Genomic DNA, 113,020 nt, shown 5'->3' with positions numbered 1-113,020 from the left:
GCTGGCGCTGCAGCGCCAGCGGATGGTCCTTGGCCATCACCGCCAGCACGGGGCTTGGATGGCGCAGCACGATCTCGATGCCGGGCTCGGGCGCCGCGCTCAGCGTGATGCCCACGTCGGCCTCGCCGTCGCGCACCATGCGCGAGATGTCGGCCGGCGCGCCCACTTCCAGGTGAAAGCGGATGCCCTCGTGCTTGCGGCGAAAGCGTGCAATCAGCGTGGGAATGAAATCGAAGGCGAAGCCCTCGGTGCTCGCCACGCGCACATGGCCGCTGCGCAGGCCGCGCAGGCCGGCGATGTCGTTGGCCACGCGCTCGATGTCCTGCTGCGCCCGCTTGGCATGCGCGGCCAGCAGCTCGCCCGCGGCGTTGGGCACCATGCCGCGCGCATGGCGGTCGAACAGCAGCGTGTCGAGCTCGCGCTCCAGCCGCGCCACCTGCCGGCTCACGGCCGACGGCGCAACGTTGAGCTTGAGCGCGGCCTCCTTCACCGAGCCGGTCTTCACCACCTCGAGAAAGTAGCGGACCGCGGTTTCCTGCAAGGCGCGAAGCGTCATGAAATTCTCCGTTGACGCGGCCCGGATGAGGGCTGAAGCAACCGCATCGATTGCCGATTCGGCAACGCAGGATTCTAAACATTGCGCTTGTAGCATCGTGTCGCGGCTCCTAGGATGGGTTTGTCCACCCCACTCGCTCGAACCTCTCTCGAACCCCGGAGCCCCGATGAACCTTCTCCCGAGTCCCAGCCGCCTCACGCGCACGGCCCGCATCGCACTGCTGTGCGGCCTCGGACTCGGCGCCGTGCCGCTGGCCGCCCTTGCCGCGGAAACGGGCTATCCCTCGCGCCCGATCACGCTGGTCATTCCCTTCCCGCCCGGCGGCGCGACCGACGTCAACGGCCGCGTGATCGCGCAGCGCCTGGGCAAGGAGCTGGGCCAGCCGGTGGTCATCGAGAACCGCGCGGGCGCGGGCACGGTGATCGGCGCGAGCTACGTGGCCAAGGCCGCGCCCGACGGCTACACGCTGCTCGTGAGTTCGGGCACCACCTTCACCGTCAACCCGGCCATTCGCGCCAACCTGCCGTACGACCCGGTGAAGGGCTTCGACCCGATCGGCATCGCCGGGCGCACCGGCCTGATCCTGCTGGCCAACAGCGACGTGCCGGTGCAGACCGTGAAGCAGTTCGTCGACTACGTGAAGGCCTCGCCCGGCAAGTACTCGTACGGCTCCTTCGGCACCGGCACCACCGCGCAGTTCGCGGGCGAAAGCATCCTGCACGCCGCCGGCCTGAAGATGACGCACGTGCCCTACAAGGGCAGCGCCCCGGCCATGACCGACCTCATGGGCGGGCAGATTCCCTTCAGCATCGACACCGTGAGCGCGGCGATCCCGCAGCTCAAGAGCGGCAAGATCAAGGCCATCGCGTTGACCACGGCCAAGCGCTCCGCGCTGCTGCCCGACGTACCGACCATGGCCGAGAGCGGCTACGCCGGCATCGACATGGACACCTGGCTGATGCTGGCCGCGCCCAAGGGCCTGCCCGCCGACGTGAAGGCCAGGCTGGAGAAGGCGCTGGCCGTGACCATCGCCGACCCCGACACGCGCGCCAAGCTGCTCGCCCAGGGGCTGGAGCCGGCGTACAGCAACTCCGCCGCCGCGAGCGAGCTCATCAACCGCGAGCTGCCCGTGATGCGTGCCGTGGCGGCGCGCGCCAACATCACCGCGGACTGACCCGCGGACTCACCCGCCAACTGACCCGCCAACCGATGAACCCCACGAACACCCCGCTCGACGCCAGCAGCGAACTCGTCGAGAAATCCGCCGTCGAACTGCGCCGCCTCATCGGCAGCAAGGCCCTGTCGCCCGTCGAGCTGCTCGAGGCGTGCATCGCGCGCATCGAGCGCGTGAACCCCTTCGTCAACGCCGTCACCGCGACCTGCTTCGAGCGCGCGCGCGCTGAGGCCAGGGCCGCCGAAAGCGCCGTGGTGCGCGGCGACACGCTCGGCCTGCTGCATGGCCTGCCGCTGGGCGTGAAGGACCTGGAGCCGACCGAAGGCCTGCTCACGACCTGGGGCTCGCCGCTGTACCGCGACCACGTGCCGGAAAAAGACATCGAACTGGTGGCGCGCCTGCGCCGCGCGGGCGCCATCGTCGCGGGCAAGACCAACGTGCCCGAGATGGGCGCGGGCGCCAATTCGCGCAACGACGTGTGGGGCGCCACCGGCAACCCCTTCGACCCGAACCTGAACGCCGGCGGATCGTCCGGCGGCTCGGCCGCCGCGCTGGCCTGCGACATGCTGCCCGTGTGCACCGGCTCCGACACCGGCGGCTCGCTGCGCATTCCGGCGGCCAAGTGCGGCGTGGTGGGTTTCCGCCCGTCGCCGGGCATCGTGCCCAGCGTGCGCAAGCCGCTGGGCTGGACGCCCATTTCCGTCGTCGGCCCCATGGGCCGCACGGTGGACGACGCCTGCCTGCAACTGGCCGCATCGGCCGGCATGCACGCGGGCGACGCGCTGAGCTACCCGCTCGATGCGCTGTCGTTCCTGGCGCCGGCGCACGTCGACCTCGCCAACCTGCGCGTGGCGTGGACCGAGGACTTCGGCACCTGCGCGGTGGACGACGGCATCCGCGCCACCTTCCGCCGGAAGATCGAGGCCATGCGGCACCTGTTCCGGCGTTGCGACCGGGTCGACTTCGACATGGGCGAGGCGCACCGCTGCTTCGACGTGCTGCGCGCCGAGGCCTTCGTGGCGGGCATGCAGGCGGCCTACGAGCGCGACCCCGACAGCCTGGGCCCCAACCCGCGCGCCAACTACGAGATGGGCGCGCGCATGAGCCTGCTCGACAGCGCCTGGGCGCAGGCCGAGCAGACCCGCCTCATCAACCGCTTCCAGGCGACCTTCGCCGACTACGACCTCGTGCTGTCGCCCACCACGCCGGTCTCGCCCTTCCCGTGGACGCAGCTGTACGCCACCCACATCAACGGCGAGGCGCAGGCCAACTACTACCGCTGGCTGGCGCTGACCTACGTGGTCACGCTGACCACGCACCCGGCGATCACGCTGCCCTGCGGGCTCGACCACGCGGGCATGCCGTTCGGGCTGCAGGTGGTGGGCGGCTTTCGCACCGACCACCGGGTGCTGGGCGCGGCGCGCGCCATGGAGCAGGCGTTCTCGGCGCATGCGCCGCTGCGCCGGCCGCGGCCCGACCTGGCTGCCCTGCGCGCGGCGGAACCGGCGTTGAGGTCGATCGTCAAGACACCGCCGGTGTTCGACAGCCGCCTCGCGCAGGCTGCCGCCGTGTCGGCCGTCTGAGGCGCCGGGCTACCTGAACCCGGCGCGCGTCTGCTCGCGCCGCAGCAGCGGCGCGTAGGCATGCAGCTCCTGCGGCGCGATGTCGTAGGCGCGCCGGAAGGCCCGCGTGAAGCTCGAGGCGTTGTTGAACCCGAGCCCCGCGGCCACGTCCTGCACCGCCAGGTGCGGAAACCGCACCAGCTCGTCGGCCGCCATGCGCAAGCGCCGCGCGCGGATGTACGAGGCCAGCCCGCCGTCGTGCGCGAACAGGCGGTACACGCTGGCGCGCGACAGGTGCAGCGACTTCAGCACGCTCTCGGGCGACAGGTCGGGGTCGTGCAGGTGCGCATCGACATGGCGGCGCACCTGGCCGTAAGCGGCCGCGCGCACCGCCGCGCGGGCATCGCCCGACAGCCCCGCCTCGCGGCTGAACGCCGCCGCCAGCAGCTGCACCGCGGTGCGAAAGGCTTCGCCCGCCTCGTCGCGCCCCAGCCCGACGATCTGCCGGCTCAGCGCCACCAGGTGGTCGACCAGCACGCACATCAGCGGCGTGGTCGCCTCGACCCGCCGGCCATGCAGCGAGGCGGCATCGGGAAAGGCCTTCTCCACCAGTGCGCGCGGCACGAAGAACATCAGCATCCGCCCCTCGTGGCTGCGGATGGTGCAGGGCTGGTCCATGTCCAGCGCCAGGATGCTCGGCACGCGCGGCAGGTGGTGCGCGCCGGTGTGCTGGCCGTGGGCGCGGAATTCGGCCGGCACGCCATCCAGGAACAGGTTGAAGGAAATGTCGCGCACGCTCTCGGTGGACACGCGCCCCAGCGAGCGCACGGCCACGTTGGGGCCGGTGCGCATGTCGAAGAAGGTGATGTCGTCGACCGAGTAGCGCGCGAACGATGCATCGAACGCCCCCTGCTCGCCGCGCAGCGACACCGGGCGCACGTCGTAGACCACGCTCATGCGCTCCTGCCACGCCGGCAGGCTGCCGCGGGCGTCGCCCTGCACGCTGAAACTGCTGTGAACGATGCCGTGGGCGAGGGCCGCGGGCGCTGGCGGCAGCAGCAGGCCCTCGGAGAGGAATCGGTCTTTGGACATGAAGGCGGGGTGGCAAGGCGTTCGTGCGGCGGTGCACGGCGCGGGCGATTCTCGGCGATGAACCGCCGCGCCGTCCCTGCAGCAATCCCTATGGCAGGCGGCCCGCCGTGCGCCGCGCGAGCGCGGCTTCCACGCAGTCACCGAAGCCCGTGTCCACCAACCGGAAATGCTCGACCTGCCGCCGCTGGATGGTCTCGGGCACACCGGCCATCGACGATGCGAGGTTCGCGGCCAGCCGCGCGCGCTCGCCGTCGTCCATGCGCCGGTACAGCGCGCTCGCCTGTTCGTAGTCGCCCAGGCCCTGCCGGTCGTCGAAGCGCATGGCGTCGCCGGCCAGCGGCAGCGCCGGCTCGGCCAGCCGGCGGTCGGGGCGCGGGCCGCCGAAGGAGTTGGGCTCGTAGTAGGCGTCGGTGCGCGCCGGCACGTTCAGCCGCATGGCCCCGTCGGCGTGGTACGTGTGCACCGGCGACAGCGGCCGGTTCACCGGCAGCGCCGCGTGGTGCGTGCCCACGCGGTAGCGCTGCGCGTCGGCATAGGCCAGCAGCCGGCCCTGCAGCAGCTTGTCGGGCGAGACGCACAGGCCCGGCACCATGTGCGCGGGGTTGAAGGTGGCCTGCTCCACCTGCGCGAAGTAGTTGTCGGGGTTGGCGTCGAGCGTGAGCAGGCCGAGCTCGACGAGCGGGAACGCGTCCTGCGGCCACACCCGCGTCGGGTCGAAGGGGTTGAAGGGCAGCGCGTCCGCCTGCGCGTCGCTCATGAGCTGCACGTGCAGCGACCAGCTCGGATGCTCCCCGCGCTCGATGGCCTCGAACAGGTCGCGCTGCGCGCTCTCGCGGTCTTCGGCGATGGTGTCGCGCGCCTCGGCGTCGCTCAGGCAGCGGATGCCCTGACGCGTCCTGAAATGAAACTTGACCCACACGCGCTCGTTGGCCTCGTTGATCAGGCCGAAGGCATGCGCGCCGTAGCCGTGCATGTGGCGGTAGCTGCGCGGCAGGCCGCGGTCGGAGAACAGCATCAGGATCTGGTGGATGCTCTCGGGCGAGAGCGACCAGAAATCCCAGATGGCGGTGGGCGAGCGCAGGTGGCTCACGGGGTGGCGCTTGAGCGCGCGCACCAGGTCGGGAAACTTCTGCGGGTCGCGGATGCAGGCCACCGGCAGGTGGCTGCCCACGAGGTCCCAGTTGCCTTCCTCGGTGTAGGCCTTCAGGGCGAAGCCACGCATGTCGCGCTCGGCGTCGGCGCAGCCGCGCTCGCCGGTCAGGCCCGAGAAGCGCACCAGCACCGGCGTGAGCCGCCCCGGCTGGAACACGCGCGCGCGGGTGTGGCGCGCGATGTCGCCGGTGATGCGCAGCGTGCCGAAGGCGGCGGCGCCCTTGGCGTGCAGCACCCGCTCGGGAATGCGCTCGCGCGCCAGGTAGGCCAGCTTCTCGGCCATCTGGTAGTCCTGCAGCAGGATCGGCCCGCGCGGCCCGGCGGTGATGGAGTGCCGGCTGTCCGCCACGGGGGCGCCGCCCGTGGTGGTCAAGGTGGGCGGCCGGTTGTCTTTGTTCATGGCGATCTCCCGGATCGAGTCTCGCCCGGATGGTGGGGCCGATGGGCGAGCGTGTATTGAACAAGAGTGGCCTGTTTTGAACCGACCGGACACCCTGAGCGCCTGGTAGCTGGCGCCCGAATGTGCAAAGCCGCGCCCAACCCGACAAGACGGCGCGCCGCGCCGGGTGCACCATGGCGCTCCCACACGATCCACGACACGGCCTGCCATGAAACCCACCCTGCCCCAGCTCATGAGCCTCAACGGCGGCTTCGTCGACACCGCCGGCTTCCTCGCGCTGCACGGCCTGTTCACCGCGCACGTCACGGGCAACTTCGTGACCATCGGCGCGGCGCTGGTGCACGGCACCTCGGGCGCGATCACCAAGCTGCTGGCGCTGCCGGTGTTCTGCGCGGTGGTGGTGCTCGCGCGGCTGCTGAGCTACGGCCTGCCGAACCTGGGCCTGCCGGTGCTGCGCACGATGCTGGTGCTCAAGGCCGCGCTGCTGCTGGCGGGCGGCATCCTGGCGATCCATTTCGGGCCCTTCGACGACGGCGACAGCGCGAGCGCGATGCTCACGGGCCTGGTGCTGGTGTCGGCCATGGCCATCCAGAACGCGGTGCACCGCATCCACCTGGGCAGCGCGCCGCCGACCACGCTGATGACGGGCACCACCACGCAGGTGATGGTCGACCTGGCCGACCTGATGCGCGGCGGGCAGGCGCCCGAGGAAGCAGCGGCCGCGCGCGCGCGCATGCGGCGCATGGCGGCCGCGGTGGCGTGGTTCGCCGCGGGCTGCGCGGCGGCGGCGCTCATCTATGCGCGGTGGAACGTGTGGTGCTTCGCCGTGCCGCCGGTGCTGGCGGCCTGCGCGGTGGTGCTCCAGCGCAGCACGCACGAGGGCGACCCCGCGGCACCTGCGGCGTCAGCGGCATCAGCAGCCCCAGCGGCCGCGCGTCACTTGTAGAGCCAGCGCGCCATCAGGCGCGTGTACCTCGGCATGATCACGTACACCATCAGCCCGACGATGGCCACCGAGGCCACCAGGTGCTCCAGCCAGTAGGTGGACACCACGGGCACCGGCGCCAGCAAGCGGTGCAGCAGCGCCGGCACCAGGATGGTCAGCGGGTAGATCACCGACACCGTCAGCAGGAACTGCTTGTAGCGCTTGGCCGGCGGCTGCCCGGCGGGCGGGTGGAACCAGAACTCCAGGCCGCTGCGCGTTTCCACCTTCTCGTCGGCGTCGAGCAGCGGCGCGACTTCCTCGACCAGCTGGCGGCGCGCTTCGGACGAGAACCAGTCCTGCGCATGCGCGAGCGAGTCGAAGCGGATGGTGACGGTGTACTGCAGCCCGCCCGCGGCCGGATGGATCACGTTGACACCGCGGTGCCCCGGAAAGCGCGAGGCGATGGGCACCACCTTCTTCAGCCACTGCTCGTAGGCGGCGACGGACTCGCGCCGCACGGTCTGCTGGATCACGGCGGTGACGGTCTCGGCGCCCGGCACGGCGCGCCCTGCGATCTCGTCGAGCGTGGCGTTGCGCAGCCCGGGCTGGCGGTTGTCGGCGGTCATGTGCGGTGCGCCCTTCAGAGGCCGAGCAGCTTGCGGCCTTCGTCGGCCAGCAGGTCGTGCGTCTCGGGGTGCGCGCGCATGTAGGCGTTGAACACGGGGCACTGCGGCACCACGCGCAGGCCGCGCTCGCGCGCCGAGGCCAGGCCGGCGAGCACCAGCTGCTTCGCGATGCCCTGGCCTTGCAGCGCCTCGGGCACCAGCGTGTGGATGAAGGTGATGACGTCGCCTTCCAGCGAATAGATGGCGACGGCGCGCTCGCCTTGCGCGGCGTACTCGAAGCGGTGCTTCGCGGGGTTGTCGTGGACCACGACGGCGGAAGGCGCTGAAGGGATGGAAGGAGCAGAAGAATTTGTCATGGGAGATTCTTGGTGTGGGGGCCGCTTCAATGCAAACGCTGCAGGTGCCGTGCCAGGCGAGGCGTTTCCACCCCGGCCTGCGCATTGTTCCCGAAGCGGTGGACCAGATGGGCACAGATGGCGAGCGCCAGGTGCTGCTGCACCAGCGCGCCGGCGCGCTGCGGGCGCTCGAACAGCGCCAGCACGGCCGCGCCCAGGTTGCACATCACCGGGTCGACCAGGCCGGGCGCGCAGGCGATGCCGTTCACGCCCGCCATGCCCTGCGCGCCGGCCACGGCGCGCACCAGCGCGTGCGGCACGTAGAAATGCAGCGCGTCCAGCGGCGTGCCCAGGTAGCTCGCCACGTCGTCGCGCAGGTCGACGATGCTCAGCGCGCCCGGCGCATAGCCGCGCACCACCGCCGGCCGGCCACGCACCCAGGTTTCGTGGTGGCGCATGCCCACGAGGTGCAGCGCGACGAGAAAGGCGTCTTCGCAGGGGATCTCCTGCTTCATGCCCAACTGGCCGGGCAGGCAGGTGATGCGCGTGACGGCGAACACGGCCGGCGCGCCGGGCGCCGGCAGCATGACGAGCGCGGGCGCGGACGGCAGCTCGAAGCACCGTCCCAGCAGGTCGCCATAGGCGCCTGCCGCATCCCTCACCCCCTTCACGCCCTTCACGCCCTGCTCGCCCGTCACGGGCAACCGTCCGTTCAGCCCTTGATGAACGCCAGCAGGTCGGCGTTCACCTGGTCGGCGTGCGTGGTGCAGGTGGCGTGGGGCGCGCCGGCGTACACCTTGAACTGGCTGCCCTTGATCATCTCGGCCGCGAGCTTGCCGGTGGCCTCGATCGGCACCACCTGGTCGTCGTCGCCGTGGATCACCAGCGTGGGCACGGTGATCCTGGCCATGTCGGGGCGGAAGTCGGTTTCCGAGAAAGCCGTCACGCAGTCGATGGTGGCCTTGATGGAGGCCTGCAGCGCGATCTGCAGCGTCTGCTTGAACACGCCCTGCGACACCTTGGCGCCCGGACGGTTGGTGCCGTAGAACAGCGTGCTGAAGTCGTCCAGGAACTGCGGGCGGTCGGCCGCCAGGCCGGCGCGGATGCCCGCGAACAGCGATGCGTCGGGGCCCACGGGGTGGTCGGCCGTCTTCACGAACAGCGGCGTCACGGCGCTGATGAGCGCGAGCTTGGCAACGCGCGCCGTGCCCTTGCGCGCGATGTAGCGCGTGACGTCGCCGCCACCCATCGAGAAGCCCACCAGGATCACGTCCTTCAGGTCGAGCTTTTCGATCAGCTCGGAAATGTCGTCGGCGAAGGTGTCGTAGTCATAGCCGGTCCAGGGCTGGCTCGAGCGGCCGAAACCGCGGCGGTCGAACGCGATGGTGCGGTAGCCGCGTTCCGCGAAGAACAGCATCTGCGCGTCCCACATGTCGGCGCTCAGCGGCCAGCCGTGGCTGAACAGGATGGGCTGGCCCGTGCCCCAGTCCTTGTAGTAGAGCTCGGTGCCGTCGCGCAGGGTGAGAGTGGTCATGGTTTTCCTGTGGAATGAAGAGTGCGGTGGAGGGGAAAGCAGGTGAGTGCGGGACGGTTCAGCTCTGGCGCACCGACTCGAACAGGAACCACGTGCGCTTCTCGGCCTCGTCGATCCAGTTCTCCAGCAGGCTGGCGGTGGCCACGTCGCCGTGCTCGTCGCACACGCCGTGCGTGGCGCGCATGAAACCGGCCAGGCGCTGGTTGTCCTCGCGCAGCTCGGCCAGCATGCCGATGGGGGTCACGAAGTCGGCGTCGTTGTCCGACAGCCGCTGCAGGCGCGCGGCATGGCCGGTGGAGCGCAGCGTGGTGCCGCCCACCTTGCGCACGCGCTCGGCGATGGGGTCGATGGTCGCGAAGATCTGGTCGGCCTGCTCGTCGAGCAGCAGGTGGTAGTCGCGGAACGACGGGCCCGACATGTGCCAGTGGAAGTTCTTGGTCTTGAAGTACAGCGCGAACACGTCGGCCAGCAGCACGTTCAGCGCCGCGGAGATGTCGCGCGTGGCGTCGGCGCCCAGGTCGCTCGGGGTGTGCAGCGACGCGACGCGGCGCGCCTTGGTGCTGTCGGCCAGGGCCTTGACGGTCTTGGCGGCCTTGACTGCCTTGGTGGGCTTTGCGGATTTCGAAGTAGCCATGTTTTTCCTTGGTTGCCTGCGTTGCCCGGGTTGTGGGCGGAATGCCGTCTGCCTGTCGTCAGAGGGAAAGGAAGTGATGAACCACGGGCTTGTCGGGCCCGATGTGAAAGCGCACGGCCTCGCTCTGGAGGTCGGCGTCGGCGTGCGACACGCGGTGGTGCTGGCGCAGGTGCTCGGCCCACGACTCGACGAGGAACCACTCCATCACGCGCTCGGCGTCGCCGGTGTGCTCGGTCACGCCCCAGGCGTAGGCACCGTCGCGGCGGCGCTCCAGCGACAGGCGCTTCATCGCGTCGAGGAAGGCCGGGCGGTCGTCCTTGCGGATGCGGTACTCGACCTGGATCATCACGGGGCCGCGGTCGTGCGCAATGGGCTCGGCCACCAGCGGCTCGGGCCAATGGTTGGAGGCCTGCAGGTCCGACTCGCCGGTGGGCAGGCGTGCACGGTGGAACAGCAAGGCCACGACCACCAGGCCGACGGCGCCGGCCACCAGCGTGTACGGCACGCCGATTTCCTGCGCGATCAAGCCCCAGCCCAGGCTGCCGGCCGCCATGGCGCCGTTGAACACGGTGAGGTACACCGCCAGGCCGCGTCCGCGCACCCAGTTCGGCAGGATGGCCTGCGCCACGCCGTTGAGCGTGGTGAGCGCAATGATCCAGCCCAGGCCCAGCAGCAACAGCAGCACCACGGCCAGCCACTTGGGCGGCGCGAACACCAGCGCGCCCATCACGGCGGCTGTGATCACCGAGGCCAGCAGCACCAGGCCGTCGGCGTCCAGCCGCGCGCGCAGCCGCGGCATGACCAGCGCGCCGGCAATGGCGCCCGCGCCCACGGCGCCCAGCAGCACGCCGTAGAAGCCGGCGGTGCCGCCCAGCATCTGGCGCGCCACCAGCGGCAGCAGCGCCCACACCGAGCTCGCGAACAGGAAGAACACGGCCGCGCGCAGCATCACGCGGTGCAGTTCCTTGCTGGCGCGCGTGTAGCGCAGGCCGGCACGGAAGGCGCCCAGGAAGTTCTCCGACAGGCCGCTGTCGACCGCGGCCGGGCGCTTCCACCAGATCAGCGCGGCAATGACGAACACATAGCTCAGCACGTCGGCGCCGTAGGTCACGGCCGCGCCGAAGCTCGCGAGGATCAGCCCGCCCGCGGCCGGCCCGATGGAGCGCGCGATGTTGATGCCCAGCGAGTTCAGCGCCACCGCGCTCTTCAGGTCGGCGCGCGGCACCAGCTCGGGCACGATCGACTGCCAGGTCGGCCCCATCAGCGCCGCGCCGATGCCGCCGACGAAGGTCAGCGCAATCAGGTACTCGACGGTGAGCGCGCCCGTGTGCGACAGCACCAGCAGCGTGCCGCTCACGCTGGCCAGCACCAGCTGCACGAAGATCAGGAAGCGCCGGCGGTCGAGGATGTCCGACAGCACGCCCGCCGGAATGGCCAGCAGGAAGATCGGCAGCGTGGCCGCCGTCTGAATGAGCGCCACCGCCGTGGGGCTGGCGGACAGGTCGGTCACCAGCCACGAGCTGGCCACGTCGCGCATGAAGCTGCCGATGTTGCCCAGCACGGTGGCGGCCCACAGCACGGCGAAGACCGGCTGGCGCAGCGGCGCGAAACCGCCGGAACCCTTGGCGCCGGCGGCGCCTTGCGTGCTCTTCGCGGCCTCAGTCATTCTTGCGCCCTTGCAGGTCGTGCCAGGCCACCAGCAGGAAACCGCCGACCAGGCCGAGGTGCTCGAAGAACGAGTTGGCGGCCATGAAGCGTTCCTGGCCCAGCGGCATCAGCCAGAAGCGCAGCGCGAGGAAGGTGGCGAACAGCGTGAACGCGGCCAGCGCCACGGCGCCCAGCCAGCGGTAGAAGCCCGTGAGGATGAGCACCGAGGCGCCCAGTTCCAGCACGATGACGGCCGCGGCCATGGGTGCCGCGGGCGACACGCCGAAGTGGTTCATCTCGGCGATGGCCGAGCCGAAGTCCATCGCCTTGTTGAAGCCGCCCTGCAGGTAGGCCGCGCACAGCAGCAGCAGCGCGACCCAGCGCAGCACGGGTGAAGGTTGCCAGTGCATCGTCTTCATCACACCGCCCAGCAGGCGCAACCCAGCGCGCCCCAGAAGCTCTTCAGGTCGGCAATGGGCAGCTTGCTGCTCCAGGCCGTGGCGTGCTGGTGGCCGTGCACGTTGCAGTCGTTGGCACAGGCACAGGCGGCGGCCGCGTTGCGAAGTACCTTCTGCATCGGAGCACCATCTGCGCCATGGGCCGTGTCGGCCCAGCCGCCGTAGCCACCGAAGGTGCGCGCGGGCGACCAGTCGGGCATGGCCGGCGGCGGCGTGCCTTCGTCCAGCGCGGTGAACGGGCCGGCACCGTAGACCACCTTGCCGCCCACCATGGTCAGCAGCGCGGTGGTGTCGGCGATGTCCGATTCGGCGCAGGCGAAGAAGTCGCGGTCGGGCACCATCAGGTCGGCCAGCTGGCCGGCCTCGATGCGGCCCTTCTTGCCGACTTCGTTGGAGAACCAGGTGACCTTCTCGGTCCACATGCGCAGCGCGGTCTCGCGGTCGATGCAGTTGCGCTGCGGCGTGATCTGCATGCCGCCCACGGTCTTGCCCGTGACCAGCCACGACAGCGACACCCACGGGTTGTAAGAAGCGACGCGCGTGGCGTCGGTGCCGGCGGACACGTTCACGCCCTTCTCGAGCATGCGCTTCACGGGCGGCGTGGCCTCGGCCGCGCCGGCACCGTAGCGCTCGACGAAGTACTCGCCCTGGTAGGCCATGCGGTGCTGCACGGCAATGCCGCCGCCGAGCGCCGCGATGCGGTCGATCGACTTCTCCGAGATGGTCTCGCAGTGGTCGAAGAACCAGTTCAGGCCGGCCAGCGGCGTGTCCTGGTTGACCTTCTCGAACACGTCGAGCGCGCGGTCGATGGTTTCGTCGTAGGTGGCGTGCAGGCGCCAGGGCCAGCGGTTCTGCGCGAGCACGCGCACCACCTCTTCGAGCTCGCCTTCCATCTCGGGCGCCATGTCGGGGCGCGGCTGGCGGAAGTCCTCGAAGTCGGCGGCCGAGAACACGAGCATCTCGCCCGCGCCGTTGTGGCGGAAGTAGTCGTCGCCCTGCTTGTATTTGGAGGTAGCGGTCCAGTTCAGGAAGTCCTGCTTTTCCTGCTTGGGCTTCTGCGTGAACAGGTTGTAGGCCAGGCGAATGGTGAGCTGGCCGGCATCGGCCAGCTGCTGGATCACCTGGTAGTCCTCGGGGTAGTTCTGGAAGCCGCCGCCCGCGTCGATGGCGCCGGTGACGCCCAGGCGGTTCAGGTCGCGCATGAAGTGGCGCGTGGAATTGACCTGGTAGTCCAGCGGCAGCTTCGGGCCCTTGGCCAGCGTGGCGTACAGGATGGACGCATTGGGCTTGGCCAGCAGCAGGCCCGTCGGGTTGCCGGCGCTGTCGCGCACGATCTCGCCGCCGGGGGGCGCGGGCGTGTCCTTGGTGTAGCCCACGGCGCGCATGGCGGCGCCGTTGAGCAGTGCGCGGTCGTACAGGTGCAGGATGAACACCGGCGTGTCGGGCGCCACGGCGTTCAGCTCTTCGATGGTCGGCAGGCGCTTCTCGGCGAACTGGTGCTCGGTGAAGCCGCCCACCACGCGCACCCATTGCGGCGCCGGCGTGATGGCCACCTGCCGCTTGAGCATGCCCATGGCATCGGCCAGGCTGCGCACGCCGTCCCAGCGCAGCTCGAGGTTGTAGTTGAGCCCGCCGCGGATGATGTGCAGGTGGTTGTCGATCAGCCCCGGCAGCACGCGCTTGCCCTGCATGTCGACCACGCGGGTGCCGCTGCCGGCCAGCGGCAGCACGTCTTCGCTGCGGCCCACGCGCAGGAAGCGGCCGTCCTTGATGGCCACGGCGCCGGCCTCGGGGTTGGCGCGGTCCAGCGTGGTGAAGCGGCCGTTGTGGAGGATCAGGTCGGGTGCGGTGGTGGTGCCTGCCATGTCGGAGGTCCTTCTTGCGGTTGGCGCCGTCTGGGCGTTGGAGGAGGTCATGGCCGTGCCGGCCACGGCGGCGCCGAGCGTGCCCAGGCACAGCCGGCGGCGTTGTTCGTCGAACGACTCGCTCATGACGTCTTGCGCGAGGCGTCGGGGGTGGCGGACGGGTCGGCCTTGGCGCATTGCGGCAGCTCGCCGAACACGTGCGGCTTGACCTGGTGCTGCAGCCACGAGGTGGCCACGGCGTCGGGCTTGATCACGCTCTTGATGAGCGGCGGGATCTGCTCGCCGAGCAGGATCCCGAGAAGCCCCACGAGGGCGATGACCGGCGGGGCCGGCGAGCGCACCTGGAACAGTGCGTAGATCACGCCGACCAGCAGGCCGAGCGCGAGCGACAGGACGTAGGGCTTCATCTTCGTGTTCACCGCGGACTTCAGCCTTCGTGCGCGCCGAACATGGTCTTGGCGTAGGTCACGCCCAGGCCGTAGGCGCCGCCGAACTTCTTCGCGATGCCGGTGGTCATTTCATAGGTGTCGGTGCGGGCCCAGTCGCGCTGCATCTCGAGCAGGTACTGCAGCGAGGTCATGGGCTGCGCACCGGCCTGCACCATGCGGTCCATCGCGCGGTTGTGCGCCTCGGTGGACACGTCGCCGCAGGCATCGGCCAGCACGAACACCTCGAAGCCCTGGTCGATGGCCGAGAGTGCCGGGCCCACGATGCACACGCCGGTCCACAGGCCCGACAGCACGATGCGCTTCTTGCCGATCTCGTTGATGCGATCGATCACGGCCGCGTCTTCCCAGGTGTTCATCGAGGTGCGGTCGAGCATCTTCTGGCCCGGGAACGCATCGCTGATCTCGCTGAACATCGGGCCCGAAAAGCTCTTCTCGGCCACGGTCGTGAGGATGGTCGGCACGCCGAAGCCGGCGGCCGCATTGGCCACCAGGGCGGCGTTGTTGCGCAGCGTGATGGCTTCGATCGAATGCGTGGCAAAGGCCATCTGCGACTGGAAGTCGATCATGACCAGCGTGTGGTCCTTGGGGGTGAGCAACTTGGCGCCGGCGGTGGGGGTGGCTTTGATGGACATGAATGACTCCGTGATGACGTAGATGAGAGAACGGTGAGAAAGCGGTGCAGAGAGAAAGTGGGGTATCGACCCGTGGCGTGCATCCTCGTGGGAGCGAGGGTGCGTGTCTTGTCGATTAATGAGGCGGTTTGGACATTTGCCGTCGCGCGGCTCAGAACGCGGGCAGCTCGTTGGGGCGCAGGTCGAACACCAGCACCTCGGCGCCTTCGCCGCGGGCCAGTTCGAGCTGGCGCACGTCGCGCACCCGCACGCCGTCGCCTTCGGCCAGGCGCTGGCCGTTGAGCTCCACGCTGCCGCGGGCCACGTGCACATAGGCATAGCGGCCGGCATCGAGCGAGAGCGAGGCCTGCTCGGCGCCGTCGAACAGCCCGGCGTAGACGCGGGCGTCCTGGTGCACCGCGAGCGAGCCGTCGGTGCCTTCCGGCGAAATGATCAGGCGCAGGCGGCCGCGCTTTTCTTCCGGCGCGAAGTGCACCTGCTGGTAGCGCGGCGCCACGCCCTTGCGGCCCGGCACGATCCAGATCTGCAGGAAGTGCAGCGCGTCGGTGGCCGACGAGTTGAACTCGCTGTGGCGCACGCCGGTGCCCGCGCTCATCATCTGCACGTCGCCGGGGCGGATCACCGAGCCGGTGCCCATCGAGTCCTTGTGCTCGAGCGCGCCGTCCAGCACGTACGAGAAGATTTCCATGTCGCGGTGCGGGTGGGTGCCGAAGCCGCGGCCCGGGGTCACGCGGTCGTCGTTGATCACCAGCAGGTCCGAGAAGCCTTCCTGCTCCGGGTCGTGGTAGTGGCCGAACGAGAAGGTGTGGCGGGACTTGAGCCAACCGAAGTCGGCGATACCGCGGTCGGTGGCGCTGCGAATTTCCAACATGATTCACTCCTTGGCAGTTTTCGAATTCGATTGAATTCACAATTCGTCTCGGAACTTGTTTCCGAGGCATGGAATGAATCATCGAACTTCAAGGAGGGTCTGTTGGCGAAACCTTTTGCCGTCTATGATCGAATTTTTCGAACATCGGTTTTTCAAGGTTTTTCAAGTTCTCTGAAGGAGTAGCGCGTGCTCAAACTCAGCCTGGAAGCCATCGAGGTGGTCGACGCCATCGACCGCCACGGCTCGTTCGCGGCGGCCGCCGCGCGCCTGAACAAGGTGCCCTCCACCATCTCGTACGCGGTCGGCAAGCTCGAGGAGCAGCTCGGCATGCAGCTGTTCGAGCGCAACGGCCCGCGCGTGACGCTCACCGCCGCAGGCGGCGAGATGCTCAAGGAGGGGCGCTGGCTGCTCGGCGCCGCGAGCGAACTCGAATCGCGCATGCGGCAGATCGCCACCGGCTTCGAGTCGGAGCTGCGGCTGGTGCACGACTCGCTCATTCCCACCGAGGCGCTCATCGACGACGTGCGCGCCTTCGAGGACTTGCGCTGCGGCACGCGGCTGCGCATCGGCTGCGAGGCGCTCACCGGCAGCTGGGAGGCGCTGCGCGAGGGGCGCGCCGACGTGGTCATTGCCGCGGGCGAAGGCCCGGCCGGCGGGGGCTACCAGGCCGTCACGGTGGGCAGCCTCGACTTCGTGTTCTGCGTGGCGCCCACGCACGCGCTCACGCGCCTGGGCCGCGCGCTGCAGCGCGGCGACCTGCTGGCGCACAACGCCATCGTGGTGGGCGACAGCGCGCGCACGCTGTCGGACCGCACCGTCGGGCTGATGGCGGGCCAGCCGCGCATCGCGGTGCCGTCGATGACCGCCAAGATCGCCTGCCAGGTGGCGGGGCTGGGGCACGGCTTCCTGCCGCGCGCGTGCATCGAGGGCGAGCTGGCGCGCGGCACGCTGGTCGCGCTGCAGACCGAGGAGCCGCGCGCGCCCGAGGCCTTCTGGCTGGCCTGGAAGACCGGCGCCAAGGGGCAGGCGCTGCAGTGGTGGGTGAAGCAGCTGGGCCGGCCGCTGGTGCCGGCGTTGCTGCCGCGGTCGGTGTGAGCGAGGCGCGCCGGGGTCGGCGCAAGCCCCTCTAGCCGGACGTCCAGCCGTTGCGGCTCTGCGCGCGCGCGCGGCGCTCGACATCCGCGCATGCGTCGCGCAGCAGCGCGGAAATGGCGCGCACCCGCGCCGCCGTCATCCGCTGCGACAGTGCGGCAACGCTGAGTGCGCCCACGGACTGGCCCATCGGGTCGCGAAAGGCGTGCCCGATTGCCGTCACACCCAGGTTGATCTTGTTCCGGATCAGCGAAATGCCCTGCTCGTGCGTGCGCTGGCAGGCATCGATGACGGCTTGCGCCGTGAGGCTTGCGAACGCGGCGAGATTCGGTGCCACGCGCCGGACGATCTCCTCCCGCTCCTGCTGCGCGATCGACGCCAGGATGGCGAGCCCGCCGGCGCCGACGCCGAGCGGCCTGCGGCTGCCCACTTCCAGCACCAAGGTCCGGATGGGGAAGGAGCCTTCGCGCCGATGCATGCACACCGCGTCGAATCCGCTGCGAACGACCAGGTAGACGGTGTCCTCGGTCGCCTTGGCGAGAGCGTCCATCGCGGGATCGCACAGGTCGCGGATGTCGTGCATGGCGGAACCGGCCACACCCAGCTCGAAGGCCAGCGGGCCGAGCCGGTAGCGCTTGAGCTCCTCGTTGCGGTCCACCAGCCGCTCGGCGCCGAGTTGCTGCAGCACGCGATGCACCGAGGGATGCGGCAGGTCGGTGCGCGTGGCGATCTCCGTGAGCGCAAGACCGCGCGGACCTGCCGTTGCGAGCAGCTTGAGCAGGAGCACGCCGCGTTTGAGCGAGCCCGCGTCGGAAGCAGATGACATGTTCGATTAAAGGACAGAGTGGATGCATCGCATCGCGGAGGCATGCGATTGAAGCATCCGCGGAGGCTATCCGATCCTTTGAACGAGAGGGAAAGCAGTCCATCCTCCGGCTGGAATGTCGTGTCCGCTAAACGGACAACTTCGATACAAGCGCCGCCGGCGGCACCTAGAGTCCATGCCATGCATATGAACTCACAGTCCTTGGCGGGCAAGGTGGCGGTCGTCACCGGCGGCAGCAGCGGCATCGGCGCAGCCTGCGTGCTTGCGCTGGCAAATGAAGGGGCCCGGGTGGTCGTCGGCTATCACCGAGGTCGCGAGCGGGCCGAGGCGCTGTGCGCTCGCTTGCCCGGGTCGGGCCACCTCAGCGCCGCGATCCCGCTCGACGATGTCGCCGCGCATGCCTTGCTGGCACGCAGACTGGCGGATGAAACCGGTCGCGTGGACATCCTGGTCAATTCGGCCGGCTACACGCGCCGCGTGGCGCACGACGACCTGGACGCAATGGACAGTGCGTTCTTCAACGAGATCCTCGTTGCGAATGTCGGTGGCCCGTTCTCGGTCATCCGCGCGCTGCTTGCGCAGCTGCGCGGCAGCGGCGACGGTCTTGTGGTGAACATCTCCTCCGTCTCCGCGTTCACGGGCGCGGGCAGCAATGTGGCGTACTGCGCCGCCAAGTCGGCGCTGGACACCCTGACGGTGTCGCTGGCGCGCGCGTTCGGCCCGCAGGTGCGTTTCCTGAGCGTTTCGCCGGCGGCGGTGGACACGGACTTCGTGGCGGGCCGCAGCCGAAGCGAGCTGCAGAAGAAGGCCGAGCTGACCCCGCTGGGCCGCGTGGTGTCTCCCGACGACGTGGCGCGCGCGGTGCTGGCCTGCGCCACGCACCTGAAGACGGCCACGGGCACGCGGCTTGTGATCGATGGAGGGCACAGCCTGTGAGCGCGCTGAATGCCACCCACGACGCGGGCCTGCGCAGTTGGGTCGAATCCGCCAACGCGCCCGGCACTGATTTTCCGATCCAGAACCTGCCGTTCGGTGTGTTCCTCCCTGTCCATGCGCCTCATCAGGCGGCGCGCTGCGGCGTGGCCATCGGCGAGCGGGTTGTCGACGTGCATCGCCTCGCCGCGCTCTTCACCGGCGAAGCCGCCACCGCGGCGCGGGCCTGCGGCGCAGCCGCACTCAACGACCTGATGGCGCTCGGCCCGAAGGCCGCCTCGGCGCTGCGCGCGCAGCTCTCCGGCCTGCTGGCACAGGACGCGACCTCGACGCGCGGCCGGGTGGAAGAGGCGCTGTTGCCCATGGAAGGCGTGGCGCTGCAACTGCCGGTTCGCATCGCGGGCTACACCGACTTCTTCGCCTCGGTCCACCACGCCACCAATGCAGGCCGCCTGTTCAGGCCCGACCAACCGCTGTTGCCGAACTACAAGCACGTGCCCATCGCATACAACGGCCGCGCCAACAGCATCCGGCCCGGCGGCGTGCCGGTGACGCGACCGCATGGCCAGCAGCGGCCCGCCTTGCCGGGCGGCGCTCCGGTGTTCGGCCCCTCGCAGCGACTCGACCACGAGGTGGAGCTGGGCGTGCTCGTCGGCCGTGCGACACAGCCCGGCCTGCCGGTGCAGGTGGGGGGCGCGTGGGACCACATCTTCGGTTTCTGCCTGCTCAACGACTGGTCGGCGCGAGACATCCAGTCCTGGGAGTACCAGCCGCTGGGCCCGTTCCTGGCCAAGAGCTTTGCCACGAGCGTGTCGCCCTGGATCGTGACGGCCGAAGCGCTCGCGCCGTTCCGCACGGCGGCGGCGCCCAGGCCGGCCGGTGACCCACCCGCCCTGCCCTACCTGAGCGACGCGGGCGATCAGGCCTCGGGTGCCTTGCGCATTCACCTCGACGCGCACCTGAGCACGCTGCAGATGCGCCGGCAGGGCCTGCCTGCGCATCGACTGTCGCGCTCGGACAGCGCCACGCTGTACTGGACCGTGGCACAGATGGTGGCGCACCACACCAGCAACGGCTGCGCGCTGGACACCGGCGACCTGCTCGGCTCCGGGACGATCTCCGGCGCCGACGACAGCGCACTCGGCAGCCTGCTGGAAATCACCGCCAACGGCACCCGGACGCTGGCCCTGCCTTCGGGCGAACAGCGCGGCTTTCTGCTCGACGGCGACGAGGTCTGCCTGAGCGGCTTCTGCGAGAAGCCGGGCTACGCACGCATCGGTTTCGGCGAATGCCGTGCCACGGTGCTGCCGGCGGTGGAGGCCTGAGCCATGCTGGTCGAAGAACGAACCTACACCACCCATCCGGGCAAGTGGCGCGACTACCTGGCCCTGTACGAGGCCGAGGGCCTCGCCATTCAGCGCCGCATCCTGGGCCGCATGGTGGGCTACTACCACACCGACATCGGCGAGCTGAACCAGCTCGTTCATCTGTGGGCCTACGAAGACCTGAACGAGCGCGCCGAACGCCGGGCGCGACTGATGCAGGACCCGGGCTTTCGCAGCTACGTGGCCCGCATGCTGCCCCTGCTGCAAAGCCAGAGCTCGCGCATCCTGCTGCCGGCACCGTTCTTCGAGCCGCTGTGGCACGGCGCGTGAACGCGCCGGATACCGATACCCCAAGACTTTCCATCCCCAGGAGATCCATCGTGTTGTGCAAGAAGCTCCACCACGCCGCCTTCCGCTGCAAAGACGCAGCGCAGACCGTCCAGTTCTACACCGAGGTGCTCGGCCTCAAGTTCGCCCATGCCATGGGCGAGGACCACGTGCCTTCCACCGGAAAGTACAGCCCGCACATCCACATCTTTTTCGAAATGGAGGACGGCAGCTCCATCGCCTTCTTCGAATGCCCGCAGGACCCGGGCGACGTGAAGGACCTGGTGTCGCCCGACTGGATCCAGCACTTCGCGTTCGAGGTCGACAGCGTGGCCACCGTGCTGGCCGCCAAGCAGGCGCTCCAGTCCAAGGGCATCGACGTGGTGGGCCCGACCAACCACGACGACTTCATCACCTCGATCTATTTCTTCGATCCATCGGGCCACCGGCTCGAGCTCACGACGCGCACGTGCGACCCGTCGCGCTACCGCATCTTTGAAGCGGAGGCGCCCCAGGTCCTGGCGCTGTGGAACGAAACGCGCGACTGGTCGCAGCGCGAAAAGCTCTACGGCGCCAGCACGGGCTACGCCCGCGCCAGCGACTGAATGCCAAGGCGGCGGTGGTTCGCCCCGACCGCTACGTCTACGGGACCGCCCGCACCCCCGCCGAACTGGGACGCCTGGTGGCGCAACTGGCGCGGTTCGTCTTCGGCCCCGAAGCCATCGACTGAAAAGAAGCTGCACGCATTCGACAAGGAGACACACATGACCACGACTTCCCTTTACCGCCGCCACCTGCTGCTGGCAGGCGCCGGCATGCTGGCGCCGTTCGGCGCGAGCGCGCAGGACAAGTACCCGGCAAAACCCGTCCAGCTCATCCACGGGTTCGGCGCCGGGGGCAACGCCGACGTGGTGGCCCGCCTGGTTGCGCAGAAACTGCAGGAGCCGTTGCGACAGCCCGTGGTGGTCGACATCAAGAGCGGCGCCGGCGGCATCATCGCGAGCAACTTTGTCGCCAAGGCCGCGCCGGACGGCTGCACGCTGGCGATGCTCACGGGCGCCCACACGGTGTCCGCCGCGCTGCGCAAGGACCTGCCCTACGACGCGGTGAAAGACTTTGCCTTCATCTCCACCGTCTCGTCCTTTCCCTTCGTGATCGCCGTGCGTGCCGAGCACCCGGCCCGAACGCTCGCGGAGCTGCTCGATATCGCGCGCAAGGGCAAGGTCAGCTTCAGTTCCGTGGGGGTCGGCTCCACGCAGCACATGGTGGGCGAGCTGCTGGGGGCCGCCGCGGGCGTGCAACTGCTCCACGTGCCGTACCGCGGCGGCGGTGCGCCTGTACAGGCCGTGATCGCCGGCGACGTGGATGTCCTGGCCGACACCTTGACCGTGGCAACGCCGCACATCCAGTCGGGCCGGCTGCGCGCGCTGGCCGTGACCAGTGCCGCGCCGTGGCCTTCGTTGCCCGGCGTGCCTTCCGCCTCGGCGACCCTGCCGGGTTTCGAAGTGCGCTCGTGGCTCGGCCTGGCGGCGCCCGCCCACACCCCGGACGCGATCGTCCAACGCCTCAATGCGCAAGTGCGCCAGCTTCTGCAGCAGCCCGACGTGCAGAAGGTGCTGGCGAACGCCGGCAGCGCCGCCTCGCCCAGTTCGCCGCTGGCCATGCAGGAGATGGTCCGGGCCGAGATCGAGCGCTGGCGCGACGTGGTGGTGCGACGCGGGATCAAGGTCGAGTGAGTGCGTCGGCAAGCGATTTCAGGCGCGATGTCGTCGGCCTGTGCGGCAGCCTGCGGACCGGTTCGCTGAACGGACTGGCGCTGCGGCTGGCGGGGCAATGCATGCCGCAGGGCATGTCGCTCGACATCCTCGACTGGCGCGAGGTGCCGCCTTTCGACGCCGGCCGGCTGGCCGCGCAGGGCATGCCGGCCCCGGTCGAAGCGCTGCGCCAGCGCATCGGCCGCGCCCATGCATTGATCGTTGCCACACCCGAATACAACTTCTCCGTGCCGGGCATGCTGAAGAACCTTCTGGATTGGCTCTCGCGAGGCGAGGCGCAGCCGCTTGCGGGCAAGCCGGTCGCGCTGATGTCGGCGAGCACGGGCCCGCTCGGCGGTGCACGCGTTCAGTACGACATGCGTCGTGTGCTGCTGTGCATGAACGCCCAGGTCCTGGCCAAACCGGAGATCTTCATTGGTGCCGCACAGCAAAAGTTCTCGAGCAACGGTGAATGCACCGACACGCCGACGCGCGATTTCGTCACGGCGCAGATGCTTGCGCTGTCGCGCTGGATCTCGCAGGTCGAGGCGATGTCGGGCGGCTAGCTTGCGGTGCGGTGCGGTTCGGTCCGGATGCGCCTGTCAGGGCACGCTTGCGACGCACCCCAGAAGCCGACCCACATCCACGAGATCGCCATGCACGGCCACGCTGGCATCGATCTCCCTCAGCTGCCTCGCGCGCGCCTCGTCACCCACACCGACAAACTCCAGCTCCAACGCCCGCGCGGTGAGCAGGTCCCACACGCCGTCGCCGATGGACACGACCCTGCCGCCTGAAGGAACACCGTGCTTCGCCCTGGCCTTGTCGATGGCCGCCTGAACGATCTCTTCGCGGGTCTCGTGTTCCGAGGCGGTCGCAAGCAGGTCGTGGTCGAAGGGATGGCTCAGCAGCGCCATCTTGCGGTGCGCGCCATGCCGCAGGCTGCCGGTGGCGAATGCGGCGATCCAGCCCGCCTGCTCGACGTCTGCCAGCAGCTGCGATGCACCTGCGATTTCGTCGCATGGCGTCGCGTCGCACAGCACGTCGAACTCGCTTCGATAGCGTTCTTCCAGCATATGCAAAGGGGGCTCGCCCTCGAAGCCAGCTTCGTCCCACGCCTCCCGAAAAATGGCACTGTCGGAATGGTGCCGGTAGTTGCCCCACGCGGTGCGAAGCCGCGGGAAGTTGAAGGTGCGAAGCGCGGCTTCGAACGCGCGCTGGTGCAGCACCACCGTGTCGGTCAGCGTGCCATCGATGTCGAACACGACGATCGGTCTTGCGGGGATGTTCATGCCTGGATTCTCTTTCGCTCCGCCCGTCGCCAGTCCCACCGTCCTCAGATCACCACGCGCCGCTCGAGCACCGGCTCGCGCTCCAGCAGTGCCTTCAGCCGGTGCAGCGCATCGGCCAGCGGCGCACGGCCGCGCACGGCGCCCAGCGACAGCCGCACCGCGTTCGGCGCCTCGCCCCCCACCGCGAACGATGCCGACGGCGTCACCGACAGCCCTTCGGCCAGCGCCGCGCGCGCCAGCTCGGGCGCGGTCCAGCGCGGAGGCAGCGCGTGCCACACGTGGATGCCGCGGCCCGCTTCGCTCAGCGGCATGCCCAGGATGCCGCTGGCCAGGTCGTGGCGCGCCCAGGTTTCCGCGCGCACCTGCTCGAGCAGGTGCTTGGCCGAGCCGTCGTGCACCCACTGCGTGGCCAGCGCGGTGGGCAGCGGCGAGGCCATGAGCGCGAACGAACGCAACGCATCGAGAAAGTCCGCCTCGTCCTGCGCATCGGGCAGGCGCACGTAGGCCGTGCGCAGGCCGGGCGTGAGGCACTTGGACAGGGTCGACAGGTAGTACGTCGACGCGGGCGCGAGGGCGGCGACGGGTTCCGGCGGGTTCGCCTCGAACAACCAGTACGGGTCGTCCTCGATGATGCGCAGGCCCTTGCGCTGCGCCACCTTCGCGAGCTGCCGGCGGCGCGCGGCGGGCATGGTGCGCGCCACCGGGTTCTGGATGGTGGGGTTCAGGTAGAGCACGGTGGCGCCCTGCGCGCCGCAGGCCTGCTCCAGCGCGTCGGGCCGCATGCCGAGCGCGTCGGTGGCCACGGCGATCACGCGGCGGCCCAGGCGCCCCGCGACGGAGATCAGCCCCGGATACACCAGCGGCTCGGCCAGGATGGCATCGCCCGGGCGCGTGAGCACCAGCACCAGCGCGGCCAGCGCCGACTGCGCGCCGGGGCACACCGCCACGCGCGACACGTCGAGTGGGCCGAACATCGGCGCGAGCCAGCGGCAGCCGGCCATGCGGTCGGCGCGGCTGCCGCCGGCCGGGTGGTAGGTCATGAGCAGGTCGGCGTTGTTGCGCGCGAGCACCTCGGCCAGCCCCTTCTGCAGCAGCGCCAGCAGGTTCGAGCCCTCGGGCGCGGGCGGCATGTTCATGCTCAGGTCGATGCGCGGCGCGAAGTCGACCGCCGGCGCCGACACGAAGGTGCCACTGGGCCCGCGCGATTCCACCAGGCCGCGCTCCTTGGCCTCGGCATAGGCGCGCGTCACGGTCGTGAGGTCGACGCCCAGCAGCTCGGCCAGGCGGCGTTGCGGCGGCAGCCGGTCGCCCGGCTGCAGCTGCCCTTCGGCCACGGAGCGCTCGACCAGCGAAAGGATGCGCAGGTAGCGCGAGCCCTTGCCGGCGGCGAAGACCTCGGCCCAGCTGCGTTCGATGGGGGGAGTCGATGGCGTCATGTATGGGTCATGTATGAGTCACTTTGCCTAGTTCGCCGGGTCGGCTGCGACGAATAGCATACAAGAAGCCCCATATAAATCCATACATATGACCTTCTTGTATGACTGCCAATAGCACCCAACCCACCCGGCGCGGGCCAGCAACCCCGCACCGCCTTGCCCAGCTCGCCCGCTTCGGGCTGCTCGGCCCGCTGCTCCTGCTCTCCGGCTGCGGCATGACGCTGTTCGACCCCAAGGGCGACATCGGCGCGCAGGAGAAGCACCTCATCGTGCTGGCGCTGGCGATCATGCTGGCCGTGGTCATTCCGGTGATCGTGCTCACGCTGTGGTTCGCCTGGCGCTACCGCGAGACCAACACCCGCGCCACCTACGCGCCCAAGTGGGCGCACTCCACGCGCATCGAGGTGGTGGTGTGGGGCATTCCGTGCGTGATCGTCGCCTTCCTGGCGGTGCTGATCTGGCGCACCACGCACTCGCTCGACCCCTACAAGCCGCTCGTGTCCGAGGTGCCTGCGCTGCGCGTGGAGGTGGTGGCCATGAACTGGAAGTGGCTGTTCATCTACCCCGACCTCGGCGTGGCCACCGTCAACCAGCTGGCCGTGCCCGTGGACACGCCGATCGCTTTCAAACTCACCGCGCATTCGCTGATGAATTCCTTCTTCATTCCCCAGCTGGGCAGCCAGGTCTATGCCATGCCCGGCATGCAGACGCAGCTGCACCTGATCGCCAACCACACGGGCGCGTACGACGGCATGTCCGCCGCCTACAGCGGCCACGGCTTCTCGGGCATGAACTTCAAGGCCGCGGCCATGACGCGCGCCGACTTCGACGGCTGGCTCGCGCAGGCCCGTGCGTCGAGCGAAACGCTGTCGCTCGCCGCCTACCGCAAGCTCGAGGTGCCCAGCGTGAAGAACACGCCCGCCACCTACGCGAAGGTGGAGACCGGCCTGTTCGACGCCATTGCCAACCAGTACATGGGCATGAGCGTGGAAGAAATGGCCGCCAACGACATCTGCGGCCCCGAGACGCCGGAGTTCCCGCTGCGCCTGCAGGCCGCACGGCCCGTGAACCTGGGTGCCCTGGGCACCCAAGCCGTGCCGGCCGGCGGAGAGTAAGCCCATGTCCCTGCTCGGAAAACTCGACCTCTCCGCCATCCCGCTGCACGAGCCCATCATCATGGGCACGCTGTGCGCGGTGATCCTGCTGGGCGCCGCGCTGCTCGGCGCCATCACCCATTACGGCAAGTGGGGCTACCTGTGGACGGAGTGGTTCACCTCGGTGGACCACAAGCGCATCGGCGTGATGTACATCCTGCTGGCGCTGGTGATGCTGCTGCGCGGCTTTGCCGACGCGCTCATGATGCGCGTGCAGCAGGCCATGGCCAGCGGCGGCAACGAAGGCTACCTGCCGCCGCACCACTACGACCAGATCTTCACGGCGCACGGCGTGATCATGATCTTCTTCGTGGCCACGCCGCTGATCGTGGGCTTGATGAACGTCATCGTGCCGCTGCAGATCGGCGCGCGCGACGTGGCCTACCCGTTCGTCAACTCGCTGAGCCTGTGGCTGGGCGTGGCGGGCGCGGCGCTGGTGATGATGTCGATGTTCGTCGGCGACTTCGCCGCCACCGGCTGGGTGGCCTACCCGCCGCTCTCGGAGCTGGGCTACAGCCCGACGGTGGGGGTGGACTACTACATCTGGTCATTGCAGGTGTCGGGCCTGGGGACCACGCTGACGGGCATCAACTTCATCGTGACCATCCTGCGCATGCGCGCGCCCGGCATGACGCTGATGAAGATGCCGGTGTTCACCTGGACCGCGCTGATCACCAACATCCTGATCGTGGCGATCTTCCCGGTGCTCACCGCCACGCTGGCGCTGCTGACCATGGACCGCTACCTGGGCATGCACTTCTTCACCAACGACCTGGGCGGCAACGCCATGATGTACATCAACCTCATCTGGGTCTGGGGCCATCCCGAGGTGTACGTGCTGATCCTGCCGTGCTTCGGCGCGTTCTCGGAAATCATCGCCACCTTCTCGCGCAAGCCGCTGTTCGGCTACACGTCGATGGTGTACGCCACCTCGTCGATCGGCGTGCTGTCGTTCTTCGTGTGGCTGCACCACTTCTTCACGATGGGCTCGGGCGCGAACGTGAATGCGTTCTTCGGGATCATGACCTCGATCATCTCCATTCCCACGGGCGTGAAGCTGTTCAACTGGCTGTTCACCATGTACCGCGGGCGCATCCGCTTCCACTCGGCCACCATGTGGACGATCGGCTTCATGGTGACCTTCGCCATCGGCGGCATGACCGGCGTGCTGCTGGCCATTCCGGGGGCCGACTTCGTGCTGCACAACAGCCTGTTCCTGGTGGCGCACTTCCACAACGTGATCATCGGCGGCGTGCTGTTCGGCTGCCTCGCGGGCATCAGCTTCTGGTTCCCGAAGGTGTTCGGCTTCACGCTGAACGAGTTCTGGGGCAAGGTCGCGTTCTGGCTCTGGCTGGTGGGCTTCTACCTGGCCTTCATGCCGCTGTACGTGCTGGGCTTCATGGGCATGACGCGCCGCATGAACAGCTACGTGGTCGAGGGCTGGCAGCCCTGGCTCATCGTGGCGCTGGTCGGCGCGGTGGTGATCGGCATGGGCATCCTGGCGATCGGCGTGCAGTTCTACGTGAGCATCCGAGACCGCAAGCAGCACCGCGACCTCACGGGCGACCCGTGGGACGGCCGCAGCCTGGAATGGGCCACGGCCTCGCCCGCGCCGTTCTACAACTTCGCACTGGTGCCGCGCATCGACTCGCTCGAGCCCCACTGGGACGCCAAGGAGGCCGGCACCGCCTACGCGCAGCCCACGGCGTACGAAGACATCCACATGCCGCGCAACACCGGCACGGGCGTCATCGTGTCGGTGTTCGCGCTGCTGATGTGCTTCGCGCTGGTGTGGCACATGTGGGCCGTGGCGGCGGCGGCACTGGCGGGCGCCATCGCGGCCTTCGTTTTCCGCTCGTACGACCGGGACGTGGACTACCACGTGCCCGCCTCGGAGGTGGAGCGCATCGAGAGCGCGCGCTTCGCGCAACTGAAGGGAGCCGCGGCATGAGCGCGCTGCAGATGACGCAGGGCCACGCCGCGCACGGTGGCCATGACAGCCACAGCAGCCATGACAGCCACGGTGGAGAGGCCCGGACCACCATGGGCTTCTGGATCTACCTGATGAGCGACTGCCTGATCTTCGCGGTGCTGTTCGCCACCTTCGGCGTGCTCGCGGGCGCCACGGCGAACGGGCCCACGGGGCGCGGCCTGTTCGAGCTGGAGTTCGTGCTGGGCGAGACCATGCTGCTGCTGCTCAGCAGCTTCACCTTCGGCCTGGCCACGCTCTCGCTGAACGCGGGCAAGCTGCGCCACGGCACCGGCTGGCTGCTGGCCACCTTCGTGCTGGGCGCGGCCTTCGTGGGCATGGAGGTGTACGAGTTCGCGGAGCTGATCCACCGCGGCGCCGTGCCGCAGGCCAGCGCCTACCTGTCGGCGTACTTCACGCTGGTGGGCACGCACGGCCTGCACGTGAGCTTCGGCCTGCTGTGGCTGGCCGTGATGCTGCACCAGATCCACCACTTCGGGCTCACGCCCGTGACGCGCCGCCGCCTGGCCTGCCTGAGCCTGTTCTGGCACTTCCTGGACCTGGTGTGGATCTGCGTCTTCACCTTCATCTACCTGCGAGAGTTCACATGACCGCTTCCAACGCCGTGCGCCCGCGCGGCCCCGCCATCTCGGTGCAGTCGCGCGCATCGGCCGTTGCCGTGGATTCGCGCGGCGTGACGATCGACTCGCCCTCGCATGGCGCGCACGGGTCGCACGGGTCGCTGAAGAGCTACACCGTCGGCTTCGCGCTGTCGCTGCTGCTCACCTTCGCGTCGTTCGGCGCGGTCATGCTCGACGTGCTGCCGCGCCAGCTGCGCCTGCCCGTCATCGTCATGCTGTGCGTGGCGCAGCTGCTGGTGCAGCTGGTGTACTTCCTTCACATGGGCAGCTCGCCGGACCAGCGCTCCAACACGGGCATCTTCATCTGCACCGCGCTGCTCATCGCCATCGTGGTCGCGGGCTCGCTCTGGGTGATGCACAACGCCAACCTCAACATGATGCCCATGCAGCTGACGCCCGCCGAGGCGCGGGCCAAGGAATGAACACCATGACCGCCACCGCCCTGCCGCCCATCGACATCCGCAAGCGCAGCCTGAACATCGAGATGATCTTCCACGAGGGCGGGCCGCGCGTGAGCCGGCCGATCCTCGTGGCCTCGGCCTGCGCGGTCATCCGCAACCCCTGTGCAGGCCGCTTCGAGCCCGACCTGCTCCCGTTCATGGAGGCCGTGAAGCCCATCGGCGCAAGCCTGGCCGAAGAGCTGGTGCGCTCGCTGGGCCGCGACCAGGTCGAGGCCTACGGCAAGGCCGCCATCGTCGGCGTGAACGGCGAGATGGAGCATGGCGCCGTGTGGCACGAGGCCGGCGGCTGGGCCATGCGCGAAGCGCTGGGCGAGCCCAGGGCCATCGTGCCTTCGGTGAAGGCGGTGGCCGGTGCCGGCTACCGGCTGATGGTGCCGCTGCACCATGTGCACGCGGCCTATGTGCGCAGCCATTTCTCGTCGGTCGAGATCGGCATCCAGGACGCGCCGCGGCCCGACGAGATCCTGTTCGCGCTGGTGATGTCGAACGGCGGGCGCATCCATCCGCGGGTGGGCGGCCTCGCGGCCGAGCAGATCGCGGCGAACGACGGGCAGCGCTAGGCGCCGTCGTTCATCGGCCCGCGTCCGAAGGCACGACGCGCACATGGGCCTCCAGCCGCGTGCACCCGGGCGAGGACACGATGCTCAGCGTGCCGCCGATGCGCACGATGCGGGCGTCCATGCTGCGCAAGCCGATGCCGGCCACGGCAGCCGCGCCCGCGCCCGCACCCGCACCCCCTCCCACGCTCACGCTCGCGCCCGCGCCGGCCATCACCTCCACATCGAACCCCACGCCGTCGTCCTCGATCGCCAGGCTGAAGCGGTCGTGCGCGAGCTCCCGCAGCCTCACTTCGAAGGCCCGCGCGCGGCTGTGCTTGATGACGTTGGTGAGCGCCTCCTCGAGGAAGCGCGTCAACCCCAGCATCTGCTTGGCCGAGATCTCGCACGGCCAACGGGCCGGCACCTGCCAGCGCCCCACGACGCCCAGCTCCTCGAAGATGCGGTTGAAGCGGTGCCGGATCGGCGCGATCCATTCGGTCGGCGTGGCCGCCACGCGCGCCGACGCGCTGGAGCTGCTGTCGATGACCTGGCGCAGGTCGTCGCGCAGCGACTTGAACATCGACAGGTACTGGTTCGGCTCGAGCGCGTGCGCCGACTGCTCCACCAGCGCGATGGAGCGCACCAGCGAGCCGCCCAGGCCGTCGTGCAGGTCGTGCGCGAGCTGCAGCCGCTCGCCCAGCCGGGCATTGGTCAGCTCCAGCGTGTGCTCGCGCTTCAGGGTCTGGGTGAGCTCGTGGCGGGTGGCGGCAATGCGCTCTTCCAGCTCGAGGTTGAAGCGCTCGATGCGCCCCAGGTTGCGCGTGAAGCTCCACGCCAGGATGGCGGACATGCCCACCATGATCAACGGCGCCGAGACCGTGGTGTAGGCCAGGCCGTCGTCCAGCACGCGCATCACCATCAGCAGGTCGTGCACGGCCGCCACCAGGAAGCCCAGCACACAGACCGCCAGCAGGAGGTGCTCGGGCTTGCGGGTCGAGAGCGCGCGCCAGATGAAGCGCACGCACGCCGCCATGAACAGCAGCCCGCAGCCGATGAACACGAAGGCCGCCACGGCGGCGAGCCCCTCGCGCCCGACGAACGCCACCACCGCGGCCAGCAGGCCCGACGACAGCCACAGCGCGGCCTCGGCCCGCGCGAAACGCTGGCCGCCGAAACGGCACAGGAAGGTGCAGAACGCGCAGGTGTAGGCCAGCAGCGTCGCCATGATCCAGCGCGTCCAGCCCTCGCTGCTGGCGAAGGGCCACGGCGTGGCGGCCACCGCGTTGCTCGCGAACAGCAGCCAGGTGAACGAGGAGAGGGCATACCAGCCGTAGGAGCGCTCGCTGCGCCGCATGAGCCACAGCACCAGGAAGAAGCAGCCCAGCGTCATGGAGATCACGAGGTTCATCGCGGGCAGCGTCCGGCGCAGCAGCACCTGGTGGCTGTAGAACGGCTCCACCACGTCGGCCGTGCCGATGCGCACGCGCCCCAGGCCCGCGCCGTCGATGCGGTTGCCCACGACCTTGATGAACAGCGAATTGCTCCCGGGCCGCAGCGCGGACGCCGGAACGACCAGGTAGCGCGGCGTGTTCCAGCTGCGGCTGAGCGGCTCGGCCAGGTGGCGGTCGGTCCACAGCAGGTCGTCGTTGAGGAAGACCGCGCCGGCCATGTTGAGGTAGTCGATGGCAATGGCCAGCGGCTCGGCGGCGCCGCCGCAGGTCTGGCGCCAGTCGATGCGGTACCAGGCCGTGCCGTCGTGCGCGGGCCAGCGCGCCGACCAGAGGTCGGGCAGCGTGACCGGGCTCCACCCCTCGGCCGGCCGGGCGCCGTCGTCAGCGCGCGCCTGGGCTGCCTCGATGCGCTCGACCTGCGGCTGGCACGACTGGCCCCAGGCCACGGCGGGGGCCGCGGCGAGAAGGATCAGGCCAGCAAGCCACGCGAGCGCGCCTCGAAGACCGCCTTGGTGCGCGACGACACGGCGAGCTTCTGGTAGATGTGCTTGATGTGGCATTCGACGGTGTGCTTGGACAGGAAGAGCTGCTGCGCGATCTCCCGGTTGGTGAGGCCCAGCGCGACAAGCTGCAGGATCTCGGCCTCGCGCCGGCTGAGCACGCCGGCATCGACATGGCCCGGCGTGGTGGCCGGCGAGTGGACCAGCTCGAGGATGCGGCTGGCAATGAAGGGGTCGATGGGCGCGCCGCCGCGCAGCACGCTGCGGATGGCCAGCGACAGCTCGATGTCGTCGCGCTCCTTGAGCACATAGCCGGTGGCGCCGGCGCGCAACGCGGTGAGGATCACGTCCTCGGTGCTCCACGCCGAGATCACGAGGATGCTCAGGCCCGGGTCTTCGGCGCGCAGCTGTTCGATCAGCGACACGCCGTTGCCGTCGGGCAGCTCGATGTCCACCAGCGCCAGCGCATGCGGCTGGGCCGCCATGCAGGCCTGCGCCTGCGCGAAGGTGCCGGCGAAGACCAGCGCGTCGTCCTCGTAGCCGAACTGGGTCAGCAGGGTGTGGATGCGCCGCTGCATCAGCGGCTCGTCTTCCACCACGAGCACCGGCGCCGGCAGCAGGGCCTCGCGCCATTCGGGCGCCGATGGCGCCTGCGCGGCCGCGCCGCCGGCGCCTAGCGGCATGCCAGGCCCTGGAAGGAGCGGTGCGGGGTCGCGGGCCGGAGCGGGGTCATGGGGTGTCGATTCAGGGGGGTACGGAAGCATGCGGTCGGGTGCCGGGGAGCTTAGCAAGACGCGCCGCGCGGCATGGTGCCGATGCTAGCGATGCAGCAGGTGATCACCAATCCCTAGAACCAGTGAAAACCGCCGCGGCGCGGCTCAGGCGTGCCATAACTCAGGGATTCCGCGCCGACTTCCTGCGCGCCAGCTCCGCGGCCTGCGCCCCGATGAGCTGGGCCCGCGCGCGCATCTGCGCGACCACGCTCTCCACGCGCGCGTCGGGCAGGCGCTCGGTGATGGTGGCAATGGCCAGGCCGGCCACGGTGCGGCCGTCGGCCAGGCAGATCGGCACCGCGACCGCGCGCGAGCCCGGCACCACGCCGACCGGCGCGTAGGCATAGCCCTGCGCTCGGGTGCGCACCGCGCGCGCCAGCAATTCGGCCGGGTCCACGTGCAGGGCCTTGAGCTTGCGCGCATTGCGCCGCACCACGTCGGCCGCCTCGTCGGCCGGCAGCGAGGCCAGCAGCACCAGCCCGCTCACGCCCACGCCCAGCGGCCGGCGCGCGCCGATCTCGATGGACAGCACTTTCACCGGAAAGCTGCCGGTCCTGCGGTCGATGCACACCGAGTCGGTGCCGTTGCGGATGGTGAGGAACGCGGTGTCGCCCAGGCTCTCGCTGAGGTAGCGCAGGTGCGGCTCGGCAATGGCCTGGATGGGAAAGCGGCTCGCGCGCGCCAGGCCCAGCAGCGAGACCTCGCCGCCCACCAGGTAGCGCCGCGTGGACAGGTCCTGCTCGACCGCGCCCTCTTCCACCAGCACGCGCAGCAGGCGGTGCACGGTCGGCCGGTTCAGGCCGGTGTGGCTCACCACGTCGGTCAGGCGAACGCCGCGCTCCTGGCCGGTGGCCAGCACGCGCAGCACCGCCAGCGCGCGGCGCACGCTCTGCGCGCCGGCGGTGGCCGAGGTGTCGGCGCCGGTGTCCTTCCTATCCGCCGCTGCCGCCATCCATCACCGCCTTGGGCGTCTGCTGCATGCCGCGCAGCGTGACGATCTCGCCCAGCGTCGCGTAGTTGGGCCCGCCGATGCGGCAGACCGGGTCGAGCGCGCGCGTGTCGACCTTGCCGTTGTGCACCAGCCCGTCGCGGATGTGAAAGGCCGTGACCTCGCCGACGATGAACTCGGCGCCGGTCTCGCCGAAGGCGATCACGCGCTCCAGCTTGCATTCCATGCTGACCGGCGCGTCCGCCAGGCGCGGCACGCGCACCGTGCGGCAGGCCAGCGTGCCCAGGCCGAGCAGCTCGGCCTCGCTCACGTCGGGCGCGTGCTCGGCGCTGCTCTCGTGGATGGCGACCATCTGCGAGGCGTCGCCGATGTTCACCACGAACTCGCCCAGCGCATGGATGTTGGCACCCGTGTCCTTGCGTTGCCCGGCCTTGCGCCCGATGTTCACGCCCAGCAGCGGCGGCTTGTTCGACACGAAGGTGAAGCAGGAGAACGGCGCGAGGTTGACCACGCCGGCCTCCGACAGCGTGGTGATCCACGCGATGGGACGCGGCACGACGATGCCGCTCATCAGGCGGTAGGTGGCTTCGGGCGACAGGTCGCCGGCATCGAGAAACATGGCAGGGCCTTGTGAGGTGGCTGGGCCTCGATTGTCCGCAGCGCTTCGGCGGCGCCGTGCGCGGACTTTCGGAAAACGTCCACCATATGGAACATCCGGAGGATATTGCATTGCAGCATCCGGGCGCAAATTCTTAGAGTGCATGGGTCGCCGATGAAACCGCAGCCAACTTGCGGTGCCGGTGTCGAATCAGGAGACATGACTTGAAGAATTTCAGCGCCACATTCCCGGCCCTTGCCACCGCGGCGACCATTGCGGTCTCCGCATGCGCGGCCCTCGCCGCACTGCCCGCCACCGCGCAGGACGCGTGGCCCGACAAGCCCGTGAAGCTCGTGCTGCCCTACCCGCCCGGTGGCAACGTCGACGGTGCCGCGCGCATCATCAGCGAGCAGCTGCAGGCCGTGTTCAAGCAGCCCTTCATCGTGGACAACCGGCCCGGCGCCGGCGGCATGATCGCCGCGGAGTACGTGGCCAAGGCCACGCCCGACGGCTACACCTTCTTCATGGGCGCGAACGGCCCGATCCTGTTCTCGCCGACCATCTTCAAGCGCAACGCCTACGACTGGAAGAAGGACTTCGCGCCGGTCAGCTCGGTGTCGTTCACGCCGCTGGTGCTGCAGGTGCACCCCTCCACGCCGTACAAGACCGTGGCCGACCTGCTCACCGAAGCCAGGAAGCCCGGCAACCAGCTGACCATGGCCTCGCCCGGCGCGGGCACGCAGAACCACCTGGTGAGCGAGTACCTGCAGCGCGAGAGCAAGGCGCACTGGACCACGGTGCACTACAAGGGCAACGCGCCCGCCACCACCGACCTGCTGGGCGGCCAGGTGCAGTTCAACTTCGACCAGATCTCGGTGGCCGGCCCCTTCATCCAGCAGGGCCGCACGCGCGCGCTGGCGGTCACCTCGGCCAAGCGCCTGCCGCAGCTGCCCGACGTGCCGACCCTGCAGGAGGCCGGCTTCAAGGACTTCAGCACCGAGACCTTCACCGGCATCCTGGCGCCGCGCGCCACGCCACCGGAAGTGGTGACGCGCCTGTCGGAGGCGCTGCGCAAGATCCTCGCCGACAAGGCCGTGCAGGCCCGCTTCCAGACGCTGGGCTCCGAGGCCCGCGGCAGCACGCCCAAACAGTTCGCCGAGTTCCTGACCAAGGAAGACGCGCGCTGGATGCCCGTCATCAAGCAAGCCAACATCACCGCCGAATGACCACCCGATGAGTGCCACCACCACCCTGGGGCGCACCGCGCCCGCCGCGCGCGCCAGCGTCTACATCGACGGCTTCGGCCACAAGAACCCGATTCCGGCGGCCTGCCGCGCCGGCCCGCTGCTGGAGAGCGGCAGCATCCAGGGCAACGACCCCGCCACCGGCAAGCCGGCCGAGAGCATCGAGGCGCAGTGCCGTTTCATGCTCGACAACGTGCGCCGCATCGTCGAGGCGGCGGGCGGCGGCACGCAGGACATCGTGAAGCTCACGGTGTGGATGAAGGACCGCAGCCAGCGCCCCGCGCTCAACGTGCCCTGGCTCGAGATGTTCCCCGACGCCGCCTCGCGGCCCGCGCGCCACGCGATCATCGCGCCCGAGCTGGACATGGGGAAGCTCATCGAGTGCAGCTTCACCGCGTGGATCGCCTGAACAGACCCGTTCGCCTCCTTCGATCCATTCGCCCCTCTTGCAATCCCTCATCCCCATGGCCGACTACCTCCCCTTCGACCCCCACCCGCGCGCGCCCGTGCCGCTGCCGCCCGCGCTGTCGTGCGACAGCCAGTTCCACGTCTTCGGCCCGCGCGAGCAATACCCGGTGCGGCCCAACGCCGCCTACGAAATGCCCAGCGCCACCTGGCAGGTGGCGCAACGGCTGCACGCCACGCTGGGCATCCAGCGCGGGGTGATCGTGCAGGCCACCACCTACGGCGCCGACCACACGGTGGTGCTCGACGCGCTCGAGGGCCTGAACGCCGGCGGGCCGCGCCGCTACATGGCGTGCGCCAACGCCGCCGTGCTGACCGAGCGCGACGACGCCTACCTGCACAAGCTGCACGACGCCGGCGTGCGCGGCGCGCGTTTCACGCGCGGCGGGCTCGGCATCAGCCTGAGCGCGGCCGAGCAGGCACGGGCCTTCGCCCGCGTGAAGGAACTGGGCTGGTACGTCAAGGTGCAGCCCGAGCCCCACGGCATCGCCGAGCAGCTCGCCACCTTCGAGTCGCTCGACGTGCCCGTGCTGCTGGACCACATGGGCCGCGCCGACCCCTCGCTGGGCGACGCCGATGCGAGCCTGGCGCGCATGCGCGAGCTGCTGGCGCGCGGCAACTTCTGGGTGATGCTGTCGCTGTCCGAGAAGATCTCGAAAACCGGCGCGCCGTGGAACGACGTGGTGCCGCTCGCGCAGCGCCTGATCGAGGCCGCGCCCGAGCGCTGCGTGTGGGGCAGCGACTGGCCGCACCCCGTGTCGGTCAAGCAGCCGCCCAACGAGGGCGCTCTGCTGGAGCTGCTCTACCGCTTCGCACCCGACGCCGCCACGCGGCAGAAGATTCTTGTCGACAACCCCGCCCGCTTCTTTGGATTCGAGACCGCATGAAACTCATCAGCTACCTGCACGGCGGCGCCTCGCACTGGGGCTGCCTCACCGCCGACGGCAACGGCGTCGTCGACCTGGGGCGCCGCCTGGGCGCCTTCGCTTCGGTGTCCGCGCTGCTGGCCGGCGGTGAAGCCGCGCTGGCCCAGGCCCGCGCCGCGGCCGAAGGTGCCGCCGCCGACCACGCGCTGGCCGACGTGCGCTTCGAGCTGCCCATTGCGCAGCCGCGGCGCGTGTTCTGCATCGGCGTGAACTACGCGCACCGCAACGCCGAGTACAAGGACGGCAGCGACCTGCCGAAGTACCCGAGCATCTTCATGCGCGTGGCCGAGTCCTTCGTGGGCCACGGCGAGGCGCTGCAGCAGCCGCTCGAATCGACGCAGCTCGACTACGAGGGCGAGATCGCCATCGTCATCGGCCGCCGCGCGCGCCGCGTGAGCGGCGACGAAGCCCTGGCCTGCATCGGCGGGCTGACCTGCATGAACGAAGGCACCATCCGCGACTGGGTGCACCACGCCAAGTTCAACGTGACGCAGGGCAAGAACTTCAATGCGTCGGGCGCCATCGGCCCGTGGATCGTCACGGCCGACGAGTTCCCGCAGGGCTTCGGCGCGCTGCGCGTGCGGACCCGCGTGAACGGCGAAGCGCGCCAGGACGACACCACCGCCAACCTGATGTTCGACTTCGCCTACCTGGTGCACTACCTGTCGACCTTCACCACGCTGGAGCCCGGCGACATCATCGCCACGGGCACGCCGACGGGTGCCGGCATCCGCTTCGATCCGCCGAAATTCCTGAAGCCCGGCGACGTGGTCGAGGTCGAGGTGAGCGGCGTGGGCGTGCTGCGCAACGTGGTGCGCGCCGAGGAGTCGCTGCCATGAGCCTGGACGCCGCCACCCTCTCGCAGGCCGCCGAGCGGCTCGAGCAGGCGCAGCACAGCCGCGTGGCGTGCCGCCAGTTCTCGCTCGACTACCCCGACATGGGCATCGACGACGCGTACGCCATCCAGCATGCGTGGATGCAGCTGAAGCTGCGCAACGGCCGCACGGTGAAGGGCCACAAGATCGGCCTGACCTCCAAGGCGATGCAGCGCGCGGTGAACATCGCCGAGCCCGACTACGGCACGCTGCTGGACGACATGTTCTACCGCGACGGCGCGGTGATTCCCAGCGAGCGCTTCCTGCAGCTGAAGATCGAGGCCGAGCTGGCCTTCGTGCTGGCCCGGCCGCTGTCGGGCCCCGACTGCACGCTGTTCGACGTGCTCGACGCCACGGCCTACGTGACACCCGCGCTCGAAATCCTCGATGCGCGCATCCAGCGCGTCGACCCCGCCACCGGGCGCACGCGCAACGTCTTCGACACCATCTCCGACAACGCGGCCAACGCCGCGCTGGTGCTGGGCGGGCGGCCCTTCAAGCCGGCCGTGACCGATGCGGACATGCGGCGCATCGGCGCCATCGTGAGCCGCAACGGCGAGGTCGAGGAAACCGGCCTGGCCGCGGGCGTGCTCAACCACCCGGGCTACGGCGTGGCGTGGCTGGCCAACCGGCTGCACCGCTTCGGCGTGACGCTGCAGGCCGGCCAGGTCATCCTGGCGGGCTCGTTCATCCGGCCGATCGAGGTCGGCAAGGGCGACACGGTGGTGGCCGACTACGGCGACTTCGGCACGGTGTCGTGCCATTTCGGGTGAGCGCCATGCCGGTGCTGCCCAACCACTTCAAGCGCGCGCTGGCGGCCGGCGTGCCGCAGATCGGCCTGTGGTCGACGCTGCCCGACCCGTACGTGTCGGAGATCGTCGCGGGCGCGGGCTTCGACTGGGTGCTGCTGGACACCGAGCACACGCCCACCGACGTGCCGCACATGCTGCACCAGCTGCAGGCCGTGACCGCCGCGGTGCCGGCCGACACCGCGCGGCGCACCTCGGCCGTGGTGCGGCCCGACTGGAACGACACGGTGCTCATCAAGCGCTACCTGGACATCGGCGCGCAGAGCCTGCTGCTGCCCTTCGTGCAGAGCGCGGCCGAGGCGCAGGCCGCGGTGCGCGCCACGCGCTATGCGCCGGACGGCGTGCGCGGCATGGGCGGCTCGGTGCGGGCGTCGAACTTCGGGCGCATCGGCGACTACGTGAAGCGCGCGCAGGACGAGCTCTGCGTGCTGGTGCAGGTGGAAACGCGCGAAGCGCTCGACCACCTCGAGGAGATCCTCGCGGTGGACGGCGTGGACGGCGTCTTCATCGGGCCGGCGGACCTGTCGGCCAGCCTCGGGCATCCGGGCGACCCGGGCCACCCGGAGGTCCGGCGCGCCATCGACGACGCCATCTGCTGCATCCGCGCGAAGGGCAAGGCGCCCGGCATCCTGATGCTGGACGACGCCAGGGCGCGCGAGTGCCTGGCGCTGGGCGCGCTGTTCGTGGCGGTGGCGATGGACCTGCAGATTCTGGCGCGGGGCGCCGAGGCGGCCGCGGCGCGCTTCCAGGACCGGGGCAAGACCACGCAGGCCACACAGGCCGCGCAGTCCGCGCAGGCCGGATCGATCGCCTACTGACCGGCCGGCGTTCAGCCGTTCAGCCGTTCAGGGCCGGGGCTTCCACGCGATGCGCTGCGCTTTCGCGGGGTCGGTCTTCAGCAGATCGCGAAGCTCCGACTCGAAGCGTGCATCGAGTTCGCGCCGGGTCGCGCCGCACCGCAGGTAGGCGTCCTGCGAGGTGCCGAACATGTGGACGGCCCGCGCCTGGCAATAGCCCGACTTGTCCTGGTAGCAGACCGGTGCATTGAAGTCGGCATGCCACACGCCGGGTTGCGTGCTGCGCATGTGCGCGACAAAGGAGCTCAGCGCGGCCTTCAGCGCCGGCACGTCGTTCTCGGCGCGCGTTTCCCAGACCGTCGATGCCACGTCGACCGGCTTGCCCACGCTGCCGTCGGCCATCATGAAGACGACGCAGTACTTGCCCGGCACATCGGCCGGGTCGAGCGCGACGGGTGCGGCCGCCACCGGGGCCGGCACCGATGCAGGCGCTGCGGGTGCAGCGGCGGCACCGGCAAACTGCGCCCTCGACCCCACCTCCACCACGACGTCATGCAGGGCCCGGTCGCGCCAGACCCGCAGCGGCGCCTTGAAGCCCGGGCGCATGCGGGCCACGATCGCGCTCAGGTCGGCGGGCTGGTTCACCGGCTGGCCGGCAACTTCGAGCACCACGTCGAGCGGCTTGAGTCCGGCGGCGGCGCCCTTCTCCAGTTCGACGACCAGCGCACCGCGAACCGGCTGCAGGCCCATGGCCCGGCCCACCGAATCGCTCACCGCGTCGGTCCTGATGCCGAGCGCGCCGCGCACGCCGCGTGAGTCGCGTGAGTCGCCGGCGCCGGCCTGGCCGGCCGGCGGCGCCCCCGCGGCTGGCGCGGCGCTCGCCACGGCCTTGGCAACAGGCCGCCAGGCCAGGTCGATGAAGGTCAGGTTGAAACCGCTGAACAGGCCGCGGTAGCGCGCCCGGCTGCTGTTGGCCTTGGCCAGCGTGCCCTCGACCGCACAGGTCGCACGCGCATCCGGCACGCCGTGCTGAGGCACGACGTTGCGCTTGAACTCTTCTTCGGCGGCACCGACGTAGTTGAAGCGCGCCATGGGGTCCATCGCCGGGACGGATTGCTCGAACACGGTGCTGGCGACGGTCTTGCGGACCTTCGGGTTCATGTCGGTGGCGTAGCAGTAGAAATAGAAGGTCGTGCTCGCGTTGCCGGCGGGCGCAGCCGCAACGGCCGCAGTGCCCGCAGTGCCCGCCGTCGCGGAAGCCCCGCCGCAGCCCTGCTCCTGCCGCACCTGGCGGATCGCGTCGACGTGCCAGCCCATGGCCTTGCGCATCATGGCGTCGTTCGCGGGGCTGTTGCTCTCGCCGACGAAGTTGCGTTCCAGCTCGCCCAGGTGCCGGCAGTCGAAGCCGCGGTACTGGCTCGTGGAGATGCCCATGGTCTCGGGCGTCATGTTGGCCTCGGCCGCGCCCTGGATGGCGGAGTCGAGCACGGCGTGGGCAACGGTGAAGCAGCCGGTCAGTTGGGTGCACAGCAGCACCAGGGCGAGGGCGAGGAGGTGGCGAAGGTTCGGCGTGGCGCGGTGCATGGACTGGCGGGCAGAGGACGGCGCGCGAGTCGCCAGGTGGGGTGATGCGTGGATGTTCCCGTCCGCCCGCGACACTGCCCATCCCTTTTTCATGGGAAGACGGATGCGCGAATCGGTCGGCGTTCAGCCGAAGCTCAATCGGCGCTCAGTCGGCGCTCAATCCGCGTTCAGGCGCCGCCAGCGTGCCGGCGACGTCCCCACATGCGCGGAAAACACCCGCGTCAGGTGGCTCTGGTCGGAGAAGCCGCAGGCCGCGGCGATCTCCGCGATCGGCAGCTCGGGTTGCGCCAGCAGCCGGCGTGCCGCCGCCACGCGCTGCGACACCAGCCACGCGTGCGGTGTCTGCCCCGTGGTCTGCTTGAAGGCCTTGCTGAAATGGCTGCGCGACAGCGCGCATTCGCGCGCCACCTCGGCCAGCGACACGTCGCCGGCCAGGTGCGCCATCAGGAAGGCCTTGGCGCGGCGCTCCTGCCAGGGCGCCAGGCCGCGCGGCTCGGCACTGGCCGCGCCCGCCACGCCGCCGTAGGCGTGCAGCACATGGGCCTTCAGCGCCAGCGTGAGGTGGTCGACGAACAGCGTGCTCGCCGTCTCGGGCTGCATCAGGGCCGGCAGCATGGCCCGGCCCAGGCTGGCCACCACCGGGTCGACCGTGCCCGCGTCGCAGCGCAGCGCGGCCACGCGCGGCACGTCCATCTCTTCGGCGAAGGCGTCGATGGTGGTGCGCGGCAGGTGGAACAGCATCGAATGGAACGGGCTGCACACGTAGGCGCTGGCGCACTGCGACAGGTCGGCGATGTGGAAGGCGCCCTCCTGCTGCAGGCCCAGCCGCAGTTCGGTGCCGCCGCTGCGGATGCGCCGGCTGCCGCCCGAGGCGATTTCCACGCTGAGCACGAAGGCGTCCTCGGCGGGCAACGGCGGCAGCACGAACAGGTGCGGCTGCTCGTAGTGCATGTGCGCAATGACCAGCTCCGAGCCCCAGCGCGAGGTGGCGACGAGCGAGGGCACGGCGTCGACGCCGTACTGCATCGCCAGGCGCTGGCCGAAGCGGTTGTCGCCGCAGGAGGGAGATGGCATGGGGCGCATGTTAGCCGCCGATGCGGGTGCCCGTGCTGGCTCTGCTTCTGGCGCCGGTGCGCGTCAGTCGCAGACCAGCTCCGTCTTCGCGGCGGCGCACAGGCGCGCCTTCTCGACGGCAGGCAGCGGCGCCCCGGGCACCAGCCCGTCGAGCATCAGCACGGCGGGGTACAGGCGCTCGTCGCGCGGGTTCTTCCTGTAGGCCTGCATCACGAGGCGCTGGCCGCCCTTCCTGCAGACCTTGCGCTGCGCGCGCGCCACTTCCTTGTCGCGCGCGGAGCCGTCGCCCGAGAACTCGCCCGCGAAGTGGAAGCACATGGCGGCGTCTTCGACGGCCTGGCGCAGGGGTTGCTCGTCTTGCGTGAACACGGCCGATGCAGCCGATGCAGTCGGTGCCGCGCAGGCGATGGATAAGAGCGAGGCCGACAACAGCCCCGTGCATGCAGCGGCAATGCCCTGGAATTTCATGGTGCGCATTCTTCCTTCTTCAAATGACAAAGGCCGCCCACGGGCGGCCCTCGGATCCTACGGACGGAAGAATTACTTCTTGTCGCCGCCCGGCACCTTGCCTTCCACGCCCTTGACGTAGAAGTTCACGCCCGACAGGAACTTGTCGTCGGCCACGGCATCCTTGGCGACCACTTCCTTGCCGTCCTGGCCCAGGATCGGGCCCTTCCAGATCACGAAGCTGCCGTCCTTCAGGCCCTTCTTGACTTCCTCGACCTTGGCCTTGGCTTCGGCCGGCACGTCGTCGGCGATCGACACGAGGTCGATGGCGCCTTCCTTCACGCCCCACCAGCTGGTGCCGGTGGCCCACTTGCCGTCCAGGGCTTCCTGGGTGGCCTTGATGTAGTACGGGGTCCAGTTGATGGTGGCCGAGGCCAGGTGGGCCTTGGGACCGTAGGCGGTCATGTCGGAATCCCAGCCGAAGGCGCGCTTGCCCTTTTCTTGCGCGGTCTTGAGCACGGCCGGCGAGTCGGTGTTCTGGAACAGCACGTCGGCGCCGCCGTTGATCAGGGCGGTGGCGGCTTCGGTTTCCTTCGGCGGGCTGAACCATTCGTTCACCCACACGACCTTGGTCGTGATCTTCGGGTTGACCGACTGCGCGCCCAGCGTGAAGCTGTTGATGTTGCGCAGCACTTCGGGAATCGGCACCGAGCCGACCACGCCCAGCGTGTTGCTCTTGGTCATGGCACCGGCGATCACGCCGGCCATGTACGCGCCTTCGTACGTGCGGCTGTCGTAGGTGCGCATGTTCTCGGCGGTCTTGTAGCCGGTGGCGTGCTCGAACTTCACGTCCTTGCTGTCGGCCGCGACCTTCAGCATGGGTTCCATGTAGCCGAAGGTGGTGCCGAAGATCAGCTTGTTGCCCTGGCCGACCATGTCGCGGAACACGCGCTCGGCGTCGGCGCCTTCGGGCACGCTTTCGACGAAGGTGGTCTTGATCTTGTCGCCGAATTCCTTCTCGAGCGCCTTGCGGGCGTTGTCGTGCGCGAAGGTCCAGCCGCCGTCGCCCACGGGTCCGACATAGGCGAATGCGATGTTCAGCGGCGCTGCCGGGGCGGGTGCCGCTGCGGCGGGTGCCGGGGCCGGAGCGGGCGCCGCGGCCGGTGCTGCCGCTTCTTCTTTCTTGCCGCAGCCGATCAGGGCCGCCGAAGCGACCGCCGTGAGGGCGGCCAGCTTGAGCAGGGAGCGCTTGTTCAGATCATTCATTGTCGGAAATCCTCAAAAGGACAGGTTGGCGGAAAAACGAGAACGCGATTATGAGCCGGGGTAGAACGGTTTCCCGATGGAAGCCGGCATGTTGGCGCGGATGAACGCCGGGTTGCGCGAGATCAGCGCCAGCACCACGATGGGGGCGATGTACTGCAGCATGCTGAGGAACTGCACGGGCACGTCGATGCCGCTGCTCTGCAGGTGAAAGCCCAGCATCGTCACGCCGCCGAACAGGTAGGCGCCCAGCAGCACGCGAACCGGCCGCCAGGTGGCGAAGGTGGTGAGCGCCAGCGCGATCCAGCCGCGGCCGGCGACCATGCCCTCGACCCACAGCGGGGTGTAGACGGTGGACAGGTAGGCCCCCGCCAGCCCGCACAGCGCGCCGCCCGCGATCACCGCCAGGAAGCGGATGCGCCGCACCGGGTAGCCCAGCGCATGCGCCGACTCGGGCGATTCGCCGACCGAGCGCAGCACCAGGCCGGCGCGCGTGCGGTACAGGAACCAGATCAGCGCGAAGGTGAGCACCACCGCGAAATACACCATCGGGTGGTGGCGGAACAGCGCCGGGCCGACCAGCGGAATGTCGCCGAGCACGGGAATGGCGTACGACACGCTCTCGGGCAGCTTGGCCTGCACGAAGTTGATGCCCGCGAAGGCCGAGAAGCCCACGCCGAACAGGCTCAGCGCCAGCCCGGTCGCGTACTGGTTGGTGTTGAGCCAGATCACCAGCACGCCGAAGAAGGCCGCCAGCAGCGCGCCCGCCGCCATGCCGGCCAGGAAGCCGAGCCAGGGGTTGCGCGTGACGACCACCGTGGCAAAGCCCGCGATGGCGGCGCACAGCATCAGGCCCTCGGCGCCCAGGTTGACGATGCCGGCCTTCTCGTTGATGAGCAGGCCCAGCGCCGCAATGGCGAGCACGGTGCCCGCGCTCAGCGTGGAGCCGAGCAGGAGTGCGTAGCTTTCCATGGTCAGTGGCTCCCTTCGGTGGCACGCGCGACGGGTGCGGTGATCGGCGTGCTGGCCTGCAGCGAGGCCGTCGTCATGGTGGCGGCAGCGGCCTTGGCGGCCGCCTTGCGGCGCACGCGGTACGCAATGAGCGTGTCGCAGGCCAGCAGCGTGAACAGCAGCAGGCCCTGGAACACGCCGGTCAGCGACTTGGGCAGCCCCAGGCGCGACTGCGCGAGCTCGCCGCCGATGTAGAACATGCTCATCAGGATGGCCGAGAAGACCATGCCCACCGGGTGCAGCCGGCCGACGAAGGCCACGATGATGGCCGCGAAGCCGTAGCCCGCCGGCACGTACGGCGTGAGCTGGCCGAGCGGGCCGGCCACCTCGAGCGCGCCGGCCAGGCCGGCCGCGCCGCCGGAGGTCAGCAGCGCGATCCACACGGCGCGGCGCGCCGAGAAGCCGGCGTAGCGCGAGGCCGCCGGCGCCAGGCCGCCGACCTGCTGCGCGAAGCCCGCCCGCGTGCGGAACAGGAACACCCACAGCGCCCCCGCGCCCACCAGCGCGATGACCAGCCCGATCGTCACGCGCGAGCCCTTGAACAGGCGCGGGATCTGCGTGATGGCCTCGAAGGTCTTGGTCTGCGGGAAGTTGTAGCCGTTCGGGTCTTTCCAGGGCCCGTAGACCATGTAGCCCAGCAGCAGCGTGGCCACGTAGACCAGCATCAGGCTCACCAGGATCTCGTTGGCGTTGCACTTGTCGCGCAGGAACGCGACGATGCCCGCCCACACCATGCCGCCAAGGATGCCCGCGACCAGGATGGCCGCCACGATCCACTGGCCCGTGTTCTTGTCGGCCAGCAGCGCCACGCCGCCGGCCGCGATGGCGCCGAACACGAACTGCCCCTCGGCGCCGATGTTCCACACGTTCGAGCGGAAGCACACGGCCAGGCCCAGCGCAATGATCAGCAGCGGCGTGGCCTTGACCATCAGCTCGCCGATGGCGTAGCCGTTCTTGATGGGTTCGTAGAAGAACACCAGCAGGCCCTTCACCGGGTCCTTGCCGAGCGCGGCGAACAGCGCCACGCCGATCAGCACGGTGATCAGCAGCGCCAGGATCGGCGAGGCATAGCTCCAGAAGCGCGAGAGCTCCGGGCGGGGTTCGAGCTTAAGCATGGGTGGCCTCCGAATGCTGCCGGCCTTGCCACAGGCCGCTCATCCATTCGCCGATCTGCGGCAGCGTGGCCGCCGCGCGGTCGATGGAGGGCGACAGCCGCCCCTTGGCGATGACGTGCAGCCGGTCGCAGATGTTGAACAGTTCGTCGAGCTCCTCGCTGATGACCAGCACGGCGCAGCCGGCGTCGCGCAGCGCCAGGATCTCGGCATGGATGAGCGCCGCGGCGCCCACGTCCACGCCCCAGGTGGGCTGCGAGACGATGAAGAGCCTGGGATTGGCGTCGATCTCCCGGCCGACGATGAATTTCTGCAGGTTGCCGCCCGACAGCGAGCGCGCAGCCGCCTTGGGGCCGCCGGCCTTGACCTTGAAGCGCTCGATGATGGCCTTGGCCTGGCGCTCGAGCGCGCCGGTGCGGATCCACCCGCCGCGGCCCACCGCGTCGCTGCGCGTGAGCAGCAGGTTGTGCGCCAGGCCCAGCGTGGGCACGGCGCCGCGGCCCAGCCGCTCCTCCGGCACGAAGTGCAGGCCCAGCGCGCGCCGCGCGCGCGGGCGCAGCCGGCCGGCCGGCTTGTCGAACACCTGGACCATGGCCGCGTCGGCGCGCACGTCCTCGCCCGACAGCGTGTACAGCAGCTCCTTCTGGCCGTTGCCCGAGACCCCGGCAATGCCGACCACCTCGCCCGCGCGCACGTCCAAGGAGATGGCCTCGAGGTCCACGCCGAACTGGTCTTCGCGCGCCAGCGTCAGGCCCTTCACGCGCAGCGCCACCGCGCCCGCGTGCACCGGGCGGTGCTGCAACGGCGGCGGCTCGCTGCCGATCATGAGGCGCGACAGCGACTGCGTGCTCTCGTTCTGCGGATTGCACACGCCCGTGACCTTGCCTCCGCGCAGCACGGTGCAGGCGCTGCACAGCTCCTGGATCTCGTGCAGCTTGTGGCTGATGTACAGGATGCTGCAGCCCTCGGACGACAGCTTCTTCAGCACGTTGAACAGCTTGACGACCGCCTGCGGCGTGAGCACCGAGGTGGGTTCGTCCAGGATCAGCAGCTTGGGGTTGGTCAGCAGCGCGCGGATGATCTCCACGCGCTGCATCTCGCCCACCGACAGCGTGTGCACCGGCCGCGCGGGGTCGATGTCCAGGCCGTATTCGCCGGCCTTGGCGGTGATGTTGCGCGTGACCTCGGCCAGCTGCAGCGACTTGTCCAGCCCCAGCCACACGTTCTCGGCCACGGTGAGGGTGTCGAACAGGCTGAAGTGCTGGAACACCATGCTGATGCCCAGCGCCCGCGCCTGCTGCGGGTTGCGCAGGTTGACGGCCTGGCCGTCGAACATGACGGTGCCTTCGTCGGGCTTGACCGACCCGTAGATGATCTTCATCAGGGTCGACTTGCCGGCGCCGTTCTCGCCGAGCACGGCGTGGATTTCGCCGGGCTGCACGGCCAGGGAGATGTCGCTGTTGGCCACCACCGCGGGATACCGCTTGGTGATGTGCGCGAGCTGGAGTCTGGGGGTTGTCATGCCGGGTTTTTCGTGAGTGTCTCGTTCAACATCGCAGGCGGTGTACAGCTATAAGTTTAATAGCGACACCGCCCCCGGCCCGAGCGCCTCAGCACCCGGTCATATCCGCCTTGACATCAGGTCAATGGGCGCCGACATAGGCGAACTTGAAGAGGAACACGGCCGCGATGATCCACACCGAGACATGCACTTCCCGTGCCCGCCCGGTGAACAGCTTCAGGATCGCGTACGAGATGAAGCCGAAGGCCAGGCCCGTGGCGATCGAGTAGGTGAACGGCATCGCCAGCGCGGTGAGCGCGGCGGGAATCACCTCGGTCGTGTCTTCCCAGTTCAGCTCGGTCAGGTCGCGCAGCATCAGGCAGCCGACGAAGAACAGCGCGGGCGCGGTGGCGTAGGCCGGCACCGAGGCCGCCAGCGGCGAGATCATCAGGCAGGCCAGGAACAGCGCGGCCACCACCACCGCCGTGAGGCCGGTGCGTCCGCCCGCCTGCACGCCCGCCGCGCTTTCCACGTAGGCCGTGGTGCTCGACGTGCCGAGCAGCGAGCCCGCGAAGATCGCGCCGCTGTCGGCCAGCAGCGCCTTGTTCATGCGCTCCATCTTGCCCGGCACCAGCAGGCCGGCGCGCTTGGCCACGCCCATCAGCGTGCCGGTGGCGTCGAACATCTCGACCAGGAAGAACACCAGCACCACGTTCAGGATGCCGCCCTTGAGCGCGCCCATCACGTCCAGCTGCATGAAGGTGGGCGCCACCGACGGCGGCGCCGCGAACACGCCTTCGAACTTGTTGCCGCCCACGAAGAACGAGGCCACGGTCACGGCCAGGATGCCGATGAGGATGGCGCCGCGCACCTTCAGGCGGTCGAGGATCACGATCAGGAAGAAGCCGATGGTCGCCAGGATCACCGGGGCCGAATGCACGTCGCCCAGCGTCACGAAAGTGGCAGGCGACGCCGCCACCACGCCGGCGCTCTTCAGCGCCACCAGCGCCAGGAACATGCCGATGCCCACCGTGATCGCCGTTCGCAGCGAGTGCGGTATGCCGTCGATGATCAGCTTGCGCAGCCCCGTGACCGTGACCACCAGGAACAGGCAGCCCGAGATGAACACCGCGCCCAGCGCCACCTGCCACGTGTAGCCCATGCCCAGCACCACCACGTACGAGAAATAGGCGTTCAGGCCCATGCCCGGCGCCATGGCGATCGGGTAGTTGGCATACAGGCCCATGATCAGCGTGCCGAAGGCCGCGATGACGCAGGTGGCCACGAACACCGCGCCCTTGGGCATGCCCGCGTCGCCCAGGATGCTGGGGTTCACGAAGATGATGTAGGCCATGGTGAGGAAGGTGGTCAGGCCCGCCACCAGCTCGATGCGCACGGTGGTGTTGTGCTCGCTGAGCTTGAACACCCTCTCCAGCAGGCCCGAGCCGCTTGCGCTGCCCACAGCCGCACGCGGACGTGCGGACTCGACATGCCCCGGCGTGCGGGGCTCGGCGCCTTTCGGCGCCTGTTCAAACGTACTCATTTCGCTTGTCTCCAGCTGTTGTAGTGGCGGTTTCTTCATCGTTGCCCCGCTCACGACGCCGGCGCGAGCGGGATCTCTCAGGGATCGGAGGTTTCAGGCGCCGTGGGCGGTCGCGCCGCGGCGCCGCCGGGTATCGCGGAAACCGGAGGGCGCAGCGACGCCGCCACGTCCTTGATGCATTCGCGCAGCCAGCGCGCCGAGCTCGACGAATGCGTGCGTTCGTGCCAGAGCTGGTAGTACATGAGCCGCGGCAGCGCCACCGGGCAGTCGAGGATCTTCAGCGGCAGCCGCGCGGCGAAGCGCTCGCAGTACTGGCGCCCGGTGGTCAGCACCAGCAGGCTGGAGGCCACCATGTCGGGAATGAGGCCGAAGTGCGCGCAGCGCGCCGTGATGTTGCGCTGCCGCCCCAGCTCGTCGAGCATCTGGTCGATGATGCCGCGCCCGCCCGGGTGCATGGGCGTGGGCGCGATGTGCTCGGCCGCCAGCCAGGTCTCCAGGTCCCAGCCGCGGCGCACCGCCGGATGGTCCTTGTTCACCAGCGACACCACCTCGTCGCCGAACAGGCGCGCCATGTGCAGGTCTTCCGGCGGCTTGAGCCAGTTGCCGATCACCAGGTCGACCTGGCCGAGCGCCAGGTGGCCGTGGTAGTCGGAGTCGGGCGAGAGCGCGTGGATCTCGATCTGGCACAGCGGCGCGTCGCGCTTGACCTGCGCCACCAGCATCGGCAGGAACAGCGGGTCCATGTAGTCGCTGGCCGCGATGCGAAAGGTGGTGGCCGCCGATTGCGGATCGAAGCCGCGCGCATCGGAGAACAGCATCTCGGCCGCACGCAGGATGCTGGCGGCCGGCTCGATCATGCGCAGCCCCGCGTCGGTGGGCACCATGCCCGAGCCCGAGCGCACCAGCAGCGGGTCGCCCGACAGTTCGCGCAGCCGCTTCAGCGCGGCCGAGACCGCCGGCTGGTACATGCCCAGGCGAATGGCGGCGCGCGAGACGCTGCGGTCGGTCAGCACGGTGTGAAGCACCCGGATCAGATGCAGGTCGATCTTGTCGAAAAGCGCTTGGTCTCTCATGGCTGTTCACACCTTTCTTGTCTGTGCGAACAGTTATACAGCGCAGCATTTGGCGAACCGGGGGTTGGAAGTGAAGCTCGGACCGTGCGAGCACGGCCCGTTGTCATTCGACCGATGCTGCCTGCACCATCGTGATGGCGCGAAGGATCGACTCGCTCGTGGCCGGCGCCTTCAGCGGCGGATCGACCCGGTGCCCGCCCGCGGCCGACACGGCGTCGCGGATCGCGAAGAACACCGAGAACGGCAGGAGCAGCGGCGGTTCGCCCACGGCCTTGCTGCGATGGATGGAGTCCTCGAAGTTCTGGCCCTCGAACAGGCGCACGTTGAACACCGGCGGGCAGTCGTTGGCCGTCGGGATCTTGTAGGTGCTGGGCGCGTGCGTGGTGAGCTTGCCGCTTTGCGGATGCCACACCAGTTCCTCGGTGGTGAGCCAGCCCATGCCCTGGATGAAGGCGCCCTCGACCTGGCCGATGTCCACCGCCGGGTTCAGCGACTTGCCCGCGTCGTGCAGGATGTCGGCGCGCAGCAGCTTCCATTCGCCGGTGAGCGTGTCCACGATCACCTCGCTCACCGCCGCGCCGTAGGCGTAGTAGTAGAACGGACGGCCCTGCATCTTGTCCTTGTCCCAGCTCAGGCCGGGCGTGGCATAGAAGCCGTCGGACCACAGCTGCTTGCGGTCCAGGTAGGCCTCGCCCACCACGGTGCTGAAGGCCAGCGTGCGGCCGTTGACCTCGACCTTGTCGTTGGCGAAGCGCACGTCGCCGGCCTTGCCGCCGTGGCGCTCGGCCGCGCAATCGGCCAGGCGCTCGCGGATCTGGCGGGCCGCGTCCTGCGCGGCCTTGCCGTTCAGGTCGGCGCCGGTCGAGGCCGCCGTGGCCGAGGTGTTGGCCACCTTGGTGGTGTCGGTCGCGGTGACGCGCACGCGCTCGAAACTCACGCCCAGTTCGTGCGCCACCACCTGCGCCACCTTGGTGTTCAGGCCCTGGCCCATCTCGGTGCCGCCGTGGTTCACCAAAATCGAGCCGTCGGTGTACACATGGACCAGCGCGCCGGCCTGGTTGAAGTGCTTCACGTTGAACGAGATGCCGAACTTCAGCGGCGCCAGCGCCAGCCCGCGCTTGAGCACCGTGCTCTTCTTGTTGAAGGCCGCGATGTCTTCGCGCCGCGCGCGGTAGTCGCTGCTGGCTTCGAGCTCGGCCACGAGTTCGTGGACGATGTTGTCGGTCACGGTCTGGCGGTACGGCGTGACGTTGTTTTCCGTCTTGCCGTAGAAGTTGACGCGCCGCACGTCCAGCGGGTCGCGCTTCAGCTCGCGCGCCACCGAGTCCATGATGTTCTCGATGGCAATGGCACCCTGCGGGCCGCCGAAGCCGCGAAAGGCCGTGTTGCTCTGCGTGTTGGTCTTGCCCGAGAAGCCGTGCATGCTCACGTTGGGCAGCCAGTAGGCGTTGTCGAAGTGGCACAGCGCGCGCGTCATCACCGGACCCGACAGGTCGGCCGAGTGGCCGGCACGCGAGACCATGGTGATTTCCGCGCCCAGGATGCGGCCCTCGTCGTCGTAGCCCACCTCGTACTCGTACCAGAAGCAGTGGCGCCGGCCGGTGACCATGAAGTCGTCGTCGCGGTCCAGCCGCAGCTTCACCGGGCGCTGCAATTGCCGCGCCGCCACGGCGGCCACGCAGGCGAACAGCGCCGACTGCGACTCCTTGCCGCCGAAGCCGCCGCCCATGCGCCGGCATTCCACATGCACCTCGTTCGACTGCAGGTGCATGGCATGCGCCACCAGGTGCTGCATTTCGCTCGGGTGCTGCGTGGAGCAGTGAATGTGCAGCGCGCCGCCTTCCTTCGGAATGGCGTAGCTGATCTGCCCTTCCAGGTAGAACTGCTCCTGCCCGCCCACGTCGAGCGTGGACTTGTGGCGGTGCGGCGCCTGCGCGATGGCGGCGTGCACTGCCGCCTCGTCGCCCCCGTTGGCACCGCCACCGCTGCGCACGATGTGCATCGGCGGCACCACGTACTGGCCGCGCGCATGGGCGTCCTGCGGCGTGATGACGGGCGGCTGCGCCTCGATGGTCAGCGCGTCCTTCGCCTTGGCGGCGGCACGGCGCGCGGCGTCGCGGGTCTCGGCGATCACGGCGAACACCGGCTGGCCGAGGTAGCGGATCTCGCCGCCGTCGTTCACCGGCAGCAGGATGGGGTCGTCGTGAATGATCGAGCCGCAGTCGTTGGTGCCCGGGATGTCGTCGGCCGTGAGCACCGCGACCACGCCCGGCATCGCGCGAATGGCGTCCAGCGACAGCGCCGTGACGCGGCCGTTGGCGGCCGGCGACAGGCCCAGCGCGCAATGCAGCGTGCCGGCAAGCTCGGGAATGTCGTCGATGTAGGTGGCCTCGCCGGCCACGTGCAGGTGCGCCGACTCGTGCGGGCGGCTGATGCCCACGCGCATGCCGCGCTCGTGCGCCAGCGCTTCGGCGCCCACGTCGATGCGCGCGGCGGCGTTGGTCAGGTAGTCGGCAAAGGCCTCGGCGGGCTGCAGCAGGCGGGCGTCGATGGGTTTGTTCATGGTCAGACTCCTGCGGCCGTGGCCGGGGTCGTGGCGGAGGTGGCGTGGGGCATCACGCTCCAGACGCTGGTTTCTTCGAGCGACAGGGCGTCGTCGGCGCGGGTTTCGAGCCACAGCCGCTGGATGAGGTTCTGCGCCACCAGCAGCCGGTAGTCGGCCGAGGCGCGCATGTCCGACAGCGGCTTGAAGTCCTGCGCCAGCGCGAGCTTGGCGGTGGCCACGCTGGCCTGCGTCCAGGGCTTGCCGACGATGGCGGCCTCGGCGCTCGCGGCGCGCTTCACGGTGGCGGCCATGCCGCCGAAGGCCAGGCGCACGGCCTTCACCGTGTCCGAGCCGGCCTCGAACTCGATGGCGAAGCCCGCGCACAGCGCCGAGATGTCGCAGTCGAAGCGCTTGCTGATCTTGTAGGCGCGCACCTGGCGGCGCATGGCGGCATGCGGAACGGCCATGCCCTGCACGAACTCGCCCGGCTGCAGCTGGTTCTTCATGTAGTCGAGGTAGAACTCGGGCAGCGGCATGCGGCGCACCACGTCGCCGCGGCGCAGCTCGATCTGCGCGTCGAGCGACATCAGCACCGGCGGCGAATCGCCGATGGGCGAGCCGTTGGCCACGTTGCCGCCCATGGTGCCGGCGTGGCGGATCGGCGGCGAGGCGAAGCGCAGCCACACGTCCGACAGGCTGGGCACGCGCTCGACCAGTGCGGCGAAGGCCGATTCGAGCGAGGCGCCGGCGCCGATGTAGAGCTCATCGGCCCTGTCTTCAATGGTCTTCATCTCCGCCACGTCGCCCACGTAGATGATGTCGCCGAGGTCGCGGAACTGCTTGTTGACCCACAGGCCGACGTCGGTGGAGCCGGCCAGCAACTGGGCGCGCGGCTTCTGCTCGCGCAGCGCGGCGAGCTGGGCCAGGGTCCTGGGGGCGTGGAAATGGTCGATGCGCGCGCCGAGCGGGGCGGCGTAGTCCAGGCCGTCGTTCTGCAGCGCGGTGAGCGCCGCCACCACGGGCTGGGTGTCGAGCCGCACGGCGGGCAGGTCGAACATGCGCTGGCCGGCGTCGAGGATCGGCCGGTAGCCGGTGCAGCGGCACAGGTTGCCCGACAGGTCGTCGGCCAGCTGCTGGCGCGTGGGCTGCGTGCCTTCGGTCTGGTGGTGCTCGTAGGTGGACCACAGCGACATCACGAAGCCGGGGGTGCAGAAGCCGCACTGCGAGCCGTGGCAGTCGACCATGGCCTGCTGCACGGGGTGCAGCGTGTGCACGGCGTGGGGCTTCTTCTCTGCGGTCTTTTCGATTTTGCACTGGCCCTTGAGGTCTTCGACGGTGAAGAGCGCCTTGCCGTGCAGCGTGGGCAGGAACTGGATGCAGGCGTTCACGGTCTGCAAGTTCAGCCCGCCGACGGCGCCTGGCGCGTGCGGGTCGCTGGCCAGCTCGCCGATGACGACGGTGCAGGCGCCGCAGTCGCCTTCGTTGCAGCCTTCCTTGGTGCCGGTGCAGCGGGCGTCCTCGCGCAGCCAGTCGAGCACGGAACGGGTCGGGTGGACGCCGGTGACGTCGACGATCTTTCCGCGATGGAAAAAGCGGATGGGTTGGATCGGTTGGATCTGGCTGCGGTGGCTGCTGTCGGTGCTCATGCTTTTTGGGCTCGTGGGGGACCCGTTGTGGGTCAGTCATGGACGTTAGCGGCTTGTCCGGCGTCGCGCATACGGGGTCGCCCATAACGCGTATGTGGGGGTCGGTATGCCACGTACGGGGAAACCCTTGCGGGGATGCTGCAATTCTTGCGCCATGGCGCTCCATGGCCCGTGATGCCGGGCGCGGCAGGCCGTGCGGCGGAGCGTACCGCGCTACGCGCGGGGCCGGCTGGTCGACTCGCGCACCACCAGCGACACGTCGACCTCATGGTGCAGCGCGGCCGGCCGTCCCGCCAGCGACTTGACCAGGTACTCGCCGGCACGCGTCCAGACCTCGTCGGTCGGCACGTGCATGGTGGTGAGGCTGGGGCGCAGGTGGCGGCTCCATTCGAGGTCGTCGAAGCCCATCACCGACAGGTCGTTCGGCACGTTGAGCCCGCGGCGCTCGGCCTCCAGCAGCACGCCGTAGGCGATCACGTCGTTGCCGCAGACCACCGCGGTGGGCCACTGCTCGCGCGACGACGACAGCAGCGCACGCGCGCCCTGGCGCGCATCGTCGAGGTGGTAGGGCACCTCGATGTACCACTCGGGCCTGAGCGCGAGGCCGCTTTCCGCCAGCGCGCGCCGCACGCCCGACACGCGCGCGGTGGCACGGTCGTTGTTCGACGAGATCGCCGCCACCATGCCGATGCGCGTGTGGCCCAGCTCCATCAGGTAGCGGCAGGCGCGGTAGGCCGCGGCCTCGTTGTTGCCGCCGACCGAGGCGTAGGGCTTGTCGGGGTGGTACACGCCCACGTTCACGAACGGAATGCGCTGCGAGGCCAGCAGCCGGCGCAGCGCGTCGGTGTGGGTGTCGCCGCGAAGAATGAGCCCGTCGATGCCGCGGCTGGCCATGTTCTGCGCCTGGCGCGCCTCGGTCTCGGGGTCGTAGCCGCTGGTGGACAGCAGCAGCAGGTAGCCCTGCAGCGACAGGTAGCTCTGCAGCGCCTCGATGCCGCGCGCGAACATGGCGTTGTCCACCGTCGGAATGATCGCGCCGATGGTGCGCGTGCGGCGCGACGACAGCGCGCGCGCCGCGGCGTCGGGGATGTAGCCGAGCTCGGCAATGGCCGCGTCGATGCGCATGCGCAGCTCGGGACTCACCGACTCGGGGTTGTTGAGCGTGCGCGAAATCGAGGCCGTGGAAACGCCCACGTGCTTGGCGACGTCCCGGATTCCCACTGATTTCGGCTTCATGATGAAACAGTTTACAGGAAGCGATACGTAGCCGTTTACAGCCAATTTTGAGGGAAATCACCTATCAATTTCTCCTGTTAACCGCCTTTCTCCGCGTTGACATCGATGGGCCTCGTTCCGATAATTTTGTAAACGGTTACATGGCGATTCACGCGCTGTGATGACCTCGCCTTTGACACGTCACAGGAGACAAAGAAATGAGACAAGCCTTTCGCGCCACCGCATCCGTTCGCGCCGTCGCCCTGCTCGCCGCGGCTTCTTGCGCCGGCACCGCCTTCGCCCAGGAGTTCAACTGGAAGAAGCACCAGGGCAAGACCCTGACCTTCCTGGCCAACAACAACCCCGTGGCCAACGCGCTGCTCAAGTACAAGGGCGACTTCGAGCAGCAGACCGGCATGACGCTGAAGGTCGACTCCTACCAGGAGCAGCAGATGCGCCAGCGCCTGGTGACGGTGATGAACTCGCGCAGCGACGAGATCGACGTGTTCATGTCGCTGCCCTCGCGCGAGGGCATGCAGTTCGCCAAGGCCGGCTGGTACGCCGACCTCAACGACTTCGTGAAGGGCGCCAGCGCCAAGGACTACGACTTCGCCGACCTGAGCGCCGGCATGCTCAAGGACGCCACCTACGACAAGCAGCTCACCGGCATCCCGATGAACGTCGAGGGTCCGGTGCTGTATTACCGCAAGGACCTGTTCCAGAAGTGCGGCGTGTCGCTGCCCAAGAGCCTGCCCGAGCTGGAGGCCGTGTCGGCCAAGCTCAAGAGCTGCGAGCCCGGCGTCACGCCCTTCGTGTCGCGCGGCCTGAAGCCCGCCCTGCCCTTCACGTACAGCGTGTTCCTGCACAACATGGGCGGCCAGTACATGAAGGACGGCAAGTCGCAGCTGTGCAGCAAGGAAGGCCAGGCCTCGCTGGCGCTGTACGCCAAGCTGCTGAAGGACTACGGCCCGCCCGGCGTCGTGAACTACAGCTTCTATCAGATCTCCTCGCTCTACAAGGAGGGCAAGGCGGCCATGGCCTTCGAGTCTTCCAACGAGCTGCGCAACGTGATGGACGGCGGCGCCCGCCTGAAGGACACCGCCGTCGCCGTGCTGCCGGCCGGCCCCGGCGGCTCGCACCCGACCGTGATCGGCTGGACCATGTCGGTGTCGGCGCACAGCAAGAACAAGGAAGCCGCCTGGTACTTCGTGCAGTGGGCCACCAGTCCCGCCGTGCAGGCCAGGCTGGCGCTCGACGGCGTGGCGCCGCCGCGCGCGGCCGTGGCCAAGGCGCCCGGCTACAAGGCCTGGACCGACGAGCAGCCGGTGCGCGCCGAATGGGTCGCAGCCGTCAACGAGCTGAGCCGCACCGGCACCTCGGAGGTGGGCTACCCCATCGTGGCCAACCCGGCTTCGCGCGACTTCATCGGCCAGGCCGCCACCGAACTGCTGCTGGGCCAGAAGGCCCCGGCGCAGGCCTGCGCCGACGCCGACAAGCAGCTCGACGCGCTCATCGCCAAAGACTGACCCGATGGCCGTGTTCGACTTTTCCGCAGGCCACCGAGTGCTGGTGGTCGGGGGCGCCGGAGACATCGGTGCCGCCATCTCGCGCGCGTTCCTGGAGATGGGCTGCAGCGTCGTCGCCACCGGCGTGGACGAGGCCGCGCTCGCGGCCAGTTCGCTGGCGCCTGTGCAAGAGATTTCGCCGGAGCTTTCGCTGCGCACGCTCGACGTGACGAGCGACGCGCAGGTCGCCGGTTTCGTCGGCGGGCTCGACCGGCTCGACACGCTGGTCAACTGCGCCGGCATCCTCGCGCGCTTCAAGGAGTTCGAGATCAAGACCTTCCAGCGCGTGCTCGACGTCAACCTCACCGGCACCTTCCGCCTGTGCAACGCGAGCCTGCCGCTGCTGGAAAAGAGCAAGGGAAGCATCGTCAACGTGGCGTCGATGAACGCCTTCGTCGCGTTGCCCTTCATCCCGGCGTACTGCGCGAGCAAGGGCGGCGTGGTGATGCTCACCAAGTCGCTCTCGCTGGCCTGGGCCGAGCGCGGCGTGCGCGTGAACGCCATCGCGCCGGGCTATGTGGAGACCGCCATCAACGCGGCCGGCCGGCAGGACCAGGCGCACTACGAGCGCATCCGCTCGCGCATTCCGCTGGGCCAGTGGGCGCAGCCCGGCGACATCGCGGGCAGCGCCGTTTTCCTGGCCTCGCCCGCGGCGCACTACGTGACCGGCACCGTGCTCGCGGTGGACGGCGGCTTCCTCGCGGGCTGAAGGCAAAGGACGACGCATGAGCCAATCCAGCCCACCGAGCCAATCCATCGGCACGCGCGGCCAGCTCGCGTTCCTCTCGCTGCCGGCCGTGATCTTCACGACCGCGATGATCGCCTTCCCCTTCGCCTACACCGTGTGGTTCAGCCTGCACGAGTACAGCTTCGGCGGCAAGCCCAAGCTCAACTTCGGCATGAACTACGTCGAGATGGCGGCCGACGGCGAGTTCTGGAACGGCCTGAAGATCACGCTGGTGCTGTACGTGCTCTCGCTGGTGCTGCAGCTGGTGCTGGGCACCTGGGTGGCGCTGCTGCTGCACGGCTCGAAGAAGCTGTCGGGCATCGTGCGCACGCTCATGATCTCGCCCTTCGTGCTGCCGCCGGTGGTGGTCGGCATGATGTGGCTGGTGGTGCTCGACCCGTCCATCGGCGCCGCCAACTACCTGCTGCAGGCCGTGGGGCTGCCGCGCTCCGACTGGCTGGCCTCGCCCGTGTGGGTGATTCCCACGGTCGCGATGATCGACACCTGGCAGTGGACGCCCTACGTCGCGCTGATCGTGCTGGGCGGCCTGCAGTCGCTACCGCCCAACGTGTACGAGGCCGCGCAGATCGACGGCGCCTCGCGCTGGAAGACCTTCTGGCGCATCACGCTGCCGCTGCTCATGCCCACGCTGGTCACGGCGGCCATCCTGCGCAGCGTCGACCTGCTGCGCTTCTTCGACATCATCTACATCACCACCCAGGGCGGGCCGGGCAACGCGTCGAACACGCTGAACATCTACGGCTTTCGCAAGGGCTTCGAGCTGTTCGAGATCGGCTACTCGAGCGCGCTGATGATCACGCTGTCGGCCATCGTGCTCGGCGCGGTGATGGTGCTCACCCAGGCGCGCAAGCGCGTGGCGTGGTGAAACGGGAGACACCGTGAACGACAAGCTCGTGCAACGCCTCAACCTGCTGCAGATCGCCTTCGTGGCGCTGCTGATCCTGCTGCCCATCGCGTGGATGGCGCTGTCGTCCTTCAAGCCCTCGGCCGAAGTGACGGCCTACCCGCCCAAGCTGATGTTCTCGCCCACGCTGGAGAACTACCGCACGCTCTTCGACAGCACGCCGTTCCTGCACTACACCTGGAACAGCACGGTCATCACCGTGGGCTCGACCGCCATCGGCCTGCTGCTGGGCATTCCGGCGGCGTTCGCGGTCTCGTGGACGCGCATCACCTGGCCGGCCACAGTCACGCTGCTGGCGCGCATGGCGCCGGGCACGCTGTTCCTGCTGCCGTGGTACGTGATGTTCCGCGAGGCCGGAATGATCGGCAGCTACTGGGCGCTCATCCTCACGCACGCGGCCATCACCATGCCGATCGTCATCTGGGTGCTGCTGCCCTTCTTCGACAACATTCCGCGCAGCGTGCTCGAAAGCGCGCAGGTCGACGGCTGCAGCGTGCCGCGCATCCTGTGGCGCATTGCACTGCCGCTGGTCATGCCGGGCGTGGTGGTGTCGTCGATCCTGTCGTTCGTGTTCTCCTGGAACTACTTCCTGTTCGCGCTCGTGCTGTCGAACGGCGACACCAAGACGCTCATTGCGGCGTCGTTCAACTTCATCGGCGAAGGCGCGTCGAACTGGGGCGCCCTCATGGCGGCGGCCACCCTCATCGCGCTGCCGCCGCTGGCCCTCGCATTCATCGTCCAGCGCAGGCTCGTGTCGGGCCTGGCCATGGGCGCCGTCAAAGGTTAGGAGACTCCTCATGCAAGCTGCCATTTTTCACGGCGACAAGAACATCACCATCGGCGAGGCGCCCATGCCGGTTGCCGGCGCGGGCGAGGTGCTGCTGCGCGTGCGCCGCACCGCGCTGTGCGGCTCGGACACCAAGCTCTGGTTCAACGGCGCCAGCTTCACGCCTGGGCACGAGATCTTCGGCGTGGTGCAGCAGCCCGGCCATGCGCTGGACGGCAAGCGCTGCCTGGTCTACATCCCGGTGCACTGCGGCCATTGCGACTCTTGCCGCGCGGGCGACACGCAGATGTGCCTCAACGAGTCGGTGCTGGTCGGCTGGAACCGCCCCGGCGGCTACGCCGAGTACCTGACCGTGCCCGAGCAGTGCCTGCTGCCCGTGCCCGACGACATCGAGGACGAGCTCGCCCCGCTGCTGCTGGACACCATCGGCACCGCGGCGCACGGCATCCGCTTCGTCAAGCCGCTGGTGCCGCCCGAGACCACCGGCCCGGTGCTGGTGACGGGCGCGGGCCCGGTGGGCATCGGCGCGCTCATCGCGCTGCAGAACATCGGCTACACCGACGTGTACGTGTCCGACCTGAAGGAAGAGCGGCTGCAGCTGGCCGAGTCGTTCGGCGCCAAACGCCATCCGGTGGGCGACGCCAGCAAGCGCTTCAAGCTGATCGTGGAGTGCAGCGGCGCGCACGCCGCGCGCAGCCTGGGCATGGAGATCGTGCTGCCGCGCGGCGTGCTCATTCTCATCGGCGAGAGCGACCAGCCCTGGCCGGTGCAGGAGAACAAGGCCATCCGCCGCAAGGACTTCTACATGGTGCGCACCTTCTACTTCCCCAAGAGCGACTTCGCGCTCAACGTGGAGCTGCTGCGCGGCGAGAAGGCGCGCTACCGCAAGCTGGTGGACGCGCAGTTCGGCATCGAGCAACTGCCCGAGATGTTCGGGCGCTTCGTGGCGGGCGAGCTGGTGAAGCCGCTGCTGGCTTTCGCCTGAGGACGCACAGGCATGGCGTCCATCCGACTGAACGGACTGGTCAAGCGCTTCGGCGACGTGGCCGTGATTCCCTCGCTCGACCTGGAGATCCGCGACGAGGAGTTCGTGGTCTTCGTCGGCCCCTCGGGCTGCGGCAAGTCGACCTTGCTGCGCATCATCGCGGGCCTGGAGCCCATCGACAGCGGCGACCTCTTCATCGGCGACACGCGCGTGAACGACGTGGCACCGGCGCAGCGCGACATCGCCATGGTGTTCCAGGACTACGCGCTCTACCCGCACATGACGGTGCGCGACAACATGGGCTTCGGCCTGGAGATGCGCAACACGCCGAAGGACGAGATCGCGCGCCGCGTCGACCGCGCCGCCGGCATGCTGCGCATCGAGCCCTACCTCGAGCGCAAGCCCAAGGCGCTGTCGGGCGGCCAGCGCCAGCGCGTGGCCATGGGCCGCGCGATGGTGCGCAACCCGAAGGTGTTCCTGTTCGACGAGCCGCTGTCCAACCTCGACGCCAAGCTGCGCGGCGAGGTGCGCACCGAAATCAAGGCGCTCTCGCAGCAGCTGAAGACCACCATGATCTTCGTGACCCACGACCAGGTCGAGGCCATGACCATGGCCGACCGCATCGTGGTGCTGAAGGCCGGCGTGGTGCAGCAGTTCGGCACGCCCGAGGAGGTCTACAAGTCGCCCGCCAACCAGTTCGTGGCCGGCTTCATCGGCTCGCCGACCATGAACTTCTTCGACGTGCAGGCCGAAGCCGGCAACGTGCGCATGGACGACGGCACGCTGTTCGCCATGCCCGCGCGCTGCGCGGGCGTGACCGGGCCCGCGGTGCTGGGCGTGCGGCCCGAGCACATGCGGGTGCTGCCGGCCGATGCGCCCGGCCTGCGCGTGCAGGTGAGCGTGGTCGAGCCGCTGGGCTCGGACACGCTGGTGTACTTCGATCGCGGCGGCAAGCGCCATGTGTCGCGCGTGGCGCCCGAGCTGCAGGTGCGGCCGAAAGACACGATCACGCTGGCCTTCGACATGGACAAGAGCCACCTGTTCGGCACGACCGACGGTGCCGTGCTGCGATGCTGAAATGACGCCCTCGCACCCTCCGCCCCACCCGCGACACCCGCAACGCCCGGCCCCGCGCGTCGTCTGCCTCGGCCTGTCCGCCCTCGACATCACCTGGCAGGTCGACACCCTCCCCCAAGGCGGCGGCAAGACCCGCGCTGGCGACGTGCGCGAAGGCGGCGGCGGCATGGCGGCCAATGCGGCCGCGGCCGCCGCGAAGCTCGGCGCGGCGGTGCAGTTCTGGGGCCGCGCCGGCGAAGACCGCGCCGGGCACGAGATGAAGGCGCAGCTCGCCGCGCTCGGCGTCGACGTTGTGCACTTCCGCCTCTTCGAAGGGGCGCGCTCGTCGCTCTCGGGCATCGTGGTCGACACGCGCGGCGAACGCATGATCGTCAACTTCCGCGGCGCCGGCCTGCCCGCCGAACCCGCATGGCTGCCCCTGCCCACGCTGGCCGAAGCCGACGCCGTGCTGGCCGACCCGCGCTGGCCCGAAGGCGCGCTGGCGCTGTTCGGCGCGGCGCGCGAGCGCGGCCTGCCCACCGTGCTCGACGGCGACGTGGCCGATGCCGCCGTGTTCGACATGCTGCTGCCGCACACCGACCACGCCGTGTTCTCCGAACCTGGCCTTGCCGGCTACGCCACCGGCACGCGCTCGGTCGACGCGCAGTTGAACTTCGCGCTGTCGCGCGGCTGCCGCCTGGCAGCGGTCACGCTCGGCGAACACGGCCTGCGCTGGGCCGACGCCGACGGGCTGCACGCGCTGCCCGCCTTCGAGGTGACGGCCGTCGACACCACCGGCGCCGGCGACGTGTTCCACGGCGCGTTCGCCTTCGCGCTGGGCGCCGGCTGGCCCGTGCGCCGCGCCTTCCAGTTTTCCGCCGCGGTGGCGGCCCTGAAGTGCACACGACCCGGCGGACGCGCCGGCGTGCCCGACTTCGCCACCGCGATGTCCCTCGTCGATTCCATCAAGGAGTGATTCCTCTCATGACAACACCTGCCCTGAACCTCGGCAAGAAATGGGGCATGCGCCGCATGGCCACGCCCCAAGGCCACTTCACCATGGTCGCGCTCGACCAGCGCCCACCCATTGCGCAGCTGATCGGCGCCAAGCGCGGCATTGCGCCCGCCGACGTGAGCTTTGCCGACATGGTGGACGTCAAGCGCACGCTGGTCGACACGCTCGGTGCACACGCCAGCGCCATGCTGTTCGACCCGAACTACGCCTTCCCGGCCGCGCTGCAGAAGCTGCCCGCGCACACCGGCCTGGTCGTCACGCTCGAAGACCACCGCTTTCGCGACACGCCCGGCGGCCGGCTGTCGCACTCCATCAACGACTGGAGCGTGGAGAAGATCAAGCGCGCCGGCGGCGACGGCGTGAAGGTGCTGGCGTGGTACCGCCCCGATGCCGAGCCCGACGTGCTAGCGCACCAGCAGGACTACGTGCGCAAGATCGGCGAGGAGTGCCGCCAGTGGGACATTCCGCTGGTGCTCGAGCTGCTGGTGTACCCCTTTCCCAAGAGCGAGCGCCACACGGTGGACTACATCGAGTCGCCAGAGAAGATGCCCGAGCTGGTCATCGAGAGCGTGCGCGAATTCGCCAGGCCCGAGTACGGCGTCGACCTGTTCAAGCTCGAGAGCCCGCTGCCCGGCGCCACCCTGCCCGCGCGCGACGGCGGCGCGGCGCACACCGCCGCGCAGGGCTGGTTCGACCAAATGGGCGCCATCTGCAAGGCCGCGGACATTCCGTGGGTGATGCTGTCGGCCGGCGTGACCTCGCCGCAGTTCGTGCGGGTGATGGAGTACGCCTACGCCGCGGGCGCGCACGGCTTCCTGGCCGGCCGCGCGGTGTGGTGGCAGGCGCTGCAGAACTTCCCCGACCTCGCGCTGTGCGCCGAGCAGCTGCGCAAGGACGGCAGCGCCACGCTGGCCGAGCTGGAAGCGCTCACGCTGCGCGCGGGCAACGCCTGGCATGCGGACTACAGCGCCTTCGACGCCATGAAGGCCGAAGGCGAGCTCTGCGCGGCGTATGCCTGACGGCGTGCGCGGGGCAAACGCGCACGGGACAATCGGCGCATGACATCCATCGCACCGGATTCCGCGGCATCAAGCGCCTCCAGCACCTCCAGCGCCCTCACCGTCGAGCGCCTCGACGTCTTCGTGTTCCGCGCCCCGGCCGAGCCGCCGGTGCAGACCTCCTTCGGCGTCATGCGCGACCGGCCCGCGGTGCTGGTGCGGCTCACCGATGCCGACGGCGCGGTGGGCTGGGGCGAGATCTGGTGCAACTTTCCGACGGTGGGCGCAGAGCACCGCGCGCGCATGGCGCTGGCCTACTGCCGCCCGGCCGTCACCGGCCGCGCGTGGTCGCATCCGCGCGAGTGCTTCGACGAACTCACGAAGCGTTTCGCGGTGCTCGCGCTGCAGACCGGCGAGCACGGCACGCTGAACCAGATCGTGGCGGGCGTGGACACGGCGCTGTGGGACCTGCACGCGCGCCGCCAGGGCAAGCCGCTGTGGCAGGTGCTGGGCGGTGCGCAGGCCCGGCCGGTGCAGGTGTATGCCTCGGGCCTGAACCCGACCGACCCCGAGACGCTGGCGCTGCGCAAGCGCGACGAGGGCTACCGGGCCTTCAAGCTCAAAGTGGGCTTTGGCGCCGAGCGCGACCTGGCCAACCTGCGCGCCCTGCGCGATGCGCTCGGCAGCGAGGCCACGATGATGGTCGACGCCAACCAGGCCTGGGACTTCGACGAAGCCTGCCAGGCCGGCCGGCGCATGGAAGATTTCGACCTGCTGTGGCTCGAGGAACCGCTGCGCGCCGACCAGCCCGCGCAGCGCTGGAAGGAGCTGAGCGAGCGCCAGCCGCTGACGCTGGCCGGCGGCGAGAACCTCGCGGGCTTCGCGCAATACCGCGACTTCATTGCGACAGAAGGCATGGCCGTCATCCAGCCCGACCTGGGCAAATGGGGCGGCTTCAGCGGCTGCCTCGAGGTGGCGAAGCAAACCCTGGCGGCCGGCAAGTGGTACTGCCCGCACTGGCTGGGCGGCGGCATCGGCCTTGTCGCGTCGATGCACCTGAAGACCGCCGTGGGCGGGCCGGGCTACGTGGAAGTCGACAGCAACCCGAACCCGCTGCGCGAACTGCTGGCGGTGCCCAACTTCACCGTGAACGACGGCTGGGTACAGCTGTCGAACGAGCCCGGGCTGGGCGTGGCGCCGGACCTGGCGGCGTGCAAGGGCTTCGTGGTCGAGATTCCGCTGGTCGGCGTGGTCGGCGTGTAGCCCGGCACCGCGGCGGCGCGCATCAGCCCTGCGCGATTGCCGTCCACGCGCTGGCCAGCAGTGTCGACCCCGCGGCCGCCAGCAGGCCGCCCACCAGCCACTTGAGCGTGCGCGGCTGCAGCTTGTTCGGCAGCCGGTGGTGCAGCCGCGTCGCGACGTAGACGACCGGCATCGCGCAGCCGGCCAGCAGCGCCGAGTACCACGAGAAGTTGCCCGTCGGCAGCACGATCACCAGCCGCACCAGCGAGTTGAAGGCGAACATCAGCAGCAGCGCGCGGCGCACCAGTTCGCGGTCCAGCGGCTGGCGGTACATGTGGAACACGATGGGCGGGCCCGAGCTGGAGAACAACCCGCCCAGCACGCCCGACAGCCCACCGATCACGGCGAAGCTGGTGCGACCCGACACCACGGGCAGCGGCCGGCCCTGCGTCACCAGCAGCACCGCGCAACCCAGGATCGACACGCCCAGCAGCCCGCGCAGCCAGTTGACCGCCCCGCCGCTGAGCCACGTGAGCAGCACCAGCCCGACGATCACGCCCAGCGTGCTGCCGTTGAGCGCCGGCTTCATCAGCTGCCATGGCACCACGCCGGGGCGGGCGCGGAAGTAGGTCCAGGCATTGATCAGGCTCAGCACCGTCGCGGCGTTGGCCGTGTCGCTCACGCTGGCGATGTGGAACACCGACACCAGGCCCAGCAGGATCAGGCTGAATGCGAACCCCGTGAGGTTCTGCGCGTAGGTGGCCAGCGCCACGCAGGCCATGAAGACCAGCACGGGGCCGGCTTCGGAAAGAATCGCTTGCACCGGATATGAATCGTCAGTTGGCCGCTGCGGGAGCTGCGCCATGCGCGGCGTGGTGGCCAGGGTGGACGCCGTGGCCTGCCGCAAGGGAAAAGGGAGGAGCGTGACCCACGAGGCCGCAACGGGCCCGGATGTCACGGCCCGCATTGTCCCTCGAACGGCGGGTGCGGCGCTGCCGGGGCGCGCTAACTCCGGCCCCGGCAGTGGGACATTCGGCGCGGGGCGACCCGATTCGGTGCGCGCGATGCCGCGCGCCGTGCGCCGTGCGCCGTGCGCCCTCAGTAGATCGGCGGCTCGGGCGTCGGCGCGTTGCCGGCCAGGCTCGCGAAATCGCACCCCAGGTGCGCCTGCGTCACCTCGTGCTGGAAGATCTTCGTGTAGCCACGCGTGTAGGCCTGCACGGGCGGCTTCCAATGCGCGCGGCGCGCGGCCAGTTCCTCGTCGGACACCAGCATGTTCAGGCTGCGCGCGCCGATGTCCAGGCACACCGTGTCGCCGGTCTTCAGCAGCGCCAGCGGCCCGCCGATGGCCGACTCGGGCGACACGTGCAGCACGCAGGTGCCGTAGTGCGTGCCGCTCATGCGCGAATCGGAAATGCGCAGCATGTCGCGCACGCCTTCGCGCAGCAGCTTCTTCGGAATCGGCAGGTTGCCCCATTCGGGCATGCCGGGGCCGCCCACCGGGCCGCCGTTGCGCAGCACCAGCACGGTCGAGGCGTCGCAGTCGAGATTTTCGTCGGCCATGGCCGCGAGCATCTCGGCGTTCGAGTCGAACACCAGCGCGCGCCCGGTGTGGCGCAGCAGCCCCGGCGTGGCGGCCGAAGGCTTGATGACCGCGCCGTCGGGGCACAGGTTGCCGCGCAGCACGGCCAGCGCAATGCCGGCCTCGGGGCATTCGGGCGTGCCTTGCTTGAGCGGCGCCGCCGGGTCGAGGATGGTGCCGTCGTCTTGCGCCGGCCAGTTCGCGATGTCTTCGCCCAGCGTGCGGCCGGTGACGGTGCGCGCCGACAGGTCCAGGTGCGCGGCGATCCTGTTCAGCACCGCGGGCAGGCCGCCCGCGTAGTGGAAGTCTTCCATCAGCTTCTCGCCCGACGGATAGAGGTTGGCGATGACGGGCACGCGCCGCGCGATGGCGTCGAGCTCGTCGATGTTCAGCTCGATGCCCGCGCGCCCCGCCATGGCGGGCAGGTGCACCGCCGCGTTGGTGGAGCCGCCGAGCGCCATGTAGGCGGTGACGGCGTTGACGAACGAGGCCTTGGTGACGATGCGCGAGGGCTTCAGGTCTTCCCACACCATGGAGACGATGCGCTCGCCGCAGCGCCATGCCATGCGGCTGTGCTCGGAGTCGACCGCGGGAATGCTCATGGCGCCGGGCAGCGACAGGCCCATGGCCTCGGCAATGGCCGTCATGGTGCTGGCCGTGCCCATGGTGTTGCAGGTGCCGGGCGTGCGCGTCATGCGCGACTCCAGGCGGATCCACTCGGCCTGGTCGATGTTGCCGATGGTGCGCTCGGCCCAGAACTTCTTGGTGTGCGTGCCCGCGCCCACGGCCTGGCCCCTGTAGCGGTCGTTCATCATCGGGCCGGCCGGCAGGAAGATGGCGGGCACGTCCATCGACAGCGCCCCCATGATGAGGCCGGGCGTGGTCTTGTCGCAGCCGCCCATGAGCACCACGCCGTCGATCGGCAGGCTGCGCAGCAGCTCCTCGCATTCGATGGCCAGCAGGTTGCGGTAGATCATGGTCGTGGGCTTGACCATCACCTCGCCCAGGCTCAGCGCGGGCAGCTCCAGCGGGTAGCCGCCGGCCTGCAGCACGCCGCGCTTCACGGCCTGGGCGCGCTCGCGCAGGTGCGCGTGGCACGGCGAGAGCTCGCTCCAGGTGTTGACGATGCCGATCACGGGCCGGCCCATGAACTCCTCGCGCGCCAGCCCCTGCTGCTGCATGCGCTGGCGGTGGGCGAAGCCACGGATGTCGTCGCTCGCGAACCAGCGCTGGCTGCGCAGTTGCTCGACGGTCTTGGGGCGGACGCCTTCTGTGGACATGCGGTGTGTTCTTCTCTGGATCTCGGGGGTTGCCGGGGCGTCAGTAGGTGGCGGGCGCGGCGGGCGGGCGCGGTGCCGGCGGCAGGCCGCGCGCCTTGAAGCGCGCCGCCACGTCGTCCGCGCTCTTGCGCAGCAGCACCTGGTCGTTGGCCACGGCCACGAACAGCGCGCCCAGCTCGAGCAGCTCCTGCGCGCGCGGCTCGTCGTTCATCAGGATGCCGGGCGCCTTGCCGCAGGCCAGGATGCGCGCAATGGCCTTGTCGACCGCGGCGCGCACCGTGGGGTGGTTGACCTGCCCGGCCACGCCCATGCTGGCGGAGAGGTCGCCGGGGCCGATGAACACGCCGTCGACACCGTCGACGTTGGCGATGTCCTCGAGCTGCTCGAGCGCCTCGGCGGTCTCGACCTGCACCAGCACGCAGATCTCGCTCGCGGCCTCGGCCACGTAGCGGGCGTCGCGGCCGAACTTCGAGGCGCGCACCGTGCCGCCCATGCCGCGGATGCCGTGCGGCGGGTAGCGCGTGGCGGCCACGGCGGCCTCGGCTTCCTCGCGCGTCTGCACGAACGGCAGCAGCAGCGTCTGCGCGCCGATGTCCAGGTACTGCTTGATCAGCACCGGGTCGTTCCACGGCGGGCGCACCACGGCGTTGGTGGGCCGGTCGCGTTCGGCCTGCACCGCCTGCAGCTGGCGCAGCATGGTGGTCGGGTCGCCGGGGGTGTGCTCGGCGTCGAGCAGGATCCAGTCGAAGCCGGCGCCCGCGAGCAGCTCGGAAATGTAGGGGTCGGGCAGCGTCGACCAGATCCCGATCTGCGGCACCTTGGCCGCGAGGGCGTGCTTGAATGCGTTGCGTGAAGGCATGGTTGTCCTGTGTCTGTGTCTTGCGGTGTGTTCAGTCGATCTGCACGTTGCCGGCCTTGATGACCTCGCCCATGGTGGCGTGGTCGGCCTTCAGGCGCTCGGTGAAGGCCTGCGGCGTCGATGAAAGCACATCGAAGCCCTGCTCCTCCAGCGGCTTGCGGAACGCCGGGTCGGCGAGGATCCCGGCCATCTCCTTGTGCAGCCGCTCGACCACCGGCGCCGGCGTGCCGGCGCGCACGAGCATGCCGCTCCATGCGAGCTGCACCACGCCGGGCGCACCGGCCTCGGCCATGGTCGGCACGTTGGGCAGCAGCTTCGAGCGCTGCGTGTCGGCCACGGCCAGCACCCGCACGCGGCCGCCCTTCTCCTGGCCGAGCACGGCCGAGAGGTTGTGGAACATCATCGGGATCTGCCCGCCCATCACGTCGTTGAGCGCGGCCGGGCCGCCCTTGTAGGGCACGTGGATCAGCTGCGTGCCGGTCCTGGCCTCGAACTGCAGGCCCGTGAGGTGCATGGTGTTGCCGTTGCCGGCCGAGCCGAAGCTCAGCGTGCCGGGCGCCTTCTTCGCGGCGGCGACCACGTCGGCCACCGTCTTGTAGGGCGTGCCGGCACCGACCACCAGCACGTTGGGCGTCTGGTTGGTCAGCGTGATGGGCTGGAAGTCTTTGAGCGCATCGAAGCCCGTGGCCTTGTACAGGTGCGGGTTCACGGCCAGCGTGCTGACCGAGCCGAAGAACACGGTGTAGCCGTCGGCCGGCTGGTTGCGCGCGACGTACGCGGCCGCGATGTTGCCGTTGGCGCCGGGCCGGTTGTCGATGATCACCGGCTGGCCGAGCCGCTGCGAGAGCGCCTGCCCGAAGGGCCGCGCGAACTGGTCGGCGGCGCCGCCCGCGGGCTGCGGCACCACCAGCACGATGGGCTTGTGCGGATAGTCGGCCTTCGGCTGTGCCAGCGCCGGCGCGGTGCCCAGCGCGGCGATGCAGCTGCCGCAGACGGCGAACACGAGCGTTGCGAACTTCTTCATCGGGTCTCCTTGTTCAGGCGTTCACGCGCCGCCGCCGCGCCAGAACGCGATCTGCGCGGCAACCTGGTGGTCGATCATGGGCTTGCCGCCCACCACCCGCAGCCCGCGCGCGCTGCAGGCGGCCATGAGCTCGGTGTCGCGCGCGGCAATGATGTCGAACAGCGCCGCATCGGCCGGCAGCAGCGCGGCATCGAAAGGCATCGGCTCGCCTTCGTGCAGGCCCAGCGAGGTGGCGTTGACCGCCAGGCCCGCACGGCGCAGGGCGCTGGCGTGGTCACTGTCGGGCGGCATGCGCACGCCGATGCCCGGGAAGGCCTTGCGCAGTTCGGCCACCAGGTGCCCGGCGCGCTCGGGCTCGCGGTTGATCACGTGCAGCTCGCGCACACCGGCCGCGGCCAGCGCGAACGCGATGGCCGTGCCCGCGCCGCCCGCGCCCACCAGCACCACGGGGCGATCGGGCCACAGCACGCCGTGCGCGCGCGCGGCTTCCACGAAGCCCACGCCGTCGAAGCTCTCGCCCGACCACTGCCCGTCGGCGTCGATGCGCATGGTATTGACCACGCCGGTGCGCAGCGCCTCGGGTCCGCGCCGCGCGCACAGCGCATATGCCGCGGCCTTGTGCGGAATCGTGAGGTTCAGGCCCTGCAGGTTGCCCACGCGCGCAAGCTGCGCCACGGTGGCCGCGAAGTCGCCCGGGTGCACGCCCATCGGCACCAGGCACCAGTCGAGGCCGGCGGCCGCAAAGGCCGGGTTGTAGATGCGCGGCGCGCGCACGTGGTCGACCGGGTGCGCGAGGATGGGAACGAGGCGCGTGGCGCCGCTGAGCGTGACGGGCACCATGGCCTCAGCCCTTCACCGCGCCGGCTGTCAGGCCGCTCACGAGGTAGCGGCGCACCAGCATCGAGAACACGAGCACCGGCGCCATCACCAGCGAGCCGCCCGCGGCGATCTTGCCCCACTCCCAGCCTTCGTAGTTCATGAAGTTCACCACCGCCACCGGCGCGGTGCGCGCGTCGGTTCGCGTGAGGATGAGCGCGAAGAAGAAGTCGTTCCACGCGTAGAGGAAGCACAGGATGGCCGTGGCCGCGATGCCTGCGGTGGCCATCGGCATCACGATCTCGAGGAACACGGTGCCGAAGCCCGCGCCGTCCATCAGCGCGGCTTCTTCGAGCGACGCGGGCACGGCGTCGAAGAAGGGCTGCATCATCCAGATGACCAGCGGCAGGTTGAAGGTCATGTAGATCATGATGAGCCCGGTGCGCGTGTCGAGCAGCCCGAGCCAGCGGTAGGCCAGGAAGAACGGAATGGTGAACGCGATGGGCGGTGCCATGCGCGTGAGCAGGATGCCCAGGCCCAGCCCGAAGCGCCCGCGCCCGGTCCAGCGCGACAGCGCATAGGCCGCCGGAATGCCGAACAGCAGCGCCAGCAGCGTCGACACGATGCTCGTGATCAGGCTGTTGACGAACGACTCCGGAAACCCCGCCTGCCACAGCCCCACGTAGTGCTCCAGCGTGGGCACGAAGAACACGCGCGGCGGAAACTCCAGGATGAACGGCGTCGGCTTGAACGACATCTGCAGCAGCCACAGGAAGGGCAGCAGCATGAGCACCAGGATGAGCGGCACGGCCCAGCGCGCGAGCGGCCAGCGCTTGCGCCAGGGCACTTTGCGCGGCGGTGTCTTGCGGACCGGTGATGTGGGCGTCATTCCGCGGCTCCCGCGTTGCGGCTCAGGCGCATCGCGCCCCAGCTGACGAGCACGGTGGCCACCAGCAGCACCACCGTGATGGCGCTCGAGTAGCCGAGCTCGCCGAAGTTGAAGGCCACCAGGTAGGCGTAGTAGTTGGTCACCTCGGTCACCGAACCGGGTCCGCCGCCGGTCAGCAGGAAGATCAGCGGAAAGGCCTTGATGCTGTCGATGAGCCGGAACAGCGTGCACACCAGCAGCACCGGCGCGATGTAGGGCAGCACGATGTGGCCGAACACGCGCCAGGCGTCGGCGCCGTCCATGCGCGCGGCCTCCACGTACTCGGCCGGCAGCGTCTGCAGCGCGGCCAGCACCATCAGGAAGGTGAACGGCGCCCACTCCCAGGTGTCGGCGATCACGATGGCCCACAGCGCGAAGTCGACGTGCGTGGTGAGCGCGGGCAGCGTCACGCCAAGCACGCGCGCGGCCTGGTAGATGGGGCTGATGTCGGGCGTGTAGACCAGCTTCCAGATCACCGCCACCACGATCGGCGGCAGCACCATCGGAATCACGAACAGGTGGCGCAGCGACTTCCAGCGGTCTTGTCCCGAATGCACCAGCAGCGCGAGCCCCGTGCCCAGCAGCACCTGCAGCACCACCGTGTAGAGCGACAGCCGCGCCTGCACCACGAGCGAGCCGACGAAGCGCTCGTCGCCGCCCAGCAGCCTGTAGTTGCGCAGCGGGTCCGAGAAATCGCCCAGCGAGCCGGGGTTGACCAGCGCACCGGGCGTGAGGCTGGTGACCAGCAGGAACAGCGTGGGCAGCCCCGCCACCACGAGCAGGAAGATCAGGCTGGGCGCGATCGCCATCCGCACGAAGCGGCGGCGCTGGCCTTCATAGGAAGCAGCGGGCATGGGAAGCGGGCGTCAGACCTTGGCGCCGGCGCGGCGCAGCGCGTTGAGCGCCGCGTCCTGCGCGGCCTTCATCGACTCGGCCGCGGGCTGCTGGCCCGACACCACGCGCTCGACCGCCTTGTTGACCACGTCGCCCACCAGCGGAAACTCTTTCACCGTGCGGTAGGCCATGTAGTTGCGCGTCTTGCCGGGCTGCTCGAGCACCTCGAGGTAGAGCTTGCCCAGGTCCTGCCCGTTGATGGTGTTGATGCGCTTGTACTCGGCGCTCTCGATGACCGAGCGGCGGCAGATCGACGGATGGCCGGTGTCCTTCACGATGCGCGCGGTGAGCTCGGGGCTCAGCGTCCACTTGATGAACTCCCAGGCGGCCTCCTTGTTCTTGGCGTTCTTCGGAATGCCCAGGCCCTGGCTGTTCGACGCCGGAAAGTCGCCCTTGGGGCCGGCCGGCATGCGCATGACGCGCGCTGTGTCCTTCACCTTGCTGTCGGGCGAGGTCAGCATGGCGCTGACCCACGAGCTGGAGTGAATGAAGATGTTCGAGCGCCCGCCGATGAGCGCCGCGCGCGCCTGGTCTTCGGTGTAGCCCAGCACGCCTTGCGGGCTGTACTTGGACAGGAGCCTTGCGTAGAAATCGGTCCCCTGCACCGCCGCGGCCGAGTCGAGCGCGGGCTTGATGTCGCCCGGCGGGTTCACGAAGAAGTCGCCGCCGAAGCCCTGCACGTACGGCGGCAGGAACCAGTGGTGCAGGTTGGAGCTGACGAACCCGGTCACCGGGCCGCTGCCGCCGTCCTGGCCATGGATGGCCTCGGCGACCTTCATGAGTTCGTCGAAGGTCTGCGGCGCTTCCACGCCGCGCTTCTTCATGAGGTCGGTGCGGCTGATGCCCATGAGCATCGCCCCGCCCTCCCAGGCGAAGCCGTAGGCCTTGCCGGCCTTGTCGAGGTAGGGCAGCTGCGCGCCCTTCACGAAGTCGTCGGGGTTCCAGCTGGCGGGCGTGAGCTTGCGGTCGGCGGCGAAGTCGCTGAGGTTGGCCAGCAGGCCCGCCGCCACCCAGCGCGCGGCCAGGATGAAGGTGACGTTGCAGAAGTCCCAGGCGCTGCCGCCGGACGACAGCTCCAGGTCGGCCTGCTGGTTGTAGACCGGGAAGGCCGAGAGCTGCAGGTCGACCGTCATGCCGGTCTGCTGCTCGAACTCGGGGATGTACTTGCGCAGGATGTTGAAGAAGCCGTGCTGGTAGGCCGCGCCGCGCAGTTTCACGCCGGCGAAGGGCTTGGCCTGCGCGATGGCCGGGAAGGCCAGCGTGCCGCCGGCGCCGGCGGCTACGCTTGCGGCGGCCGCCTTCAGGAGGCGGCGGCGCTGCGGGTCGATGGCTGGAGAGTGCGGCAGGCTCATGGTCGTGTCTCTTTCTTCCGGATCATCCGTATGGCGTCTGGACTTGAATATGACAGACAAATAGATTTCAATTTCTCATGGAAAACCCGAAACTTGAGGGCTATTCACGTGGGATAACCTTATTTCCATAAATAATATGTCCGACCATAAAGAACACATCGAAGCCCGCCCGGCTGCCTCGCGGCGTGGCCCGATGGCCGTGACCGAGGCGCTGGCCCACCGTGTGGTGGCCGGCGAATGGGGGGATGGCGCGGCGTTGCCGACGGAGGTGGAACTGGCCGAACAGCTCGGCGTGGCGCGCACCTCGGTGCGCGAGGCGCTGACCCGGCTCAAGGCCAAGGGCCTGATCGCCTCGCGCCAGAAGGCCGGCACGCGCGTGCTGCCGCGCACCCAATGGAACATGCTCGACGAGGACGTGCTGCGCTGGACCTGGTCGGGCAACGACCGCGTGCAGATGGCGCAGCACCTGATGCAGCTGCGGCGCATCGTGGAGCCCGCGGCCTGCGAGATTGCGGCGGCCTCGGCGCCCGACGCGGCCATTGCGACCATCGAGCGCGCCTACCGGCTGATGGACGCGGCCGGCATGGACGCCGTGGCCTACGCCGGGCCCGACCTGGAGTTTCACCGCGCGATCCTCACCGCCACTGGCAACCCTTTCCTGGTGGCCTTCGGCGCCACCATCGAGGCCGCGCTGCGCACCTCGTTCGAACTCTCGACGCGCCAGCCCGGCGCGCCGCGCAAGAGCCTGCCGCTGCACCGTGCCGTGCTCGACCAGATCTGGGCGCGAAAGCCCGCCGAGGCGCGCCGCGCGATGGAAGAACTGCTCGGGCTGACCGAGTCGAACATCCAGCGCGGCGTGGCCAGGTCGGCCGCCGCGGCCTCCAGCTGACCCTTACGAAATTACCTCCGCAACCGCCTTCCCTACAAAGGCACAGGAACCCCACGCCATGGCAGAGATCCGGCTTCAATCCATCAGCAAGCGCTTCGGCGACGTCGAGGTGATCCCCGGCCTCGACCTCACGATGCCCGACGGCCAGGTGACGGTGCTGCTCGGCCCTTCGGGCTGTGGCAAGTCGACGCTGCTGCGCATGATCGCGGGGCTGGAAACGCCCAGCGGCGGCGAGGTGCTCGTGGGCGGGCGCGTGGTGAACGACGTGCCGCCGGCCGAGCGCGGCTGCGCGCTGGTGTTCCAGAACTACGCGCTGTACCCGCACAAGACGGTGCGCCAGAACCTGGCCTTTCCCCTGCGCATGGCCAAGGTCGACGCCGCGCAGCAGCAGCGCAGCGTGGACGAGATCGCCCGCACGCTGGAGCTCACGCCGCTGCTGGAGCGCTACCCGCGCCAGCTCTCGGGCGGCCAGCGCCAGCGCGTGGCCATGGGCCGCGCCATGATCCGCCAGCCCGAGGTGTTCCTGTACGACGAGCCGCTGTCCAACCTCGACCTGGAGCTGCGCGTGAAGCTGCGGCTCGAAATCGCGCGCATGCAGCGCACGCTGAAGGCCACCGCGGTGTACGTGACGCACGACCAGACCGAGGCCATGACGCTGGCCGACCAGATCGTGGTGCTGCGCAAGGGCCGCATCGAGCAGGTCGGCTCGCCGCTGGCGCTGTACCGCTCGCCGGCCAACCTGTTCGTGGCGGGCTTCATCGGCACGCCGCGCATGAACCTGTTCCAGGTCGACGCCGCCGAGCAGGGCACCGGCGGCACGCGCTTGCGCATCGGCACAACCACGCTGCAGGTGCCGCAACGGCTGCGCGGCGACGTGCGCACACTGGGCTTTCGCGCCGAGCAGGTGCGCATCGGCGCGCCGCTGCCGGGCCAGGTGGTGCTCGACCTGCAGGACTGCGAGACGCTGGCCGTGGAGCAGCTGGGCGACCGCGCGTTCTGCTACCTGCGCTCGTCGCTGGGCGAACTGGTGCTGCTGACGCCGGGCGGCGACACCGCATTGCCGCGCACCCTGCAGCTCTCGCTGGCGCCCGAGGCGCTGCACTTCTTCGACGCGAACGAGCTGGCGCTGCGCCAGGAAACGGCCGAGATGGCACCGGCCGAGATGCAAACGGCCGCGGCCTGAAGCTCGCCAGACCGATCGGCCCGCCAGTGCATCACCGCATCAGGTCCCAGCCCATCATCAACGCGGCGAACCCCATCAGCGCGGTGCCGCCCCAGCCGAGCCAGCGGGTGCGCCGCCCGGAGGTGAACACGCCCATCACCTTCTCGCGGGTCACCAGCACCATCATGGCGGCCATGATCGGCACGGCCACCACGCCGTTGATGACGGCGCTCCAGTAGAGCGCCTTCATCGGGTCGATGGGAGTGAAGTCGAGTGCGGTGCCCACCAGCGTGGCCACCGCGATGATCCCGTAGAACTCCTTGGCCTCGCGCCAGTGCCGCTCCAGCCCCTCCTCCCAGCCGAAGGCCTCGGCCACCGCATAGGCGGCCGACGAGGCCAGCACCGGCACCGCCAGCAGGCCGGTGGCGACGATGCCGCCGGCAAAGAGCCAGAAGGCGAAGTCGCCGGCCAGCGGGCGCAGCGCCTCGGCGGCCTGCGCGGCGGAGGTCACGTCGTGCACGCCCGCCGTGAACAGCACCGACGCGCCCACCACCATCACGAAGAAGGCGATGAGGTTGGAAAACGTCATGCCCACCCAGGTGTCGATCCGCACGCGCTTCAGGTCGTGGCGCACCTGCTCGTCGGTGCCGCGCCGCCCGCCCTTCAGGCGCAGCTCTTCCACCTCCTGCGAGGCCTGCCAGAAGAACAGGTAGGGCGAGATGGTGGTGCCCAGCAGCGCGACGATCATCATCCAGTAGTCGCCCTTCCACTGCAGCCTGGGCACCACCAGGTCGTGCAGCACGCGGCCCCATTCGACCTGCACCACGAACACCGCCGCCACGTAGGCGAAGAGCGTGAGCGTCAGCCACTTGAGGATGTGGGCCAGCTTGCGGTAGGGCACGAACACCTGCAGCAGCACCGTGACCACGCCGAACACCAGCGCATGGAAGTGCGCCCCGCCGCCCACCACCAGCTGCAGCGCCTCGCCCATGGCGGCGATGTCGGCCGCGATGTTGATGGTGTTGGCCACCACCAGCAGCGCCACCAGCACGATGAGCAGGCCGCGCGGCATGTGCTCGCGCAGGTTGGCCGCCACGCCCTTGCCCGTGACCCGGCCGATGCGCGCCGACACCAGCTGGATGGCCACCATGAACGGCAGCGACAGGAACACCGTCCACAGCAGCCCGGTGCCGAACTGCGCCCCGGCCTGGGTGTAGGTCGCGATGCCCGACGGGTCGTCGTCGGCCGCGCCGGTGACGACGCCGGGGCCCACGTGGCGCAGGAAGGAGGGGATTCGTTTTTTCATGTGCGCGCGCATGGTCGCATGCCGAGCCTGACCGGGACATGAACTGGGCGCATCGGGCATCTTGGCATCCTGTTCAGGCCCGCTCGGAAAACAGCGCCACGATCACCTGCCGCAGCCACCGGTTGCCCGGATCGGCCTCGAAACGCTTGCTCCAGTGCAGCGACACGGTGAAGTCGCGCAGCGGAAACGGCGGCTCCACGATGGCGTAGCCGCCCTCCGCCGCGAAGCCGCGCGCGATGTTGCGCGGCATCACCACCGCCAGGTCGGTGGCGCGCACGATGGCCGGCAGCACCATGAAGTGCTCGGTCGTCAGGCGCAGCCGGTCTTCCAGGTTCAGCAGCTGCAGGATGCGCAACGTGTCGGCATGGGTGCGCACGGCCACGTAGTCGAGCTCCTGCAGCGCCTCCAGCAGGGCCTGCCCGCTGCGCCGGCGTTTCACGAAGGGATGGTCCTGGCGCAGCAGCACGATGTAGCGGTCCCTCAGCAGCTGGGCGCTCTGGGTGTCCTTCACGCGGGGCAGGAAGCCGAAGGCGAAGTCGACCTTGCCGCTGTCCAGCGCGGTGGCGATGTCGCCCGGCGCCAGCGGCCGGGTCTCCACCCGCACGCCCGGCGCCAGCTCGCGCAGCCGCGCCATCAGCGCCGGCAGGAAACGCCCCTCGCCGATGTCGCTCATGTGGATGCGAAAGGTCTTGCGCGACACCAGCGGCTCGAAGCGGTCGGACTCGTGCAGCGCCTCCTCCAGCGTGCTCAGCGCCGCCTGCACCGCCACCGCCAGCCGGTCGGCGCGCGGCGTGGGGGCCACGCCGCCGGGGGCGCGCGTGAAGAGCGCGTCCGCCAGCAGCAGCCGCAGGCGGCCCAGCCCGTGGCTGGCCGCGGGCTGCGTGAGGCCCAGCGATTCGGCGGCGCGGCTCACGTTGCGCTCGCGGTAGACGGCGTCGAACAGGCGCAGCAGGTTGAGGTCGAGTGTTTCCATATGCATGCCATTCATATTGCTTAGCTCGATTATTTTATTGAGCGCCGCGGCAGCGCCACGCACACTGGCGGGCGTTCGCCGGCCGGCCCTGCCGATGCCGCGACCCGAGCCCCACGACAAGAAGGAGACAAGACATGGCCATGATTCGTGCACTTCGTCGTTTCCGCGCGCCATTCAGCGCACCGTTCAGCGCGCGCGCAGCGCTCGCCACCCTCCTCTGCGCGGCCGTCACCGCCTGGGCCCAGCAGCCCCCGGCCGAGGAGCCCGGCTGGGCCAAGGGCCGCCCCAAGAACGAAGCCGCCACCCGCATGGCGCCGGTGCCCTCGTTCCCGATTCCCACCGCGGCCGACCAGCTGCCCACCGCCAGGTTCAAGCTGCCGCCGGGCTTCAAGGTCGAGACCTGGGCCTCGGGCGTGCTCGACGCGCGCGAGCTGCGCCAGGGTGCCAAGGGCACGGTGTTCGTGAGCACGCTGTTCGTGGGCAACAAGGTCTACGCGATTGCCGAGAAGGGCGACCGCAAGCCGAAGACGGTCATCGACAAGACCGAGTTCGCCACCGGCATCGAGTTCCACAAGGGCGCGCTGTACCTGGCGACCCACAAGCAGATCGTTCGCTACGACGGCATCGAGGACAAGCTCGACAACCCCGGCACGCCCGTGGTGCTCAACGACAAGCTGCCCGGCGGCCAGGACCACAGCTGGCGCTACCTGCGCATGCACGGCGACAAGCTCTACTACGCCGTGGGCGCGCCCTGCAACCTGTGCGAACCCGACGACGCGCATGCGCGCATCTTCCGCATGAACCCCGACGGCAGCGGCATCGAGACGGTGGCGCGCGGCGTGCGCAACACGGTGGGCTTCGACTTCGACCCCAAGACCGGCCAGCTCTGGTTCACCGACAACGGCCGCGACTGGCTCAGCGAAGACCTGCCGAACGACGAGCTGAACGTGGTCACCGCGCCCAACCAGCACTTCGGCTTTCCGTACTGCCACCAGGGCAACATCGCCGACTCCGAATTCGGCTGGGGCAAGAGCTGCAGCGACTACGTGAAGCCCGCCGCCCTGCTCGGCCCGCACGCCGCCGCGCTGGGGCTCAGCTTCTACAAGGGCACCATGTTCCCGGCCAGGTACCGCGGCGCGATGTTCATCGCGCGCCACGGCCCGTGGAACCGCACCGTCAAGTACGCCGACATCGCGGTGGCCTGGCCCGACGGCAAGGGCGGCGCCAAGGTCGAGCCGTTCATGACGGGCTTTGTCGAGAACAACACCTACCTCGGGCGGCCCGTGGACTTTCTCGTGCTCAAGGACGGCTCGATGCTCGTGAGCGACGACCACGCCGGCGCGATCTACCGCATCAGCTACGGCGGCCGATGAAGGGCGCGCGTTTGCTGATCGTTCGGTGCGCGCTGGCGGCGGGGGTCGTGGCGACAGCGTGTACGGCCGGTGCCCAGGGCACGAAGGCCCCGCCAGGGGCCGAGGGCACGAAGGCCCCGGCAGGGGCCAAGGGCGGTGTCTACGCGCAACGCTACGCCGAGCTCTGCGCGTCCTGCCACGGCGCCAACGGCCGCAGCGACATGGCGGGCACGCCGGTGCTCGCGGGCCAGCATTCGTTCTATGCGATCACGCAGCTGTTCCTGTTCCGCGAAGGCCGGCGCGACAACCCGGCGATGTCGGCCGTTGCGAAGGGCATGAAGGACGAGGACCTGCGCGGCTTCTCCGACTTCATCGGCACCCTGGCGCCGGTACCCGCGCCGGCGCCCGCCGCGGCACCGGATGCCGCGCGCATGGCACGCGGCCAGGCGCTCGCGCAGGAGAACCGCTGCGTGCTCTGCCACGGCGCCGACATGAGCGGCGGCCAGCAGGTGCCGCGCATCGCGCAGCAGCATGAGGACTACCTGCAGCTCGCGCTGCAGGGTTTTCGCACGGGCAAGCGGCCGGGCTACACGCAGGCGATGAGCGAGGCGGTGAGCCGCATCCCGGCGGAAGACCTCGACACCCTTGCGTACTACGTGGCGCGTTTTTCCGGCACCGCCGCAAAGGCCGCCCCCAGATAAGCGCCAGGCAGGCGTCCGCCGCGCGGGAGCGGCAGGCGCCGCCCCCCCAGTCCGCCCCTCGGCGACACCCATCAACCAGACATCGGAGCCGAATCTCTTGGAAGTTTCATTCAGCAAGGAAGTGGAAATGCTGCGCCTCGGCGCCGGCGACACCTTCCACGGCGAGGGCATCCTCGCGATCACCAAGGGCCTGCTGCAGTCGGGCGTGGCCTACGTCGGCGGCTACCAGGGCGCGCCGGTGTCGCACCTGCTGGACGTGATGGTCCAGGGCAAGGCCTACATGGACGAGCTGGGCGTGCACGTGGAGGCCTGCTCCAACGAGGCCTCGGCCGCGGCCATGCTCGGCGCGTCCATTCACTACCCGCTGCGCGGCGCGGTGACGTGGAAGTCGATAGTCGGCACCAACGTGGCGGCCGACGCGCTGTCCAACCTTTCTTCGCCGGGCGTCACGGGCGGCGTGCTGGTGGTGGTGGGCGAGGACTACGGCGAAGGCGCCAGCGTGATCCAGGAGCGCACGCACGCCTATGCGCTGAAGTCGAGCATGTGCCTGCTCGACCCGCGGCCCGACCTGGGCGTGATGGTGCGCATGGTGGAAGAAGGCTTTCGCCTGTCGGAAAGCTCGAACATGCCCTGCCTGATGGAGCTGCGCATCCGCACCTGCCACGTGCGCGGCAGCTTCGAATGCAAGGACAACGTGGCGCCCGCCGTCTCGACGCGCGCGCTGATGGCCGAGCCGGCGGGCTTCGACTACATGCGCCTCGCGCATCCGCCCGTCACCTTCCGCCACGAGAAGCTCAAGGGCGAGGAACGCATTCCGGCGGCGCGGCGCTACATCGTCGAGCACGGGCTCAACGAGCTGATGCCGGGCCAGCGGCATGCCGACCTGGGCATCGTGGTGCAGGGCGGCCTGTACAACGCGCTGGTGCGCAGCCTGCAGCAGCACGGCCTGGCCGATGCCTTCGGCGAGACGGACATTCCGATCCTGGTGCTGAACGTGACCTGCCCGCTGGTGCCCGACCAGATCGCCGGCTTCTGCCTGGACAAGCGCGCGGTGCTGGTGGTGGAAGAAGGCCAGCCCGAGTACATCGAGCAGGACATGGCCACGCTGCTGCGCCGCCGCGACATCCAGACCCCGCTGCACGGCAAGGACATGCTGCCCTCGGCGGGCGAGTACGGCGTGGAGGTGCTGTCGGGCGGCATCGCGGCCTTTGCCGCGAAGTACCTCGCGGTGAGCGACGCCGCTTCTTCGGCGCAGGCCTGGCTGGCCGGCAACCGCGAGCGCCGCGAGGCGGTGGCGCGCCAGCTGAGCGCGCCGCTGCCCAACCGGCCGCCGAGCTTCTGCATCGGCTGCCCCGAGCGGCCGGTGTTCTCCGCGCTCAAGCTCGCGCAGCAGGAAACCGGGCCGGTGCACATCGCGGCCGACATCGGCTGCCATGCCTTCGGCACCTTCGAGCCGTTCTCGATGGGCCACTCGATCCTGGGCTACGGCATGAGCCTCGCGAGCCGCGCGGGCGTGGCGCCCATGATGAACCGGCGCACGCTGTCGATCATGGGCGACGGCGGCTTCTGGCACAACGGCCTGCTCACCGGCGTGCAGAGCGCGCTGTTCAACGACGACGACGCGGTGCTGCTGATCTTCAAGAACGGCTACACCTCGGCCACCGGCACGCAGGACATCATCTCCACGCCCGACGACGAGATCAAGGAGCGCGCCGTCGACAAGCAGCAGAGCCTGGTCGACAAGAACCAGACCATCGAGGCCACGCTGAAGGGCCTGGGCGTGCAATGGATGCGCACCGTGACCACCTACGACGTGGAGCGCATGCGCAAGACGCTGACCGAGGCGCTCACCAGCGACTTCAACGGCCTGAAGGTGGTGATCGCCGAAGGCGAGTGCCAGCTGGAACGCCAGCGCCGCATCAAGCCCTGGCTCGCCGGCCTGCTGAAGAAGGGCGAGCGCGTGGTGCGCGTGAAGTACGGCGTGGACGAAGACGTGTGCAACGGCGACCACGCCTGCATTCGCCTGTCGGGCTGCCCCACGCTCACCTTGAAGGACAACCCCGATCCGCTGAAGGTGGACCCGGTGGCCACCGTGATCGACGGCTGCGTGGGCTGCGGCCTGTGCGGCGCCAACGCGCATGCGGCCACGCTGTGCCCCAGCTTCTACCGCGCCGAGGTGGTGCAGAACCCGAAGTGGCACGAGCGCCTGCTGCACGGGCTGCGCGGCGCGGTGGTGCGTGCACTGCAACCCGCATGAAGAACAGCACGAGAGGAAAGAACGACAACACCATGGAACAGAACCGCCCCACCACCCTGCTCGTCTGCGCCCTTGGCGGCGAAGGCGGCGGCGTGCTGACCGAATGGCTGGTCGACATCGCGCGCCACGCCGGCTACGCGGCGCAGAGCACGTCGATTCCCGGCGTCGCGCAGCGCACCGGCGCCACCACCTACTACCTGGAAGTGTTCCCGGTGCCGCTCGCGCAGCTCGGTGCGCGCCGGCCGGTGTTCAGCCTGAGCCCGGTGCCGGGCGCGCTCGACGCGATCGTGTCGTCGGAGCTGCTGGAGACCACGCGCCAGATCGGCAACGGCATGAGCGCGCCGCTGCGCACGCTGGTCATCAGCTCGTCGGCGCGCATCTTCACCACGGCCGAACGCATGGAGCCCGGCGACGGACGCACCGACTCGCAGCGCCTGCTCGACGTGGTGAAGGCCTTCAGCCGCGAACACCACGTGTTCGACATGAACGCCATTGCGCGCGACAGCGGCACGGTGGTCAGCGCGGTGATGCTGGGCGCCATCGCGGGCAGCGGGCTGTTCCCGTTTCCGCGCGAAGCCTATGAACATGTGGTGCGCGGCGGCGACACCCGCGCGCCCGAGAAGCTGAGCAAGATGGCCGCGGCCAGCCTGCGCGGCTTTGCGGCCGCCTTCGATGCGGTGAGCGCGCCGCGCGCGCAGGCCGCCTTCGTCAGCAGCGTGCTGGCAAGCGAAGGCCACGATGCGCCGCCGGCCAGCGCCCTGCCCGCCGAGCTGGCGCGGCGCTTTCCGCCCGCGGTGCACGACATGCTCACGCTCGGCCATGCGCGCGTGCTCGACTACCAGGACGCCGGCTATGCCGCGCTGTACGCCCAGCGGCTGGGCCGCGTGCTCGACGCCGAGCGCACCGCCGACCCGGCCGGTGCACAGGGCTTCGCCGTCACCCGCGAGGCCGCGCGCTGGCTCGCGCTGTGGATGGCCTTCGACGACATCGTGCGCGTGGCCGCGCTCAAGGGCCGCGCGAGCCGAGCGCAGCGCGTGCGGCAGGAAGTGCGCGCCGGCGACGAAGACATCGTGAAGGTCTACGACCACTTCAAGCCCGGCGCCGCCGAGTTCGCCGCGTTGCTGCCGCCCTCGCTCGCACGCCGCGTGACGGCATGGGACCGCGGCCGGCAGGCGCGCGGCCATGCGCCCTGGGCCCTGCCGCTGAAGGTGGGCAGCCATTCGGTGGCCGGCATGGCCTCGCTGCGGCTGCTGGCGTCGCTGCGCTGGCTGCGCCGGCGCGGCAGCCGCTTCGCCGAGGAGCAGGCGCTGATCGAACGCTGGCTCGCGGCGGTGGAAGCCGGCACGCGCGAGGCGTGGGCGCTGGGGCATGAAGTGGCGCTGTGCGGCCGGCTCATCAAGGGCTACGGCAGCACCAACGAACGCGGCAAGGAGAACCTGCTGCACGTGACCGACCACCTCGCAACGCAGGCCGGTGTGCCGCCGGCCGAACGCGCGCAGGCCGTGGCCGCCGCGCGCACGGCGGCGCTGGCCGACGACGCCGGCCGCGCGCTCGACGCCACGCTGCTCGCGCACGGCGCACCGGCGCGCCCCGTCAAGGCCCAGCCCATCCGCTGGATGAAGCGCAAGCCCACCGGCGGCGCCTGACACGGAAGCGCCACGATGACCCTGCTGCTCAACGTCGAGGATCACCGCCGCCGCGCCCGGCGCGTATTGCCGCGCCTGGTGTTCGACTATGTGGACGGCGGCGCGGAAGACGAGCGCTGCATGCGGCGCAACCGCGACGCGCTGGAGGCCTTGCCGCTGGTTCCGGAGTGCCTGCGCGACACCCGCACGGTGGACATCGGCATCGAGCTCTTCGGACGCCGCTGGCACGCACCCTTCGCCATCGCGCCCATCGGGCTCGCGGGCCTGGTGCGTCCGCGCGCCGACGCCTTGCTGGCCAGCGCCGCGCAAGCCGCGGGCGTGCCGTTCATCCTCTCGACCGCATCGAACACGCGCCTCGAAGACGTGCGCGACGCCGCGCCCGACGCGCTGCTGTGGATGCAGCTCTACGTGATGGGCGAACGCGCCATTGCAGAGCGCATCGTGCGCCGCGCGCGCGCCGCCCGCTTCGAGGCGCTGGTGCTCACGGTCGACGTGCCCGTCAGCGGCCTGCGCGAGCGCGACCTGCGGCACGGTTTTCGTGTGCCGATGCGGCTCACGCCCGGCACGCTGCTCGACATGGCGCGCCACCCCGCGTGGCTGCTGCGGCTGGCGCGCGGTGGCATGCCGCAATTCGCGAACCTGCTGCCCGACGACGACGGCGCGCCCGTTTCGGCGCAGACACAGGCTGCCCTGCTGTCACGCGCCATGGACCGCTCGCTCACCTGGGACAGCCTGGGCTGGCTGCGCAAGCTCTGGGACGGGCCGTTGCTCGTCAAGGGCCTGCTCGGTGCGCAAGACGCGAAGCGCGCCGTGCGGTATGGCGCCGACGCCATCGTGGTGTCGAACCACGGCGGCCGCCAGCTCGACGCGGCACCGGCCAGCATCGCGGCGCTGCCCGCCATGGTCGAGGCGGTGGACGGCCGCATCCCGGTGCTGGTCGATGGCGGCATGCGGCGCGGCAGCGACGTGGTGAAGGCGCTGGCGCTAGGCGCGCGCGCCGCGCTGGTCGGCCGTGCGCCCATTTACGGCCTGGCGTCCGGCGGCGAACAAGGCGCGCTGTCGGTGCTGCAGCTGCTGGCGCAGGAAACCGAACGCACGATGACCTTGCTGGGCGCCACGCACACGCGCGAACTCGGCCCGCGCCATGTCGATCAGCCCGAAATCCGTTCGCCCACCGAACAAGAACATGCCGCGGCGCAGCTCAAGGAAAACACGCACGGGAAACCCTCCATTTACCCCGTGCACGCGACTGCCTAGATTGCGCAACCAGTTCAAAAGACATAACGAAGGAGACCATGAAAACCACCCGCCACCCTCACCCGACCGTGCTGGCCCTTGCGCTTGCAGCAGCAGCCGCCGCGCTCGCACTCGGCACCTCCGCCGTGCAGGCGCAGGACAAACCCGTGCAGCTCAAGCTCTCGAGCTGGGTGCCCGCGCAGCATCCGCTGAACCCCGCGCTGCAGGCGTGGGCCGACGACATCAAGAAGGAATCGGGCGGCACCCTCACCGCCATCCTGTTTCCGTCGGAGCAGCTCGGCAAGGCCTTCGACCACTACGACATGGCGCGCGACGGCATCGCCGACTTCTCGTACGTGAACCCCGGCTACCAGCCGGGCCGCTTCCCGGTGATGGCGGGCGCGTCGCTGCCCTTCCTGTTCGCCAACGGCAAGGAAGGCTCCGCCGCCATCGACGCCTGGTACCGCAACTACGCGGCCAAGGAAATGAAGGACGTGAAGTACTGCTTCGCGTTCGTGCACGACCCCGGCACCTTCCACGCGCGCAAGAAGATCACCGTGCCCGGCGACATCAAGGGCATGAAGGTGCGCCCGGCCACCAGCACCGTGGGCCAGCTCATCACCTCGCTGGGCGGCACCAACGTGCAGGCCTCCGCGCCCGAGTCGCGCGACATGCTGGAGCGCGGCGTGGCCGACGCCATCACCTTCCCGTGGGGCTCCATCGGCCTGTTCGGCATCGACAAGGTGGTGAAGTACCACATGGACGCGCCGCTGTACGTCACGCCCTTCGTGTGGGTGATGAACAAGGGCAAGTACGACGCCATGTCCGTCGCGCAGAAGAAGGTCATCGACGACCACTGCACCAGCGAATGGGCGCAGAAGGTGGCCGGGCCGTGGGCCGACTTCGAGTTCGCGGGCCACGCCAAGATGGCCGCGCTGCCGGGCCACGAAATCTACAAGCTCACGCCGGAGCAGCTCGACGCGTGGCGCAAGGCCGCCGCGCCGTCGGAGGCGCAATGGGCCGAGAGCGTGAAGAAGATCGGCGAAGACCCCAAGGCCGTGATGGATGCGCTGAAGGCCAGCCTCGCCAAATACAAGTCGGCACTTTGATGCTTCACGCCCCGCCGAGTGCGGGGCTTTTTGCAAGAAGGACCGGAAACACAAGAAAGACAGGAAAGACGGAGACACATGGCCAGCCGATCTGCCAGCTACATGGACCGCGCGATCAACACCATCGAATGGCTCGCCGCCATCTTCGTGGGCATCGTCGCGCTCAACATCTTCGTGGCCGTGGTGCTGCGCAAGTTCTTCGACACCTCGATTCCCGACGCGTACGACTTCGGCCGCATGCTGCTGGGCATCCTGATCTTCTGGGGCATTGCGGCCACCAGCTACCGGGGCGGTCACATCACGGTCGACCTGGTGTGGACCGCGGCGAGCCCGCGCATGAAGCGCGTGATCGACGTGTTCGCCACGCTGGTGCTGCTGTTCGTGGTGGCGGTGCAGACCGCCATGCTGTTCGACAAGGTGCGCGGCACCTACGTCGACAACGTGCAGACCTACGACCTGAACATTCCGACCTGGCCCTTCTACGCGGTGGCTTGGGCCGGCGACGTGTGCGCCGTGCTGCTGATCGCCATTCGCACCTACCGGTTGATCTTTCACCCCGAACAACTCGAAGAAGTTCACGCAGAACAGAAGGCCGACGAATGAGCCCCGATGCAGTTGCAGTGCTGGGCTTCGTCGCCCTGTTTGTCTTGATGCTCCTGCGCGTGCCGGTCGGCATGGCGATGGGCCTGGTGGGCGTGGTCGGCTACAGCTACCTCGTGGGGCCCGGCCCCGCGTTGAAGCTGGTGGGCCAGACTTCGATGCGCACCGTGACCGACTACACCTTCGGCGTGATCCCGATGTTCATGCTGATGGGCGCGCTGGTGTCGGTGTCGGGCGTGAGCCGCGAGCTCTTCAAGGCCGCGAACTCGATGATCGGCCACCTGCGCGGCGGGCTCGGCGTGGCCACCGTGGTCGCGTGCGGCGGCTTCGCGGCCATCTGCGGTTCGTCGGTGGCCACGGCCGCCACGTTCTCGGCCGTGGCGTACCCCGAGATGCGGCGCTTCAACTACCCGCAGTCGTTCTCCACCGGCGTGATTGCCGCGGGCGGCACGCTGGGCGCGATCTTGCCGCCCTCGACCGTGCTGGCCGTTTACGCCATCCTCACGCAGCAGGACATCGGCAAGCTCTTCATGGCGGGCATCGTGCCCGGCATCCTGGCGATGGCCATGTACGTGCTGACCATTGCCATCATCGTCAAGCTGCGGCCCGACTGGCTGCCCGGCGGCGAGGTCAAGCCGTGGTCGGAGCGCTTCAAGGACCTGAAGAACGTGTGGGCGCCGCTGGTGCTGTTCGTGTTCGTCATCGGCGGGCTCTACGGCGGCTTCTTCACGCCGACCGAAGCGGGCGGCGTGGGCGCGAGCGGCGCGTTCATCCTCGGCCTCGTGCGGCGCAAGCTCGACGGCCCGAAGATCCGCGAGGCGCTGCTGTCGGCCACGCGCACCGCGGCGGCCGTGTTCACCGTGCTGATCGGCGCGCTGCTGTTCGGCTACTTCCTCACCATCACGCAAAGCCCGCAGAAGCTCACCGAGTTCCTCACCGGCCTGGGCATCGGCCGCTACGGTGTGCTCGCGCTCATCATGGTCATGTACCTGGTGCTGGGCTGCCTGATGGACGCGATGGCCATGATCATTCTCACGGTGCCCATCATCTATCCGGTGATCGTGCACCTGGGCTTCGACCCCATCTGGTTCGGCGTGATCATCGTCATGACCGTGGAGCTGGGGCTGATCCATCCACCGGTGGGCATGAACGTGTTCGTCATCAAGAGCGTGGTGAAGGACGTGAGCTTCACCACCATCTTCAAGGGCGTGCTGCCGTTCATCGTGACCGACATCGTGCGGCTGGTGATCCTGATCGCGTTCCCTGTCATTGCCTTGTGGCTGCCGACGAGAATGGGCTGATGAGCAACACCACCGCCATCAAGGAAGTCGTCTACACCGCCCGCGTCGAATTCGGCGACTGCGACCCCGCCGGCATCGTCTGGTTTCCCAACTTCTTCCGCTGGATCGATGCGGCCTCGCGGCATTTCTTCGCCGAGTGCGGCGTACCCCGCTGGGAGGAAACCACCGAGACGCTCGGCGTGATCGGCACGCCACTGGTCGACACGCACACGCGCTTCGTGAAGGCGGCGAGTTATGGGGACACGCTGCAGATTGCAGTGCGCATCACCGAGTGGCGCGAGAAGAGCTTCGTGCAGACGTACCGAGTGACGCGCGGGGACGATCTGATCCTCGAGTGCGAGGAGGTGCGGATCTTCGGGGCGAAGCGCGAAGGGGGTGGTATTCGCGCGGTGCAGATTCCGCCGTCGATCCGGGCGCTCTGCGAGTAGGCCTTCAGCGTGCTTCGGCCTGCAGCTTCGCAAGCAGGCCGTCGACGCCGTGGTCGATCAGGTCGAAGACCTCGATGAAGTCCTGCTGGCCGCCGTACCACGGGTCGGGCACGTCGCCCTCGATGCCGTCGGCGAATTCGGTGAAGAGGTGGATCCTGTCTTGCGTTCCTGCGGGCGCGAGCCTGCGCAACGCGGCGCAGTGCTGGGCGGTCATGCCGATGATCAGGTCGAAGCGCGCGAAGTCGGAGCTGCGAACCTGTCGCGCGGCATGGGCATGCATCTCGATGCCTCGGCGTTTTGCCTCGGCCACGGAGCGCCGGTCGGGCGGGTTGCCGCGCTCCTCATCGGAGATGGCGGCGCTGTCGACATCGACGTCGAAGCCTGCGGCGCGGGCCTTGTGCATGAGGAGGGTGTGGGCTGTGGGGGAGCGGCAGATGTTGCCTGTGCAAACAAACAGGATCGCTGTCTTTTTCATACGCAAAAACAAAAATATCAATAGTCTTGACCAGTCCGAAGAAGCTGCGGATGCAGCAGCGGGATCTTCACGTCAACGAGATCCATCGCTTGAGCCCTCATTCCTTTCGCATCCTCGGGGTCCGCGTCGGAGACGACATAATCGTTCGCGTTTTCGCAACCAGAGAGTGATCTGAAAGATGAGAGTAGCAAGATGCATCGCGCTTATCGCGCTTGCAGGTTTCGCTGGCACGGCAATGGCGCAGGAGCAGTTCCAGATCTTCGGACTCCCGCTCGGAGCAAAGATACCTTATGCCATCAAATCATGCGCCAGGAATGCCAAGGCTTCCAGCGTCGCGTGCTGGCTCGTTCAGCCATCCGTAGACCGGAACAAGAAGCAAAGCGGGCGCGTCATGCTTCCGGACGACAAGTCGCCCGCATGGGTTGGGCTCGGCGAATCCAAGCTCGCGATCGACTCGAGGGGAATCCTGGAAAGCGTCACTGTCGGAAGGCTGCCCATGAGCCAGGAGTCATTGATCAGTTCATCGATCGAACGTCGATTTGGTGGACCAAGCGATTCCGGCCGCTACCCGAACGGCAATTTCACCCAATGGGCCAAAGCAGAGGTGGTGATCCAACTGATCTGCCCAACGAAACTGGCAATCTGCGACATCGAATTTCTTGCAGGCGCCGAGTTCAGGCGCCGCGAGGCCGAGAAGGAAGCGAAAGCGGTTCAACGCTTGCTCAAGCCTCAATCGCCTTGATCCGACATGGCGCTCCATTCACACAGGAGCAGACCCAGCCGCCCCGCGAGGCCTCATGCCAGTTTCGACAGGTCTACGACCTCCTGCGGAGATTTCAGCTGCGCCAGCAACCCAGGCAAGCGCTGGTAGCGATCACTGACGGAAGCGTCGCCGAAGAAGATCTCGCGTGCCGAACTCGGCAAGTCTGCCAGGGCCGTATCTCGCTCCGCCCCTGTGGGCAGCTCTCTGTCCCCCAGCCTTGCCGCCAGGATGTTGAAGGACATCTTGAGAAAGTCCTTCTTGTCGTCCTCCATCGCCTGTTGCTTCGTGATGGTCGGCGCATCTATTCCCAGACCTTCTAGAGAAGGGTCCAGTGGCAGGGTCAACGAGAGCTGGTCACCGAAAATCTTTGCTCCGCCGAAATCGGCGATCAAGGCCTGATCGCTCTTCAGCAGCATGTTCTTCATGTTCAGGTCGCCGTGCGCCACGCTCTTCGCATGCATGAAGTCGACACCCTCCTTGAGAGAGGCGATCCACCCGGCCTTGACCTTGATCCCCTTCGAAAGCTCTTCCGCCTTGTCGATCTTGGTATCGCATCTTTCGATGACGAGCGTGTGCGAAGTCTCGTCATAGTCCAGCGACGCGACGATCGAAGCATGTGGCGCAAGCAGGGACAGCGCCCGGTATTCAGTGCCCGCGGCAGCGAACCCACTGTCCTTGGCGACCTTGATGCAGACATCGCCATCGCGCGCGTCCTTGCCAAGGAAGACCTTGCCGTCGGCCCCTGACGCGATAAGACCGTGAGCGTCGTAGACGTAGGAGTTCCCACCGGCCACGACTGTCGTGCGCGGCAATTGGGAACCCTGCACATCGCTCAGCGTCTGCTGTGCAAGCGCCTGGGTCCCGATCTGGGAAGAGACTGTAGACATTCTTTGTACCCCTCGAAGCCACGCCAACATCGACGCAATCGTGAGTAACGACAGCAACGCCACGGTTCCATCAGTGGGTTCGGGCCATCCGATTTCAGTGCCTTCGGCAAACCGTGCGACAGGCGCGACAAGACCTTTCGGCCTGCTCTGGAACCGCACCCCAAGGGTTGACCGCACGCATGCCGCAGTGCAACAATCGGCAATCTTCATTTCGGAGCCCCGTGCGTGGACAGTGCCAGTTGGATCAGTGACAAGACGCGTGCCTCGGCAGGCGTGACACACCCGGCTCTCTAGCGCAGGCTCCCTCGCGCTGTGTTGCCGTCGTGCACGCAGCGTGACCCTCTTGCCCTTCGCGGCGAGCGGTTCTCCCCTTCCGATTCCCGTCGTTCTCGTTGCTGACTTTTTCAGTCAGCTTGGCGTGTTCGCGCGCGAGGCCATTCAACGCGAAGGAGCCTTGTCATGCGTCACTTTCATCTTCGTCGTCAGCCTCACGAACCGCAGCGCGTTCGCCCCTCGGCGCACGTGCCGAGCGGCGCTTCCACCGCGAACGCGGTGGAACCGGTCGTGGATGCCGCGCTGGACCAGGCCGCCGCGCTCTGGACCACGCGCCGCATCCGCAGCTTCCTGGTGCTCCAGCCGGCCAGCGCGCCGCGCCGCTGAGCCGCCCGCCCGCTCGGCCTCCCTTCAACCTGCAAGCAACCCAGGAGCACACCATGGACCCAGCCTCTTGTTGGCGCCTTAGCGCGCCCCCTTCGCTTCGATCGATTGCAGCAACACCGCGGCCCGCCGCCGCGCTTCGCAAAGGGTTGACCCTGGCCTGTTGAGGCCCGCGGTTCTCCCTGGGCGGGCGGCGGCCGCCCCGAAGGAGAACCCCATGAAAAACGTCCTGAAGTCTTTCTTCGAAAGCTTCCTGCGCAGCCGCCACATGCTGCATCACTTCGAGCGCTGGCAATCGCTGCTGGGCTCGAAACCCGTCGCCGCCGGCTCGCTCAGCATGCCGCCCGACATCGCCAAGGCACTGAGCACCGCCTCGCGCACCGATGCCGGCGAGATGCTCGTCAAGCTCGACAGCTCGCCGCGCGGCCTGAGCGAAGGCCACGCCCAAGTGCTGCGCAAGCGCCTCGGCAGCAACGAGGTACGCCACGAGCAACCGCTGCCCTGGTGGCAGCACCTGTGGCAGTGCTACCGCAATCCGTTCAACCTGCTGCTGACGGTGCTGGCGCTGGTCTCGTACGTCACCGAGGACATGAAGGCCACGCTCGTCATCGGCAGCATGGTCGTGCTGTCGACGGTGCTGCGCTTCCTGCAGGAGTCGCGCTCCAACAAGGCGGCCGACCGGCTCAAGGCGATGGTGAGCAACACCTCCACGGTGCTGCGCCCCGCGCCCGGACAGAAGCCCAGCGCCGCGAGCGACGAAGGCTTCGACACCACGCACACCGGCACGGTGCGTGTCGAGGTGCCGATGCGCGACCTGGTGCCCGGCGACGTGATCGCGCTGTCGGCCGGCGACATGATCCCGGCCGACGGCCGGCTGCTCACGGCCAAGGACCTGTTCATCAGCCAGTCGGCGCTGACGGGCGAGGCGATGCCGGTCGAGAAGTTCGTGGTGGACCGCGGCGCGCACGACGCCGGCGTGCTCGAGCGCGAGAACCTGCTCTTCATGGGCACCAACGTGATCAGCGGCACGGCCACCGCGCTCATCGTGCACACGGGCGACCGCACCTTCTTCGGCGCCCTCGCGCAGCGCGTGACGGCCACCGACCGCGGCACCAGCGCGTTCCAGGCGGGCATCAACCGCGTGAGCTGGGTGCTGATCCGCTTCATGCTGGTGATGGCGCCGCTGGTGCTGGTGATCAACGGCGTGGCCAAGGGCGACTGGTGGGAGGCGGCGCTGTTCGCGCTGTCGATCGCGGTGGGCCTCACGCCCGAGATGCTGCCGATGATCGTGACGGCCACGCTGGCCAAGGGCGCGGTGGTGATGTCGCGCCAGAAGGTGATCGTGAAGCGGCTCGAGGCCATTCACAACTTCGGCGCGATGGACGTGCTGTGCACCGACAAGACCGGCACGCTGACGCAGGACCGCATCGTGCTCGAGCGCCACACCAACGCGTGGGGCGAAGACTCCGACCACGTGCTGCAGTTCGCCTACCTCAACAGCTTCCACCAGACGGGGCTGAAGAACCTGCTCGACAAGGCGGTGCTGAGCCACGCCGAGATGCAGCTCGAGACGCGCCTGCAGACGGCCTACCGCAAGATCGACGAAGTGCCTTTCGACTTCTCGCGCCGCCGCATGTCGGTGGTGGTGGCCAATGGCGGCAGCGAGCACCTGCTGATCTGCAAGGGCGCGCTCGAAGAGATCCTGTCGGTGTGCACGTCGGTCGAGCGCGGCGCGGAGGTGCTGGCGCTCGACGCCGAGGTGCTCGCTCGCATCCATCGCGTGGCGTCGGAGCTCAATGCGCTGGGCCTGCGCGTGGTGGCCGTGGCCAGCCGCGCGCTGAAGACCGAGGCGCAGAAGCCGGCCTACGGCGTGGCCGACGAATCGGGCCTCACGCTGCTGGGGTACGTGGCCTTCCTCGATCCGCCGAAGGAATCGACCGCGCCCGCGCTGCGCGCGCTGGCCGAGCACGGCGTGGCGGTGAAGGTGCTGACGGGCGACAACGAGCTGGTCACGCGCAAGGTGTGCGCCGACGTGGGCCTGGCGGTGGGGCGCATCGTGCTCGGCCGGGAGATCGAGGACATGATCGACGCCGACCTGCGGCTGGTGGTCGAGGCGCACCAGGTGTTCGCCAAGCTCACGCCCGCGCACAAGGAGCGCATCGTGCACGCGCTGCACGCCAACGGCCACGTGGTCGGGTTCATGGGCGACGGCATCAACGACGCGCCCGCGCTGCGCGCCGCGGACATCGGCATCTCGGTGGACGGCGCGGTGGACGTGGCCAAGGAGTCGGCCGACATCATCCTGCTGGAGAAGAGCCTGATGGTGCTGGAGCAAGGCGTGATCCAGGGGCGCCGCACCTTCGCGAACATGCTCAAGTACATCAAGCTCACAGCGAGCTCGAACTTCGGCAACGTGTTCTCGGTGCTGGTGGCCAGCGCGTTTCTTCCGTTCCTGCCGATGCTGCCGTTGCACCTGCTGGTGCAGAACCTGCTGTACGACGTGTCGCAGATCGCGATTCCGTTCGACAACGTGGACGAGGAATTCCTGAAGAGCCCGCAGCGCTGGAACCCGGCCGACCTGGGACGCTTCATGGTGTTCTTCGGGCCGCTGAGCTCGGTGTTCGACATCCTCACGTTCACTGTCATGTGGTACGTGTTCGCGGCCAACTCGGTGGACCACCAGACGCTGTTCCAGTCGGGCTGGTTCGTCGAAGGGCTGCTGTCGCAGACGCTGATCGTGCACCTGATCCGCACGCGCAAGATCCCGTTCCTGCAAAGCCGCGCGGCATGGCCGCTGCTGATCATGGGTGGGGCGATCGCGGCCGTGGGCATCTGGCTGCCGATGGGGCCGCTGGCGCACTACTTCAAGCTGCAGGCGTTGCCGCTCGCGTACTTCCCGTGGCTGGTCGCGATGCTGGTCGGCTACGCGCTGCTGACGCAGGCGGTGAAGGGGTGGTATGCGCGGCGGTACGGTTGGCAGTGACGCGCCCGCCCCGATCGCCCCTAATATGCGTCGACCGCCATTGCGAGCCCCTTCGACACGCACATGACATTTCAGACCCGCAAACTGCTCGTGCTGGACCTCGACGAGACGCTGATCCACGCGACCGAAAGCACGCTCGCGCACGACGAGGACTTCCGCGTCGGGCCTTACCGCGTTCACCTGCGACCGCACCTTGCCGGCTTCGTGAGCACCGTGCTTGCGCAGTTCAGGGTCGGCGTCTGGACCGCGTCGGGCGAGAGCTATGCGGCGCAGGTCGTCGAACGCATCTTTCCGGCCGGCGCGCTGGAGTTCGTCTGGTCGAGCGGGCGCTGCACCACGACGCGGGACTGGACGACGGGCGAGTACCAGAGCGTCAAGAACCTGCAGAAACTGAAGTCCAGGGGCTATGCGCTCGAATCGATCATTGCGGTCGACGACACGCCGGCCAAGTACGCCAGGAGCTACGGCAACCTGGTGACGGTGCGCGAGTTCGTGGGCGACAGGAGCGATGCGGAGTTGCCTCTGCTGGCGGCGTACCTGGCGCACCTGGCGGGCGTGCCGAACGTCAGGCGCGTCGAGAAGCGCAACTGGCGCGAGCACATGCAGAGCCAGGCCGGCACGCCGCCGCCGCCGCCGCCGCCGCCGGCCGATCGAACATCGGCATGAAGACATAACGACAAGAGGGAACCATCGATGCAAGCCATCCAGAACATCAACCTGCTCTCGCTGGTCGACACCTTCATCAGCGTGGCGGCCGCCTTCATCCTCGGTTCGCTGATCGGGCTGGAGCGCCAGGTTCGGCAACGCACCGCAGGCCTGCGCACGAACACATTGGTGGCGGTGGGTGCCGCGGTGTTCGTCGACATGGCCAACCGGCTCGACGGCAGCGGCGGCGCGGTACGCGTGGTGGCCTACGTGGTGTCGGGCATCGGCTTTTTGGGCGCGGGCGCGATCATGAAGGAAGGCGCCAACGTCACGGGGCTGAACACGGCCGCCACGCTGTGGGGGTCGGCCGCGGTGGGCGCCTGCGCGGGCGCGGACCTGCTGGGGGAAGCGGTGATTGCGGCGCTGTTCGTGCTGGCCAGCAACACGCTGCTGCGGCCCGTGGTGAACCGCATCAACCGCCAGCCGATCAGCGAGGAAGCGAGCGAAGCGACGTACGTGGTGCGCGTGATCTGCTCGCGCGCGGCGCGGCCCGAGGTGATGGACCAGCTGCTGCTGTTGCTCGAAGCCGCGAACTACCCGGTGCGCGATGTCGACCAGCACCCGTTCGGGCCGGCCGACACCGAGATCGGTGCGACGCTGTACGCGACAGCGGTCGAGCCCGCGGAGCTCGACCGTGTCATTGAAGACCTCGAATCGCTCGACGGCGTGCAGCAAGCCTTCTGGAATGCCACCGCCGAGGAATGAGCGATGAGTGAGCCGGCTTAAACGCCCAGGATCGAAACCGCCTTGGTGTTCAGGTAAGCCTCGAGTGCCTCGGGGCCGCCTTCCGAACCGTAGCCCGAATCCTTCACGCCGCCGAAAGGCATTTCCGGCGACGGCGTGGCGGGCTGGTTGATCCAGAGCATGCCCAGCTCGAGCTTCTGGCTCAGCAGGTGCGCGTTCTTGATCGACTTGGTGAAGGCATAACCGGCCAGGCCGAACGGCAGGCGGTTGGCTTCGGCGATGGCTTCTTCGAGCTTGTCGAAGCCGCGGATGGCGGCGATGGGGCCGAAGGGTTCGTTGTTGAACACGTCGGCGTCCAGCGGCACGTCGGTCAGCACGGTGGGGGCGAAGAAGTTGCCGGTGTCGCCGACACGTTCGCCGCCGGCGGCCACGGTGGCGCCCTTCTTGCGCGCGTCTTCCAGCACGTGGGCCATGGCCGTCAGGCGGCGGGCGTTGGCGAGCGGGCCGATGGTCGTGCCTTCGGCCAGGCCGTCGCCGAGCTTCAGGCCTTCGGTGTACTTCACCAGCGTGCGGGCGAATTCTTCGCGCAGGCTGTTGTGCACCAGGAAGCGGGTCGGCGAGATGCAGACCTGGCCGGCGTTGCGGAACTTGGCCGCACCGGCGGCCTTCACGGCCAGCGCGACGTCGGCGTCTTCGGCCACGATCACCGGGGCGTGACCGCCCAGTTCCATCGTGACGCGCTTCATGTGCGAGCCGGCCAGCGCGGCCAGCTGCTTGCCCACCGGGGTCGAGCCGGTGAAGGTGACCTTGCGGATGATCGGATGGGCGATCAGGTAGTTCGAGATTTCAGCGGGGTTGCCGAACACCAGGCCCACGGTGCCGGGCGGAATGCCGGCGTCGACGAAAGCCTGCAGCAGCGCGGCGGGCGATGCCGGGGTTTCTTCGGGTGCCTTCACCAGGAACGAGCAGCCGGTGGCCAGGGCCGCGCCGAGCTTGCGCACGATCTGGTTGATGGGGAAGTTCCACGGCGTGAACGCGGCGACGGGGCCCAGCGGCTCCTTCAGCACGAGCTGCTGCGCGGCCAGGTTGCGCGAGGGCACGATGCGGCCGTAGACGCGGCGGCCTTCGTCCGCGAACCACTCGATGATGTCGGCGGCGGCCAGGGTTTCGCCCTTGGCTTCGGCCAGCGGCTTGCCCTGCTCCTGCGTCAGCAGCTTGGCGATGTCGCCGGCGCGTTCGCGGATCAGGCCGGCGGCGCGGCGCATGACGGCGGCGCGCTCGTTGGCGGGGGTGTTGCGCCAGGTGTCGAAGCCGCGTTGGGCGGCAGCCAGGGCACGGTCGAGGTCGGCGATGCTGGCATGCGCCACCTTGCCGATGGCCTTGCCGGTGGCGGGGTTCACGACGTCCAGCGTCTTGCCGCCGGTGGCGTCGACCCATTCGTTGTCGATCAGCAGGCGGGTGTCGGTGTAGGTGGCGGTCATGGCGAACTTTTTCCTTCGAGGACTGGGGATGAAAAGGGGAAATCTGGGTGTACGGCGCGGCACCCGGGGGTGCGCTGGCGACAACGGCAACAACAGCGGCCTTGAGGCCGCCGGGGGCATAGATTAACCCGAGTTCGCAAACCCCGTCCGCCGCCGGTTACAGGCAGGGTCACGGCATGGACAGCGGAGCGGCACGGGCGGGTCATGCGCGCCGAACATAATCCCCGCCAAACCAACACCAACAGAGGACCGAGGGAAATCCATGCACGCAGCGCTCAGCAACAACCTGTTCTTCGTGAAAGAACATGCAGGCATCTTCAAGGCCGCCAACAACTACGACATCTTCGAGCCGCATTCGCAGCAGAAGATCCTGGAATGCCGCGAGCCGAACCTCGGCTTCTTCAGCAAGCTGCTGCGCTTCACCGACTACAAGCGCTTCACGCCGTTCGACGTGGTGGTGTCGACGCCCGAGGGGCAGAAGGTGCTGTCGGTGCGCCGCGGCGTGTCCATCTTCCTGTCGAAGGTCGAGGTGCTCGACGGCAACGACCAGGTGGTCGGCTACTTCAAGCAGAAGCTCTTCTCGATCGGCGGCAAGTTCGACGTGCTCGACGCGCAGGAGCGCATGGCCTGCACGCTCAAGGGCAAGTGGACCAGCTGGGACTTCCGCTTCGTGCAGGGCAGCAGCGAGCTCGCCGCCGTGTCCAAGAAATGGGCCGGGCTGGGCAAGGAGCTGTTCACCACCGCCGACAACTACATGCTGTCGATCGACCCGGGCGTGCCGGCCGACGATGCCCGCCGCCTGCTGATCGTGGCGGCGGTGATGTGCATCGACATGGTCCTCAAGGAGTGACGGTCCGGCGGCCATGAGCCGCCCCCGTCCCCACCGGAGCGGGCCGGGCCCTACAGCACCAGCAGCGCGCGGAAGTCGTTGACGTTGGTGTTCGTGGGCCCCGTCACGAACAGGTCGCCGATGGGGTCGAAGTAGCCGTAGGCGTCGTTGCGGTCGAGGTGGTCCGACAGCTTGCGCCCGGCGGCCGCGGCGCGCGCCAGCGTGTCGGGCGTGACGAAGGCGCCCGCGTTGTCTTCCACGCCGTCGATGCCGTCGGTGTCCGCCGCCAGCGCCCACACCTGCGGCTGGCCCATGAGCGCACCCGCCAGCCCCATGCAGAACTCGCCGGCACGCCCGCCGCGGCCCTTGGCCTGGCCGGGCTGGCGCGGGCGGATGGTCACCGTCGTCTCGCCGCCCGAAAGAATGACGCACGGCCGCGCGAAGGGCTGGCCGCGGTGCGCCACGGCGCGCGCCAGCGCGGCATGCACCTTGCCGACCTCGCGCGATTCGCCTTCCATCTCGTCGCTCAGGATGTGCACCTCGATGCCCGCCTCGCGCGCCGCCTGGGCGGCCGCTTCGAGCGACTGCTGGGGCGTGGCGATCATGTGCGTCTCGTGGCCCTTGAAGACGGCGTCGTCCGGCTTGGGCGTCTCGAGCGCGCCGCTTTCGAGCTGCGCGCGCACCGGCGCGGGCACCTCGATGCCGTAGCGGTCGAGGATGGCGAGCGCGTCGGCGCAGGTGGTGGCGTCGGGCACGGTCGGGCCGCTGGCAATGACGGCCGGGTCGTCGCCGGGCACGTCGCTGATCGTCAGCGTCACCACGCGGGCCGGGGCGCAGGCGGCAGCCAGGCGGCCGCCCTTGATGCGCGACAGGTGCTTGCGCACGCAGTTCATCTCGCCGATGCCCGCGCCGCTTTCGAGCAGCTGCTTGTTGATGCGCTGCTTGTCGGCCAGCGTCAGCCCGTCGGCGGGCAGCACCAGCAGCGAGGAGCCGCCGCCCGAGATCAGGCACAGCACCAGGTCGTCGGGCGTGAGGCCTTGCGTGAGCGCCAGGATGCGCTCGGCGGCCTGCTGGCCGGCTGCGTCGGGAACCGGGTGCGCGGCCTCGACGAGTTCGATGCGCTGCGCCAGGCCCTCGGGACGCGGCGGAATGTGGTCGTAGCGGGTGACGACGAGGCCCGAGAGCGGCGCATCCGCCGGCCACAGGGCTTCGAGGGCCTGCACCATCGAGCCGCCGGCCTTGCCGGCGCCCAGCACCACCGTGCGCCCCTTGGGCGGCTTCGGCAAGTGGGCGCCGAGGGTGGACAGCGGCAGTGCGCGGTCCACCGCCACGCGGTAGAGATGTTCGAGGAAGGCGCGCGGTGCTTCGCGCGGATCGGGGGTGGGGCCGAAGGCGGGGGTCGGTGCGGTCATGGCTGCTTTGTCTCCAATCCTGCGATTGTGCTGCGGGCCGTGGACCCGCCAATCGCCAATCCGTGGTGGCCTGTGCGGCCTGTATGGCCTGTATGGCCTGTATGGCCTGTATGGCGGTCTTCTTGCGGTCTGTCCCCGTGCGCTAGTTGGTCTTGGCGCCAGCCTGGAACCAGCGGCTGATCAGCGCCCGCTCTTCGTCGGTGATGCCTGTCGCGTTGTTCATCGGCATGATCTTCGTGACCACCACCTGCTGGTAGATCGCCTGCGCATGCGCGGCCACCTGCTCGGGCGAGTCGACGCGCACGTTCTTCATCTGCACGGCCGCGCCGTGGCACATGAAGCAGCGCTGCTCCAGCACCTTCTGCACGTCGGCGAATGGCACGGCGGGCGCGGCGACAGCCGCCACCGCGGGTGCGGCGGCCGGCTCGGGCTTCATCCAGACGATGGTCAGGCCCAGCACCACGATGCCGACCAGCGCGTAAGGCAGCGGGTTGCCCGCATTGCCCAGCTTGAAGCGGTGGCGCACCACGAAGAACTGCCGAATGGCCGCGCCGCCGAGCATGATCAGCAGCAGCACGATCCAGTTGTACTTGTGCGTGTACGTGAAGCTGTAGTGGTTGCTCAGCATCGCGAACAGCACCGGCAGCGTGAAGTAGGTGTTGTGCACGCTGCGCTGCTTGCCGCGCTGGCCGTGCACCGGGTCGACCGGGCGGCCTTCGCGCAGCGCCTGCACGTTCTTGCGCTGGCCTGGAATGATCCAGAAGAACACGTTGCCGCTCATGGTCGTGGCCATCATGGCGCCCACCAGCAGGAAGGCCGCGCGGCCCGCGAACCACTGGCAGGCCAGCCAGGTCGCGAAGACGATGAACAGCGCAATCAGCACGCCGACGATGGTGTCGCCGTTCTTGCGGCGCCCGAAGATCTGGCAGATGCCGTCGTAGACCATCCAGAACACGACGAAGAAGGCCAGCGCCACGGCAATGGCGGCGCCGGGCTGCCAGTCCATCTTCGACTTGTCGATGAGGTACGTGCTCGCGTTCCACAGGTACGACATGGTGAACAGCGAGAACCCGGTGATCCAGGTGCTGTAGCTCTCCCAGTACGACCAGTGCAGGTGGTCCGGCAGCTTCTTGGGCGCCAGCGCGTACTTCTGCATGTTGTAGAAGCCGCCGCCGTGCACGGCCCATTGTTCGCCGCCCACGCCCTTGTCGAGCGACTCGGGGTCCTGCGGCTTCTCGAGGCTGTTGTCCAGCATCACGAAGTAGAAGGAGGCGCCGATCCATGCGATGGCGGTGATGACGTGGACCCAGCGCAGCAGCAGGTTCGCCCAGTCGAGGTAGTAGCTTTCCATGTGCTCTCTCTCATCAGATTTGAATGAACCTGCTGCGCGCCCCGATCTCGCATCTGCGGTCCTCACCGTACCCAAGTACGGTTCCGGTCCTCGACGCGACCTCGGGTCGCTCGCTACGGTCCCTTCAGATCTGCGTAGCCCTCTGGGCGCGTGAGAGCGCCAAGGAGGGGTTTCAGCCTGCTCACCACCGCGGGCACTGTAAGCAGAGAAAGTGCCGCGAACGCAGGCTCCATGAAATGGGCCTCGCTCCGCTGCGGCTTGTTGTGGACTGAAAGTGTATACAGTTTTGGCAAGGGACGGGATGGTTTTTTGAGGCGATGCCGCCGGGAAAACCCTGTTCAGCCCAGCGATTGCAACAACTGTGCCGCCACCGCCACGGCGATCACCTCGGGCTCCTTGCCGGTGATGCCCGGCACGCCGATCGGGCAGGTGATGCGGGCCAGCTCGCCAGCCGTGAAACCCCGCGCCTCGAGCCGGTGGCTGAAGGTGGCCCACTTGGTCTTGCTGCCGATCAGGCCGATGTACGGCAAGTCGTCGCGCTCGCGCAGGCGCTTCAGGCAGGCGATGACGATGTCGAGGTCTTCGGCATGGCTGAAGCTCATGATGAGCACGCGGCTGCCCGGCGCCAGCGCGGCCACGGCGTCCTGCACGGGCTCGGAATGCTCGGTGTCGATCTGCGCGGGCAGCGCGTCGGGGAAGACGCCGTCGCGGCTGTCGATCCAGCGCACCGCGAACGGCAGCGCGGCCAGCAGGCGCGCCAGCGCGGCGCCCACGTGGCCGCCGCCGAACAGCGCCACGGGCTTGAGCTGCGCGACCAGTTCGCGCTGCAGCGCCGGCGCATCGGCCGACGTGATGCGCTGGTAAGACAGGTACATCACCCCGCCGCAGCATTGCCCCAGGCTCGGGCCCAGCGGATAGCGCTGGATGCCGTCGAACGGTGCGCGCGCGCCGGCCAGCAGATCGCGCGCCTCCTTGGTGGCCTGGAACTCGAGCTGCCCGCCGCCGATGGTGGCCGTGAGGCCGTCGGCCCACACCGCCATCCACGTGCCGGCCTCGCGCGGGGCCGAGCCCTGCGTGGACGCCACGCGCACCAGCACGCCGTCTTCATGGCGAAGACGCGCCAGCAATTGGTCGACCGCGCCGCTCATCGTTGTCGATACCTTCGGTTGCCCGGCCCGCGAAGACTCACGGTATAAACCCGGCGATGAATCGCCAGCTTACGCCCCGCCGCTTCGCCCGCCTTGGATTGGCGGCTTCCGTTCTTTCCGCCCTGTGGCTCGCCGGCTGCGGCAGCACCGGCCCGGGGGCCGTTCCCGGCCAGTTGAGCAGCGCTTCGGCGCCGGGCGCCGGCGCATCTGGCCGCGTGCCGCGCGCCTCGAGCGCCGCCACGCCGCGCGAGTACCGCCGCGACGCGGCACGCCACATCTACGACATCAACCGCTCGCGCATCTACGGCGGGCAACTGCCGCCGATCCTGTACGCGGTCGGCACGCTGCAGGTGAACCTGGACGCGGGCGGCAAGGTGGTCTCGCTGCACTGGCTGCGCGCGCCGCAGCATGCGCCCGAGGTCATCGCCGAGATCGAGCGCGCCGTGCTGCAGGCCGCGCCCTTCCCCGCCGCCACCCGCCTGGGCGCGGTCACGTGGACCGACACCTGGCTGTGGGACAAGAGCGGGCGCTTCCAGCTCGACACGCTGACCGAAGGTCAGCAGCAGGGCGACTGACACATCAGGAGCCGCGGTAGGTGGAGTAGCTCCACGGGCTCACGAGCAGGGGCACGTGGTAGTGCTGGTCGGTGTGCGCCACGCCGAAGTCCAGCGACACCTTGTTCAGGAAGTTCGGCTGCGGCAGCTCCACGCCGCGGGCCTTGAAGTAGCTCGCCACGTCGAACACCAGGCGGTAGGTGCCGGCCTTCAGCGAGTGGTTGTCGTACAGCAGCCCGTCGCTGCGGCCGTCCGAATTCAGCGTGAAGCGCTTCACCAGCGTCGCGGCGTCGCCGTCGGTGGTGTACAGCGCCACCTCCATGCCCGCGGCCGGGCCGCCATGCATCGTGTCCAGTACGTGTGTGCTCAGGCCCATGGGGGCTCCTTGAAAAGTCCGAAAGTCGGAGGGGGAGGTGCGGGATATTCCGGTGGACAAAAGTGTATACAGTTCACGCCTTTGGGTCTATCATGAAAAACATGGAGTCCTCCACCACCCGTTCGATCGTCGATGCCCTCACGAAGGCCATCGTCGAGCACCGGCTTCAGCCCGGCACCAAGCTGGCCGAGCAGAAGCTGGCCGACCACTTCGGCGTATCCCGCACGCTGGTGCGCCAAGCCCTGTTTCAGCTCTCGCAGAACAAGCTCATCCGCCTGGAGCCCGCGCGCGGTGCCTTCGTGGCGGCGCCCGCGGTCGACGAGGCCAAGCAGGTGTTCGCCGTGCGCCGCATGCTCGAGGCCGAGATGACGCGCGAGTTCGTGCGCACCGTCACGCCCGCCAAGATCAAGGCGCTGAAGGAGCACGTGGCGCTGGAGAAATCCGCCGTGTCGGGCGAAGACATCTCGGGTCGCACCGAGCTGCTCGGCGACTTCCACGTGCGCATGGCCGAGCTCATGGGCAACACGGTGCTGGCGCAGATCCTGGGCGAGCTGATCTCGCGCTGCGCCCTCATCACGCTGATGTACCAGAGCACCAGCGCGGCCGAGCATTCCAACGACGAGCACGCCGACATCGTGAAGGCGCTGGCCGCGCGCGACGAAGAGCGCGCCGTGCGCCTCATGACCGAACACCTCGAGCACGTCGAGGCCAACCTCACGTTCGACCGCAAGGTCCCGACCAACGACATCTCGCTGGCGCTGTCCTGAAAAGCCTATGACCGTCTACGACACCACCCTGCCCTACCCCCGCGACCTGGCCGGCTACGGCCGCAACCCGCCGCATGCGCAATGGCCCGGCGGCGCGCGCGTCGCGGTGCAGTTCGTGCTGAACTACGAAGAGGGCGGCGAGAACGCCACGCTGCACGGCGACGCGGGCTCCGAGCAGTTCCTCTCCGAGATGTTCAACCCGGCGAGCTTCCCCGACCGGCACATCAGCATGGAAGGCATCTACGAGTACGGCTCGCGCGCCGGCGTGTGGCGCATCCTGCGCGAGTTCGAAAAGCGCGGCCTGCCGCTCACCGTGTTCGGCGTGGGCATGGCGCTGCAGCGCTACCCCGAGCTCACCGCGGCCTTCAAGGAACTGGGCCACGAGATCGCCTGCCACGGCTGGCGCTGGATTCACTACCAGAACCTGGACGAAGCCACCGAGCGCGAGCACATGCGCCTGGGCATGGAAGCCATCGAGCAACTCACCGGCGAACGCGCGCTGGGCTGGTACACCGGCCGCGACAGCCCGCGCACGCGCCGCCTGGTGGCCGACTACGGCGGCTTCGAATACGACAGCGACTACTACGGCGACGACCTGCCCTTCTGGATGAAGGTGCAGAAGACCGACGGCAGCGTGGTGCCGCAGCTCATCGTGCCGTACACGCTCGACGTGAACGACATGCGCTTCGCGTTGCCGCAAGGCTATTCGCACGCCGACCCATTCTTCCAGTACATGAAGGACACCTTCGACGCGCTCTACGCCGAAGGCGATCCCGCCGGCGACAACAGCCCGAAGATGATGAGCATCGGCATGCACTGCCGCCTGCTCGGACGGCCCGGGCGCATCACCGCGCTGCAGCGTTTTCTCGACCACATCGCCACGCACGACAAGGTGTGGGTCTGCCGCCGCGTCGACATCGCGCGCCACTGGAAACAGGCGCATCCCTTCGCACCCATCTGACGCCGGAGCCGCACCATGAGCTTGACCATCTCCCGACTCAACGCGGCCGTGCCCGCCGAAGCCGTCGCGCTGCTCGACGGCGTCTACGAGCACTCGCCGTGGATCGCCCAGCGCGCGCTGGCCTCGCGCCCGTTCCGCTCGCTCGCGCACCTCAAGCATTCGCTGGTCAAGGCCCTTGCGGCATCGACCGCCGACGAGCAGATCGGCCTGATCCGCGCCCACCCCGAGCTTGCCGGCAAGGCCATGGTCAGCAAGACGCTGACGGCCGAGTCGACCAACGAGCAGAGCAAGGCCGGCCTGACCGACTGCACGCCCGAGGAGTTCGCGCAGATCCAGCAGCTCAACGCCGACTACAACGCGAAGTTCGGCTTCCCGTTCATCCTGGCGGTGCGCGGCCCGCGCGGCACGGGCCTGGCCAAGCGCGAGATCATCGACACCTTTGCGCGCCGGCTGCACAACCACCCGTCGTTCGAGCTGGGCGAGGCGCTGCGCAACATCCACCGCATTGCCGAGATCCGCCTGAACGACAAGTTCGCCGCCGACGTCACGCTGGGCAACGACGTGTGGGACTGGCAGGAACAGCTCTCGGTGCACACCGACCCGGGCTATGCCGAGAAGGGCCAGCTCACCGTCACCTACCTGACCGACGCGCACCGCGCCTGCGCCGCGCAGATCTCCGGCCTGATGCGCGACTGCGGCTTCGACTCCGTGCACATCGACGCGGTAGGCAACGTGGTGGGCCGCTACGAGGCCACGCAGCCCGGCGCGCGCACCCTGCTCACCGGCTCGCACTACGACACCGTGCGCAACGGCGGCAAGTACGACGGGCGCCTGGGCATCTTCGTGCCGATGGCCTGCGTGCGCGAGCTCAGCAGGCAGAACCGGCGCCTGCCCTTCGCCTTCGAGGTGGTGGGCTTCGCCGAGGAAGAAGGCCAGCGCTACAAGGCCACCTTCCTGGGCTCGGGCGCGCTCATCGGCCACTTCGATGCGCGCTGGCTCGACCAGCAGGACGCCGACGGCATCACCATGCGCGAGGCCATGCGGCATGCGGGTCTCGATGAGGCCGACATCCCGAAGATCCAGCGCGACCCCACGCGCTACCTCGGCTTTGTCGAGGTGCACATCGAGCAGGGCCCGGTGCTCACCGAGCTCGACCTGCCGCTGGGCATCGTCACCTCCATCAACGGCAGCGTGCGCTACGTGGGCGAGGTGATCGGCATGGCCAGCCACGCCGGCACCACGCCCATGGACCGCCGCCGCGACGCTGCGGCCGCGGTGGCCGAACTCATCCTCTACACCGAGCAGCGCGCCGCCAAAGACGGCGACTCGGTCGGCACCGTGGGCATGCTCGAGGTGCCCAGCGGCTCCATCAACGTGGTGCCGGGGCGCTGCAAGTTCAGCCTCGACCTGCGCGCGCCCGACAACGCGCAGCGCGACGCGCTGGCCACCGACGTGGTCAATGCGCTGAAGGACATCTGCGAGCGCCGCGGCGTGCGCTACGAGCTCGAGGAAACCATGCGCGCCGCCGCCGCGCCGAGCGCGCCCGCCTGGCAGCAGCGCTGGGAAAAGGCCGTCGACGCGCTGGGCCTTCCGCTGTTCCGCATGCCCAGCGGCGCCGGCCACGACGCCATGAAGCTGCACGAGGTGATGCCGCAGGCCATGCTGTTCGTGCGCGGCATCAACTCGGGCATCAGCCACAACCCGCTCGAATCGAGCACCAACGACGACATCCAGCTCGCCGTGCAGGCCTTCCAGCTCCTGCTGGACAACCTCGCCACCGAGCACGCCCACTGATTCACGCAAACAGAAGAACAACCATGACCGACTACGCCAAACTCGACGCCTGGATCGACGCCCACTTCGACGAAGAAGTGAAGTTCCTGCAGCAACTGGTGCAGGTGCCCACCGACACGCCGCCCGGCAACAACGCGCCGCACGCCGAACGCACCGCCGAGCTGCTGAAGGACTTCGGCCTCGACGCCGAGAAGCACGCCGTGCCCGCGCAGGACGTGAAGGACTACGGGCTCGAGTCGATCACCAACCTGATCGTGCGCCGCAAGTACGGCAAGGAGGGCGATGGCGGCCGCACCGTGGCCCTCAACGCCCACGGCGACGTGGTGCCCCCCGGCGACGGCTGGACGCACGACCCCTACGGCGGCGAGATTGCCGAGGGCAGCCTCTACGGCCGCGCGGCCGCCGTGAGCAAGAGCGACTTCGCCAGCTTCACCTTCGCTGTGCGCGCACTCGAGGCCGTCGCCAAGCCGAGCAGGGGCAGCGTCGAGCTGCACTTCACCTACGACGAAGAGTTCGGCGGCCTCCTCGGCCCGGGCTGGCTGCTGCAGAACGGCCTGACCAAGCCCGACCTGATGATTGCGGCCGGCTTCAGCTACGAAGTGGTCACCGCGCACAACGGCTGCCTGCAGATGGAGGTGACGGTGAACGGCAAGATGGCCCACGCGGCCATTCCGACCACCGGCATCGACGCGCTGCAGGGCGCCACGAAGATCCTGAACGCACTCTACGCGCAGAACACGCTCTACCGGAAGGTGACGTCGAAGGTCGCGGGCATCACGCACCCGTACCTGAACGTGGGCCGCATCGAAGGCGGCACCAACACCAACGTGGTGCCCGGCAAGGTGGTGTTCAAGCTCGACCGCCGCATGATCCCCGAAGAGAATCCGGTCGAGGTCGAGGCCAACATCCGCCAGGTGATCGCCGATGCCGCCGCCGAGAGCGAAGGCATCACGGTGGACATCAAGCGCATGCTGCTGGCCAATTCGATGAAGCCGCTGGCGGGCAACAAGCCGCTGGTCGAGGCGATCCAGAAGCACGGCGGCGAGCTGTTCGGCGAGCCCATCAAGGCCATGGGCACGCCGCTGTACACCGACGTGCGCCTGTACGGCGAAGCCGGCATTCCGGGCGTGATCTACGGTGCCGGCCCGCGCACCGTGCTCGAGTCGCACGCCAAGCGCAGCGACGAACGCGTGGTGCTCGAAGACCTGCGCCGCGCCACCAAGGTGATCGCGCGCACGCTGAGCGACCTGCTGGCCTGAGCCTGTTTTTTCCGGCGCTTCGCCGCGCGGCTCAGGCCGCGTTGGCGGGCGCCGCGGCAGCAGTGGCTGCAACCGCACCTGAGGCCACCCCCGCGGCCACACCGGCAGCGGCGAGCGACACGGCCCACGACATCACGTCGGGCAGCGGTGCCGGCCGCGCAAGGTGGTAGCCCTGCACCAGCTTGCAGCCCAGCGCGCGCAGCGCGTCGAGTTCTTCCTGCGTTTCAACGCCCTCGGCCACCACCTGCAGGTTGAGCGAGCGGCCCAGCTGCACGATGGAGTCGACCAGCACCACGTTGCCCGGCGAGGACGACAGCCCCAGGATGAAGCTGCGGTCGATCTTCACCTGCCGCACATACTCGCTGCGCAGCGACGCCAGCGACGAATAGCCCACGCCGAAGTCGTCCACCACGATCGCCACGCCCGCCGCCGACAGCGCGCTCAGGCGGCTGCGCGTGGCGTGGGTGTCGAGCGCGACCTCTTCCGTGATCTCGATCTGCAGCCGGCGCGGCGCGATGCCGCGTGACTTCAGCATGCCCAGCACGATGTCGTCGACCGCCAGCTGCGCCATTTCGCGCGGCGACACGTTGATGGCCACCGGCACCGCCGCCAGGCTCGAGCCCGCGGCTTCGAACTGGCGCATGCCGCGGCAGACCTCGTCGACCAGGTGGCGCAGCAGCGGTTCGGCCAGGCCGGTGTTCGCCGCCGCGAAGATCACTTCTTCGGGCGAGATGTGCCCGTGGCGCGGGTGGTGCCAGCGCATCAGCGCTTCCAGGCTGTGCACCTCGTTGCTGTCGCAGGCCATGATCGGCTGGTACCACACGCCGATGGCGCGCGCCTCGATGGCGTGCAGCAGGTCGCGCTCGACGTCGCGGCGCGTGGCCAGGCGCTGGTTGAGCGCCTTGTCGAACATCTGGAAGCGGTTGCGCCCGGTGCGCTTGGCTTCGTAGAGCGCCTCGTCGGCAAAGCTGATCATGTCGGCCACGTCGGCGTCGCCCGCCACCGAGATGCCGATGCTCACGCCCAGGTGGCCGCCGTAGTGCGCCGTGGCGAAAGAGATCGAGCGGATCAGCGCCTGCGCGATGGCCGTGGGCGCCTGCCGGTCGGCGCGCAGGGTGTAGAGCACCGCGAACTCGTCGCCGCCCCAGCGCCCGAGCGTCGCGTTCATGCCGGCGAGTTCGCGCTGCAGCCAGCCGGCCACGTCCTGCAGCACGCGGTCGCCGATCTTGTGGCCGAAGGCATCGTTCACCGCCTTGAAGCCGTCCAGGTCGAGCAGCAGCAGCCCGTGCTGGCGGCCGTCGGGCACGGCGATGTGCAAGGTGGCGGCCTCGGTGAAACCTTCGCGGTTGAGCAGGCCGGTGAGCGAATCGTGCGAGGCGCGGAAGGCCAGTTGCTGCGTCGCGTCGAGCGACAGCGCATGCACCTGGCGCAGCTGCGAGGCCAGTGCCGTGGCCTCGTTCTTCAGGCGGCTGCCTTCGCGGAAAGCCTTGTCGCTCTGCAGCGCGCCGCGCGCCAGCGCACCAAGATAGAGCAGCACCATCGCGGCCAGGGCCACGTTGTCGAAACCGCCCGCATACAGGAGGCAGCCGACCACCGACAGCAGCGCCGGCGTGATGAAGCTGATGGGCACGAAGGCGTAGGCGATGCCGTAGGTGACCGAACCGGCGCAGATGCCGCACACCACCGTCAGATAGAAGATCGCCTGGGGCGACGAATAGCCGTTGCACAGCAGCGGAATCAGCGCCCAGACGCAGCCCGAGGCCGCGGCCATCGTGGCCGCCACCCGCAGGTGCCATTCGACCGGACGGCCGGTGGGCGACACGGCCACGCCCTCTTCGACGATCACGCCGGGCGACGGGGCGAAGGGCCAGCGGCAGATGTAGCTGCGCGCCCCGTTCACCGCGAGCGACAGCAGCAGCCAGATCAGCCCTTCGAAGGCCCGGCCCGCGTTGAGGGCCACCAGCGTCGCGGTGAAGCTCAGCACCACATTGATCGAAATGGCCGACATCACACTGCGGCGGACCACCACCAGCTGGTCGGTGCGCACCATGCGGTACAGCACATCGCCATCGACGGAAGCGGTGAGCGAAGGGGTGGGTGCGCGGGCATTCATGGAAGGGTCACAGTTTATAGACGGCGCGAGGCTCCGAGCCCCGTTCCCGCCCGCGGCACGCAAATTTCGGGGGGCGGAACAACGAACTTTCGTTTGTCTTTCATCCAGACGTCATCGCCGGAATCCAGACTCGGCCGCTTTGCTTCGACGCGTGCGAGACGTGCGCGTCTTTTTTTGCCTGCCATGTCCTCCCATCTCCAGACGCCTTCGGCCGTTCCTTCGGCCCTTCCTTCCGCCCTTCCTCCGGTCTTTGCCCGGACCCTGCTCTCGACCCTCGCCCTCGGCACCCTGATGCTGGCCGGCTGCGGCGGCGGAAGCTCCAACGGCGCCGCCTTCCTGCCCATAGTGCCCGCACCCGCACCCCCGGCCGCCGTGGCACCGGCCCCGGTGCCCGCCCCGGTGGCGCCGGCCGGCCGCTGGACCGTTGGCGACCTGCACATCCACACGATGCAGTCCGACGACACCCAGCAGATCTCCACGCTCGACCAGGTGCTGGCCAAGGCCTTCGACCAGTTCGGCCTCGACTGGGCCGCCATCTCCGACCACCTGCGCCTGTCCAACTACGACAACGACGGCAACAAGCTGGCCGCGGCCATTCCGTTCTCCGAAGGCATGGCCAAGTACCAGGTGCCGCGCATCAAGGCGCTGCAGGCCGCGGGCAAGTACGCCGACAAGACCATCTTCTCGGCCTTCGAGTGGGACATGCCCTCGCACGACCACGGCAACGTGGGCATCCTGAGCGACAAGCCCATGTCGGACGCGGCACTCAAGGCGGTGAGCCAGTTCGAGTACCTCTTCACCGACCGCGCGGCGGCCCTCTTCCCGGCCGGCGACGTCGCGGCCTGGGGCGCGAAGGCCGGCACCACCTACAGCACGCACGCCGAGACGCTCGCGGCCATCGCCTGGCTCAAGGCGAACTACCCCGACAGCAGCTACCTGCAGATCAACCACCCCTCGCGCAACCCCGGCAAGTACACCGCCGCCCAGCTGCGCGAGATGAACGACCTCGCGCCGAATATCGTGTTCTCACTCGAAGGCATGGTCGGCAACCAGATGGAGCCCGACCGCGGCGGCTACACCAGCGCCTACATTCCGGCCAACCTGCCCTCGCGCACCTACGGCGGCGTCGACTACCTCGTCGCCAAGCTCGGCGGCACCTGGGACGCGCTGCTGTCAGAAGGCCGCCACATCTGGAACGTGGCCGACTCCGACTACCACTTCACCACCTCCAAGGGCCTGTACAGCAGCGGCTACGCGCCCGGCGAGTACGCCAAGAACCACCTGTGGGGCGACGTGAAGGACCCGAAGTCGCTGCTCGCCGCCATGCGCTCGGGCAAGCTCTTCGCGGTCAACGGCGACCTCATCGACGCGCTCGACTTCAACGTGAAGAGCGCCAAGGGCGCCGGCGACATGGGTTCCGAAGTGGCGGCCACCTCGGGTGAAGACCTGACCATCACCATCCGCTTCAAGAGCCCCGAGCGCAACAACTTCGAGTACCAGCTGGGCAGCGGCAACTTCGCCAACGTGAAGCCGGTGGTCGACCACGTCGACCTGATCGTGGGCGACGTCACCGGTGCGGAAGCGCCGGGCACGCCTGGCTATGCGCGCGACACCAACGCGTCGACCCGCGTGCTCAAGCGCTTCACGCGCAATGACTGGAAGCTCGACGCCGACGGCTACTTCGCCGTCAGCTACACGGTGAAGGCCGGCAACCACCAGTATTTCCGCCTGCGCGGCACCAACCTTGGCACCGACGTGCCCAACGAGACCGCGGGCGGCGAGCCGCTGTTCGATGCGCAGAGCACCGGCACCGACAACGTGGCGCGCTTCAACGCCATCAACGTGCGCAACTACAGCGACCTGTGGTTCTACTCGAACCCGGTGTTCGTGAAGGTCGCGGCGAAGTAAGCCGCGGCGGGCGGGCGCGGCGCCTCGCCGTGCGCGCGGCACTCGCAGCACTCACCGGCTGACAGTGCGGCGAGCGGGGACTCTTCATGGCAGTCAAAATGACCGGCCCATGACCCCGCCCAGCCTGCTCACCGCCCTGCTTCCCCTGATGGCCGACCTGGCGCAGGACCTCCCCGAGGCCGAGCGCCACCGGCGCCTGCTCGAAACCCTGCGTGTGCTGTTGCCCTGCGACGCCGCCGCCATGCTGCGGCTCGACGGCGACTGGCTGGTGCCGCTGGCCGTCGATGGCCTGAGCGGCGACACGCTGGGCCGGCGCTTTCGCGTGGCCGAGCATCCGCGCTTCGAGCAGTTGCTCGCGGCGCCGGGCCCCGTGCGCTTCCCGGCCGATTGCGGCCTGCCCGACCCCTTCGACGGCCTGGTCGACGGCGTGCAGGGCCACCTGCCGGTGCACGACTGCATGGGCTGCGCGCTGCAGGTCGACGGCCGCCCCTGGGGCGTGCTGACGCTCGACGCGCTAGAGGTCGGCCGCTTCTCGCGCGTGGAGCTCGACGTGCTGCAGGCCTTCGCGAGCCTGTCGGCCGCCACCGTCGGGCTGGCCACGCGCATGCACGGCTTGGCCGCGCGCGCGGAAGACGAACGCCTGCGCGCCGACAGCTATGCGCAGGCCACGGGCCACGGCCCGCGCCAGCTGATCGGCCACAGCGCCGCGCACAAGCGGCTGCTCAGAGAAATCGCACTGGCCGGGCCGACCGACCTCTGCGTGCTGATCCAGGGCGAGACCGGCACCGGCAAGGAGCTGGTGGCACAGGCGCTGCACGCCGCATCGGCGCGCGCGAAGCGCCCGCTGGTCAGCATCAACTGCGCGGCGCTGCCCGACAACCTGGTCGAGAGCGAACTCTTCGGCCACGTGCGCGGCGCCTTCACCGGCGCGGTGGGCGACCGGCGCGGCAAGTTCGAACTGGCCGACGGCGGCACGCTGTTCCTCGACGAAGTGGCCGAGCTGCCGTTGCAGGTGCAGGCCAAGCTGCTGCGCGTGCTGCAGGGCGGCCACCTCCAGCGCCTGGGTTCCGACCGCGAGCACCGCGTCGACGTGCGCGTGATCGCGGCGAGCAACCGCAACCTGGCCGACGAGGTGCGCGCGGGCCGGCTGCGCGCGGACTTCTATCACCGGCTCAGCGTGTACCCGCTGGTGGTGCCGCCGCTGCGCGAGCGCGGGCGCGACGTGCTGCCGATCGGCGGCTTCTTCCTGGAGGAGGCGCGCTCGCGCATGGGCCTGGGCGCGGTGCGGCTCGATGCCGGCGCACAGGCCGCGCTGCTGGCCTACGACTGGCCCGGCAACGTGCGCGAGCTCGAGCACCTGCTGGGCCGCAGCGTGGTGAAGGCGCTGGGCCGGCATGCGCAAAGGCCGCGCATCCTGACGCTGGGCGCGGACGACCTCGGGCTCGGTGCAGCGGGCACGGCCGGCGATGCAAGCGCGCAGCAGCCCAGGGGCGCGAGCGCCGACATCGCAGCCGCCGTGCAGGCCCAAGGCCTCGGCCTGCGCGACGCCGTGAGCGACCTGGAGCGCCGCATGGTGCTGCATGCGCTCGCGCAGAACGACAACCAGTGGGCGGCCGCCGCGCGGGCCTTGCAGATCGACCCGGCCAACCTCGCGCGCATGGCGAAGCGGCTGGGTGTTGCGCGGGCCTGAGGCCCGCGACCTGGTTCGCGGTTACTCCAGCGCCGAGGCCGGCCCGAAGAACTCGAAGCGCGACTGCGCGTCCGGCACGCCCCAGCTGCGCAGCCCGCGGCGCACCTGCTGCATGAAAGGCTTCGGCCCGAGAAAGTAGGCGTCGACGTCGCGCGTGTGCGACGGC

The 113,020-nt window shown here is 69.1% G+C and carries 106 protein-coding genes (2 of these 106 running past the window's edge); 54 read left to right on the top strand and 52 right to left on the bottom strand.

Annotated elements, in window-relative coordinates:
* A protein-coding gene (locus BM013_RS20060; RefSeq protein WP_093129397.1) for a LysR family transcriptional regulator crosses the window boundary here: on the bottom strand, positions 1–556 show its 5' portion. The gene continues 356 nt to the left of window position 1, outside the view; the window shows 556 of its 912 coding nt (coding positions 1–556); its start codon is at positions 554–556; the stop codon falls past the left edge of the window.
* 166 nt (positions 557–722) lie between these two features.
* Here BM013_RS20060 and BM013_RS20055 point away from each other — a divergent pair, with 166 nt between their 5' ends.
* Both BM013_RS20055 and BM013_RS20050 read left to right on the top strand, forming a co-directional pair.
* A complete protein-coding gene (locus tag BM013_RS20055; RefSeq protein WP_093129396.1) occupies positions 723–1,730 on the top strand; it encodes a Bug family tripartite tricarboxylate transporter substrate binding protein in 1,008 nt (335 codons plus the stop codon).
* Positions 1,731–1,765: 35 nt separating this feature from the next.
* A complete protein-coding gene (locus BM013_RS20050) occupies positions 1,766–3,313 on the top strand; it encodes an amidase (protein WP_093129395.1) in 1,548 nt (515 codons plus the stop codon).
* Positions 3,314–3,322: 9 nt separating this feature from the next.
* Here BM013_RS20050 and BM013_RS20045 read toward each other — a convergent pair whose 3' ends face one another.
* Positions 3,323–4,384 (bottom strand): helix-turn-helix domain-containing protein, encoded by a 1,062-nt coding sequence (locus tag BM013_RS20045; RefSeq protein WP_093129394.1) that lies wholly within the window; start codon positions 4,382–4,384, stop codon positions 3,323–3,325.
* 88 nt (positions 4,385–4,472) lie between these two features.
* Positions 4,473–5,936: a catalase gene (locus BM013_RS20040; protein ID WP_093129393.1), complete on the bottom strand. Its 1,464-nt coding sequence runs from the start codon at positions 5,934–5,936 to the stop codon at positions 4,473–4,475.
* Positions 5,937–6,144: 208 nt separating this feature from the next.
* Between BM013_RS20040 and BM013_RS20035 the strand changes: the two genes are divergently transcribed.
* The gene (locus tag BM013_RS20035; protein ID WP_093129392.1) at positions 6,145–6,882 is read left to right on the top strand and encodes a DUF1275 family protein; all 738 of its coding nucleotides are present in this window, start codon (positions 6,145–6,147) and stop codon (positions 6,880–6,882) included.
* Here the strand turns inward: BM013_RS20035 and BM013_RS20030 are convergent.
* The 11 genes from BM013_RS20030 to BM013_RS19980 all read right to left on the bottom strand — a co-directional run bounded on the left by BM013_RS20030 (position 6,873) and on the right by BM013_RS19980 (position 15,912).
* Positions 6,873–7,487: an antibiotic biosynthesis monooxygenase gene (locus BM013_RS20030; protein ID WP_093129391.1), complete on the bottom strand. Its 615-nt coding sequence runs from the start codon at positions 7,485–7,487 to the stop codon at positions 6,873–6,875. The genes BM013_RS20035 and BM013_RS20030 overlap by 10 nt on opposite strands.
* Positions 7,488–7,501: 14 nt before the next feature.
* Positions 7,502–7,843: a GNAT family N-acetyltransferase gene (locus BM013_RS20025; RefSeq protein WP_093129390.1), complete on the bottom strand. Its 342-nt coding sequence runs from the start codon at positions 7,841–7,843 to the stop codon at positions 7,502–7,504.
* 26 nt (positions 7,844–7,869) lie between these two features.
* A complete protein-coding gene (locus BM013_RS20020; RefSeq protein ID WP_256221565.1) occupies positions 7,870–8,520 on the bottom strand; it encodes an AraC family transcriptional regulator in 651 nt (216 codons plus the stop codon).
* A 14-nt stretch (positions 8,521–8,534) separates the two neighbouring features.
* Positions 8,535–9,356 carry an alpha/beta fold hydrolase gene (locus BM013_RS20015; protein WP_093129389.1) on the bottom strand — a complete coding sequence of 274 codons (822 nt, stop codon included), beginning with the start codon at positions 9,354–9,356 and terminating at the stop codon, positions 8,535–8,537.
* 58 nt (positions 9,357–9,414) lie between these two features.
* Positions 9,415–9,990, bottom strand: a complete 576-nt coding sequence (locus tag BM013_RS20010) for a Dps family protein (protein ID WP_093129388.1) — start codon at positions 9,988–9,990, stop codon at positions 9,415–9,417.
* 58 nt (positions 9,991–10,048) lie between these two features.
* A complete protein-coding gene (locus BM013_RS20005) occupies positions 10,049–11,656 on the bottom strand; it encodes an MFS transporter (protein ID WP_093129387.1) in 1,608 nt (535 codons plus the stop codon).
* On the bottom strand, positions 11,649–12,056 hold the full coding sequence (locus tag BM013_RS20000) for a DoxX family protein (protein ID WP_177225515.1): 408 nt from the start codon (positions 12,054–12,056) through the stop codon (positions 11,649–11,651). The genes BM013_RS20005 and BM013_RS20000 overlap by 8 nt, the downstream gene beginning before the upstream one ends.
* Complete coding sequence (locus BM013_RS19995) at positions 12,056–13,960, bottom strand: amidohydrolase (protein WP_093129548.1); 1,905 nt, start codon at positions 13,958–13,960, stop codon at positions 12,056–12,058. The genes BM013_RS20000 and BM013_RS19995 overlap by 1 nt, the downstream gene beginning before the upstream one ends.
* A gap of 122 nt (positions 13,961–14,082) precedes the next feature.
* Positions 14,083–14,367 (bottom strand): XapX domain-containing protein, encoded by a 285-nt coding sequence (locus tag BM013_RS19990; RefSeq protein ID WP_093129547.1) that lies wholly within the window; start codon positions 14,365–14,367, stop codon positions 14,083–14,085.
* Between the two features lie 20 nt (positions 14,368–14,387).
* Positions 14,388–15,041: a hydrolase gene (locus BM013_RS19985; protein WP_093129386.1), complete on the bottom strand. Its 654-nt coding sequence runs from the start codon at positions 15,039–15,041 to the stop codon at positions 14,388–14,390.
* A 151-nt stretch (positions 15,042–15,192) separates the two neighbouring features.
* Positions 15,193–15,912 carry a pirin family protein gene (locus tag BM013_RS19980; RefSeq protein WP_093129385.1) on the bottom strand — a complete coding sequence of 240 codons (720 nt, stop codon included), beginning with the start codon at positions 15,910–15,912 and terminating at the stop codon, positions 15,193–15,195.
* A 186-nt stretch (positions 15,913–16,098) separates the two neighbouring features.
* Here BM013_RS19980 and BM013_RS19975 point away from each other — a divergent pair, with 186 nt between their 5' ends.
* The gene (locus BM013_RS19975) at positions 16,099–17,007 is read left to right on the top strand and encodes a LysR family transcriptional regulator (RefSeq protein ID WP_093129384.1); all 909 of its coding nucleotides are present in this window, start codon (positions 16,099–16,101) and stop codon (positions 17,005–17,007) included.
* Positions 17,008–17,038: 31 nt separating this feature from the next.
* Here the strand turns inward: BM013_RS19975 and BM013_RS19970 are convergent, their stop codons facing one another.
* A complete protein-coding gene (locus BM013_RS19970) occupies positions 17,039–17,830 on the bottom strand; it encodes an IclR family transcriptional regulator (RefSeq protein ID WP_093129383.1) in 792 nt (263 codons plus the stop codon).
* A 201-nt stretch (positions 17,831–18,031) separates the two neighbouring features.
* Here BM013_RS19970 and BM013_RS19965 point away from each other — a divergent pair, with 201 nt between their 5' ends.
* The 6 genes from BM013_RS19965 (at position 18,032) to BM013_RS19940 (ending at position 22,735) form a co-directional block, all read left to right on the top strand.
* Positions 18,032–18,766, top strand: a complete 735-nt coding sequence (locus tag BM013_RS19965) for an SDR family NAD(P)-dependent oxidoreductase (RefSeq protein ID WP_371280448.1) — start codon at positions 18,032–18,034, stop codon at positions 18,764–18,766.
* On the top strand, positions 18,763–20,088 hold the full coding sequence (gene fahA / locus BM013_RS19960; protein WP_093129381.1) for a fumarylacetoacetase: 1,326 nt from the start codon (positions 18,763–18,765) through the stop codon (positions 20,086–20,088). The genes BM013_RS19965 and fahA overlap by 4 nt, the downstream gene beginning before the upstream one ends.
* 3 nt (positions 20,089–20,091) lie before the next feature.
* Positions 20,092–20,418: an NIPSNAP family protein gene (locus BM013_RS19955; protein WP_093129380.1), complete on the top strand. Its 327-nt coding sequence runs from the start codon at positions 20,092–20,094 to the stop codon at positions 20,416–20,418.
* A gap of 50 nt (positions 20,419–20,468) precedes the next feature.
* The gene (locus tag BM013_RS19950) at positions 20,469–21,020 is read left to right on the top strand and encodes a VOC family protein (protein ID WP_093129379.1); all 552 of its coding nucleotides are present in this window, start codon (positions 20,469–20,471) and stop codon (positions 21,018–21,020) included.
* Positions 21,021–21,179: 159 nt separating this feature from the next.
* Positions 21,180–22,151 carry a tripartite tricarboxylate transporter substrate binding protein gene (locus BM013_RS19945; RefSeq protein WP_093129378.1) on the top strand — a complete coding sequence of 324 codons (972 nt, stop codon included), beginning with the start codon at positions 21,180–21,182 and terminating at the stop codon, positions 22,149–22,151.
* Positions 22,148–22,735, top strand: a complete 588-nt coding sequence (locus BM013_RS19940; protein WP_093129377.1) for an NADPH-dependent FMN reductase — start codon at positions 22,148–22,150, stop codon at positions 22,733–22,735. Before BM013_RS19945 ends, BM013_RS19940 begins: the two co-directional genes overlap by 4 nt.
* Before the next feature lie 36 nt (positions 22,736–22,771).
* On the opposite strand, the gene BM013_RS19935 is transcribed toward BM013_RS19940, so the two are convergent.
* Together BM013_RS19935 and BM013_RS19930 are read right to left on the bottom strand one after the other, a co-directional pair.
* Positions 22,772–23,461 carry an HAD family hydrolase gene (locus BM013_RS19935; protein WP_093129376.1) on the bottom strand — a complete coding sequence of 230 codons (690 nt, stop codon included), beginning with the start codon at positions 23,459–23,461 and terminating at the stop codon, positions 22,772–22,774.
* 44 nt (positions 23,462–23,505) lie between these two features.
* Complete coding sequence (locus tag BM013_RS19930) at positions 23,506–24,897, bottom strand: aminotransferase-like domain-containing protein (protein WP_093129375.1); 1,392 nt, start codon at positions 24,895–24,897, stop codon at positions 23,506–23,508.
* Positions 24,898–24,998: 101 nt separating this feature from the next.
* On the opposite strand from BM013_RS19930, the gene cyoA reads away from it, so the two are divergent.
* From cyoA to BM013_RS19905, 5 genes are all read left to right on the top strand, one after another.
* Positions 24,999–26,012, top strand: a complete 1,014-nt coding sequence (gene cyoA / locus BM013_RS19925) for a ubiquinol oxidase subunit II (RefSeq protein ID WP_093129374.1) — start codon at positions 24,999–25,001, stop codon at positions 26,010–26,012.
* Between the two features lie 10 nt (positions 26,013–26,022).
* Positions 26,023–28,002, top strand: coding sequence for a cytochrome o ubiquinol oxidase subunit I (gene cyoB, locus BM013_RS19920; RefSeq protein WP_093129546.1), 1,980 nt, complete (start codon positions 26,023–26,025; stop codon positions 28,000–28,002).
* Complete coding sequence (cyoC, locus tag BM013_RS19915; RefSeq protein WP_093129373.1) at positions 27,999–28,631, top strand: cytochrome o ubiquinol oxidase subunit III; 633 nt, start codon at positions 27,999–28,001, stop codon at positions 28,629–28,631. Before cyoB ends, cyoC begins: the two co-directional genes overlap by 4 nt.
* Positions 28,632–28,720: 89 nt before the next feature.
* On the top strand, positions 28,721–29,083 hold the full coding sequence (gene cyoD / locus BM013_RS19910) for a cytochrome o ubiquinol oxidase subunit IV (RefSeq protein ID WP_371280510.1): 363 nt from the start codon (positions 28,721–28,723) through the stop codon (positions 29,081–29,083).
* Positions 29,084–29,103: 20 nt separating this feature from the next.
* Complete coding sequence (locus tag BM013_RS19905) at positions 29,104–29,682, top strand: amino acid synthesis family protein (protein ID WP_093129545.1); 579 nt, start codon at positions 29,104–29,106, stop codon at positions 29,680–29,682.
* 10 nt (positions 29,683–29,692) lie between these two features.
* Here the strand turns inward: BM013_RS19905 and BM013_RS19900 are convergent, their stop codons facing one another.
* From BM013_RS19900 to BM013_RS19885, 4 genes are all read right to left on the bottom strand, one after another.
* Positions 29,693–31,558, bottom strand: a complete 1,866-nt coding sequence (locus tag BM013_RS19900) for a sensor histidine kinase (protein ID WP_256221564.1) — start codon at positions 31,556–31,558, stop codon at positions 29,693–29,695.
* 23 nt (positions 31,559–31,581) lie between these two features.
* Positions 31,582–32,295 (bottom strand): response regulator transcription factor, encoded by a 714-nt coding sequence (locus tag BM013_RS19895; RefSeq protein WP_093129370.1) that lies wholly within the window; start codon positions 32,293–32,295, stop codon positions 31,582–31,584.
* 211 nt (positions 32,296–32,506) lie between these two features.
* Positions 32,507–33,337 (bottom strand): IclR family transcriptional regulator, encoded by an 831-nt coding sequence (locus BM013_RS19890; RefSeq protein ID WP_093129369.1) that lies wholly within the window; start codon positions 33,335–33,337, stop codon positions 32,507–32,509.
* Complete coding sequence (locus tag BM013_RS19885) at positions 33,318–33,953, bottom strand: flavin reductase family protein (protein WP_093129368.1); 636 nt, start codon at positions 33,951–33,953, stop codon at positions 33,318–33,320. Before BM013_RS19885 ends, BM013_RS19890 begins: the two co-directional genes overlap by 20 nt.
* A gap of 203 nt (positions 33,954–34,156) precedes the next feature.
* On the opposite strand from BM013_RS19885, the gene BM013_RS19880 reads away from it, so the two are divergent.
* The 6 genes from BM013_RS19880 to BM013_RS19855 are packed head-to-tail and all read left to right on the top strand — an operon-like array spanning position 34,157 to position 39,069.
* Entirely contained in the window at positions 34,157–35,158 is a 1,002-nt protein-coding gene (locus tag BM013_RS19880; protein WP_256220059.1) for a Bug family tripartite tricarboxylate transporter substrate binding protein, read from the top strand.
* Positions 35,159–35,165: 7 nt separating this feature from the next.
* Positions 35,166–35,585: a RidA family protein gene (locus BM013_RS19875; RefSeq protein ID WP_093129367.1), complete on the top strand. Its 420-nt coding sequence runs from the start codon at positions 35,166–35,168 to the stop codon at positions 35,583–35,585.
* 55 nt (positions 35,586–35,640) lie between these two features.
* Entirely contained in the window at positions 35,641–36,528 is an 888-nt protein-coding gene (locus tag BM013_RS19870; RefSeq protein WP_093129366.1) for an amidohydrolase family protein, read from the top strand.
* Positions 36,525–37,406, top strand: coding sequence for a fumarylacetoacetate hydrolase family protein (locus BM013_RS19865; RefSeq protein ID WP_093129365.1), 882 nt, complete (start codon positions 36,525–36,527; stop codon positions 37,404–37,406). Before BM013_RS19870 ends, BM013_RS19865 begins: the two co-directional genes overlap by 4 nt.
* A complete protein-coding gene (gene hpaH, locus BM013_RS19860) occupies positions 37,403–38,215 on the top strand; it encodes a 2-oxo-hept-4-ene-1,7-dioate hydratase (protein ID WP_093129364.1) in 813 nt (270 codons plus the stop codon). Before BM013_RS19865 ends, hpaH begins: the two co-directional genes overlap by 4 nt.
* Before the next feature lie 5 nt (positions 38,216–38,220).
* Positions 38,221–39,069, top strand: coding sequence for an aldolase/citrate lyase family protein (locus BM013_RS19855; RefSeq protein WP_093129543.1), 849 nt, complete (start codon positions 38,221–38,223; stop codon positions 39,067–39,069).
* Between the two features lie 27 nt (positions 39,070–39,096).
* On the opposite strand, the gene BM013_RS19850 is transcribed toward BM013_RS19855, so the two are convergent.
* From BM013_RS19850 to BM013_RS19795, 12 genes are all read right to left on the bottom strand, one after another.
* Positions 39,097–40,632, bottom strand: a complete 1,536-nt coding sequence (locus BM013_RS19850) for a S1C family serine protease (protein WP_093129363.1) — start codon at positions 40,630–40,632, stop codon at positions 39,097–39,099.
* Positions 40,633–40,788: 156 nt separating this feature from the next.
* Positions 40,789–41,706 (bottom strand): AraC family transcriptional regulator, encoded by a 918-nt coding sequence (locus tag BM013_RS19845; protein ID WP_093129362.1) that lies wholly within the window; start codon positions 41,704–41,706, stop codon positions 40,789–40,791.
* Positions 41,707–41,769: 63 nt separating this feature from the next.
* Positions 41,770–42,183: a hypothetical protein gene (locus BM013_RS19840; protein ID WP_093129361.1), complete on the bottom strand. Its 414-nt coding sequence runs from the start codon at positions 42,181–42,183 to the stop codon at positions 41,770–41,772.
* 63 nt (positions 42,184–42,246) lie between these two features.
* The gene (locus BM013_RS19835; RefSeq protein ID WP_093129360.1) at positions 42,247–43,419 is read right to left on the bottom strand and encodes a BMP family ABC transporter substrate-binding protein; all 1,173 of its coding nucleotides are present in this window, start codon (positions 43,417–43,419) and stop codon (positions 42,247–42,249) included.
* Between the two features lie 48 nt (positions 43,420–43,467).
* Complete coding sequence (locus BM013_RS19830; RefSeq protein ID WP_093129359.1) at positions 43,468–44,388, bottom strand: ABC transporter permease; 921 nt, start codon at positions 44,386–44,388, stop codon at positions 43,468–43,470.
* A gap of 2 nt (positions 44,389–44,390) precedes the next feature.
* On the bottom strand, positions 44,391–45,542 hold the full coding sequence (locus tag BM013_RS19825; protein ID WP_093129358.1) for an ABC transporter permease: 1,152 nt from the start codon (positions 45,540–45,542) through the stop codon (positions 44,391–44,393).
* Entirely contained in the window at positions 45,535–47,061 is a 1,527-nt protein-coding gene (locus tag BM013_RS19820) for an ABC transporter ATP-binding protein (RefSeq protein ID WP_093129357.1), read from the bottom strand. Before BM013_RS19820 ends, BM013_RS19825 begins: the two co-directional genes overlap by 8 nt.
* A gap of 121 nt (positions 47,062–47,182) precedes the next feature.
* On the bottom strand, positions 47,183–48,583 hold the full coding sequence (locus tag BM013_RS19815; RefSeq protein WP_093129356.1) for an NCS2 family permease: 1,401 nt from the start codon (positions 48,581–48,583) through the stop codon (positions 47,183–47,185).
* A gap of 77 nt (positions 48,584–48,660) precedes the next feature.
* Positions 48,661–49,656 carry a LysR family transcriptional regulator gene (locus BM013_RS19810; RefSeq protein WP_093129355.1) on the bottom strand — a complete coding sequence of 332 codons (996 nt, stop codon included), beginning with the start codon at positions 49,654–49,656 and terminating at the stop codon, positions 48,661–48,663.
* A gap of 103 nt (positions 49,657–49,759) precedes the next feature.
* The gene (gene xdhB, locus BM013_RS19805; RefSeq protein WP_093129354.1) at positions 49,760–52,219 is read right to left on the bottom strand and encodes a xanthine dehydrogenase molybdopterin binding subunit; all 2,460 of its coding nucleotides are present in this window, start codon (positions 52,217–52,219) and stop codon (positions 49,760–49,762) included.
* A gap of 2 nt (positions 52,220–52,221) precedes the next feature.
* Positions 52,222–53,847, bottom strand: a complete 1,626-nt coding sequence (gene xdhA, locus BM013_RS19800; protein WP_093129353.1) for a xanthine dehydrogenase small subunit — start codon at positions 53,845–53,847, stop codon at positions 52,222–52,224.
* Between the two features lie 213 nt (positions 53,848–54,060).
* Complete coding sequence (locus tag BM013_RS19795) at positions 54,061–55,083, bottom strand: LacI family DNA-binding transcriptional regulator (RefSeq protein WP_093129352.1); 1,023 nt, start codon at positions 55,081–55,083, stop codon at positions 54,061–54,063.
* A 197-nt stretch (positions 55,084–55,280) separates the two neighbouring features.
* Here BM013_RS19795 and BM013_RS19790 point away from each other — a divergent pair, with 197 nt between their 5' ends.
* The 9 genes from BM013_RS19790 to BM013_RS19750 are packed head-to-tail and all read left to right on the top strand — an operon-like array spanning position 55,281 to position 64,383.
* A complete protein-coding gene (locus BM013_RS19790; RefSeq protein WP_093129351.1) occupies positions 55,281–56,588 on the top strand; it encodes an ABC transporter substrate-binding protein in 1,308 nt (435 codons plus the stop codon).
* Between the two features lie 4 nt (positions 56,589–56,592).
* A complete protein-coding gene (locus BM013_RS19785) occupies positions 56,593–57,336 on the top strand; it encodes an SDR family NAD(P)-dependent oxidoreductase (RefSeq protein ID WP_093129350.1) in 744 nt (247 codons plus the stop codon).
* A gap of 16 nt (positions 57,337–57,352) precedes the next feature.
* Positions 57,353–58,240: a carbohydrate ABC transporter permease gene (locus tag BM013_RS19780; protein ID WP_093129349.1), complete on the top strand. Its 888-nt coding sequence runs from the start codon at positions 57,353–57,355 to the stop codon at positions 58,238–58,240.
* A 13-nt stretch (positions 58,241–58,253) separates the two neighbouring features.
* Positions 58,254–59,066, top strand: a complete 813-nt coding sequence (locus BM013_RS19775; RefSeq protein WP_093129348.1) for a carbohydrate ABC transporter permease — start codon at positions 58,254–58,256, stop codon at positions 59,064–59,066.
* 10 nt (positions 59,067–59,076) lie between these two features.
* Entirely contained in the window at positions 59,077–60,051 is a 975-nt protein-coding gene (locus tag BM013_RS19770) for an alcohol dehydrogenase catalytic domain-containing protein (RefSeq protein ID WP_093129347.1), read from the top strand.
* Positions 60,052–60,063: 12 nt separating this feature from the next.
* Positions 60,064–61,128 (top strand): ABC transporter ATP-binding protein, encoded by a 1,065-nt coding sequence (locus BM013_RS19765; protein WP_093129346.1) that lies wholly within the window; start codon positions 60,064–60,066, stop codon positions 61,126–61,128.
* Position 61,129: 1 nt separating this feature from the next.
* A complete protein-coding gene (locus tag BM013_RS19760; RefSeq protein ID WP_093129345.1) occupies positions 61,130–62,083 on the top strand; it encodes a PfkB family carbohydrate kinase in 954 nt (317 codons plus the stop codon).
* 8 nt (positions 62,084–62,091) lie between these two features.
* A complete protein-coding gene (locus BM013_RS19755) occupies positions 62,092–63,141 on the top strand; it encodes a tagatose 1,6-diphosphate aldolase (RefSeq protein ID WP_093129344.1) in 1,050 nt (349 codons plus the stop codon).
* Between the two features lie 39 nt (positions 63,142–63,180).
* Complete coding sequence (locus BM013_RS19750) at positions 63,181–64,383, top strand: mandelate racemase/muconate lactonizing enzyme family protein (protein WP_093129343.1); 1,203 nt, start codon at positions 63,181–63,183, stop codon at positions 64,381–64,383.
* A gap of 22 nt (positions 64,384–64,405) precedes the next feature.
* Here BM013_RS19750 and BM013_RS19745 read toward each other — a convergent pair whose 3' ends face one another.
* The 8 genes from BM013_RS19745 to BM013_RS19710 form a co-directional block, all read right to left on the bottom strand.
* Entirely contained in the window at positions 64,406–65,185 is a 780-nt protein-coding gene (locus BM013_RS19745) for a sulfite exporter TauE/SafE family protein (protein WP_093129342.1), read from the bottom strand.
* Positions 65,186–65,460: 275 nt separating this feature from the next.
* Positions 65,461–67,224: an L-arabinonate dehydratase gene (araD, locus tag BM013_RS19740; protein WP_093129341.1), complete on the bottom strand. Its 1,764-nt coding sequence runs from the start codon at positions 67,222–67,224 to the stop codon at positions 65,461–65,463.
* A gap of 40 nt (positions 67,225–67,264) precedes the next feature.
* The gene (locus BM013_RS19735) at positions 67,265–68,083 is read right to left on the bottom strand and encodes an HpcH/HpaI aldolase family protein (RefSeq protein ID WP_093129340.1); all 819 of its coding nucleotides are present in this window, start codon (positions 68,081–68,083) and stop codon (positions 67,265–67,267) included.
* Positions 68,084–68,114: 31 nt separating this feature from the next.
* Positions 68,115–69,107, bottom strand: a complete 993-nt coding sequence (locus BM013_RS19730; protein ID WP_093129339.1) for a Bug family tripartite tricarboxylate transporter substrate binding protein — start codon at positions 69,105–69,107, stop codon at positions 68,115–68,117.
* A 21-nt stretch (positions 69,108–69,128) separates the two neighbouring features.
* Complete coding sequence (locus BM013_RS19725) at positions 69,129–69,947, bottom strand: shikimate dehydrogenase family protein (RefSeq protein ID WP_093129338.1); 819 nt, start codon at positions 69,945–69,947, stop codon at positions 69,129–69,131.
* 4 nt (positions 69,948–69,951) lie between these two features.
* A complete protein-coding gene (locus BM013_RS19720) occupies positions 69,952–70,812 on the bottom strand; it encodes a carbohydrate ABC transporter permease (RefSeq protein ID WP_093129337.1) in 861 nt (286 codons plus the stop codon).
* Positions 70,809–71,705, bottom strand: a complete 897-nt coding sequence (locus BM013_RS19715; protein WP_093129336.1) for a carbohydrate ABC transporter permease — start codon at positions 71,703–71,705, stop codon at positions 70,809–70,811. Before BM013_RS19715 ends, BM013_RS19720 begins: the two co-directional genes overlap by 4 nt.
* Before the next feature lie 12 nt (positions 71,706–71,717).
* Positions 71,718–73,097, bottom strand: a complete 1,380-nt coding sequence (locus BM013_RS19710) for an ABC transporter substrate-binding protein (protein WP_093129335.1) — start codon at positions 73,095–73,097, stop codon at positions 71,718–71,720.
* A 136-nt stretch (positions 73,098–73,233) separates the two neighbouring features.
* Between BM013_RS19710 and BM013_RS19705 the strand changes: the two genes are divergently transcribed.
* Positions 73,234–73,986: a FadR/GntR family transcriptional regulator gene (locus tag BM013_RS19705; protein WP_093129334.1), complete on the top strand. Its 753-nt coding sequence runs from the start codon at positions 73,234–73,236 to the stop codon at positions 73,984–73,986.
* A gap of 58 nt (positions 73,987–74,044) precedes the next feature.
* Entirely contained in the window at positions 74,045–75,169 is a 1,125-nt protein-coding gene (locus BM013_RS19700; RefSeq protein WP_093129333.1) for an ABC transporter ATP-binding protein, read from the top strand.
* A gap of 31 nt (positions 75,170–75,200) precedes the next feature.
* Here BM013_RS19700 and BM013_RS19695 read toward each other — a convergent pair whose 3' ends face one another.
* Together BM013_RS19695 and BM013_RS19690 are read right to left on the bottom strand one after the other, a co-directional pair.
* Complete coding sequence (locus BM013_RS19695) at positions 75,201–76,454, bottom strand: Nramp family divalent metal transporter (protein ID WP_177225514.1); 1,254 nt, start codon at positions 76,452–76,454, stop codon at positions 75,201–75,203.
* 73 nt (positions 76,455–76,527) lie between these two features.
* Positions 76,528–77,433 carry a LysR family transcriptional regulator gene (locus tag BM013_RS19690; protein WP_256221585.1) on the bottom strand — a complete coding sequence of 302 codons (906 nt, stop codon included), beginning with the start codon at positions 77,431–77,433 and terminating at the stop codon, positions 76,528–76,530.
* 128 nt (positions 77,434–77,561) lie between these two features.
* Between BM013_RS19690 and BM013_RS19685 the strand changes: the two genes are divergently transcribed.
* The 9 genes from BM013_RS19685 (at position 77,562) to BM013_RS19645 (ending at position 88,057) form a co-directional block, all read left to right on the top strand.
* Positions 77,562–78,800 (top strand): PQQ-dependent sugar dehydrogenase, encoded by a 1,239-nt coding sequence (locus tag BM013_RS19685; protein ID WP_256221562.1) that lies wholly within the window; start codon positions 77,562–77,564, stop codon positions 78,798–78,800.
* Between the two features lie 47 nt (positions 78,801–78,847).
* Entirely contained in the window at positions 78,848–79,480 is a 633-nt protein-coding gene (locus BM013_RS19680) for a c-type cytochrome (protein ID WP_177225513.1), read from the top strand.
* Between the two features lie 97 nt (positions 79,481–79,577).
* Complete coding sequence (locus BM013_RS19675; RefSeq protein ID WP_093129329.1) at positions 79,578–81,737, top strand: thiamine pyrophosphate-dependent enzyme; 2,160 nt, start codon at positions 79,578–79,580, stop codon at positions 81,735–81,737.
* Between the two features lie 32 nt (positions 81,738–81,769).
* Positions 81,770–83,383: an indolepyruvate oxidoreductase subunit beta family protein gene (locus BM013_RS19670; RefSeq protein WP_093129541.1), complete on the top strand. Its 1,614-nt coding sequence runs from the start codon at positions 81,770–81,772 to the stop codon at positions 83,381–83,383.
* A 15-nt stretch (positions 83,384–83,398) separates the two neighbouring features.
* Positions 83,399–84,640: an alpha-hydroxy acid oxidase gene (locus BM013_RS19665; RefSeq protein ID WP_093129328.1), complete on the top strand. Its 1,242-nt coding sequence runs from the start codon at positions 83,399–83,401 to the stop codon at positions 84,638–84,640.
* 38 nt (positions 84,641–84,678) lie between these two features.
* The gene (locus BM013_RS19660) at positions 84,679–85,728 is read left to right on the top strand and encodes a TRAP transporter substrate-binding protein (protein WP_093129327.1); all 1,050 of its coding nucleotides are present in this window, start codon (positions 84,679–84,681) and stop codon (positions 85,726–85,728) included.
* Positions 85,729–85,806: 78 nt separating this feature from the next.
* On the top strand, positions 85,807–86,331 hold the full coding sequence (locus BM013_RS19655) for a TRAP transporter small permease (protein ID WP_256220056.1): 525 nt from the start codon (positions 85,807–85,809) through the stop codon (positions 86,329–86,331).
* Complete coding sequence (locus BM013_RS19650) at positions 86,328–87,629, top strand: TRAP transporter large permease (RefSeq protein WP_093129326.1); 1,302 nt, start codon at positions 86,328–86,330, stop codon at positions 87,627–87,629. Before BM013_RS19655 ends, BM013_RS19650 begins: the two co-directional genes overlap by 4 nt.
* A complete protein-coding gene (locus tag BM013_RS19645; protein ID WP_093129325.1) occupies positions 87,629–88,057 on the top strand; it encodes an acyl-CoA thioesterase in 429 nt (142 codons plus the stop codon). The genes BM013_RS19650 and BM013_RS19645 overlap by 1 nt, the downstream gene beginning before the upstream one ends.
* 4 nt (positions 88,058–88,061) lie before the next feature.
* Here the strand turns inward: BM013_RS19645 and BM013_RS19640 are convergent, their stop codons facing one another.
* Positions 88,062–88,532: a low molecular weight protein-tyrosine-phosphatase gene (locus tag BM013_RS19640; protein WP_093129324.1), complete on the bottom strand. Its 471-nt coding sequence runs from the start codon at positions 88,530–88,532 to the stop codon at positions 88,062–88,064.
* A 235-nt stretch (positions 88,533–88,767) separates the two neighbouring features.
* Here BM013_RS19640 and BM013_RS19635 point away from each other — a divergent pair, with 235 nt between their 5' ends.
* Entirely contained in the window at positions 88,768–89,274 is a 507-nt protein-coding gene (locus BM013_RS19635) for a hypothetical protein (RefSeq protein ID WP_093129323.1), read from the top strand.
* A 53-nt stretch (positions 89,275–89,327) separates the two neighbouring features.
* Here the strand turns inward: BM013_RS19635 and BM013_RS19630 are convergent, their stop codons facing one another.
* Positions 89,328–90,182 carry a protein kinase domain-containing protein gene (locus BM013_RS19630; RefSeq protein ID WP_177225512.1) on the bottom strand — a complete coding sequence of 285 codons (855 nt, stop codon included), beginning with the start codon at positions 90,180–90,182 and terminating at the stop codon, positions 89,328–89,330.
* A gap of 459 nt (positions 90,183–90,641) precedes the next feature.
* Between BM013_RS19630 and BM013_RS19625 the strand changes: the two genes are divergently transcribed.
* The 4 genes from BM013_RS19625 to BM013_RS19610 all read left to right on the top strand — a co-directional run bounded on the left by BM013_RS19625 (position 90,642) and on the right by BM013_RS19610 (position 95,232).
* Positions 90,642–90,842: a hypothetical protein gene (locus BM013_RS19625; RefSeq protein ID WP_093129321.1), complete on the top strand. Its 201-nt coding sequence runs from the start codon at positions 90,642–90,644 to the stop codon at positions 90,840–90,842.
* 214 nt (positions 90,843–91,056) lie between these two features.
* Complete coding sequence (gene mgtA / locus BM013_RS19620; protein ID WP_093129320.1) at positions 91,057–93,822, top strand: magnesium-translocating P-type ATPase; 2,766 nt, start codon at positions 91,057–91,059, stop codon at positions 93,820–93,822.
* Between the two features lie 63 nt (positions 93,823–93,885).
* Positions 93,886–94,488, top strand: coding sequence for an HAD family hydrolase (locus BM013_RS19615; RefSeq protein WP_093129319.1), 603 nt, complete (start codon positions 93,886–93,888; stop codon positions 94,486–94,488).
* Between the two features lie 27 nt (positions 94,489–94,515).
* Positions 94,516–95,232, top strand: coding sequence for an MgtC/SapB family protein (locus BM013_RS19610; RefSeq protein WP_093129318.1), 717 nt, complete (start codon positions 94,516–94,518; stop codon positions 95,230–95,232).
* Between the two features lie 17 nt (positions 95,233–95,249).
* Here BM013_RS19610 and BM013_RS19605 read toward each other — a convergent pair whose 3' ends face one another.
* The gene (locus BM013_RS19605) at positions 95,250–96,692 is read right to left on the bottom strand and encodes an NAD-dependent succinate-semialdehyde dehydrogenase (RefSeq protein WP_093129317.1); all 1,443 of its coding nucleotides are present in this window, start codon (positions 96,690–96,692) and stop codon (positions 95,250–95,252) included.
* Between the two features lie 262 nt (positions 96,693–96,954).
* Here BM013_RS19605 and BM013_RS19600 point away from each other — a divergent pair, with 262 nt between their 5' ends.
* Positions 96,955–97,542, top strand: coding sequence for an LURP-one-related family protein (locus BM013_RS19600; protein WP_093129316.1), 588 nt, complete (start codon positions 96,955–96,957; stop codon positions 97,540–97,542).
* Positions 97,543–97,592: 50 nt separating this feature from the next.
* Here the strand turns inward: BM013_RS19600 and BM013_RS19595 are convergent, their stop codons facing one another.
* From BM013_RS19595 to xdhC, 3 genes are all read right to left on the bottom strand, one after another.
* Positions 97,593–98,933, bottom strand: coding sequence for a glycerate kinase type-2 family protein (locus BM013_RS19595; protein ID WP_093129315.1), 1,341 nt, complete (start codon positions 98,931–98,933; stop codon positions 97,593–97,595).
* A 142-nt stretch (positions 98,934–99,075) separates the two neighbouring features.
* Positions 99,076–100,284: a urate hydroxylase PuuD gene (locus BM013_RS19590; RefSeq protein WP_093129314.1), complete on the bottom strand. Its 1,209-nt coding sequence runs from the start codon at positions 100,282–100,284 to the stop codon at positions 99,076–99,078.
* Between the two features lie 338 nt (positions 100,285–100,622).
* A complete protein-coding gene (xdhC, locus tag BM013_RS19585) occupies positions 100,623–101,432 on the bottom strand; it encodes a xanthine dehydrogenase accessory protein XdhC (RefSeq protein WP_093129313.1) in 810 nt (269 codons plus the stop codon).
* A gap of 56 nt (positions 101,433–101,488) precedes the next feature.
* On the opposite strand from xdhC, the gene BM013_RS19580 reads away from it, so the two are divergent.
* On the top strand, positions 101,489–102,007 hold the full coding sequence (locus tag BM013_RS19580; protein ID WP_093129312.1) for a hypothetical protein: 519 nt from the start codon (positions 101,489–101,491) through the stop codon (positions 102,005–102,007).
* 4 nt (positions 102,008–102,011) lie between these two features.
* On the opposite strand, the gene uraH is transcribed toward BM013_RS19580, so the two are convergent.
* The gene (gene uraH / locus BM013_RS19575) at positions 102,012–102,362 is read right to left on the bottom strand and encodes a hydroxyisourate hydrolase (RefSeq protein WP_093129311.1); all 351 of its coding nucleotides are present in this window, start codon (positions 102,360–102,362) and stop codon (positions 102,012–102,014) included.
* A 101-nt stretch (positions 102,363–102,463) separates the two neighbouring features.
* Between uraH and BM013_RS19570 the strand changes: the two genes are divergently transcribed.
* The 4 genes from BM013_RS19570 to BM013_RS19555 are packed head-to-tail and all read left to right on the top strand — an operon-like array spanning position 102,464 to position 107,143.
* Positions 102,464–103,129, top strand: coding sequence for a GntR family transcriptional regulator (locus BM013_RS19570; protein WP_233101840.1), 666 nt, complete (start codon positions 102,464–102,466; stop codon positions 103,127–103,129).
* A 7-nt stretch (positions 103,130–103,136) separates the two neighbouring features.
* A complete protein-coding gene (gene puuE / locus BM013_RS19565) occupies positions 103,137–104,090 on the top strand; it encodes an allantoinase PuuE (protein ID WP_093129310.1) in 954 nt (317 codons plus the stop codon).
* Positions 104,091–104,105: 15 nt separating this feature from the next.
* Positions 104,106–105,884: a 2-oxo-4-hydroxy-4-carboxy-5-ureidoimidazoline decarboxylase gene (uraD, locus tag BM013_RS19560; RefSeq protein WP_093129309.1), complete on the top strand. Its 1,779-nt coding sequence runs from the start codon at positions 104,106–104,108 to the stop codon at positions 105,882–105,884.
* A 23-nt stretch (positions 105,885–105,907) separates the two neighbouring features.
* The gene (locus BM013_RS19555; RefSeq protein ID WP_093129308.1) at positions 105,908–107,143 is read left to right on the top strand and encodes a M20 family metallopeptidase; all 1,236 of its coding nucleotides are present in this window, start codon (positions 105,908–105,910) and stop codon (positions 107,141–107,143) included.
* A gap of 31 nt (positions 107,144–107,174) precedes the next feature.
* Here BM013_RS19555 and BM013_RS19550 read toward each other — a convergent pair whose 3' ends face one another.
* The gene (locus BM013_RS19550; RefSeq protein ID WP_093129307.1) at positions 107,175–109,256 is read right to left on the bottom strand and encodes a putative bifunctional diguanylate cyclase/phosphodiesterase; all 2,082 of its coding nucleotides are present in this window, start codon (positions 109,254–109,256) and stop codon (positions 107,175–107,177) included.
* A gap of 291 nt (positions 109,257–109,547) precedes the next feature.
* On the opposite strand from BM013_RS19550, the gene BM013_RS19545 reads away from it, so the two are divergent.
* Together BM013_RS19545 and norR are read left to right on the top strand one after the other, a co-directional pair.
* Positions 109,548–111,164, top strand: coding sequence for a CehA/McbA family metallohydrolase domain-containing protein (locus tag BM013_RS19545; protein WP_256221584.1), 1,617 nt, complete (start codon positions 109,548–109,550; stop codon positions 111,162–111,164).
* Between the two features lie 109 nt (positions 111,165–111,273).
* On the top strand, positions 111,274–112,854 hold the full coding sequence (gene norR, locus BM013_RS19540; protein WP_093129306.1) for a nitric oxide reductase transcriptional regulator NorR: 1,581 nt from the start codon (positions 111,274–111,276) through the stop codon (positions 112,852–112,854).
* 21 nt (positions 112,855–112,875) lie between these two features.
* Here the strand turns inward: norR and hmpA are convergent, their stop codons facing one another.
* Positions 112,876–113,020 carry the 3' portion of an NO-inducible flavohemoprotein gene (gene hmpA, locus BM013_RS19535; protein ID WP_093129305.1) on the bottom strand. 1,043 nt of this gene lie beyond the right edge of the window, so 145 of the gene's 1,188 nt are visible here — the last part of the coding sequence; its start codon lies off the right edge, out of view — the gene reads right to left on this strand; it ends in the stop codon at positions 112,876–112,878.

It is taken from the genome of Variovorax sp. OK605 (assembly GCF_900115445.1).
Taxonomy (GTDB): domain Bacteria; phylum Pseudomonadota; class Gammaproteobacteria; order Burkholderiales; family Burkholderiaceae_C; genus Variovorax.
The sequence above is the reverse complement of the archived record's forward strand: the minus strand, read 5'-3'. Positions and strand labels throughout refer to the sequence as shown.

Bases quoted from the DNA above. Each gene is read 5' to 3' on its own strand.
- BM013_RS20035 (WP_093129392.1), top strand. From the start codon at position 6,145: ATGAAACCCACCCTGCCCCAGCTCATGAGCCTCAACGGCGGCTTCGTC.
- BM013_RS19645 (WP_093129325.1), top strand. From the start codon at position 87,629: ATGAGCAACACCACCGCCATCAAGGAAGTCGTCTACACCGCCCGCGTC.
- BM013_RS19885 (WP_093129368.1), bottom strand. From the start codon at position 33,953: ATGTTTCTCGATGCCGGCGACCTGTCGCCCGAAGCCACCTACCGCCTG.
- BM013_RS19855 (WP_093129543.1), top strand. From the start codon at position 38,221: ATGCCGGTGCTGCCCAACCACTTCAAGCGCGCGCTGGCGGCCGGCGTG.
- BM013_RS20005 (WP_093129387.1), bottom strand. From the start codon at position 11,656: ATGACTGAGGCCGCGAAGAGCACGCAAGGCGCCGCCGGCGCCAAGGGT.
- BM013_RS19770 (WP_093129347.1), top strand. From the start codon at position 59,077: ATGCAAGCTGCCATTTTTCACGGCGACAAGAACATCACCATCGGCGAG.
- BM013_RS19550 (WP_093129307.1), bottom strand. From the start codon at position 109,256: ATGAATGCCCGCGCACCCACCCCTTCGCTCACCGCTTCCGTCGATGGC.
- BM013_RS19810 (WP_093129355.1), bottom strand. From the start codon at position 49,656: ATGAGAGACCAAGCGCTTTTCGACAAGATCGACCTGCATCTGATCCGG.
- BM013_RS20040 (WP_093129393.1), bottom strand. From the start codon at position 5,936: ATGAACAAAGACAACCGGCCGCCCACCTTGACCACCACGGGCGGCGCC.
- BM013_RS19690 (WP_256221585.1), bottom strand. From the start codon at position 77,433: ATGCATATGGAAACACTCGACCTCAACCTGCTGCGCCTGTTCGACGCC.
- BM013_RS19610 (WP_093129318.1), top strand. From the start codon at position 94,516: ATGCAAGCCATCCAGAACATCAACCTGCTCTCGCTGGTCGACACCTTC.
- BM013_RS19720 (WP_093129337.1), bottom strand. From the start codon at position 70,812: ATGACGCCCACATCACCGGTCCGCAAGACACCGCCGCGCAAAGTGCCC.
- BM013_RS20010 (WP_093129388.1), bottom strand. From the start codon at position 9,990: ATGGCTACTTCGAAATCCGCAAAGCCCACCAAGGCAGTCAAGGCCGCC.
- BM013_RS19955 (WP_093129380.1), top strand. From the start codon at position 20,092: ATGCTGGTCGAAGAACGAACCTACACCACCCATCCGGGCAAGTGGCGC.
- BM013_RS19845 (WP_093129362.1), bottom strand. From the start codon at position 41,706: ATGCCATCTCCCTCCTGCGGCGACAACCGCTTCGGCCAGCGCCTGGCG.
- BM013_RS19930 (WP_093129375.1), bottom strand. From the start codon at position 24,897: ATGACGCCATCGACTCCCCCCATCGAACGCAGCTGGGCCGAGGTCTTC.
- BM013_RS19580 (WP_093129312.1), top strand. From the start codon at position 101,489: ATGAATCGCCAGCTTACGCCCCGCCGCTTCGCCCGCCTTGGATTGGCG.
- BM013_RS19595 (WP_093129315.1), bottom strand. From the start codon at position 98,933: ATGACCGCACCGACCCCCGCCTTCGGCCCCACCCCCGATCCGCGCGAA.
- xdhB (WP_093129354.1), bottom strand. From the start codon at position 52,219: ATGAACAAACCCATCGACGCCCGCCTGCTGCAGCCCGCCGAGGCCTTT.
- BM013_RS19945 (WP_093129378.1), top strand. From the start codon at position 21,180: ATGACCACGACTTCCCTTTACCGCCGCCACCTGCTGCTGGCAGGCGCC.
- uraH (WP_093129311.1), bottom strand. From the start codon at position 102,362: ATGGGCCTGAGCACACACGTACTGGACACGATGCATGGCGGCCCGGCC.
- BM013_RS19615 (WP_093129319.1), top strand. From the start codon at position 93,886: ATGACATTTCAGACCCGCAAACTGCTCGTGCTGGACCTCGACGAGACG.
- BM013_RS19850 (WP_093129363.1), bottom strand. From the start codon at position 40,632: ATGCACCGCGCCACGCCGAACCTTCGCCACCTCCTCGCCCTCGCCCTG.
- BM013_RS19590 (WP_093129314.1), bottom strand. From the start codon at position 100,284: ATGGAAAGCTACTACCTCGACTGGGCGAACCTGCTGCTGCGCTGGGTC.
- BM013_RS19555 (WP_093129308.1), top strand. From the start codon at position 105,908: ATGACCGACTACGCCAAACTCGACGCCTGGATCGACGCCCACTTCGAC.
- BM013_RS19670 (WP_093129541.1), top strand. From the start codon at position 81,770: ATGGAACAGAACCGCCCCACCACCCTGCTCGTCTGCGCCCTTGGCGGC.
- BM013_RS19735 (WP_093129340.1), bottom strand. From the start codon at position 68,083: ATGCCTTCACGCAACGCATTCAAGCACGCCCTCGCGGCCAAGGTGCCG.
- BM013_RS19815 (WP_093129356.1), bottom strand. From the start codon at position 48,583: ATGAGTACGTTTGAACAGGCGCCGAAAGGCGCCGAGCCCCGCACGCCG.
- BM013_RS19840 (WP_093129361.1), bottom strand. From the start codon at position 42,183: ATGCGCACCATGAAATTCCAGGGCATTGCCGCTGCATGCACGGGGCTG.
- BM013_RS19820 (WP_093129357.1), bottom strand. From the start codon at position 47,061: ATGACAACCCCCAGACTCCAGCTCGCGCACATCACCAAGCGGTATCCC.
- BM013_RS20000 (WP_177225515.1), bottom strand. From the start codon at position 12,056: ATGAAGACGATGCACTGGCAACCTTCACCCGTGCTGCGCTGGGTCGCG.
- cyoA (WP_093129374.1), top strand. From the start codon at position 24,999: ATGACTGCCAATAGCACCCAACCCACCCGGCGCGGGCCAGCAACCCCG.
- xdhC (WP_093129313.1), bottom strand. From the start codon at position 101,432: ATGAGCGGCGCGGTCGACCAATTGCTGGCGCGTCTTCGCCATGAAGAC.
- BM013_RS19605 (WP_093129317.1), bottom strand. From the start codon at position 96,692: ATGACCGCCACCTACACCGACACCCGCCTGCTGATCGACAACGAATGG.
- BM013_RS19865 (WP_093129365.1), top strand. From the start codon at position 36,525: ATGAAACTCATCAGCTACCTGCACGGCGGCGCCTCGCACTGGGGCTGC.
- BM013_RS19710 (WP_093129335.1), bottom strand. From the start codon at position 73,097: ATGAGCCTGCCGCACTCTCCAGCCATCGACCCGCAGCGCCGCCGCCTC.
- BM013_RS19600 (WP_093129316.1), top strand. From the start codon at position 96,955: ATGCACGCAGCGCTCAGCAACAACCTGTTCTTCGTGAAAGAACATGCA.
- BM013_RS19895 (WP_093129370.1), bottom strand. From the start codon at position 32,295: ATGCCGCTAGGCGCCGGCGGCGCGGCCGCGCAGGCGCCATCGGCGCCC.
- BM013_RS19985 (WP_093129386.1), bottom strand. From the start codon at position 15,041: ATGTCCATCAAAGCCACCCCCACCGCCGGCGCCAAGTTGCTCACCCCC.
- BM013_RS19715 (WP_093129336.1), bottom strand. From the start codon at position 71,705: ATGCCCGCTGCTTCCTATGAAGGCCAGCGCCGCCGCTTCGTGCGGATG.
- BM013_RS19695 (WP_177225514.1), bottom strand. From the start codon at position 76,454: ATGAAAAAACGAATCCCCTCCTTCCTGCGCCACGTGGGCCCCGGCGTC.
- hpaH (WP_093129364.1), top strand. From the start codon at position 37,403: ATGAGCCTGGACGCCGCCACCCTCTCGCAGGCCGCCGAGCGGCTCGAG.
- BM013_RS19725 (WP_093129338.1), bottom strand. From the start codon at position 69,947: ATGGTGCCCGTCACGCTCAGCGGCGCCACGCGCCTCGTTCCCATCCTC.
- mgtA (WP_093129320.1), top strand. From the start codon at position 91,057: ATGAAAAACGTCCTGAAGTCTTTCTTCGAAAGCTTCCTGCGCAGCCGC.
- BM013_RS19980 (WP_093129385.1), bottom strand. From the start codon at position 15,912: ATGTTGGAAATTCGCAGCGCCACCGACCGCGGTATCGCCGACTTCGGT.
- BM013_RS19570 (WP_233101840.1), top strand. From the start codon at position 102,464: ATGGAGTCCTCCACCACCCGTTCGATCGTCGATGCCCTCACGAAGGCC.
- BM013_RS20045 (WP_093129394.1), bottom strand. From the start codon at position 4,384: ATGTCCAAAGACCGATTCCTCTCCGAGGGCCTGCTGCTGCCGCCAGCG.
- uraD (WP_093129309.1), top strand. From the start codon at position 104,106: ATGAGCTTGACCATCTCCCGACTCAACGCGGCCGTGCCCGCCGAAGCC.
- BM013_RS19685 (WP_256221562.1), top strand. From the start codon at position 77,562: ATGGCCATGATTCGTGCACTTCGTCGTTTCCGCGCGCCATTCAGCGCA.
- BM013_RS19700 (WP_093129333.1), top strand. From the start codon at position 74,045: ATGGCAGAGATCCGGCTTCAATCCATCAGCAAGCGCTTCGGCGACGTC.
- BM013_RS19785 (WP_093129350.1), top strand. From the start codon at position 56,593: ATGGCCGTGTTCGACTTTTCCGCAGGCCACCGAGTGCTGGTGGTCGGG.
- BM013_RS19755 (WP_093129344.1), top strand. From the start codon at position 62,092: ATGACAACACCTGCCCTGAACCTCGGCAAGAAATGGGGCATGCGCCGC.
- BM013_RS19765 (WP_093129346.1), top strand. From the start codon at position 60,064: ATGGCGTCCATCCGACTGAACGGACTGGTCAAGCGCTTCGGCGACGTG.
- BM013_RS19890 (WP_093129369.1), bottom strand. From the start codon at position 33,337: ATGGCGGCAGCGGCGGATAGGAAGGACACCGGCGCCGACACCTCGGCC.
- BM013_RS19635 (WP_093129323.1), top strand. From the start codon at position 88,768: ATGGCGCAGGAGCAGTTCCAGATCTTCGGACTCCCGCTCGGAGCAAAG.
- BM013_RS19650 (WP_093129326.1), top strand. From the start codon at position 86,328: ATGAGCCCCGATGCAGTTGCAGTGCTGGGCTTCGTCGCCCTGTTTGTC.
- BM013_RS19870 (WP_093129366.1), top strand. From the start codon at position 35,641: ATGGCCGACTACCTCCCCTTCGACCCCCACCCGCGCGCGCCCGTGCCG.
- puuE (WP_093129310.1), top strand. From the start codon at position 103,137: ATGACCGTCTACGACACCACCCTGCCCTACCCCCGCGACCTGGCCGGC.
- BM013_RS19730 (WP_093129339.1), bottom strand. From the start codon at position 69,107: ATGAAGAAGTTCGCAACGCTCGTGTTCGCCGTCTGCGGCAGCTGCATC.
- BM013_RS20050 (WP_093129395.1), top strand. From the start codon at position 1,766: ATGAACCCCACGAACACCCCGCTCGACGCCAGCAGCGAACTCGTCGAG.
- BM013_RS19760 (WP_093129345.1), top strand. From the start codon at position 61,130: ATGACGCCCTCGCACCCTCCGCCCCACCCGCGACACCCGCAACGCCCG.
- BM013_RS19780 (WP_093129349.1), top strand. From the start codon at position 57,353: ATGAGCCAATCCAGCCCACCGAGCCAATCCATCGGCACGCGCGGCCAG.
- BM013_RS19990 (WP_093129547.1), bottom strand. From the start codon at position 14,367: ATGAAGCCCTACGTCCTGTCGCTCGCGCTCGGCCTGCTGGTCGGCGTG.
- BM013_RS19640 (WP_093129324.1), bottom strand. From the start codon at position 88,532: ATGAAAAAGACAGCGATCCTGTTTGTTTGCACAGGCAACATCTGCCGC.
- BM013_RS19970 (WP_093129383.1), bottom strand. From the start codon at position 17,830: ATGTCATCTGCTTCCGACGCGGGCTCGCTCAAACGCGGCGTGCTCCTG.
- BM013_RS19655 (WP_256220056.1), top strand. From the start codon at position 85,807: ATGGCCAGCCGATCTGCCAGCTACATGGACCGCGCGATCAACACCATC.
- BM013_RS19625 (WP_093129321.1), top strand. From the start codon at position 90,642: ATGCGTCACTTTCATCTTCGTCGTCAGCCTCACGAACCGCAGCGCGTT.
- BM013_RS19545 (WP_256221584.1), top strand. From the start codon at position 109,548: ATGCTGGCCGGCTGCGGCGGCGGAAGCTCCAACGGCGCCGCCTTCCTG.
- BM013_RS19995 (WP_093129548.1), bottom strand. From the start codon at position 13,960: ATGGCAGGCACCACCACCGCACCCGACCTGATCCTCCACAACGGCCGC.
- BM013_RS20055 (WP_093129396.1), top strand. From the start codon at position 723: ATGAACCTTCTCCCGAGTCCCAGCCGCCTCACGCGCACGGCCCGCATC.
- BM013_RS20025 (WP_093129390.1), bottom strand. From the start codon at position 7,843: ATGACAAATTCTTCTGCTCCTTCCATCCCTTCAGCGCCTTCCGCCGTC.
- BM013_RS19935 (WP_093129376.1), bottom strand. From the start codon at position 23,461: ATGAACATCCCCGCAAGACCGATCGTCGTGTTCGACATCGATGGCACG.
- BM013_RS19825 (WP_093129358.1), bottom strand. From the start codon at position 45,542: ATGCTTAAGCTCGAACCCCGCCCGGAGCTCTCGCGCTTCTGGAGCTAT.
- BM013_RS19665 (WP_093129328.1), top strand. From the start codon at position 83,399: ATGACCCTGCTGCTCAACGTCGAGGATCACCGCCGCCGCGCCCGGCGC.
- BM013_RS19660 (WP_093129327.1), top strand. From the start codon at position 84,679: ATGAAAACCACCCGCCACCCTCACCCGACCGTGCTGGCCCTTGCGCTT.
- norR (WP_093129306.1), top strand. From the start codon at position 111,274: ATGACCCCGCCCAGCCTGCTCACCGCCCTGCTTCCCCTGATGGCCGAC.
- BM013_RS19630 (WP_177225512.1), bottom strand. From the start codon at position 90,182: ATGTCTACAGTCTCTTCCCAGATCGGGACCCAGGCGCTTGCACAGCAG.
- BM013_RS20015 (WP_093129389.1), bottom strand. From the start codon at position 9,356: ATGACCACTCTCACCCTGCGCGACGGCACCGAGCTCTACTACAAGGAC.
- BM013_RS19835 (WP_093129360.1), bottom strand. From the start codon at position 43,419: ATGAATGATCTGAACAAGCGCTCCCTGCTCAAGCTGGCCGCCCTCACG.
- BM013_RS19790 (WP_093129351.1), top strand. From the start codon at position 55,281: ATGAGACAAGCCTTTCGCGCCACCGCATCCGTTCGCGCCGTCGCCCTG.
- cyoC (WP_093129373.1), top strand. From the start codon at position 27,999: ATGAGCGCGCTGCAGATGACGCAGGGCCACGCCGCGCACGGTGGCCAT.
- BM013_RS19875 (WP_093129367.1), top strand. From the start codon at position 35,166: ATGAGTGCCACCACCACCCTGGGGCGCACCGCGCCCGCCGCGCGCGCC.
- BM013_RS19705 (WP_093129334.1), top strand. From the start codon at position 73,234: ATGTCCGACCATAAAGAACACATCGAAGCCCGCCCGGCTGCCTCGCGG.
- xdhA (WP_093129353.1), bottom strand. From the start codon at position 53,847: ATGAGCACCGACAGCAGCCACCGCAGCCAGATCCAACCGATCCAACCC.
- BM013_RS19830 (WP_093129359.1), bottom strand. From the start codon at position 44,388: ATGGAAAGCTACGCACTCCTGCTCGGCTCCACGCTGAGCGCGGGCACC.
- araD (WP_093129341.1), bottom strand. From the start codon at position 67,224: ATGTCCACAGAAGGCGTCCGCCCCAAGACCGTCGAGCAACTGCGCAGC.
- BM013_RS20030 (WP_093129391.1), bottom strand. From the start codon at position 7,487: ATGACCGCCGACAACCGCCAGCCCGGGCTGCGCAACGCCACGCTCGAC.
- BM013_RS19795 (WP_093129352.1), bottom strand. From the start codon at position 55,083: ATGAAGCCGAAATCAGTGGGAATCCGGGACGTCGCCAAGCACGTGGGC.
- BM013_RS19750 (WP_093129343.1), top strand. From the start codon at position 63,181: ATGACATCCATCGCACCGGATTCCGCGGCATCAAGCGCCTCCAGCACC.